This window comes from Microcoleus vaginatus HSN003 (assembly GCF_022701255.1).
In the GTDB taxonomy this organism is placed as follows: Bacteria; Cyanobacteriota; Cyanobacteriia; order Cyanobacteriales; family Microcoleaceae; genus Microcoleus; species Microcoleus vaginatus_B.
Window position 1 is genome coordinate 4,157,295 of record NZ_CP031705.1, and the last position, 115,343, is coordinate 4,272,637.

The 115,343-nt window shown below is 46.8% G+C and carries 79 protein-coding genes and 5 pseudogenes (2 of these 84 cut by a window edge); 45 read left to right on the top strand and 39 right to left on the bottom strand.

Going from position 1 to position 115,343, the window contains the following annotated elements; translation table 11 throughout:
- Nucleotides 1-209: the 5' portion of an aspartate kinase gene (locus D0A37_RS18095; protein WP_242716400.1), read on the bottom strand. 1,600 nt of this gene lie to the left of the window's left edge; 209 of the gene's 1,809 nt are visible here — the first part of the coding sequence; the start codon lies at nt 207-209; the stop codon falls past the left edge of the window.
- A gap of 212 nt (nt 210-421) precedes the next feature.
- Nucleotides 422-1,186: pseudogene (locus D0A37_RS18100) on the bottom strand (Uma2 family endonuclease).
- Nucleotides 1,187-1,297: 111 nt separating this feature from the next.
- On the opposite strand from D0A37_RS18100, the gene D0A37_RS18105 reads away from it, so the two are divergent.
- Nucleotides 1,298-1,957 carry an HAD family hydrolase gene (locus D0A37_RS18105; RefSeq protein WP_242716402.1) on the top strand — a complete coding sequence of 220 codons (660 nt, stop codon included), beginning with the start codon at nt 1,298-1,300 and terminating at the stop codon, nt 1,955-1,957.
- A 405-nt stretch (nt 1,958-2,362) separates the two neighbouring features.
- The gene (locus D0A37_RS18110; protein ID WP_242716403.1) at nt 2,363-5,707 is read left to right on the top strand and encodes a PAS domain S-box protein; all 3,345 of its coding nucleotides are present in this window, start codon (nt 2,363-2,365) and stop codon (nt 5,705-5,707) included.
- Nucleotides 5,708-6,385: 678 nt separating this feature from the next.
- Here D0A37_RS18110 and D0A37_RS18115 read toward each other — a convergent pair.
- The gene (locus D0A37_RS18115; protein WP_242716405.1) at nt 6,386-8,599 is read right to left on the bottom strand and encodes an iron uptake porin; all 2,214 of its coding nucleotides are present in this window, start codon (nt 8,597-8,599) and stop codon (nt 6,386-6,388) included.
- A 178-nt stretch (nt 8,600-8,777) separates the two neighbouring features.
- Between D0A37_RS18115 and D0A37_RS18120 the strand changes: the two genes are divergently transcribed.
- Nucleotides 8,778-9,509 (top strand): sucrose-phosphate phosphatase, encoded by a 732-nt coding sequence (locus D0A37_RS18120; protein ID WP_242716407.1) that lies wholly within the window; start codon nt 8,778-8,780, stop codon nt 9,507-9,509.
- A gap of 404 nt (nt 9,510-9,913) precedes the next feature.
- Nucleotides 9,914-10,267 carry a DUF6464 family protein gene (locus tag D0A37_RS18125; protein ID WP_242716409.1) on the top strand — a complete coding sequence of 118 codons (354 nt, stop codon included), beginning with the start codon at nt 9,914-9,916 and terminating at the stop codon, nt 10,265-10,267.
- 82 nt (nt 10,268-10,349) lie between these two features.
- On the opposite strand, the gene D0A37_RS18130 is transcribed toward D0A37_RS18125, so the two are convergent.
- The gene (locus D0A37_RS18130; protein ID WP_242716411.1) at nt 10,350-10,769 is read right to left on the bottom strand and encodes a late competence development ComFB family protein; all 420 of its coding nucleotides are present in this window, start codon (nt 10,767-10,769) and stop codon (nt 10,350-10,352) included.
- 5 nt (nt 10,770-10,774) lie between these two features.
- Nucleotides 10,775-11,083 carry a DUF1830 domain-containing protein gene (locus D0A37_RS18135; RefSeq protein WP_242716413.1) on the bottom strand — a complete coding sequence of 103 codons (309 nt, stop codon included), beginning with the start codon at nt 11,081-11,083 and terminating at the stop codon, nt 10,775-10,777.
- Nucleotides 11,084-11,314: 231 nt separating this feature from the next.
- On the opposite strand from D0A37_RS18135, the gene D0A37_RS18140 reads away from it, so the two are divergent.
- On the top strand, nt 11,315-11,476 hold the full coding sequence (locus D0A37_RS18140) for a hypothetical protein (RefSeq protein ID WP_242716415.1): 162 nt from the start codon (nt 11,315-11,317) through the stop codon (nt 11,474-11,476).
- Nucleotides 11,477-12,149: 673 nt separating this feature from the next.
- Here the strand turns inward: D0A37_RS18140 and D0A37_RS18145 are convergent.
- From D0A37_RS18145 to D0A37_RS18160, 4 genes are all read right to left on the bottom strand, one after another.
- A complete protein-coding gene (locus tag D0A37_RS18145; protein WP_242716416.1) occupies nt 12,150-12,536 on the bottom strand; it encodes a response regulator in 387 nt (128 codons plus the stop codon).
- 422 nt (nt 12,537-12,958) lie between these two features.
- Nucleotides 12,959-16,420, bottom strand: a complete 3,462-nt coding sequence (locus D0A37_RS18150) for a PAS domain S-box protein (protein WP_242716418.1) — start codon at nt 16,418-16,420, stop codon at nt 12,959-12,961.
- A gap of 272 nt (nt 16,421-16,692) precedes the next feature.
- Nucleotides 16,693-18,615: a response regulator gene (locus D0A37_RS18155; protein WP_242716420.1), complete on the bottom strand. Its 1,923-nt coding sequence runs from the start codon at nt 18,613-18,615 to the stop codon at nt 16,693-16,695.
- 202 nt (nt 18,616-18,817) lie between these two features.
- Entirely contained in the window at nt 18,818-20,104 is a 1,287-nt protein-coding gene (locus D0A37_RS18160; protein WP_242716422.1) for a CBS domain-containing protein, read from the bottom strand.
- A gap of 631 nt (nt 20,105-20,735) precedes the next feature.
- On the opposite strand from D0A37_RS18160, the gene D0A37_RS18165 reads away from it, so the two are divergent.
- The 3 genes from D0A37_RS18165 to D0A37_RS18175 all read left to right on the top strand — a co-directional run bounded on the left by D0A37_RS18165 (nt 20,736) and on the right by D0A37_RS18175 (nt 24,477).
- On the top strand, nt 20,736-23,282 hold the full coding sequence (locus tag D0A37_RS18165) for a hybrid sensor histidine kinase/response regulator (protein WP_242716424.1): 2,547 nt from the start codon (nt 20,736-20,738) through the stop codon (nt 23,280-23,282).
- Nucleotides 23,283-23,367: 85 nt separating this feature from the next.
- Nucleotides 23,368-23,595 (top strand): four helix bundle protein, encoded by a 228-nt coding sequence (locus D0A37_RS29510; RefSeq protein WP_445242415.1) that lies wholly within the window; start codon nt 23,368-23,370, stop codon nt 23,593-23,595.
- A gap of 204 nt (nt 23,596-23,799) precedes the next feature.
- The gene (locus tag D0A37_RS18175; RefSeq protein ID WP_242716426.1) at nt 23,800-24,477 is read left to right on the top strand and encodes an N-acetylmannosamine-6-phosphate 2-epimerase; all 678 of its coding nucleotides are present in this window, start codon (nt 23,800-23,802) and stop codon (nt 24,475-24,477) included.
- A gap of 231 nt (nt 24,478-24,708) precedes the next feature.
- Here D0A37_RS18175 and D0A37_RS18180 read toward each other — a convergent pair whose 3' ends face one another.
- A complete protein-coding gene (locus D0A37_RS18180) occupies nt 24,709-25,068 on the bottom strand; it encodes a phage holin family protein (protein WP_242716428.1) in 360 nt (119 codons plus the stop codon).
- A 224-nt stretch (nt 25,069-25,292) separates the two neighbouring features.
- Between D0A37_RS18180 and mrdA the strand changes: the two genes are divergently transcribed.
- Nucleotides 25,293-27,107: a penicillin-binding protein 2 gene (mrdA, locus tag D0A37_RS18185; RefSeq protein WP_242716430.1), complete on the top strand. Its 1,815-nt coding sequence runs from the start codon at nt 25,293-25,295 to the stop codon at nt 27,105-27,107.
- A gap of 96 nt (nt 27,108-27,203) precedes the next feature.
- On the opposite strand, the gene D0A37_RS18190 is transcribed toward mrdA, so the two are convergent.
- From D0A37_RS18190 to D0A37_RS18200, 3 genes are all read right to left on the bottom strand, one after another.
- Complete coding sequence (locus D0A37_RS18190; protein WP_242716432.1) at nt 27,204-27,650, bottom strand: Uma2 family endonuclease; 447 nt, start codon at nt 27,648-27,650, stop codon at nt 27,204-27,206.
- A gap of 21 nt (nt 27,651-27,671) precedes the next feature.
- Nucleotides 27,672-27,944 (bottom strand): hypothetical protein, encoded by a 273-nt coding sequence (locus tag D0A37_RS18195; RefSeq protein ID WP_242716433.1) that lies wholly within the window; start codon nt 27,942-27,944, stop codon nt 27,672-27,674.
- Nucleotides 27,945-28,127: 183 nt separating this feature from the next.
- Entirely contained in the window at nt 28,128-29,159 is a 1,032-nt protein-coding gene (locus D0A37_RS18200) for a hypothetical protein (protein WP_242716434.1), read from the bottom strand.
- A 103-nt stretch (nt 29,160-29,262) separates the two neighbouring features.
- Between D0A37_RS18200 and D0A37_RS18205 the strand changes: the two genes are divergently transcribed.
- On the top strand, nt 29,263-30,198 hold the full coding sequence (locus tag D0A37_RS18205) for a metallophosphoesterase family protein (RefSeq protein ID WP_242716435.1): 936 nt from the start codon (nt 29,263-29,265) through the stop codon (nt 30,196-30,198).
- Nucleotides 30,199-30,225: 27 nt separating this feature from the next.
- Complete coding sequence (locus D0A37_RS18210; protein WP_242716436.1) at nt 30,226-30,708, top strand: PD-(D/E)XK nuclease superfamily protein; 483 nt, start codon at nt 30,226-30,228, stop codon at nt 30,706-30,708.
- Between the two features lie 88 nt (nt 30,709-30,796).
- Here the strand turns inward: D0A37_RS18210 and D0A37_RS18215 are convergent, their stop codons facing one another.
- Nucleotides 30,797-31,672 (bottom strand): DNA adenine methylase, encoded by an 876-nt coding sequence (locus tag D0A37_RS18215; protein WP_242716437.1) that lies wholly within the window; start codon nt 31,670-31,672, stop codon nt 30,797-30,799.
- A 273-nt stretch (nt 31,673-31,945) separates the two neighbouring features.
- Here D0A37_RS18215 and D0A37_RS18220 point away from each other — a divergent pair, with 273 nt between their 5' ends.
- The 4 genes from D0A37_RS18220 (at nt 31,946) to D0A37_RS18235 (ending at nt 34,014) form a co-directional block, all read left to right on the top strand.
- The gene (locus tag D0A37_RS18220) at nt 31,946-32,149 is read left to right on the top strand and encodes a DUF751 family protein (RefSeq protein ID WP_242716438.1); all 204 of its coding nucleotides are present in this window, start codon (nt 31,946-31,948) and stop codon (nt 32,147-32,149) included.
- Between the two features lie 342 nt (nt 32,150-32,491).
- Nucleotides 32,492-32,884, top strand: a complete 393-nt coding sequence (locus D0A37_RS18225; protein WP_242716440.1) for a PadR family transcriptional regulator — start codon at nt 32,492-32,494, stop codon at nt 32,882-32,884.
- A 315-nt stretch (nt 32,885-33,199) separates the two neighbouring features.
- Entirely contained in the window at nt 33,200-33,733 is a 534-nt protein-coding gene (locus D0A37_RS18230) for a cofactor assembly of complex C subunit B (RefSeq protein ID WP_242716442.1), read from the top strand.
- Nucleotides 33,734-33,858: 125 nt separating this feature from the next.
- The gene (locus tag D0A37_RS18235; protein WP_242716444.1) at nt 33,859-34,014 is read left to right on the top strand and encodes a hypothetical protein; all 156 of its coding nucleotides are present in this window, start codon (nt 33,859-33,861) and stop codon (nt 34,012-34,014) included.
- 70 nt (nt 34,015-34,084) lie between these two features.
- Here the strand turns inward: D0A37_RS18235 and D0A37_RS18240 are convergent, their stop codons facing one another.
- Nucleotides 34,085-34,408, bottom strand: coding sequence for a DUF3155 domain-containing protein (locus D0A37_RS18240; RefSeq protein ID WP_242716446.1), 324 nt, complete (start codon nt 34,406-34,408; stop codon nt 34,085-34,087).
- 106 nt (nt 34,409-34,514) lie between these two features.
- Nucleotides 34,515-34,682, bottom strand: coding sequence for a hypothetical protein (locus tag D0A37_RS18245; RefSeq protein WP_242716448.1), 168 nt, complete (start codon nt 34,680-34,682; stop codon nt 34,515-34,517).
- 121 nt (nt 34,683-34,803) lie between these two features.
- On the opposite strand from D0A37_RS18245, the gene D0A37_RS18250 reads away from it, so the two are divergent.
- Together D0A37_RS18250 and D0A37_RS18255 are read left to right on the top strand one after the other, a co-directional pair.
- Nucleotides 34,804-36,192: a GAF domain-containing sensor histidine kinase gene (locus tag D0A37_RS18250; protein ID WP_242716450.1), complete on the top strand. Its 1,389-nt coding sequence runs from the start codon at nt 34,804-34,806 to the stop codon at nt 36,190-36,192.
- Nucleotides 36,193-36,220: 28 nt separating this feature from the next.
- Nucleotides 36,221-36,913 (top strand): DUF8692 domain-containing protein, encoded by a 693-nt coding sequence (locus D0A37_RS18255; protein WP_242716452.1) that lies wholly within the window; start codon nt 36,221-36,223, stop codon nt 36,911-36,913.
- A 17-nt stretch (nt 36,914-36,930) separates the two neighbouring features.
- Here the strand turns inward: D0A37_RS18255 and D0A37_RS18260 are convergent.
- From D0A37_RS18260 to D0A37_RS18285, 5 genes and pseudogenes are all read right to left on the bottom strand, one after another.
- Nucleotides 36,931-37,165 (bottom strand): annotated as a pseudogene (locus D0A37_RS18260) (hypothetical protein); the annotation flags it as partial.
- 146 nt (nt 37,166-37,311) lie between these two features.
- The gene (locus D0A37_RS18265) at nt 37,312-38,844 is read right to left on the bottom strand and encodes an ATP-binding protein (protein ID WP_242716454.1); all 1,533 of its coding nucleotides are present in this window, start codon (nt 38,842-38,844) and stop codon (nt 37,312-37,314) included.
- Nucleotides 38,845-38,887: 43 nt separating this feature from the next.
- On the bottom strand, nt 38,888-44,227 hold the full coding sequence (locus D0A37_RS18275; protein WP_278187087.1) for a trifunctional serine/threonine-protein kinase/ATP-binding protein/sensor histidine kinase: 5,340 nt from the start codon (nt 44,225-44,227) through the stop codon (nt 38,888-38,890).
- 615 nt (nt 44,228-44,842) lie between these two features.
- On the bottom strand, nt 44,843-45,856 hold the full coding sequence (locus D0A37_RS18280; protein ID WP_242716456.1) for an IS701 family transposase: 1,014 nt from the start codon (nt 45,854-45,856) through the stop codon (nt 44,843-44,845).
- 545 nt (nt 45,857-46,401) lie between these two features.
- A complete protein-coding gene (locus tag D0A37_RS18285) occupies nt 46,402-51,267 on the bottom strand; it encodes a CHAT domain-containing protein (RefSeq protein WP_242716458.1) in 4,866 nt (1,621 codons plus the stop codon).
- 134 nt (nt 51,268-51,401) lie between these two features.
- Here D0A37_RS18285 and D0A37_RS18290 point away from each other — a divergent pair, with 134 nt between their 5' ends.
- Together D0A37_RS18290 and D0A37_RS18295 are read left to right on the top strand one after the other, a co-directional pair.
- Nucleotides 51,402-51,539, top strand: a complete 138-nt coding sequence (locus D0A37_RS18290; protein ID WP_242716460.1) for a hypothetical protein — start codon at nt 51,402-51,404, stop codon at nt 51,537-51,539.
- A gap of 157 nt (nt 51,540-51,696) precedes the next feature.
- Entirely contained in the window at nt 51,697-51,891 is a 195-nt protein-coding gene (locus D0A37_RS18295; RefSeq protein ID WP_242716462.1) for a hypothetical protein, read from the top strand.
- A gap of 97 nt (nt 51,892-51,988) precedes the next feature.
- Here the strand turns inward: D0A37_RS18295 and D0A37_RS18300 are convergent, their stop codons facing one another.
- Nucleotides 51,989-52,267, bottom strand: coding sequence for a hypothetical protein (locus D0A37_RS18300; RefSeq protein WP_242716464.1), 279 nt, complete (start codon nt 52,265-52,267; stop codon nt 51,989-51,991).
- A 221-nt stretch (nt 52,268-52,488) separates the two neighbouring features.
- Between D0A37_RS18300 and D0A37_RS18305 the strand changes: the two genes are divergently transcribed.
- On the top strand, nt 52,489-54,063 hold the full coding sequence (locus D0A37_RS18305) for a nucleoside transporter C-terminal domain-containing protein (RefSeq protein ID WP_242716466.1): 1,575 nt from the start codon (nt 52,489-52,491) through the stop codon (nt 54,061-54,063).
- A gap of 261 nt (nt 54,064-54,324) precedes the next feature.
- Nucleotides 54,325-54,930, top strand: a complete 606-nt coding sequence (locus tag D0A37_RS18310) for a DUF3318 domain-containing protein (RefSeq protein WP_242716468.1) — start codon at nt 54,325-54,327, stop codon at nt 54,928-54,930.
- A gap of 85 nt (nt 54,931-55,015) precedes the next feature.
- Here D0A37_RS18310 and D0A37_RS18315 read toward each other — a convergent pair whose 3' ends face one another.
- The 3 genes from D0A37_RS18315 to D0A37_RS18325 all read right to left on the bottom strand — a co-directional run bounded on the left by D0A37_RS18315 (nt 55,016) and on the right by D0A37_RS18325 (nt 58,795).
- Nucleotides 55,016-56,215 carry an SUMF1/EgtB/PvdO family nonheme iron enzyme gene (locus D0A37_RS18315; protein WP_242716470.1) on the bottom strand — a complete coding sequence of 400 codons (1,200 nt, stop codon included), beginning with the start codon at nt 56,213-56,215 and terminating at the stop codon, nt 55,016-55,018.
- A complete protein-coding gene (locus D0A37_RS18320; RefSeq protein ID WP_242716472.1) occupies nt 56,212-58,209 on the bottom strand; it encodes an NACHT domain-containing protein in 1,998 nt (665 codons plus the stop codon). Before D0A37_RS18320 ends, D0A37_RS18315 begins: the two co-directional genes overlap by 4 nt.
- Before the next feature lie 388 nt (nt 58,210-58,597).
- Nucleotides 58,598-58,795: a hypothetical protein gene (locus D0A37_RS18325; protein WP_242716474.1), complete on the bottom strand. Its 198-nt coding sequence runs from the start codon at nt 58,793-58,795 to the stop codon at nt 58,598-58,600.
- On the opposite strand from D0A37_RS18325, the gene D0A37_RS18330 reads away from it, so the two are divergent.
- The gene (locus tag D0A37_RS18330; RefSeq protein ID WP_242716476.1) at nt 58,794-58,964 is read left to right on the top strand and encodes a hypothetical protein; all 171 of its coding nucleotides are present in this window, start codon (nt 58,794-58,796) and stop codon (nt 58,962-58,964) included. The genes D0A37_RS18325 and D0A37_RS18330 overlap by 2 nt on opposite strands.
- Nucleotides 58,965-58,971: 7 nt before the next feature.
- Here the strand turns inward: D0A37_RS18330 and D0A37_RS18335 are convergent, their stop codons facing one another.
- Entirely contained in the window at nt 58,972-60,753 is a 1,782-nt protein-coding gene (locus tag D0A37_RS18335) for a glycosyltransferase family 39 protein (protein ID WP_242716478.1), read from the bottom strand.
- Between the two features lie 112 nt (nt 60,754-60,865).
- Nucleotides 60,866-62,079, bottom strand: a pseudogene (locus tag D0A37_RS18340) (glycosyltransferase).
- Nucleotides 62,080-62,219: 140 nt separating this feature from the next.
- Here D0A37_RS18340 and cofH point away from each other — a divergent pair.
- Nucleotides 62,220-63,365, top strand: a complete 1,146-nt coding sequence (gene cofH / locus D0A37_RS18345) for a 7,8-didemethyl-8-hydroxy-5-deazariboflavin synthase subunit CofH (RefSeq protein ID WP_242716480.1) — start codon at nt 62,220-62,222, stop codon at nt 63,363-63,365.
- Between the two features lie 44 nt (nt 63,366-63,409).
- On the opposite strand, the gene D0A37_RS18350 is transcribed toward cofH, so the two are convergent.
- Together D0A37_RS18350 and D0A37_RS18355 are read right to left on the bottom strand one after the other, a co-directional pair.
- Nucleotides 63,410-64,051: a Uma2 family endonuclease gene (locus D0A37_RS18350; RefSeq protein ID WP_242716482.1), complete on the bottom strand. Its 642-nt coding sequence runs from the start codon at nt 64,049-64,051 to the stop codon at nt 63,410-63,412.
- 166 nt (nt 64,052-64,217) lie between these two features.
- Complete coding sequence (locus D0A37_RS18355) at nt 64,218-64,481, bottom strand: hypothetical protein (RefSeq protein WP_242716484.1); 264 nt, start codon at nt 64,479-64,481, stop codon at nt 64,218-64,220.
- Nucleotides 64,482-64,696: 215 nt separating this feature from the next.
- Here D0A37_RS18355 and D0A37_RS18360 point away from each other — a divergent pair, with 215 nt between their 5' ends.
- Entirely contained in the window at nt 64,697-64,939 is a 243-nt protein-coding gene (locus tag D0A37_RS18360) for a helix-turn-helix transcriptional regulator (RefSeq protein WP_242716486.1), read from the top strand.
- A gap of 237 nt (nt 64,940-65,176) precedes the next feature.
- Here D0A37_RS18360 and D0A37_RS18365 read toward each other — a convergent pair whose 3' ends face one another.
- The 3 genes from D0A37_RS18365 to D0A37_RS18375 all read right to left on the bottom strand — a co-directional run bounded on the left by D0A37_RS18365 (nt 65,177) and on the right by D0A37_RS18375 (nt 70,184).
- Nucleotides 65,177-67,681: an AAA family ATPase gene (locus D0A37_RS18365; protein ID WP_242716488.1), complete on the bottom strand. Its 2,505-nt coding sequence runs from the start codon at nt 67,679-67,681 to the stop codon at nt 65,177-65,179.
- Nucleotides 67,674-68,807 carry an AAA-like domain-containing protein gene (locus tag D0A37_RS18370; RefSeq protein WP_242716490.1) on the bottom strand — a complete coding sequence of 378 codons (1,134 nt, stop codon included), beginning with the start codon at nt 68,805-68,807 and terminating at the stop codon, nt 67,674-67,676. The genes D0A37_RS18365 and D0A37_RS18370 overlap by 8 nt, the downstream gene beginning before the upstream one ends.
- Before the next feature lie 138 nt (nt 68,808-68,945).
- Nucleotides 68,946-70,184, bottom strand: a complete 1,239-nt coding sequence (locus D0A37_RS18375) for an LL-diaminopimelate aminotransferase (protein ID WP_242716492.1) — start codon at nt 70,182-70,184, stop codon at nt 68,946-68,948.
- A 262-nt stretch (nt 70,185-70,446) separates the two neighbouring features.
- Between D0A37_RS18375 and D0A37_RS18380 the strand changes: the two genes are divergently transcribed.
- The 5 genes from D0A37_RS18380 to ccsB all read left to right on the top strand — a co-directional run bounded on the left by D0A37_RS18380 (nt 70,447) and on the right by ccsB (nt 80,322).
- Nucleotides 70,447-71,538 (top strand): hypothetical protein, encoded by a 1,092-nt coding sequence (locus D0A37_RS18380; RefSeq protein ID WP_242716494.1) that lies wholly within the window; start codon nt 70,447-70,449, stop codon nt 71,536-71,538.
- A gap of 396 nt (nt 71,539-71,934) precedes the next feature.
- Nucleotides 71,935-73,692 (top strand): DUF3352 domain-containing protein, encoded by a 1,758-nt coding sequence (locus tag D0A37_RS18385; RefSeq protein WP_242716496.1) that lies wholly within the window; start codon nt 71,935-71,937, stop codon nt 73,690-73,692.
- Nucleotides 73,693-74,303: 611 nt separating this feature from the next.
- Nucleotides 74,304-74,555, top strand: coding sequence for a hypothetical protein (locus D0A37_RS18390; RefSeq protein WP_242716498.1), 252 nt, complete (start codon nt 74,304-74,306; stop codon nt 74,553-74,555).
- Nucleotides 74,556-74,907: 352 nt separating this feature from the next.
- Nucleotides 74,908-79,107, top strand: coding sequence for a CHAT domain-containing protein (locus tag D0A37_RS29110; RefSeq protein ID WP_278187088.1), 4,200 nt, complete (start codon nt 74,908-74,910; stop codon nt 79,105-79,107).
- Nucleotides 79,108-79,251: 144 nt separating this feature from the next.
- A complete protein-coding gene (gene ccsB / locus D0A37_RS18405) occupies nt 79,252-80,322 on the top strand; it encodes a c-type cytochrome biogenesis protein CcsB (RefSeq protein WP_242716500.1) in 1,071 nt (356 codons plus the stop codon).
- 111 nt (nt 80,323-80,433) lie between these two features.
- Here the strand turns inward: ccsB and D0A37_RS18410 are convergent, their stop codons facing one another.
- Nucleotides 80,434-80,592, bottom strand: coding sequence for a hypothetical protein (locus D0A37_RS18410; protein ID WP_242716502.1), 159 nt, complete (start codon nt 80,590-80,592; stop codon nt 80,434-80,436).
- Nucleotides 80,593-80,611: 19 nt separating this feature from the next.
- On the opposite strand from D0A37_RS18410, the gene D0A37_RS18415 reads away from it, so the two are divergent.
- Both D0A37_RS18415 and tilS read left to right on the top strand, forming a co-directional pair.
- A complete protein-coding gene (locus D0A37_RS18415; RefSeq protein WP_242716503.1) occupies nt 80,612-81,037 on the top strand; it encodes a KGK domain-containing protein in 426 nt (141 codons plus the stop codon).
- 127 nt (nt 81,038-81,164) lie between these two features.
- Complete coding sequence (gene tilS, locus D0A37_RS18420; protein ID WP_242716505.1) at nt 81,165-82,289, top strand: tRNA lysidine(34) synthetase TilS; 1,125 nt, start codon at nt 81,165-81,167, stop codon at nt 82,287-82,289.
- On the opposite strand, the gene hmpF is transcribed toward tilS, so the two are convergent.
- Both hmpF and D0A37_RS29115 read right to left on the bottom strand, forming a co-directional pair.
- A complete protein-coding gene (gene hmpF / locus D0A37_RS18425; RefSeq protein ID WP_242716507.1) occupies nt 82,286-84,031 on the bottom strand; it encodes a pilus motility taxis protein HmpF in 1,746 nt (581 codons plus the stop codon). The genes tilS and hmpF overlap by 4 nt on opposite strands.
- Before the next feature lie 302 nt (nt 84,032-84,333).
- Nucleotides 84,334-84,459 carry a hypothetical protein gene (locus D0A37_RS29115; protein WP_278187090.1) on the bottom strand — a complete coding sequence of 42 codons (126 nt, stop codon included), beginning with the start codon at nt 84,457-84,459 and terminating at the stop codon, nt 84,334-84,336.
- A 556-nt stretch (nt 84,460-85,015) separates the two neighbouring features.
- On the opposite strand from D0A37_RS29115, the gene D0A37_RS18430 reads away from it, so the two are divergent.
- The 12 genes and pseudogenes from D0A37_RS18430 to D0A37_RS18485 form a co-directional block, all read left to right on the top strand.
- Nucleotides 85,016-85,453: a hypothetical protein gene (locus D0A37_RS18430; protein ID WP_242716509.1), complete on the top strand. Its 438-nt coding sequence runs from the start codon at nt 85,016-85,018 to the stop codon at nt 85,451-85,453.
- A 206-nt stretch (nt 85,454-85,659) separates the two neighbouring features.
- Nucleotides 85,660-86,868 (top strand): response regulator, encoded by a 1,209-nt coding sequence (locus tag D0A37_RS18435; protein WP_242716511.1) that lies wholly within the window; start codon nt 85,660-85,662, stop codon nt 86,866-86,868.
- A 566-nt stretch (nt 86,869-87,434) separates the two neighbouring features.
- Nucleotides 87,435-87,584, top strand: a complete 150-nt coding sequence (locus tag D0A37_RS18440) for a hypothetical protein (protein WP_242716513.1) — start codon at nt 87,435-87,437, stop codon at nt 87,582-87,584.
- Complete coding sequence (locus tag D0A37_RS18445) at nt 87,584-88,117, top strand: chemotaxis protein CheW (RefSeq protein WP_242725613.1); 534 nt, start codon at nt 87,584-87,586, stop codon at nt 88,115-88,117. Before D0A37_RS18440 ends, D0A37_RS18445 begins: the two co-directional genes overlap by 1 nt.
- 147 nt (nt 88,118-88,264) lie before the next feature.
- A complete protein-coding gene (locus tag D0A37_RS18450; protein WP_242716515.1) occupies nt 88,265-91,360 on the top strand; it encodes a methyl-accepting chemotaxis protein in 3,096 nt (1,031 codons plus the stop codon).
- A gap of 141 nt (nt 91,361-91,501) precedes the next feature.
- Nucleotides 91,502-92,215 (top strand): HNH endonuclease, encoded by a 714-nt coding sequence (locus D0A37_RS18455; RefSeq protein ID WP_242716517.1) that lies wholly within the window; start codon nt 91,502-91,504, stop codon nt 92,213-92,215.
- Nucleotides 92,216-92,363: 148 nt separating this feature from the next.
- Nucleotides 92,364-97,691 (top strand): hybrid sensor histidine kinase/response regulator, encoded by a 5,328-nt coding sequence (locus D0A37_RS18460; RefSeq protein WP_242716519.1) that lies wholly within the window; start codon nt 92,364-92,366, stop codon nt 97,689-97,691.
- Between the two features lie 239 nt (nt 97,692-97,930).
- Nucleotides 97,931-99,679 carry an nSTAND1 domain-containing NTPase gene (locus D0A37_RS18465; protein ID WP_242716521.1) on the top strand — a complete coding sequence of 583 codons (1,749 nt, stop codon included), beginning with the start codon at nt 97,931-97,933 and terminating at the stop codon, nt 99,677-99,679.
- A 27-nt stretch (nt 99,680-99,706) separates the two neighbouring features.
- A complete protein-coding gene (locus D0A37_RS18470) occupies nt 99,707-101,989 on the top strand; it encodes a WD40 repeat domain-containing protein (protein WP_242725616.1) in 2,283 nt (760 codons plus the stop codon).
- Nucleotides 101,990-102,107: 118 nt separating this feature from the next.
- Complete coding sequence (locus D0A37_RS18475; protein WP_242716523.1) at nt 102,108-104,228, top strand: caspase family protein; 2,121 nt, start codon at nt 102,108-102,110, stop codon at nt 104,226-104,228.
- A gap of 231 nt (nt 104,229-104,459) precedes the next feature.
- A complete protein-coding gene (locus D0A37_RS18480) occupies nt 104,460-104,849 on the top strand; it encodes a Rid family detoxifying hydrolase (protein WP_242716525.1) in 390 nt (129 codons plus the stop codon).
- Between the two features lie 179 nt (nt 104,850-105,028).
- A pseudogene (locus tag D0A37_RS18485) lies at nt 105,029-105,255 on the top strand (helix-turn-helix domain-containing protein); the annotation flags it as partial.
- Between the two features lie 169 nt (nt 105,256-105,424).
- Here the strand turns inward: D0A37_RS18485 and D0A37_RS18490 are convergent.
- Both D0A37_RS18490 and D0A37_RS18495 read right to left on the bottom strand, forming a co-directional pair.
- Nucleotides 105,425-106,093 (bottom strand): class I SAM-dependent methyltransferase, encoded by a 669-nt coding sequence (locus D0A37_RS18490; protein ID WP_242716527.1) that lies wholly within the window; start codon nt 106,091-106,093, stop codon nt 105,425-105,427.
- Between the two features lie 24 nt (nt 106,094-106,117).
- Complete coding sequence (locus tag D0A37_RS18495) at nt 106,118-107,461, bottom strand: APC family permease (RefSeq protein WP_242716529.1); 1,344 nt, start codon at nt 107,459-107,461, stop codon at nt 106,118-106,120.
- Nucleotides 107,462-108,146: 685 nt separating this feature from the next.
- Here D0A37_RS18495 and D0A37_RS18500 point away from each other — a divergent pair.
- Nucleotides 108,147-109,370, top strand: coding sequence for a PQQ-dependent sugar dehydrogenase (locus D0A37_RS18500; protein ID WP_242716531.1), 1,224 nt, complete (start codon nt 108,147-108,149; stop codon nt 109,368-109,370).
- 117 nt (nt 109,371-109,487) lie between these two features.
- On the opposite strand, the pseudogene D0A37_RS18505 reads toward D0A37_RS18500, so the two are convergent.
- Nucleotides 109,488-109,819: pseudogene (locus D0A37_RS18505) on the bottom strand (transposase); the annotation flags it as partial.
- Nucleotides 109,820-110,139: 320 nt separating this feature from the next.
- Complete coding sequence (locus D0A37_RS18510) at nt 110,140-112,293, bottom strand: polyribonucleotide nucleotidyltransferase (RefSeq protein WP_242716533.1); 2,154 nt, start codon at nt 112,291-112,293, stop codon at nt 110,140-110,142.
- Between the two features lie 450 nt (nt 112,294-112,743).
- On the opposite strand from D0A37_RS18510, the gene D0A37_RS18515 reads away from it, so the two are divergent.
- Nucleotides 112,744-115,343, top strand: partial view of a sll1366 family intein-prone helicase gene (locus D0A37_RS18515; protein ID WP_242716535.1) — the 5' portion only. Its footprint extends 2,188 nt past the window's final position; 2,600 of the gene's 4,788 nt are visible here — the first part of the coding sequence; its start codon is at nt 112,744-112,746; its stop codon lies off the right edge, out of view.

Consider the following 115,343-nt stretch of genomic DNA (forward strand, 5'->3'; position numbering starts at 1 on the left):
AGCAACATATCCATTTCCCGCTTGTTGGGATTTGCGGAAATTTCCTTGGCGAGTTTAACTAAACCGTCGGTGGTTTTGCCCATCGCTGAAAGTACGACAACGAGAGAGTTGCCGAGCTGTGCTGTTTTTACAACTCGTCTGGCTACCTCCAGAATGCGATCGACTGTACCAACCGAGGTTCCGCCATATTTCTGAACAATTAGTGCCATAGATTCTACACAAAGCTACAAAATACTTATCAAATAATACAAGCAGCTTCTGGATGAGAAACGATAATTTTTTAAATTTCCATACTGCAAACCGGAGCAAAGAGAAAAAATATCTGCGTAAACGACAAAAAATATGTGGTAGGGGCGGGTTTTACCAGCCATTTAAGTCTCTCAACCAATAATTTAATAAACCCGCCCTCTTGATTCTGATTTTAGCCTCCTTCTAACTCTCGCAAACGCGCTTCCAAAGCTTGAATTCGCAACTCAGCTTCTATGCGCCTTTGTCGTTCTTGTTCTGCCACTAATTCGGCTTGTTCTGCCCGCTCTTCGGCGGCCGGCAGCAAATTCCCAGAGGCATCCCACCAGCGTAGCCAAGGCAGTTCTACACCCTGATAAACCCCTTGCCAAATGCCTAATTCCACTCCTATTTGTGCGATCGCGTAATGTCCGCGCTCATTTTGTGGGACTAACTCGAACCGATCTTCTACCAAATGATACACTTCAACTTGTGCCTTTTTGACTTCATAAATGCCGTAAAAAGCAGGTCGAATTATCCGTTCGTAAATCCAGAATTTGCCCTGGCGAGGAGTCCTATCTCTTTCTTCACTGCCATCACCAGAAACAAATTCAAATACAATCAGAGGCGGCATTAATTCCTGCCACATTACATAGAAGCGACGAAGATTTCCGTCAAGAGTTGGCGGCACGTCGGGCACGTAAAACCAATCAGGTGCTTCGGCTCCTCTTTCTGGCGGTTCCGGGGGCCGGGCCACTCGCCAGTAAATACCGGAATCTTGACCGATGCAGTATTGTCCGTCGGGATGAATTTGGTCTAAAATGGGTCGAATTTATGTTGTTAACAGGATGCTTTGAGGATGTTCTTGGAAGTTTTTCCCAAAAGTACCGTCGGAGTCTGGTAATTGAGTGTGGTCTGGAAAATCCGTGGCTAGAATTTCGGGTTTTTCGGTGACACTCATGTTGACCTCTTGAAGGTTGAAAATTTATACTTATAATTGGTAACTTAGAGATTAATAAGGCTATTATTTTAGGGTAAACCTCCGGTTGCCATCTATAAAATTTTAAGGAATATGAGTAAGTACAAATTAATTATTTTTGACTTCGACGGCACTTTAGCAATTACTCACAAAGCTATTGTATTTTGCTTTACCAAAACTTTTGAAACTTTCAATATTACCCCTCCTACTGCTGATACTATTATAAGTACGATCGGCATCAATTTACCAAATTCTTTTAAAATCCTCCATCCGGCGATCGAGGAAAGCGCAATTCCTGAATGGGTTGAAACTTACCGCTCTTATTATCGGACGGAAGCTGAAAAGCAGGTCGATTTATTTCCGGGGACAAAGCAAGTCTTGCAGTTGGCGCGTCAGTCGGGATTGAGCCTGGGAGTTTTTAGCAACAAACAGGTTAGTTTTGTTGATTTATTACTAAAAAAATTGAAGGTTCACAGTTTTTTTGATTTAATTGTAGGTGATAACGGACAAATTATTCCGAAACCCAATCCGGCTGTTTTCCACTCGATTATTAAACCGCTGTTCCCCGAGTTGGATAACAGTCAAGTTTTAATGGTTGGCGATACAGCGGTTGATTTGCTGTTTGCTAAAAATGCTGGGATAGATGTTTGTTGGGCGGCTTACGGATATGGGGATCGCCCTCCGTGTCTCGCCCTAGAACCGACTTTCGCGATCGACGATATTTCAGAACTTGCTGTGTTCGTTCAAAATTAATTTTTCCTCGGTTTGTTTGAGAGAAGAGTTTGAATCATTCAACTAAAAAGTATTTAATTATTTTTTTTACTTGAGCCGGATGAGGTAGTTTTTATTTAATTAAAAAAATAAATGCCCGAACTTGTAATCCCCCCAAACCCTGCCAAGCAAACCATACCAAAGATAGAGTGATCCCGGGAACAGCTATTATAAATTAACAAGTAGGATTCCTTTGAAGGTAGAAGGCGCAAGGCAGAAGCAAAGAGGAAAAAAACGAGGGAAGCCAGATTATTTTTAGGTAGGATTTACCGCCCAACTTCTGCATAATAGCCTTCTAACTTCGGCCTGGGGAAAACAGGCAATTCTGTTAAAGTCTAGGGTGTGCTGCCAGTCGGGATCTAGAAGAAACTCAATTTATAGAAACTCATGCAGATAGATATAAGCATTCCTTCTGAAACGCTATCGCCGACTCGTACCGGCGGCAATGCACCTAATTTAATAGAAGAAGTATTTCGGCTGTACGATCGCGCCCTGGCAGCTACCAGCAACGGCATCGCGATCGCGGACGCTACCCAGCCGGACAAGCCCATAGTCTACTGCAACGGGGCTTTCGAGCGGATTACAGGCTACAATCGCACCGAAATAATTGGGAAGAACTGCCGCTTCCTGCAAGGCCCGGATACCGATCGCGCTGCCGTCGATCAAATCCGTGTGGCCCTGAAAGAACAGCATGACTGCAAAGTAGTTCTGAAAAACTACCGCAAAGACGGCACCCACTTCTGGAACGAACTCAGCATCTCGCCGGTGCGCGACAGCAGCGGGATCGTTACTCACTTCATTGGCGTCCAATCTGATATCACCGATCGCTTCCAAGCAGAAGAAGCCCTCAAACAAGCCGAGGCAAAATACCGCAGCATCTTTGAAAACGCCACCGAAGGCATATTTCAAACCGCCCCAGACGGGCGCTACCTCAGCGCCAACCAGGCACTCGCCCGAATGTACGGCTACGATTCCCCCTCAGAACTGATCGCAAAATGTTCGGCAAAAAACCTTTACGCCGATCGCACCCGCCGCGCTTCCTTCATTGCCGAAATCAGCCAAAACGGCTCCCTGAAAGAGTTTGAGTCCTGCGTCTGCCGCAAAGACGGCAGCACTACCTGGATCTCGGAAAACGTTCGCGAAGTCCGCGACGAAAGCGGCGAACTCCTTTACTACGAAGGAACCGTCGCCGAAATCGCCGATCGCAAGCGCGCCGAAGCAGCCCTGCGAAATCAAGAATACTGGCTGAAAACAGCGATTAACGCCGTCCCCGACGCGATCAACCTCACAGACAGCGAAGGGCGCTGGCTGATTGCCAACGACTGCGCCCTCCAACTTTTGGGCTGGGAAACCGCAGACTACCAGGGCAAAACTACTGCCGAACTCGCTGCCGCCGCCGATCCCAGAGTCAGAGAAATCCTGGTAACTTGGCAGGAAACCGACGAAACCACCTGGGAAGCAGGCACTCTTACCTCCAGCCGCCAAATTGTCTCATTGCCCACAGGCGGCAGCAATTTGTTTGAAGTGCGGAAAGTGCCGCTGTTCAACCCCGACGGTTCGCGCAAAGGTTTGGCCGTCGCGGGGCGCGACATCACCCAGGAAGTGGAAGCGGATGCAGCTTTGCGAGACAGCGAACAGCGGTTTCGGGCAATTTTTGAACGCGCTGCGATCGGCATGGTAGTCGCTACCCTCGAAGGTGTTGCGATCGCCACTAACCCGGCATTTCAAGCTATGCTGGGGTTCTCGGAAGCTCAACTGCGGGGTGTCGGCCTCGACGACTGCGCGCACCCGGAAGACGCACCAGTTTCGCGGGAGTTGCGCCAACAGTTGGTCGCGGGTTCCCGCGAAGCTTACCAAATCGAGAAGCGCTACCTCCGCCAAGACGGCAGCATCAGGTGGGGACGCCTCAGCGCCTCTGTCATCGACAGCAGTCAGGGAACGCCACAGTTTCTTTTGCAAATGGTAGAGGATATTACCGATCGCAAACAAGCCGAGTCAGCTTTGTTTCAAAATGAGGCTAAGTGGCGATCGCTAATTCTCAACAGTTCCGACATCATTACTATTCTCGACGCCCGTGGTCACATTGTTTACGAAAGCCCTTCTGTAGAAAGAGTTTTAGGCTACGAACCCGATGAAGTCGCCAGTCAAATTGCTCTCGATTTAATCCATCCTGACGACCTTCCCTCGGTGATGTCCTACGGCGAAAAACTGATCGCAAATCCAGGCGATCCGATCGCCCTAGAAGGTCGCTTCCGGCGCGCTGACGGTTCTTGGTGTTTTCTTGAAGGTGTCGGCATCAACTTGCTAGCAGACCCCGCTGTGAAAGGAATTGTGATCAACTCCCGCGACATGACGGCGCGCAGGCAAGCAGAGTACCGCCTCAGCAAAATCAACGAGTGCTTTTTGGGATTCACCACCGACGCCGCTGAGAACATCCAGCGGCTGACATCCTTAGCCGGCGAGCTTTTGGGCGGAAGCTGCGCCATCTACAGCCGCTTCGGTGGCGGACTGCTGCAAGCGATCGCGACTTGGCAAGCGCCGCCGGACTACCCGCTGGTCGATCGCGCCGAGGGCCGCATCTGCACCGACGTATGCAGCAAAGGAAGCGATCGGGCTGTTGCCATTCCTGACTTGCAGAACACGATCTACGCCCAAACCGATCCCACTGTGATCCGCTACCAACTGCGAAGCTATCTGGGACAAGCAGTGCGGCTGGGCGACAATTACGTGGGTGCGGTGTGCGTTGTCAACACCGAGTCGATCGCGCCCACAGAAGCCGACTGCAAGCTGATCGGAATTATTGCCGGGGCGATCGGAGTTGAGGAAGAACGGGCCGCCGCCGCCGATCGCGATCGGCAAAAATCCCAAGAACTGCAAACAGCTTTGCACGAATTGCAGCAAACTCAAATGCAGTTAGTACAAACCGAAAAAATGTCTTCCCTCGGACAGGTGCTAGCAGGAATTGCCCACGAAATAAACAACCCAGTGGGCTTTGTCGCCGGCAACCTCTGCCACGTCCGAGGCTACGTTCTCGACTTGTTAGAAATCGTACAGGTGTATCGAGAAGAGTACCCAAATCCGCCAGCAAAAATTCAGCAACAAGCCGAGGATATAGACTTAGAATTTCTAGCAGAAGACCTGCCAAAATTGCTCACTTCAATGCAGACCGGATGCGAGCGAATTGTAGAAATTATTCAAACTCTCCGAAATTTCTCGCGGGCGGACGAAGCGAAAATCAAGACTGCCGACATTCACGAAGGTTTAGAAAGTACCTTGTTAATGTTGAACACCCGGCTGAAGGCCAAGGCCAAATGGCAGGGCATTAAGGTGATTAAAGAATACGGAGAACTGCCGCAAATAAACTGTCATCCCGGACTGTTAAATCAGGTATTTATGAATGTATTGGCCAATGCGATCGACGCCTTGGAAGAAAGCAGCAGCCAAGCAAAAACTACCGCTAATTCTCCCTTTCCTACTATTACGATTCAAACTGAAACGATTGATAACAAGAGCATTTGTATTCGGATTAAAGACAACGGCTTGGGCATTACCGAAGATCAAATCGTGCGTTTGTTTGACCCGTTTTTTACCACAAAACCCGTAGGTAAAGGCACAGGTTTGGGTTTATCAATTTCGCACCAAATTGTCGTTGAAAAACACAACGGCAAATTGCAGTGTCACTCGGAACCCGGTAAAGGCACTGAATTTATCATCGAAATTCCAATTCGTTGACATCAGGACGCCGCTCATCAGGATATGATATCAATTCCGGGTGCACTCCTCATGATTGTTGACTGTTGACTGTTGACTGTTGGCTGTTGGCTGTTGGCCGTTAACTGTCAGTCGAAAAACTGAATGATGGTTGAGTGTTGACTGTTGACTCGATTTTACGCCCGACGATGAAGGGCGGATTTGATATCATGTCCATTAATATAGTTATGTCCGCATTAGGCTTAAAAACCCCCTTGATATCGTTTCCGGTTGCATCGGAATAATAAAATCGAGTCAACAGTTAACACTCAACCATTCAGTTTTTCGACCCGCCCGTCAACAGTCAACAGTCAACAGTCAACAGTCAACAATAATTCCGGTGCAACCGGAATTGATATGATTTCTTAGTCCCTCTCAGCTAGGAACGAAAGTTTGTGTAGTAGCGATTTCAATCGCCGAGTCTTATCAAGGGGTTTTTAACGCGGATTTGGTATCAGTGGTTTGACACCCTACTCTAACGCGGTAAGGTGCGGTGTTCGCACCTTACATAACGCGGTAAGGTGCGAACACCGCACCCTACATATACAAGTTTTCAACAGAGTCAGGTACTCTCCAGTCAGCACCCCATTACCCATTACCAATGTGTACCTCATTCAACTGAAAAATACTATAATTAGGTTCAAGTAAGTCCTAATTTACCTAAAAACTAAACTGCGTCCGCAAATTGCCCACAAAAATTGTCGGATTGTTATCAAAATTGTTGGCATTGCTGATCGCATAAAATGCTGGCACGATCGAAATATGGTCGGTGAGAGGCAAATAATAAGTTGCCTCAATTTCGTACTGAGTGCCGCCATTCCCTCCGCCAGAAACCAGAAATCTCCGACCGCCAGTAAAGTCAAAAGGTACTAAAAATGACAGCGTAAACACAGCTCCTTCTTTGAACAAATCGGGAAGTGCAAGTCCTAACTGATAAGATTGATTTTTGATCGTGCCGTCGGGTCGGTTAGTCTTGGGAAATATATTGGTTTCGGCGTAGCCGTAGCGGCCGAAAAGACCCAAGCGGCGAGTGACTAACCAATCGAAATTGAAACTATAAGTATTCGCAGTCGCATTCCCCAGGCGGCCACCAAAACCGTCATCTGCCACACCGTTTAACGGCTTGCTGTTAGGAGATCCAATTAAGCCGCCGATTTGCTGGATGTTGGAACGGCTGTACAAAAAGCGCAAATTAGTCCGATCGCTCGGACTGAATGTTAATTCTGCTGTAGTCGTATTTGTTCCACCAAACAAGCCTTGAGAGGGATTGGAAGCGGAATTAAACACGGAAGTGGGCAAAAATTCCGTACTCTCGCCCAAATAGCCAAAACGCAGTTTCAATGCGCGGCCGATATCCCACAAAACCAAAGCACCGGCACCGCGTCTGGTAGCGCTTAACAAAGGGCTGTTGTTAGAATTAAAGCTGCTCGCACCGTCTACGAAAAAATTAAACCTATTGTTGTCAAAGTAGCGGTAAAAATTAATCCGCGGCCCGACTACTACTTGCAAGCTGTTGGTAAGTGGGAACCGATAGGAAAGTTCCCGCAGGATAACTTCATTGGGATTTCCTCCCGCAGTTTGATCGAGGAAAGGAGTGCCGAATGTATTGAAAAAACCCACAGAAGTAAACTGGTTGGCTGGGGAATTGCCATTACCTACAGCTAGCTGTGTAATCAATTCGTCTTTCCCTGTAAAAGAAGTAGTGAGGGTCAACCAAACTAACTGACTGAAAGTGATTTCTGGGTCGTCCACTCTCTGCACAATTGGTCTGTTGGTGACAGGATCGCGTCCGGCTACTCGATCGAGCGGCGCAGCATTTCCATTTGTTGCTTCAACTCGGACTCGCTCGCCCGCAAAAGCTCCAGTCAGGTTAAACCAAGCAAATCCGTTTAGTTTAGTAGTAGTTGAAAATTGGTTGGCTTCTAATTCGGCAGTGCGGGCTTCTAAAGCATCTACTCGACCACGCAAAGTAGCTAATTCTGCGGCAAATTCTTCTTGCAATCTTTGCAAAGCGAGTAAATCTTCTCGCTTGACTAAATTACCAGTAGAACCGCCCAGTTGTTGGGTAATTTGGTCTAAGCAAGCGTTTAATCCGGCGGCGAATTCGTAGCGAGTCATTGCTCGATTGCCTCGGAATGTGCCGTCTGGATATCCCGCAATGCAGCCGTATCTTTCTACTAGGGATTGCAGTGCTTGAAATGCCCAATCTGTGGGGCGCACGTCGGAGAGTTGGGAAACAGATGTGACTTGTGCTGCGTCTTCTTGTATGCTGAGGTCATCAGCGGTGCCCGTCTCGCTGTTGATATCGGCAACTTTGCTGGCATCAGCAACGTTTTGAGACTGAGGAGAGTTTGCAATTTCTAACTCCTGGGGGGGCAATTCGGGAATTGCCCCCATTATTTCTGGGGCTGTTGTTGCGAGATCCTCTGTTGCTTTATCTTTTGTGGGTAAAGCACGATCGACTTTTGCTGCATCTGTGTCAGGTAAAGCTCGATCGACTGTTGCTATATCTGTTGCGGGTAAAGCGCGATTCACCCATGCTGCATCTGTTTCGGGTAAAGCGCGATCGACTGTTGCTATATCTGTTTCGGGTAAAGCACGATTCACCCATGCTGCATCTGTTTCGGGTAAAGTGCGATCGACTGTTGATTTAGTCTCTGCGGTGATCGGCGCTAACTGCGGTATCTCAATCTTAACTGCTGCCAGCGCTGCGTCTGGGTTAGCCTCCGGGACGGCACTCGCTTCTAGCGCAACTTCTGGAGTTGAGGTATCCTGAATTTGAGCTGTTGCTGCGATCGGCCCCAAAGGCACCGCCGCACCAGAAATCAAGAAAGACAGCCAAAAAGCTTTAAGGGAGGTTGAATTATTCACCATACCGCTCACACCACTTGTTGAAAATTAAATTGGGGCAATCTTAAACGATAAGCTTGCTTATAAATGTGTTTGGTTTAACAAATTCTTATAAATATTTAAAATTATTTTAGGAAGCAAGCGATTTCCAATCACTAATCACTGATGACTACTGACTACTGACTACTGACTAATTCCCAAAATGAAGTTTTTATTAGTTACAGATTTAGACAACACGCTAGTCGGAGATGACGAAGCCACTCAACTTTTAAACCAGCGCTTGCAATCAAAGCGATCGCAAATTTGTTTGGTTTATGCTACCGGGCGTTCTCATGCTTCAACTTGCGAATTAATTGCCCAAAAGCAACTGCTAGAACCCGACTATTTGATCGCAGGTGTAGGCAGCGAAATTTACCAAGACGGAACCCTCGATTTAGATTGGGCGGAGTATCTTTCTCAAGACTGGGATAAAATGGCGATCGCCTCTTTAGCTCAGCAGTTTTCCCAGCTTAAACCCCAATCCCTAAAAGAACAAAATCCTTGGAAAATCAGTTATTGTCTGGAACCAGCAGCAGAAAACCGCTCGACTCTCCAGACTTTGCAGCAAAAGTTAACTGAATCGCGACTGCCAGCTCAAATCATTTTTAGCAGCAATCGCGATGTGGATATTTTACCGCAAACTAGCAATAAAGGCAATGCCCTTACTTATTTACAAAAGCGCCTACAAATTCCATCGGAGGCAACATTAGTTTGCGGTGATTCGGGCAATGATATCAATATGTTTGAACAGGATGTCCGGGGAGTAATCGTCGCTAATGCTTTATCAGAGCTCTTAGAATGGTATCGCGAATTTGGTACTGAAAATCATTATTTAGCTGGCTCTGCTTGCGCTTGGGGAATCATGGAAGGAATGGCATATTTTTGGGAATTTTGATTACCAAAAATTCGCTTTGGTTTGTACTGAGGACTTCAGTCCTCAGTACAAACGCACCCGATGCACCCCAAGTCATGCAAACCGTTAAAATCTATTCAGGAATCTCAACCGCGTATCGATCGAACCTGCAAGTTGCGATACCATCAGCGTGTACTGCTTTATCAAAGCTAATCGAACTTAACTTTAGTTAGCTCAAGCGAGTTGAAGTTTATTTCCTATCCCTGTTGGATACTCGGCTATCCCAAGATAGGTCGGCTATCCCCCGATCGCCAAAGGTTCTATAGTTAAGTTTAGCGCCTCAACCTAAATTACTCTCTCTAGAAAAACTGCTCTTTCTAGATCAAGAAGATGTCGGTTTAGGCAACTATTTGCCCCTTTAGTTCAGTTCGCGAACGCACCGCCACATGGAACAAAATACTTTACCTGTAGAGGTGATTCTCTCTCACCCCCGCCAATATTTAGGTAGCATTCGGCTGGATTGGACGCCACAACCGGGGAACTATATAGATTTAGAGGGACAAACTTACGCTGTCTTGGAACGCCACCACCGGTATCAACTCAAATCCGGTCGCTACCATCTGCAAAAAATTGCCCTGTACGTGCAGTCGGCCACACCCCCGACGGAAAGAACTTTTGTAAGCGGCATCTGGGTTATCGGAGATGCTAGCTGTCGCTTTAATGCGCGATCGGAAATTCTGCGCTGTGCTGTCAATCCCAATGGCCCGTGCAACTGCTGCTGCGATTACGAAAAGTCTTGAACCATCGAGTCAGTAAACAATTCCACCTCGCCCAACCGAGAGGGCCGAGAATCTCGGCGTCTCCCTCATTCACAAGAAACTATTACAACCAACTAGCAACTCTCGAATCAAATTTAACTTCTTCAGGAAGGCGGTAATCTATCTTCTGATAGCTGTGCAGCACGTCGCGAATGCCAGTATGAATCAAATTTTCTATGTGCAGCAATTGCTCTGAAGAACAGCGAACCTGAACTGTTTGGTTTGACACAGACTCGCCGGAGTCGATCGCAGTATATCTATTAGGAACTCGGCTGAGCACATAAGCAATTAAATCTTGTCGCAATCCCGAAGGGGAAAAAGCTTGTTGGTAGGGGTGCTTCGGATAAGACTCCAGGATAATTTCTACTTCCTCTGTGACTACAGCTAAGGTAATATTGACAAGACTTTTCTGCATTTTCCCCGTCCCCAAACACTCGTTAACTAATATTTTTCTGGCCATTCTCGAACTCGTCTGATTTCTCATGAAGTTTAACCAGCTAATACCGCCAATCGTTCTTCGGTCATCACCAGCTCGAACTCGGAAGTTACCTCTTCTATAACCCGCAGCCGGTAGCAGGGAATCTTGCCCGATAAAATAGCACTTGGCACCGCACCAGTGTGAATTTCTAAGACTGCTTCGGCAGCAGCTTCAAACATCAGTCGCTGTCCCGGAAACATCACTCTTTCAAAGTACCAATTAGGAATGTTCCCAATCCGAACCACCTGAACTAGGTTGGTAACATTTGCGTAATAGCACAGAATCTGGTTGTTACCTTTATAAGATAGCTGATCAGACATTTAGAAAATCTCCACACTCTTTCAAACACGTACTGAGACTTGACTTTGCCTGTTAGTGGCAATTGCGAGTTTCGCTCTTGACAAAACTACCGACATATTTTTTTGTTGTTATTCAAGAGCGCATCACATCTTCAGTTATTAATTTTTGTAGCACTGAGTTATCCTGCCAACACTTAGAGGTCGGCCGGAGAAACCCCGTTTTTCCTGGTTAAAAAACCCGGTTTGTTTGGTATGCAGGGCCTAAATCCTGACTTATTGAGATTGGTTGTGCTGTGGCAGCAGTTAATCGAAAGTACCGTCACTGTCCCGAACTCTCCTGAGAACAAATTCGCTCTGGGGCAGCGGAATGGTGCTGAGAGTGCGATCGAACTTCAGATCGAGAGCTTGAGGTAAACTTTATCTAAAAAATATGAGGAAATTATGAAGATCATAATTTTTTTTGATAAATATACTTTTGCCGAAGCAGGGATTACAACACTTAGGCAAAAACCGGGTTTTTTACCCAAAAACTTGGCTGCATCTGTGATCCTGGGTTAAAAAACCCGGTTTCTCAGGGAACTCTGCGTAAATCTTCGATTAGCAGGGTGAAACGGAGTTTTTTAGCCAAAAACTTGGCTGCATCTGTGATTCCGGGTTTAAAAAAAAGCTTCTTAAGGCAAGTGTGCGTAACTTCTGGAGGAGTTATTCTGCCTGTAAATACGGTGATAGCCGATCGCCTTTGCAGGTAACAAAAAACCCCGACTCCCCGAGATCATCTCTAGAACTTCTAGGGAATCAGAGTTTAAATTAACCAATCACCGATCGATCTCAAAGCTAAATCAAAAAAATGAGGAAATTATGAAAATAGCAGGAAAAACTAGGAATTTCCTGGACGCAGAAACCAGGTTTAATAACATAATTTCGTGATTTTTGCAAGAATCAAAGGAACGAGAAAGCGGATTTTTGATCGTCATCCGGCTTTAATGCCCCATTAATTCTTGCGTCGGGCTGGGTCGACTTTGTTTGTCTAGTAGCAGCGGTTTGAAACGGCGAGTTTTATGCTATCTGCGATGTATTTTACCCGAGTTTAAAGCAACGGTTCCCAACCCAGAATTTCCGCCACTTGCTGTGCCAAACTCAAAGGATCGAAAGGCTTTGCAATCACCCCCGCTACCCCCAAATCAGCAAATTGGCTCAAATCCATCGCCTGCACCTTAGCCGTCAGGAAAATCACCGGAATCCCGCGAGTAGCCGCATTGTTTTGCAGCAAACCAAACAGAGTAAGGCCGTCCATATCCGGCATCATCACATCTAGCAGAATAGCGTCAGGCAGTTGAGTTTCAGCTAAAAGCAATCCTTGGCTGCCGTCGGGTGCGCTTAGTACAATCCAGCCGCCTAGATGTTCCAGACAGGCCTGAATCACGCTGCAGAGGTTTTTTTCATCATCGATGACCAGAATGCGCTTTGCTGACATAATCAAAACTCTAATTTTAAATTAATCATGGTAAACCGAAAAAAAACTTACCCACGCTGCCTCATCAACCGGGTTTCTTGACAGATATACCCGAAGGAAGAAGCAATAAAATTAAGAGTTTCAGCACTTAAGAACGTCCTAATCGAGCGAGGTTGCTATATTTAGCCACTCACCTACTGAAACCCTGACCAGAAAAATCGGGAGTTCAATAATGGCGGGATGATTTTGATTGTTTTGTGGGATGGGCCCATGAGCCCGTCCGGTATATTTTCACCGCAGGCGGGACGCCTAACCCCTACTCCCCACAAGCATCATCCTCCAATTGTGCAACGCCAAAAATCGACATATTAGCCTCCCAAAATCATCCTAGTCGCGTGCATTTCCTGGAACTTGAGCTTTCGCGAGCTCTGATCAAACCAATCTCAAACCTCCAAACTTTTTCCCCCTTCGCCTTCCAACGGTGCGGGCACTGTGAAATAGAAACTGCTTCCTTCTGAGACAACACTTTCGGCCCAAATTCTGCCGCCGTGTTGCTGTACTATGCTGCGACAGATAGCCAAACCCAACCCCGTACCTCCTTTTTGGCGGGAGTCAGAAGCATCGACTTGTTGAAACCGTCCAAAGATAGTTTCTAGTTTATCTGCAGGAATCCCCCGCCCTCGATCTTTGACTTCAAATAAAACCCGTGAAGCGTAGCTATCCCGTAGGGAATCGCCCAAATCTTCAACCCTGACAGTTACTGTACTCCCCGGAGCAGAGAATTTAATCGCATTGCTCAACAAATTTACCAACAGTTGAACGATTCTGTCGGGGTCAGCCCAAATTTTTGCTGTTTCGGGCAAAAGCGACAAATTAATGTTATTTTCGGCAGCCAAAGAAAGCACAGCTTCTGCCGACTTCCGCATCAAAACCTCGGCATCGCACCACTGCTTGACGAGGATAACTTGGCTCGAATCGAGCCGCTCTAAGTCGAGAATATCGTTTACCAAACGCACTAACCGTTCGGTATCGCTCGAAGCGATTTCTAACATCTGTTTGGCAGTTTCCGGTTTATTTTTCAGTACCCCAGCCGCCAGCAAACCTAAAGAACCGCGAATGGAGGCAAGCGGCGTTCGCAGTTCGTGGCTGACAATCGAAATAAACTCATTTTTCATTTTTTCAATTGCCCGACTTTCTGTGATATCTGTGACTGTGCCGACGTGACCAATGAGTTGAGCTCTGTCGGAAAAAATCGGAGCTGTTTTAAGCCGACAAAACCGGATGGTTCCGTCTCGCTGGATGTGGCGGAATTCGCAGGAAAATTCCCCATCTAGCGATTGTGATTCCGACCACTTAGACAGAATTAGTTTGATGTCTTCGCGGTGAACAAACCGCATCCAGCCGTTTCCTAAAGCTGCTGTCGGTGTGAAGCCACCAATTGCTTGACAGCGAGGATTTGTATAGGTACATTTCCCCTCAGTATCGATTTTGAAAATGCCCACGGGGGAACTCTCGCTCAGAGAGCGAAATAAAGCTTCGCTTTCCCGAAGTTCTGCTTGAGAGCTTTCTAGTTCTTTGGTTCGCTGCAAAACTCGCATTTCTAACCGTTCGTTGAGCTGTTGGAGGGCGGCTTCAGCAAGTTTGCGATCGCTAATATCCCGGTGCACTGATACCCAGTGGGTAAAATCACCATTTTCGTCCGCTATGGGCACAATGCTCATTTCTACCCAAAATTCCGTCCCGTCTTTGCGGTAATTTATCGAGTCAACCCGCACCGGCTGCCAGGTTTTCAAAGCTGTCCGAAGTCGATGGAGACTGGCGCGGTCTGTTTTTTGTCCTTGCAAGATGCGCGGCGTTTTGCCCACAACTTCTTCTAGCGTATAGCCGGTCATCCGCGTGAAAGCTGGGTTGACATAAAGAATTCGCGGGCCCGGTTCCTCAATCGGTTCAGCTTCGGTAATTAGCACGGCGTCGTTAGTGGTGGTGACTACTGATTCCAACAGGCGCAACTGTAATTCTCTAGCTTTGCGATCGGTAATTTCTGTAACTGTCCCCACCATCCGCACTGCATCGCCGGCTTCGTTGTAAAAAAACTTACCTTTCGCCTCAATCCAGTGAATGCTGCCGTCCGGCCAAACCACGCGGTTTTCGTGACAGTAATCCGATCGCTGGGCGATCGCCTGATTTATAGCATTCTCCATACTTTTTAAATCTTCTGGGTGAACGTAAGCTGCCAAACTTTGATAAGTTCCGCCAAAAGTTCCCGGGGCCAACCCAAACAACTCTTCGTGTTCCCTCGACCAAACAAGGCGATTTTTCTGCACGTCCCAGTCCCAAAATCCGATTTTGGTAGCCGACAAAGCTAAGCTAAGCTGCTGATTGGTTTTTCGCAACTCCATGCTAGTAATAGCAACTCGAAGTTCTCGGGCTATTTCGATTTCGCACCGCTGCCAAGGCAAAGATTTTAACCTCACAGTTTCTTGCCACAAGTCAAAGGAATTGCGAGGAGATAGCGGCCGGCTGCCATCCGGTTTAACTTCAATTTCCCCGTCTGGTTGACCGGCCCAGTTGACAGTTTGGATTGTTTCTGGACGGAACCACAAAATGTAATAATTTTGCATCTCGGACATGGCAAGTACCAGCAAACCGCTAGCAACTTCTTTAAACTTCTCGGATGGCGGATACAGTTTTGAGAGAGAATCTGTATGAAAAATATCATTATTTCTTTGAGTTTTTATCCAAGCAATTAAGCTTTCGATTTCTACCAATTCCGGGGTTTTGCCGATGGTTGTTAAATTTTCATTGGCACACACAACTCCACCGATAGCGCCCACTAAGGTCAGCAATTCATCTGGGGATTTAAGTAAACCTTCTACAAACCAGTGTGATTGAGAAATTTTTGTGACAAATTTATGGCAATTTTCTTTTAAATAAAGTGTATATTCCCAATTTTCGCTATCTTGTTTGTAGCTGAGTTCTAGATTCACAAACTTTGCTAGCAGTTCGCAAGCCTTTCTTGTTTCGTAGCTGACATACTTTCGCGTTGGGTGGTGACAGGCGATTAATCCCCAGAGTTTTTGATCTTTGATTAATGTCAGGGTCATGCTAGCACCAATGTTCATATTTTTGAGATATTGAACATGGCAAGGGGAAACTGCTCTCAACAAAGAGAAGCCCAGATCCAGGGGGCGACCGGTCAGCGGATTGCAGTGAGGAATTAGTTCTACAGGCTGACAGTTAATATCGGGAATAAACCGAATTAAATTCATGTTGAACAGGTTTCTTGCCTGGGGGGGAATATCGCCAGCCGGATAGTGCAGTCCCAATAAAGGAGCCAAACTTTCTACTTTGTCTTCGGCGACAACTTCCCCCGCACCGGTGGCATCAAATTGATAGACGATCGCTCTATCGAAACCGATCATCCTCCGCACTTCTTCAACTGCTGTCTGACATAGCACTTGCAGGTTTTGTGTTCTGTGGATTTTGTCTATCGGCTCTTGGACTAAATGATAAAAATTGAAAGAATCGCTAGGTTTTGGGGAAACAGCCGACTCGAGTTCAAGAATTACTGCTGAACTAGATTGATGCAGCGTCCCCTGAAAAAAAGACTCGCGGTTTTGACTTTTGAATGATAATCTGATACCGTTAGATTGAGGGCAGTTTTCAAATAAAGCTTTTTCTATAGCCTCCATTTCCTCAGTTTCGACAAATTCCTGTAAAAATTTGCCCAAAAGTTCTTCGGGATAAATGCCGAGATCCTCAAAAATATTGTTACTAACTTGCAAAATTTTCAACTCAGGAGATTCCAGCACTAAAAGGATGCCATGAGGTTGGATCGCAGCCGGGGCGTAAATTTGTTCGCCGTCGCTGTCATGGAGATTGTCTGTGTCTGAGGGCAATACCATTGCTTTCATCTGATTAATACTTCTCTAAATTAGCTTGTGTTCTCGATCGGCGCGCCAGCATCAATTAACAGCACCGCGTCGGCATCACACAATCTAACAATCCCAAATCTTGGCTAAGGCTTCCTGATTTGTTGCGGACACGCACTGCATATTTGCTCCTAGTTATCCCATTTTAAAAAAAAGAATACAAGTGTAGGTACGTGCTCGAAGCCCATATCTCATCAGTCATTCCCTGTTATTCAATTTTTTAATTCTTTAAATCTAAAATGGGATTAGCGCTGTGCCTGAGCCAGTCTGTTTCTGAGTTGAGTCCGCTCCAAACGATTTAGGAGGCGAGCAATTAATTCCGGTTTCACGATCGGCTTGTTCACGTAGTCGTCAGCACCTGCGACAAACATTTGGCGCACGGTTTCCGACTCGGAATGAGCTGTCAAAAATAGCACGGGGAGCTTGCTCCAGCGCAAATCGTTGCGAACTGCCAAACACAGCTCGATACCGCTGTAACCGGGCATCTCCACATCTAAAATGAGCAAATCCGGACAAGTCGTTTCGAGTACCTCCCAGAACTTTTCGGGATCGTCCAATGTTGTTACTTGAAATCCCCAAGGTTGTAGAATCACTTGCAGTGCAGCCAATAGATGCACGTCATCGTCTACCACCATAACTTTAGCTTCAGCAGGGCCAGTCTGGTCGATTAGTTGGGCGACTGCTTTGAGTATATCTGCTGGGGGCATAGATTTGTGTAAAAAGCCGGAAGCTCCCAAACGAGCAACTTCTATTCGATCGCTCAATTGATTGTGCCCGCTAAAAACCATCACTGGAATTTCGGGCTTTTCACTGCGGAGTTCGGCTAAGAGAGAAAGTCCGTTTTCCTGAGATCTGGAAAATGTCAAATCCAGCAAAATCGCGTCGGGAGGCTGTTGAGAAATCGCATTTCTTGCCGCTTGCGGAGAGTTGGCAACTTCTATCTGGAAGCCGGAACCGGATGCTACTGTTTTCAGTTGATCGCTGCCAAAAGTATCATCATCAACAATCAGCATTCGCCGCTGTGGCGAAACCTCAGCAACCACATCGCTTTCAGATTCGGGCGACGGGCGATCGAATATTTGTTTGAGCTTATGCAGAAATCCCTCAATTTGCCGCTCCGTTCCCGGTTTCAAGATGTTTTCCGCCTTGAACAACTGTTCTATCTGGCGCGCCAATTCCGAACCTTTAGGCAGCCCTAAAGTTCCCAAAGAACCGACTAATTTGTGAGCTTGAGCCTGGGCTTCTTCTCGCAATTCGCCCTCCAATCTCCCCTTTTTCAGTTGAGCGATCGCGAGCTCAAATATCGCCACCTTTTCTATAAAATTAGCTTTTAAATTTTCCCGCATTTGGGCAATCGCATTCAAGACTTTGAGACGGCGCTCGTCTTTGCTTAATTCCTGGCTCGACCCGCTAGATTCAGTAGATAAAGTCTCTTGAGTTTTAGCAGTTTCTGCCGTTTCCTGCCCAACTTGTTGGCTCTCAATGTCCTCCGGCAGACTTTTGAGGCGATAGCCCAATCCGTACACGGTTTCCACTAAATCTACAGTCATCCCGGCTGCTTTCAGCTTCTGCCGCAGCCCCTTGATGTGAGCGGTAACGGCTTCTTCTTGAGGAAACTCGCCAGCAGACCAAATGCGATCGAGGATGGCGCTGCGACTAAAAATGCGCCGAGGATTTCTCAGGAAAAGTTCTAGCAAATTGTACTCTTTGGGAGTCAAGTGCAGCACTTTTTCGGCATAAGTTACTTCCGTAGTGTCCGGGTTGACTTGCAGTTTTTCCCATGTCAAATTTGTACTCGACAAAGTTGCCTTACCCCGGCGCAGCAAAGCCCGAATTCGAGCGATTAATTCTTCGAGATTAAAGGGTTTAACCACATAATCGTCTGCACCCGCCTCTAAACCTTGGACTCGATCGTCGCTGCTATCTAGCGCTGTCAGCAGTAAAATCGGCATTTGGCAGCCGGACGATCGCAATTTTCGACACAAACTAATGCCGTCGAGTTTAGGAATCAGCACATCCAACACAATCAGGTCGTAATCGTATGCCTGCACCAAATGCAACGCTGTTTCACCGTCTGCGGCCGCATTCACATTGTAATTGTGAGAGTTCAGCGCTTCAGTCAGCACACTAACTGTAACTGTGTCATCTTCTACCAGCAGGATTTTCATAAACGTCACCTGTCCTTCCAACTCTTCGGGGAACTTTTTATCGGTTTTTGGGGCTAATTAAATAGCCTTTTTACAACTGAATTTAAAAATTCCCCACCTTCAGTATAACAAATACTATTCTAGAAATAGAATAATGGTAAATTATTATTGGGATTTTCTTTGTTTTCCTCTCGAAATATTGCATTAGATTCGGGCGGGCATTTTATGGCTTTTTGGACTTCAGCGCCTGCTGAATCTTTTGAATCAGATATTGCGAGGAATCTTGATGTTTAACTAAATCTTCCAACTCGGCAACTGCTACTTCGGCGTGTTCTATCTCTCGAACCAAAGAATCAGCAGTAACACTTTTTATGACTCCCAAAGGTTCTCGGATAGGGGTCAATGAATTGAAATTTTTTTCCGCTATCAATTCTTCCAACTCTAACAGAGCCATTTCTGCGCGATCGATCTTGATAGTCACGGATTTAGCCACATTAGCACCCGCTCTTGCGGCCTCCGTGAGTTCGTGAACTCGAAGTTTAAACCGGCTGGCAATTTGCTCCATTTGAGTCCCCAATTCAAAAGTTTTACTTGCCAGTCTGCCAATTTCTAGACTCACTTTGCTCAGACCGCTGGGCTGACTTCCCATTTGATTGGTAACTACAGCAACCTGTACTGCTAAATGCCTGACTTGTTCGATCGCCTCCCGGATGGTTCGGGAAGTGCGGTTAACCGTTTCTAAATCATTAGCTATTGCTTTGCCCACGCCCAAAATTTTATCTGTATTGTTGCAAATAGAATTAGCACCTTGAAAAGTAGCTTGAAATGCTTGGCGACCTTCCGAAGAAATCAGTTTGGCAATCCTCACAAATCGCTGATTCATTTGAGCAATTTCTTCAGCTTGTTTGACCAGTGCCACTTGCTGGGAACTGGGATTAGTCTGCAATTTTTCTGTTTGACGTTGTTGGATTTTTAAAAGCTCATTACATTCTTGAACCTTAGCCTGTTCTTGTTGAATTAGTGCCAAATACTTGTGTCTTTCTATGCGATATTTTTGGATAACTTTGTTAGCTTGAGATAAAAGTTTAGACTGGGCAATCACCAAAGTATGAACATCCAAAAGGCGGTGGCTCTGGTTTTCCATCACCACAATAATCGGTTCATAAATCAAGTCTTTGTGCCTGTTGAAAGACGCTTGCACGGCATCCTCAACTTTCCAGTTTTCCGAAAGCACCAAAGGCGGAATTCTAATAAAATCTAACAAGGCTCGAATCGGGTGTGACCCATACAGTTCTAGGCGATCGGGAAAACTCATTTGCTCTCGAAATTTGACGCGAGAAATCATGCCCAATACCTGTGATTCATGAGTAATGATGACTCCCGGCAGGTGGGGTTCTTGCTCAAATCTTTCAGCCACTACCAGTCCTAGAGTTGCAGCGCTCACTTGGAAGTCGTGACACGGCAGATGTCCGATCGTGAAATCGGGGGTGAGTTGAGTTGGATTGCTCATTTACCCGGATAGTGTTAAGTACAAGTTAACAAATTATATATTAATATTATACTGGAATAAGATTGTTGAAAGTAGTCAACGACCCAGCACGGAAGTGACTGGGCTTGGGGCCTAAAACTTCATTTTCAGTTGACCAGCCTGAGACCTTTGATGTCTAGGTTTTTTGAGTAATGACACCAAGCGGATGCGTAGCTAGTCCCCTGTTCTGTCGTTAAGGATTAGACATTTTTATTTGGGTTAAGGACGTGCCATTAGGCGAATCAGCTCAGAAAACAAAGGCGCGTGCTAACTTCACCCTAGCAATAGGAGTGGAATTACTTAGTTTCCATCAACAACCAGGTTCACAAACACAACCAGAAGCGATCAATTATACAGCCGTATCCCTTCCCCCCGTTTCCTCCTACCGCTTTCGCCCTCGTAAAGCGCTGAAGCGGGACTCACTCGCCCAGAAAATAAATGACAACTATAGCAAGAAATTAGCTCTCTGACCCCGGGGCCTTCTATTACCTACTTTCTGACTGCTGTCATCTCAAGTCTGTTGGATGGGTGGCGTCTGCTGTGCCCCAGGTTCCGTCCTCACAACAGGGGCATTCATATTTTGTTCTTTAAAACAACCGGGAAAATATCTAGATTGAAATCAAAAACCTTAAATCGGACTTTGCCACTAGCAACCTTTGAGGCTGTTTACCAGTTGTTACAGCAAATGGCTGAACTCCCCGGAGCGATTTGGCTCACCGACGATGCTCACGCTGATTCTCAAAATCTGGAAAACTCCTCGGAAAGGTTTGCAGCAGTGGTATCCGATCATTTTAGTGCGCTGCTGCAGGGCAAGCTATTAGATGAGTTCGCAACAAACGGACGCAAGCACAGCGAAAAAAATCTCAATTCGCAATTGAATGTGCAGTTGACTTTCGATCCTGGGGCGATCGCCAATTTCCTCTCTCCCCTCACACACAAACTCGCAGCAATAACGCCCGCACCGCGAAAAATTGACATTCGCGCCCTCAAACAAGCAATTAAAAATATACAACCAAACTCGGCATTCTTTCAAAGCGAATTCACCCTAAATTTGCTGGATATTCTCGCTTCAGATGCCACAAAAAACAGTCAGCCGCCCCTACACAACCAAACAGAAATAGAACTTAATTCCGCGCCCAAAGTGATAGCTCCAGAAACGCTACAGCTCCAGATTACCGAAGCAGTCAATCAATTACAAATTGCCAGTCCCTGCATTTCATTTTGTCAGCCAGTGGAAGATGCTTTGCAGCAGCAGCTCGAACAAGAGCGACTTTTGAATCAAGTGACAACTCAAATCCGCCAGAGTTTGGAATTGCCTGTAATTTTGTCAAAAGCAGTCGAGCGAGTGCGAGAGTTTTTGGAAGTCGATCGCCTGTTAATTTATCAATTTGAAAAAGTGCCAGCATCGCACAATGACGAGTTAGCTAAAGAAATACCTGCGGCGGTTTCGGGGTCGGGCAAAATCAAAGAAAATTCCGGTTCTTACTTGTATTTAGGTCGTGTCACCTACGAAGCTTTAGCTAACGATACTATCTCGTCTGTACTGAATTTTAGTGAAGACGCGCAGTGTTTTACCAATGGAGTCCTAGACAAAGAGAAATATCGCAAAGGTTTAACTTTGTGCGTGGCGGATGTGGAAACAACTTACTCTTCGCAGCCTTGTTTTTTAGACTTGATGCGGCGGGCGAAGGTGCGGGCGAAGTTGCTAGTGCCGATCGTAGTTCAAGACGAGTTGTGGGGACTGCTAATTGCCCACCAGTGTACTTTTCGGGAGTGGGAAGAAAGCAAAAAAACATTTTTGCGACAAATAGCAGAACATTTGGCGATCGCCATTTACCAAGCCGAACTTTATGCAGAAGTCCAGCAGCAAAAGCGCACCTCAGAACAGCGCGTAATAGAGCGCACGCAAGAACTGCACGATGCACTGGTCGCCGCTCAGTCTGCCAGCCTCGCCAAGAGCGAATTTTTGGCAGCTATGAGCCACGAATTGCGGACTCCCCTCACCTGCGTCATCGGCATTTCCGACACGCTGCTGCGGTGGTCTTACGGCAAAGTTGGCAGCAAAGAAGTGCCGGTGCAAAAGCAGCGGCAGTACCTACAAACTATCCGAGACAGCGGCGACCACTTATTAGAATTAATTAACGATATTTTAGATTTATCGCAAGTAGAAGCGGGAAAAGCAGTATTGAAAATTAGTGAATTTTCACTTTCTAAATTAGCTTCTCAGAGCCTGCACGCGCTTAAAGAAAAAGCTACGGCTAAAGGCGTGGAACTGGTGCAACAACAGCGGATCAAACAAGAGTGCGATCGCTTCATCGCTGACCCGCGCCGCGTGAGACAAATCCTCTTCAACCTTTTAGGAAATGCGATTAAATTTACTCCCGAAGGTGGGCGAGTCATCCTGCGAGTTTGGGTGACAGAAGATAAAAATCAAACGCCGGCAGTGCGGCAGCCCGGTACTGCACCTGCTGGCAGTACCGCTGTTTTTCAAATCAAAGATACCGGCATTGGAATTCCCGAAAATCAGCGATCGCTTTTGTTTCAAAAATTCCAGCAGTTGGATTCTCCCTACCGTCGCGAATACGGTGGCACCGGTCTGGGATTGGCTTTAACTAAACAGTTAGTAGAGCTTCACGGGGGCGCGATCGAAGTCAAATCTACAGTTAATGTCGGCTCTACTTTTACCGTTTTTATACCCATCCAAACTCTAACCAAAGATGAATCCACAAAATTCACATATGAAAAATCTAATTCATCTTTACCCCTGCATTCTTCCTCCTTGCGGGGCAGTCTCGTGCTGGTAGAAGAAGACGAAGAAACTGCTATGCTGATTTGCGATATCCTGACAGCAGCAGGACTGCAAGTGGTGTGGATGATTGAAGGTTCGGCGGCGGTGGAACAAATTGAACTTTTGCAGCCGAATGCTGTGATTGTCGATATGCGTTTGCCCGGTATGAATGGCTGCGAAATAATTCACCAACTACGCCAAAGACCCGCTACTGAAAATATCAAGATTCTAGCTTTAAGCGCTACTGAAATTCCGCCAGAGCAGATATCTTTCGTGACTGCCGGAGCTAACGATTGTTTGGCTAAACCGATTCACCCTGAGCAATTGCTGGACAAAATTATTTCTTTAATGGCTGGGATTGGTAATGGGTAATAGGGCATGGGGCATGGGGCATGGGGCATGGGGCATGGGGCATTGGGCATTGGGCATTTAATATAATTGAGTTTTTGAGGTAATTATGGGAAGACCTGATTTTGAGGAATTAGAGGTTTATAAGTTGGGGGAAAGTTGGGCGAATCAGATTTGGGAGATTGTTAAAAAATGGGATTACTTCACAAAAGATACGATGGGCAAACAGATCGTTCGGTCTGCTGATAGTGTCTGTGCTAATATTGCTGAAGGAAGAGGTCGTTATAATGACCAAGATAATCGGCGTTTAGTAAAAATTGCTAGAGGCTCTTGGTAGGAAAGAGTAAACTGGTTAAGATTAGCCTATGCTAGACAAGTTATCACAAGCGAAAAAGTAAGCAAATTTAAACCAATTGTCGATAAAATACTACCAAAACTTAACGCTTATTTGAGTTCAATAGGGCACAGGGAATGAATTACAAAAAAAACCCGATGCCCGATGCCCGATGCCCGATGCCCAATTCCCCATTCCCCATTCCCCATGATTAATTTTCAAATTCCTACAGGATTAATTGTTTCTTGTCAAGCACCTGTTGATTCGCCGCTGCACGATCCGATCGTAATTACGGCAATGGCTCGAACCGCCATCAATCGAGGTGCATCGGGCGTGCGGATTGACACTCCGGCTCACATTGCAGCGGTACGAAAACAGATATCCGCTCCCATAATTGGGATTTGGAAGCAGCAATTGCCCGGATGCGAGATTTACATTACTCCTCGGTTTGAAGACGCGCGGGCGATCGCCGCTTCGGGAGCTGATATTATCGCCGTTGATGCTACTCTGAGAAACCGTCCTGCGGGGGGCGAAGACTTAAAGACATTAATCGCGCGAATTCACAGCGAACTGGGAAAATTAGTGATGGCGGATGTAGATACAATAGAATCTGCGATCGCGGCAGCCGAAGCTGGAGCAGATACTGTAGCAACTACTCTTTTTGGCTACACTCCCCAGACGGAAAAATTCTCGCCGCCAGGATTTGATTTGCTTGCCGAAATGGTAGAAAAGCTTAAGGTTCCCGTTATCTGTGAAGGCGGGATCTCTGGGCCGGAAATGGCTAAAAAAGCCTTGGATTTAGGAGCGGCGGCTGTTGTTGTGGGGACAGATATTACTGGGATTGATATTAAAGTGACAGCCTATAAGTCGGTGATTGCGAACTAAGAAGGAAGTTCGGCAACGGATTGTTTAACGGATGTAACGGATGTAACGGATGTAACCGATTGAAGGAAGTTCGGCAAGGGATTGTTTAACGGATGTAACGGATGTAACCGATTGAAGGAAGAAGGGAGAATAAATATTCGGCGATAGAAATTGCTTTTAGGCAAACGAAACGCGCAGGGTAAGGTGTGGAAATATGGGGCGATTTCTATCGCCCTTTTTCTGCGGAAGTTGCTAAATCAGTGCGCCGTTGATAAAGCTGCTAACTACAGCCAAGGCGATCGCCCCCAGTACCGCGCTCCAAAGACCCATCCGCAAACTAAATCCTTCAACTAACTTCGCAGCGGAGGCAAAAATAATCACGTTCATTACAAAAGCAAACAGGCCGGAAAGCAATCCCAGCGTCAGTAGGTTCGGTACGAAAAAAACTGCTTTCAGAATTGGCAAAATTAAAACATTCAACATTCCCAAAGCCGCAGCAGAAATTACTGCTTTCGGTGTGCTGTCAATTTCTACGCCGATCGGCAGTTGAGAAATCAGTAGCAAGCTGCTACCCGTCACCAGCCAAGCAATCAAAAAATCGATCGGTTCCACAGCGCCCCTACCTCCTTAACAGTTGAATTGTCAGAAAAAGCTGATATTTAACATACATTTTATATAGCTTAATTAAATAATCCGGCTGATTCGTCTGCCAATCGACAGAATTTATGTCTGTTACTAAAGAGTGAGAAGTTATAATCCCTGTAATCATCTGCCAAATCATCCGGATGGGGACCGTATCAACCTGTTAGTTGAATAAAAAGAGCAGATTAATTAATATGGCTGGCGATTTTTCTTTTAACTCTAAAATCCGATTCGACAAAAATGGCTTGGACAATGCTTCACGGCAACGCAGCCGATCGCTCCAAGTTATGATTTTCATGCTGCTCGTCACTACCTTGGTGACGCTACCAATATTTCGTCTAGCCGAATTGCAACTGATACAGGGAGCCTATAACCGACAGCGGGCGGAAAATAACCGCATTCGCCCTGTTTCAGTCCCAGCGACTCGGGGTCAAATTTTAGACCGCAACGGCAAAATTTTTGTGGCCAGCCGCGTATCTCGATCGGTCTATGTGTGGCCAAAAGAGCGATCTGCCCAGGAGTGGCAAGAGATCGCCACTACGCTGGGCCCGATCGTCAAACTTCCGGCAGCCGAAATTATCAAAAAAATCGATGTAGCTGGCTACAGATCAGCCCTGCCAGTGCGAATTAGTAAAGATATCGATGTCGGTACTTTCGTCGCTTTGGGAGAACAAGCTAATACTTTGCGGGGAGTTGAAATTCGCGTAGAATCGAGCCGAGACAATCCCCACCAGCAATTAGCAGCTCACCTTTTGGGATACGTCGGCGAAGCTAGTTTAGAGCAATTAAAAGCTAACCCTGTATATCCGATGGGGATGCTCGTCGGTCAAATGGGAGTTGAAAAATTAGCCAATCCAACTTTAGAGGGCGTTTGGGGAAACCGTTTAATCGAGGTGAATGCTAAGGGCGAGGAAATCCAAGATTTAGGTGTAAAAGACCCGATTCCCGGCAAACCGGTGCAGCTAACTTTAGATTTAGATATGCAGAAAACTGCGGAAAAAGCTTTGGGCGATCGCCTGGGTGCAGTTGTGGCGATCGACGTAAAAACCGGAGCTCTTTTAACAATGGCTAGTTGGCCGACATTTGACCCCAATATTTTCACCCGCAAGGTGACTCAAACAGAATGGGATCGGCTGCAAGGGCCAGAAAAACCGTTTTTAAATCGAGCCGTTCAAGGTTATCCAGTCGGTAGCACTTTTAAAATTGTCACTGCTATAGCGGGGATGGAGTCAGGCAAGTTTTCTCCTGACTCGACTTTGGGCACTTCTTCTTCAATTACGATCGGCGGAATTTCTTTTAACGAACACAGCGGCGGTTACGGCGTTATCGGTTTCCGCGATGCTTTAGCCTACAGCAGTAATACGTTTTTCTATCAAGTAGGTATGGAAGCAGGCCCCGAACAAATGGCGAAAGCGGCTAAAGCGATGGGCATTGGCGGTACTATTAATTTAGATCTTTTGGGGTTAGAATCCGCCAATCACGGTCAAGTTCCGATCCCAGCAGAGAAACAGAAAATGTATGGGGAAGATTGGTATGTGGGCGATACAGTAACAATGGCGATCGGTCAAGGTTTGGTACTTTGTACTCCCCTCGAATTGGCTGTGATGGTGTCAACTGTTGCTAATGGCGGTTATCGAGTGCAGCCCCATTTGTTGGCTTCTCAAACCAATACTCCTATTACCCAAAAAATCCAGACAGGTATTAAGCCGGCAACTTTGAAAGTAGTTCGCGAGGGATTGATTGACGTGGTGAAAAAAGGTACTGGCAAACGCATGAATGATGGTACTATTCCTTTAAGCGCGGGCAAAACTGGAACGGTGGAAATGCCCGGTCATCCTGACAATTCTATGTATGTGGGTTTTGCTCCTGCTGACAAACCGGAAGTTGCGATCGCAGTTATAGTTGAAGGTGGCGGATTTGGTTCTGTATCGGCGGCACCAATTGCTCAAGAGGTATTCCGAACCTATTTTCAGAAGCAGGGTTTTAAACCTACTAATAAGCCTCTCTAGTCATTAGTTAATAGCTGACTGTTGACTGTTGACTGTTGACATTTTGTCCAATACTTCGATCGCACTATTCTTGATATCTGGGAAAAGTGCGATCGATCAAAAGTTTTCCCCTACCAATCGTCTCACTTCCACGGTCGATAAATTCATCATTTGCGCCACCTGTTCCAGACTCATTCCAGAATTTAAGAGTTGAGTTACCAGCGATCGCAATGTTGACTCCGCTGCCAGTCGGCCCAGATTTTCTTCCTTGTGAGTCTTCAAAAACTCACCCGTTTCAGGAACTCTAAACCTCAATTCTCCTGAAATTATATGCAATTCCAGTCCCAGCACTTCACTGAACAACCACAGCGTATCGAAAGCGATATTGTTGGCTGCAATCGGCTCATACTGATTGTTTATTAGACGTACTCCCTGTAAAATCGGATTTAGGTAATCTCCCGACGGATCGTACTGAAAATATTCCCTAACTCCCAAAGCCCGATAAATTTCCGGTTTAGTTTCTTGGTCTTTCGTCTGAGTTGTTTCCGAAGTAATTTCTAACACAAAATCGGGAGTAATTCCCCCTTATTCCCAAACTTTATAATTATCCCTTTTGCGGTTGGCTACTCCAAACACCACATAAACATCCGGGGCCACAACTGCCTGGTTGTTCCCTTCTTCATAATATATGAAAGAATTGGCTGACACGTAAACATCAGAACGTTCTTGAAAGTAAAGCTTGACAGATTCAACGCTGTAAGTCATGTAATCCCGCGTGATGTCACTTTCAGCCATCGGCTCTCCGTCGCTGCTGGGATATTCAATTTCTACTTGTTCGAGTTGAGTTAAAATTGTCATTTTTCAATTTCCCTCAAACTTAATTAATTTAATGCTAGCATTCGGTCGAAGTTGGGAAAAGTTCGATATTCCTCAAAAAAATCAACAGCCATAAGGTACGCAGGGAACACCCTACATAATTAGGTTCTGCGTCCTGGACTGTAATGCTGGTATGAGGTTGTACAGATACAGACTATTTAAATTCTAATTAATCCCTCTATCTAAAATAATCATTTCCGAACCAACAACGGGACTTCTAGCTATTAACTTGCCTTCCATATTGGCAATTTCTAACTTACTAAAATCGAGTAAATTAGCCTCTTTCCACATTTTAGTTGCTAGTTGAGTTTGCTCGATTGCGCTGAGTTTGTACCAATCTTCAGCGACTTTTACTGTCAAAATGCTGCTGGAAAAATTAGCTTGAACAGACTCAACTAAACCGCCGCCCAGTCGATTCTTAATCTCAGTAACTTGATTTTGAATCGCAGCAATCAGAGACTGTTCCGGCGTCAGCGGCGGCGGTGGGATAAGTTCTACTGGTTGCGGTTTTTCCGGAGCCACTAAATCGGGCAACTTGCTTTTGAAGTTAGCAGAGATTGGCTCAGATGGTACGATCGCCTCTGGCGATTGCGGCGTTCCCGATGCCATAAAATCACCAAACGTTGCCGGCGACTGCTGCGCTGCTGGCAAAGGCACTTTTGCTACTTTCTCCGACGGTTTTGGTGAGAAAGTGTTGAAAGTTAAACCGACTACAACGATCAGAATAGCGGCTATAGCGGCGTTTAAAATTGGATCGGACAGCTTCTGATTCGTAGATGGTGGCAGTAGCGATCGCACTAGCCGCACAATACTTTGCCAAAGTATACCGACGTTCTCTAAAAAGCTCCCTTCCCTGCGTTGGGATACAGGCTTTTTATCAACTTTTACAGCAACTTTTGGTGGCACGCTGTTAACTTCCACAGCAACAGCGGGAGGAGTTACTGTTGCTGAGTCAGCAGCGGTGGGCGCGATCGGCTTTTGGGCCTGCAACGGCGGTTCGGCTGGTAATTTTTTGCCTTTTTTTCCCAAATTCCCAATCGAGGCAATCAAAGCTTTGATTCTCTGATTTTTGGGAACCGCGCTGCTGGCATTTTGAGTTTTGCTGCCAGTGGGGGCAGACTTTGCAGCCGAATCAACCTGCGGTGTCGGAGATTGAGAGGGTTGTGGAGTTGACTGGTTTAGTTGTTCTTCTGACATTTTCTCTGCCTTGGGGCGTTGCAAATATATCTAAACGAGATAAATTTTAGTTGAGCCATCTCAACCTTAATTTATCATTTAACTTAGTTGTAACCGAATCAAAATGAGCATCAAACGCCGTCACTTTCTACTTTTAGGCAGTCTCAGCAGCTTTGGTTTTGCCGGAGCCTGGAAAATGTTTCAGATTCGGACTTCCTCCGGTAGAGACACCGATGCTGCTGTGGCTTCTAACGTTGAGGCAGAAAGGGCGATCGTCCCATTGCCGGCCTCACCGCCTATTTTACGCTTTATTTCGGTGGCCGACACCGGTACCGGCGCTGAAGGTCAGTATGCTGTGGCTGAGGCGATGGCGCAATATCACCGCGAAAACCCTTTTAATGTTGCTGTTCTCGCCGGCGACAATATCTACAATAACGGCGAAATTGAAAAAATCAATGCTGTTTTCGAGCGGCCTTATCAGCCGTTATTGCAGCAAGACGTAAAATTTTATGCTTGTCTGGGAAATCACGACATCCGCACTGCTAACGGCGATCCGCAAGTTAAATATGCGGGTTTTAATATGCAAGGTCGCTACTATACTTTTCGCCGCGATCCCGTACAGTTTTTTGCTTTAGATACCAATCACAATGCGGAGTGGGAAAATCAGCTTGTTTGGCTGGAAAAAGAGTTGAGTCAGAGCACCGCACCTTGGAAAGTTGTGTTCGGCCACCACCCGATTTATTCCTCTGGCGTCTACGGATCGAATCCATCTTTTATTAAGACTTTGGCGCCTTTGTTTCAAAAGTACGGCGTGCAGGTTTATATCAACGGACACGAGCACAGTTACGAACGCACTCGCTCGATTAACGGTACGACTTATTTAATTTGCGGTGCCGGCGGTGGCACTCGTCCGGTGGGGCGTTCTGAGTGGACGGAGTATTCTGCTAGCCGCCTGAGTTTTGCGACGTTTGATGTCTATGAAGACCGGATATTTGTCAGTTCTATCGGTACTGACAAACGGGTTTTCGACCGAGGGGTGATTCAAGTGCGATCGGCTTAATTCAGATTATATTCAGGAGGCAACAAAATGAATAGGGGTTGTAGAGCCAATAAAACTGGTTTTGTTTTAGAAACAACTGTAGAAGGTACGTTGAGAGGCCACGGATATCTCGAAATATGTCCCCAGTTGCCGAAAAAGCGCAAGCTAGAGTGGCTCTTAATCTCTACTGAAAATCCCAAGCGATATGCTAAACAGGTTTATATCGGGTCTAGCATTTATGAAACTGAAATAAATGTCGATTTTTACATTGTTAATTCCGGTGGGTTTTCTCGGGGTCTAATTGTTGAGTGCAAGTGGCAAGAAGACAAAGGTTCAGTAGACGAGAAGTATCCTTACCTCAATTTAAATATTAAAAATTGTTATCAAGTGCCAACTATTGTTATAGTGGGCGGTGACGGTATGAGGCAAGGTTCGATCGACTGGTTTAAAAAACAAATTTCTGACAATCAAAATCTGTTGGCAGTTCACAAGCTCGAAGGTTTTATTACCTGGGCTAACAAATATTTGTAACCGGAATTACGGAACTTTGCCACGTGTGGGGTAACCACGTATTGCTTCTAGAAAATATGCTTAATTAGAGACTTTGCTTAAGTAAAATTTAAAATAAACGTATTAATAATTCCTTGATTTTACCGCGCTTGAAACTATTAGAATTAATTCCCCTAGACGCTGAGATTTCAATGAGTTGTGGCCGAGATTGATTTGGGAAAATTTGAGTATCGCTGTAGATTTTTTCGATAAAATCGCAGTTAGAATTAGACAGCATAACTTTCACGCCCCGTTTTGCAAGTTCTGCAAAAATATCTCTCAGTTTAAGCTGTTCCGATTCTTTGAAATTATCCCGGCTGTAAGTCGTAAAGTTACTGGTGGCACTGATTGGATAATAAGGCGGGTCAAAATAAACAAAGTCTTCGCTGCTTGTAGCAAAATCCAAAATTTCCTCGAATTTTCTGACTTCAATTTGAGCGGGCGCGAGTAAAGATGAGACCGATCGCAGTAAATCTGCTTGACAAATGTTAGGATTTTTGTATCGACCTATGGGAACATTAAATTCACCTTTTGAGTTTTCTCTGTAGAGGCCGTTGTAACAAGTTTTATTTAGGTAAATCAGGCGTGCTGCTTTTTCTGTATCTGTTTTGTAGGAGCGCGATCGCACCGAGTAATAATAATCTTTATTGTCCTTGGTATGTTCTAACTGATGCTCCTCTAAAAGTAGAATCAGCTCCTCAACTTTATCCCTGACACAGCGATAAGCATTAATCAACTCAGGATTAATATCTGTTAAAACAGCTTGCAAACCAGGGTGCTGCTGTGCTAAGTAAAAAAATACAGCTCCGCCACCCAAAAAAGGCTCGTAGTAAGTTGTGAACTTTTCAGGAAAATAAGGTTGATATTGTCCAATCAACCTAGTTTTGCCTCCTGCCCATTTCAGAAAGGGACGTGGCAAGACGAAAGAAGGTGCGGAAGCAGACATTTATCTAGAAATAACGGCCCTATAATATTTATCACAACTAGAACTCAATAGAAATACTTCTGAAGTTCTTACCGGAGGTAGCGTGGCATTAAACAGACAGTGCCGGAGCCATCGACAAAAAGTTTTCGTTAGAATTATATAGTCAGCCTCGCCGGCAAAAATGCCCGATCGCCCGATCGGCAGATTTAGCTTCGGCTGTGCCAAAATTGTCTAACTCGCTCACAAGTGTTACCAGTCAAAGATCGTGCTGTGACACTTTACCCCACCAAGCTCATGCAAGATTTTATTAATAACGCCTCTCGCTACCCGCGCTTTTTGATCACGATATGTCTGGGAATTTTCTTTTTCCTGTTCCAGCAACTCAAACCCTTGCTCGATCGACCAGCAACTGCGATCGCCCTGATTAGTTCGATTGTAGCGACTTTTGTCTTTCTAACTTTTACACTGCGCGCCATGTTAGGCCTGAGTTCGGTTTAAAACCAAGCTAGAGCGCCAACATCAACCGCAAATTCAGTTAAAACACTAACTTCCAAAGTAACTGCCAACTCTTGCACGCGATCGCACACTTGACAAGAGTCGCTGCGATAGATTGGAAGAGGAAAAAATTTGGCTAGTTACGCCAGTGCTGCTCAACCAAGGCGCAGGCAAACATTACCGAAGTGCAGGACAAGCGTTTGGGGCTATCAACACTCACTGGGGAAATACTGCACCTCTGTTTCCCCGGTGTCCCACTTAATCCTTAGGAAGCGGCACACCCCGCCCCGCTTTCCTCTCCCGTTAACCTGACGGTATCACGAGAGTTTCCAGCGGACAAGACAGATGAAGTTTGAACATATCTATCAATTTTTTCAAGACCCCCCTCCTGTTTATCTAAACAAGGAATTAGCTGTGTGCTACATTCTCTCCGTGTTATTGCGCGGAGATTCCTACGGTACAGAACTGATTGGCCAACTAGAGAGGGAATTCCCCATCTACCGACTTTCTGATACCGTTCTCTACAGCGCTCTGAAATTCCTCGAAGATGAAGCCGTAATCACCGGTTACTGGAAAAAAGTAGAAGGACGAGGCCGCCCCCGCCGGATGTATCAAATCCTGCCTGAGTGGAGGCATCAAGCTCAAGACCTCGCTCGTCTGTGGCACGATTACATTGGTCAGGGAAACGGCGCTTCCGAGCGTCGCTCCCGCGCCTTAGAAACTGGTCACACGGGTTAGGCGAGTTTGAATCGGATGCCTCAACCCTGGAGATGCTGGCGCTACTTGCAAAGCGATTTGCCCGATTGCCGTCGCTTTGCTCGATCGCCACACAGCGATTAAAGCAGCTACATAACGTCAGGACTTACGCATGGTCACTTGAGAATTAGGGATGATGGGGAGATATGGGAATTTGGTGATGGGGAGAAAAACGCCTTGCTACAAAGCTTTCTGCGAATTTTGTTAAAAAAGTGTCTGCGTAAGTCCTCGATCGCTTTCGTATGTAAATTTCTGTAAAGTAATAGTAGATCATTTAAATTACACAAACTTCTACCGATGGATACTGCTGTTCTTCCTTCAACATTTGTGCTGACGCTGCTGTTGGCTGTTGGCTTGTTTTTCTTTATCAAGGCCTCAGTCAAAGATCGCATCGAACAAGTCAAGCTTGCTTCCGAGAGCGCCCAAGAGTCACTGTTAACCGAGCTACAACAGTATTTTGCCCAGAGAGCTTACCGAGTTGCAGCCGTCGATGCCCCCAACTATAAAGTCACGTTTGAGGGTTTTGTGCGGCCGAGTTGGTTTCTAGCTATTTTTCTAACTCTGCTGAGTGCAGGCGGCGCTCTGTGCTTGGGACTGGTTTTGGGAATGCTAGTTCCTCAGCAGGGTCAAATTTTCCTAGCTTTGGTACTGCTGTCCCCGCTGGCGGGGGTATTTTACTGGAAAAAAGCTGGACGCTCTGAGCAAGTCTCGCTCAAACTCGAAGCAGTTGCTGAGTCGGGAAGCCAAACCAAGAGCTTTGTTACTGTGCGAGCTCACCGCGATGAACTAGCTGCCATGCAAAAAGCTTTAGATTTGAAACCGCTCGATTAAAAGTTTGACGCGGAACGTTTTTTGATATGCTAGATGCCGTAGTTAGACTTCGAGCAGACAAACCGATAACTCAAGAGCAGCTCTCTCGTTGGCTGGTTTTTTGATCCACTTGTTTGATCGACAAATTGATCGACAAAACAGTCAAAAAAAACCATTATCGTGAAAGTGCCAATTGTGGCGATCGCCCTTGGGCTGCGATCAAGCCTGTTGCGATGGCTCCTTATACCCTAATTCCTAAGGACTTTTCGCAGAAAATTCAGTTGGCACTCTCCAGACAATGAGAACTCTCGCGCTTTTGTTAAAAGACTTAGAAAAACATTGCTGTCAATGTTTTGAGCTAAACATTTTGAGCTATGCGCGGGCGGCTGCCACCACAGGAATTTTTTCTGTGGTAGCTTCCAACATCACCTTTAAGCTGGGAAACAAGAAATGGTTCTCTTCTACGTATTGGGCTCCAAATAAACCTTTTTCAGCCCAGAAGTATCTGTCAGTGGTATGCTCGTTACGCTTGACTAACAGCAAAGCTGGGGGAGCAATCCCTTCGGCATGGATGAACTTGCGAGCCGCTGTTACGGGTTTATCTTCGCCGCTCTCGATGCTATATTGAGGCACACACTCTAAAATTCTGCGTCCTTCTTGTCGGCGGCGACTCTTGCGTTTGCGTCTCCTGGCCAATTTCTTTACCTCCTCTGTGAGCAGACAGTATGAGCAGACAGGTTGTAATGATAGCTACCAAATCCGAGGCCAGTATATCCGTTCTAGCTCAAAAATTCAACTGTTTTTAATATATCGACATAATCTTAACATTCGTGCCGATCGACAAAAGTGTAGCGGTTGTGGTATGGTTGGCCGCAAGTTCCGCCAAAAGCCCAGCTTGGGGATCGGTGGAAGCTGCGCGGACGGCGATGCGGGGCAATTTGGGTTCATGAAAGCCCCATGCCTTCAGCATAGCTGCCTTCTATCAAAGGGAAGAAACCTGAAATCTAGAAGTCTCTCATCAGTAATCCGTGGCCGATCATTTGTAATTTACTTAGAATTCCGTTAGATATCTTAATGTGGCGCTCATGTTAATGCCAGCCAGTTCAGAATTTGTCAAGCTTTGTCACTCGCAGGTGGCCATCGCCGTTAGTTTGGGAGCGAAATTCAGCGCGGTATACCTGACACAAGAGTTGGTAGAAGGCAGCGAAGCAAAGTTGGTGCCGATCGCGGTTTACCCAGAAACCTCAGCCGAATCTGAAGAAAATCAGGGGTTGAGGTTGCAATCTCCCGAAAGCTCGACAGTGAAACCCGTGCCACGACTGCTGGCGCCGCCGGTTCTGCCTGTGGAAGAATCAAGGGTAGGGGCGATCGCACCCGAGCGGCTTCCGGGTGAGGAGCGCAGTTCCCATCAGTGCCAAGGCCCGGAGAATGTGTGGCAGCAGCGGAGGCAAATTGTGACGCCTCTGATACACGAGGGAGCTGTAATGGGACTTCTAGTCAGTGGTCGGCAAGACAGGCCTTGGAACGAGCGAGAGGAGGCTCAGATAAAACAAATTGCTCGCAGCTTAGCCCTGGCGTGCGTTTTAGACCAGCGATCGCAGTGGATGCACCAGGAATTGGGCGCAACTCGGCAAATCCAGGCTCAGGTTTACGACACGATGCACAATTTGCTCCACCAGTTCAAAAGTCCGCTGACAGCGTTGCGAACTTTTGGCAAGCTGTTAGCGCGGCGGCTGGTACCGGAAGACAAAAACCGCAATGTGGCTTTTAGTATTGTCCGAGAGAGCGATCGGCTACAAGAGTTGCTCGGCCAGTTCGATCGAACCGTTGACACCGGCGAAGCACATCTAAAACTGCCATCGGGCACTTCAGAAAAAGCAATGTCCAATGTCGAATCAATGCGGCATTCTCCTCTGTCGCTGTCACCTGCGGCCAATTTGCAGGAATCCTGTTTTGTTGCAGAAGTCTTAAAACCGCTGTTAATTTCCGCCGAGGCGATCGCCTCTGAAAGGAATCTGAAATTGCTAGCTGACCTGGAGGCGGATTTGCCGCCAGTCTGGGCGAACGATCGAGCTTTGCGCGAGGTTTTGAGCAATTTAATTGACAATGCTTTGAAATATACCCCTGCCGGCCGCCAAATTTATATTAAAGTCAGGTACAAAGCAGCGGAGGGCGATCGGGCAGGATACAGCCAATTGCCTGCCATAGCAGTTGCAGTCAGCGACACTGGTTCCGGCATTCCCCTCCAGGATTTAGAGCATTTATTTGAGCGGCACTACCGGGGAGAAAAAGCACAGACCGAAATTCCTGGCACAGGATTGGGTTTGGCGATCGCCCGCGATTTAGTCCGCCAAATGCAAGGAGAAATAGAAGTATTTTCCCCACTCAATCCTGAATGGCTGCCCTCTGTAGAGACTAATTTATTATATCCAACGGATCGCGGCACTACGTTTGTGGTTTGGCTACCCGTGAATAAGTAACTAACTCTACTGCTAGGAGACATTTTTTATGAAGCATCTGCCTGTATTCGATAAAATTCCCCAGTTTTCCAATTATTTAGAATTTTTCAAAAAAAAGTTTTTTAGTATCCCGTTTTTAGCTGCTTTCAACACTCTGACTGTCCTGATTTTGGTCGCCCTGAGCCTATACGCCAAACTCAACAAGCAGGGAGACGCAGTTGAACGCCTGTTTAGCGATCCTTTTAATTTCTGGTTCCCTTACGAAGGCATTCTAACCGGAGTTTCCGAAATCCTCTGGTGTACCCCAGTCGCAATTTGTGCATTTACTTTCGGAGTGCTGCGCCAAAAAGAGCGGCGGAGTCGATCGGGGATATTCTTATTTTTTAGTGCATTACTACTGGGAGTCTTTTTCCTGGATGACAGGTTTCGGATGACTTTGATTCTTTCTCGGTTGGGCATATCTACCAAAATTATTTATTTCTGTTATGGTACGGCTGTTTTCCTTTACGGAGTTAAGTTTTGGCGATACATCAAAACCACTCCTTACCTGCCATTAGTCGCAGCATTCCTCTTGTTTGCTCTCTCACGGTTTGAGGATATTTTTGAGTCTCAAAGTCTAGGAGTACACGCGATGTTAGAAGATGGCACTAAATTATTAGCTCTTCTGAATTTATCCCTGTATTTTTGGCACGTATGTCATCAGGAAGTCTGGCGGCATTTACGGCAAAGCGAAAAGCGTTGATCGCCTGGATGATGTTACTATAAAAAAAGCTGTTGCTGAATTATGGTATCACCAAGCAAGGTCGGCGATCGCCTACGACCAAAATAATTTCTTTGATTTTGATATGGCATCGGAAGATCAGCAAATTTTAGATAGTGAATTAATAATCGAATGGAATGTCTGAGCAACTTGTTGCCTGATTTAGAATAACAAAAAGTTTTTCCTGTCAAACGAGCTATCAGGATGTGTTAATCTTGTATTTACGCGCTCCAAAATTCAGCAGCCCGACTTTTGAAGGGGTGGACTTGCTACGCGAAAAAAGTCTGTCTGACAGAATTCACATTAATTAGCAAGTAGAACTTACCCTGTTTTTCTCCAACTGACAACAGCTATACGATCAATTCAGCCCGATGAATTTTCTAGGTCATAGCTACCGCGAGATTGGTTACTATACAGATAGTAGGTATCTCAATAATAAACTGCGTTCCCTCCTCGGGCGTAGAAATACACTCCAATTGACCGCAGTGTTTTTCTAGCAGAATTTTTTTGCTGATGGACAATCCCATGCCGGTACCTTTTCCGATGGGTTTAGTAGTAAAAAATGGAGTGAAAAGTTTAGCACGAACTTTCTCGGTCATGCCAGCGCCATTATCGGCAATCGTTACCCGAATGCCTGAACCAGTGCTAATGTTTTCATGTAAACTACCCGGTATGACTTCAGTACGAATCAAAATCTGCGGGTGAAAAACTGTACCCTCTTCTCTACTTGCCCGTTCTTCCAAAGCATCTATAGCATTCGCTAAAAGGTTCATAAACACCTGATTAAGCTGACCTGCATAACAGGTGACAAGCGGCAATGCACCATAAGTTTTAATCACATTAATAGTAGGCCGATCAGACTTAGCTTTTAGTCGGTGCTGTAAGATCATCAAACTGCTATTAATCCCTTCGTGGATATCTACTGATTTGATTTCGGTTTCATCCAATCGTGAAAAATTGCGTAGAGACTGCACAATCATACGAATGCGGTCGATGCCTAACTGCAAGGAAGAAAGCAACTTTGGTAAATCATCTATGATAAATGGTAACTCTGCATCTTCTATTTCATGGACAATTTCTGCTTCTGGTTGCGGGTAATACCTTTGGTAAAGATGCAAGATATTAATGAGTTCTTTAATATAGTCGTTGGCGTGGGAGAGATTGCCGTAAATAAAGTTAACCGGATTGTTGATTTCATGGGCGACACCTGCAACTAATTGACCAAGACTAGACATTTTTTCACTTTGAACTAACTGGAGTTGTGTTTCTTGGAGTTCTTTGACAAAATGTTCTAAGGCAAGAGATTTTTGGTGTTCTTTTTCTTCACTGATACGGAGTGCTTTCTCTACTTGTTCGCGCCGCTCTATTTCAGACTGCAATTTATGACTTAGAGAAAAACTTCTCAAAGCTGTTAGCATCGTAGTGTATAGCTTTGATGTCGTTAATTCAGTTTTAGTTTTATAGTCATTAATATCGTAATTGATAATAATGCTTTTTTCTGGTACTTGTCCGGGTTGACCCGTGCGTAAAATAATTCGCACTAACTGATTTCCTAAGACTTCACGGACATATTTCACAAACTCTAAGCCAGCATCATCCGTTTCCATGATTACATCAAGCAGGATGACAGCCACATCAGGATGTTCTTGGATTAACTGTTTGGCTTCCTTAGCGGAATAAGCACTAATAAATTTTAAATATTTATTTTCATAAACAAACTTTCTTAAGGCAATATCGGTAGCTGTGTGAACTTGAGCCTCATCATCTACAATCAAAATTTTCCAGCTTTCTGTTGGAGAATCTTCTGATACTTCATCGGCAAAAAATAACTCTTCATCTGAGTTAACTTCTTCGGCAAATAACACTTCTTCAGATAAGTTTTCATGTGAAAAGCCGTAAATATTCTTGTCCATTGCTGCTCACCTTTCTGTGTTACTGATGTTTGGATTTAGGAAACTACGGTTGTGAATCGATTTGGAGGGGTAGCTTAATAATAAATTTGGTTCCTACTCTGACCTCACTTTTACATTCTATTTCACCCAGAAGTTTTTGGGTAACTAAATTGTAGACAATATGCAATCCCAACCCGCTACCACCCTGACCGCGTTTAGTAGTAAAGAAGGGCTCGAAAATTTTACTTAAATTTTCTGGGGGAATGCCTTGACCATCATCGGAATATTCAAATCTAAGTCGAGATCCCTCTTGCTGCCAATCAAAAACGATCTGACCCGATTCGCCCGGTTCGTAAGCATGAATCAGAGAGTTCATCAGTAAATTTGTGACAACTTGAGATAAAGCACCTGGATAAGAATCTATGGCAATCTTGGCGTCTCCCTTAATTTCGATTGAATGTTTGCTATTTCTCAATTTTGGTTTTAATTGGATTAAAATTTCATCGAGATAATTTCTGACGCCGAAAGTTCGTCGTTCTTCGCTAGAGCGATCGACTGCCACTTCTTTAAAGCTCTGAATCAATGCTGCAGCCTGATTTAGATTAATTAGAAGGGACTTACTGCTTTGGGTGGCTATATCCAAAAATTCTTCTAGCTCGGAGCGCTTCATTTTGCCATTCTTATAAGTAGAAGCAAATTCTGTGGTATGTTCGGCCAAAGCTGATGCAACGGTGACACCAACGCCGATGGGAGTATTAATTTCGTGGGCGACGCCTGCAACTAATCCTCCCAGCGATGCCATTTTTTCAGATTCCACTAGCTGAGTTTGAGTCGCTTTTAAAGCATCCAGCGTGTTGGATAATTCGTGGGTGCGATCGCTCACTAATTGCTCTAAGTTTTGATTGAACTCCTGCAAGTTATTGTAGAGCTGGGCATTTTCAATGGAAATGGCTATTTGGGCTGATAACAATTTTAGCAGCTCTAGCCTATCTGTAGTAAAAGCTCCTTCTGTCAAGTTATTTTCCAGGTAAAGAATACCTGTCAGCTTGCCTTGGTGCAGCAGAGGAGTGCAGAGAATCGATTTCGGTTGAGTGGCTGCGATATAAGGATCGCGGGTAAATTGCCCCTCTTGGGTGGCGTTATTTAATAGCACGTTTTCCTGGGTGCGGATGACGTAGTGGGCGATCGCACTTGCCAGTCTGGGCGTTTCCCCAGAAGCAGCTTCTGCATTCAGGGGAAGCGATCGCAGCACGCTAACTTCATCCCCCTTCACCGAACCTTCAGCCTCAATCGCCCAGTTTCCCCCTTTTTCTAAAATCAAAAATCCTTTTTCAGCACCCGCATTTTCGATCGCAATCTTCATCAACCTTTCCAGCAACTTACTCAAAACGATTTCACCTGAAATCGCTTGAGAAGCTTTCATTACTGTGGCTAAATCTAGCGTATCTCCCAAATTAGTGCTAGTGGTAGTAGCCTTAATCGTTGTTTGGTTAACATTTGTTTGAGCTGTTGTCTTGGCTGAGGTTCTAGCTAGGAATTGGGGATATTTTTCTTCTAAATCCTCAACTTTAGCTATAGCGCCCCAGAGTTGGTAGCTATAATGAGCGTTTTGCATATAAACTTGGGCAATAGTTTCTTTACCCCATGACAAGTAAAACTTGGCGGCGAGTTCGTGAGCGACTGCTTCTTCGTTGATGTATTCATTTTCTTTGGCAAGAGCGATCGCCTTATCGTACATCTCGATCGCTTCGATTTTTTCGCCTAAAACTCGATGTCGTTCTGCTTCTACTAAATAGAATTTGTGCATATGATTCATTGGAGCATGATGCGCCCATTTCTGCATTTTTTCTTGATTAGCTCTGACGCGCTCTAGGATGGTGTTTTGCTCTGATTCAGGCCGAGCGGGATACACCGCTAGCCATACTAAAGAATCGTAAAAATGGAACAGAGGAACAAGAGGCAATCCTACCACTACGTCTAAATACTTCTCTGCTATGGCAGTATTTTCAATCGCCTCTGAGTAATTCTCAAACCAGTAACTAAGTAAAAGTTTGTTCCAATATATGTAGGCAATTCCCAATCTATCGTTCGCTTGCTCGTGCAATGGCAACCTGATCTGCTCATCGCAGGCTTCACCCTTTAGAACGCAGGGATTTTCACTTTTTCCTAGCAGATTTAAGGTAGCCTGCCAATAGGTTTCTATATACTGAAGTGAGGTTTCTTGCTTAATTTTATGAATAGCATCTCTGTTGATTGCTATCTCTCTTTCAAGAACAGTCAGTTCTTTACCGCTAAAGTAAGCGAACCAGGAGTACAGGACTAGACCATAGACACCATATTCTAAATCTCCTGTCTCCAGTCCGCTAGAATAAACTGACACGAAAGGTTCTAAGGTTTCTCTCAGATGCTCTTTCCAATGTCGGATAAATATATTTACTATAAAGAGTGTCTTGGCTTTGATTTCTTGAGCATTTAACTTGGAGACTAGACTTAAAGCTAATTGACCCAACTGATAACCTAAGTCAATATCTCCTAAAACTCCACAAAGAAGAAAACCATAATTGGCATACGCAAAGGGAGAAACGGAAGCATTGCCATATTGGACGGATAAATTTACTTGTTTGCATACCGTCAAGGGCAAAAGTTCTGGCGCAGCCATATATGTAGCAGCAAAGATACTTGAGATAAGTCTCATAGCTGCTAATTTATAAGGGTCGGTCATTTGAGGCAGGTTAACTAAATCCTCAATTCGCAAGTGATTCAAAATTGTCGCAGTTTCTGTCAATGCTTGCCCAATATCTGATGGGTTCGGCTGAGAGGGAAACTCCACTCCGAACCGCTTTAAAACTTGTAGAGCTGTATTAACCGCTTCTAGCAGCCTGTTCTGCCCCATGTAAGCTTGGATTTGGACTTCATACACTTTTACTGTGTCCAGTAGCGTTTTAGCGCAGTTTTGTACTATCTCAACGAATCTCTGCATTCCTTCAAAGTCACCGCTCAAAAAAGCTGCCTCTGCTGCTTCCTCATGCAGCGCTAATGTCAGTTCGTACTGAGAATGCCAGCTATCTTCTGCTAACAGTCCTAAACCTGCTTGTAAATATTTAACGGCCGAATCATGGGCTGTAGCTGCTTTGGCTTTTTGACCTGCGGTTAAATTAAGTTTTGCAATTTCAGTGCGTTCAGATTCGTCGCTAATCAGTTCAATTCCTAGATTGAGATGATCGACGATCGCAAATATCTCTTCCGCTCGTTTCTCTGGCGAGGTATTTTGCCACAGCAAGCGACCGATTTGTAAGTGAACTGTTTTTTTAGAACTTTCCTCAATCAGAGCATAAGCTGCTTGTTGCACGCGATCGTGCAAAAACTTATAAGTAGTAATGACCAGATGAGACTCAACAATTTCTTCTTCTGTTACGCCTAGTTCAGAAGTGGCTAAAATTAATCCATCTTGGATGGCGGGCACTAGCTCTTGAAAAGTTTCGGCGGTAGATTTTTCGTTGACTATGGAGAGAGTATTTAAGTCAAAACTATTGCCCACACAAGCGGCTAACCGTAAAACCTGCTGAGTTGAATCTGGCATTTTTCTCAATTTACCCACCATCAACTCAACGACGTTATCGGTAATCCCTACGGCTTCAATTTCTGAAATATTCCAATCCCAGTTTCTTTTCTCCAAATTAAAAATCAAGAGGTTTTCTTCATAGAGAGTTCTGAGAAACTGATTGACAAAAAAAGGATTGCCTTGAGTTTTACCGACGACTAACTCAGCTAGGAGGATGACTGAGCTTCTATCCCTACGCACAGTATCAGCTATCAAGTTAGTAATATGTTCGATATCTAAGGGAGTTAAGGTAATGTGGTTAATAGTCGCGCCTTGATTTTGCAGCCCCTCCAGAGTCATGATTAAAGGATGGGTGGGGCTAACTTCGTTATCTCGATAAGCACCAATTAGAAATAAATATTTTGTTTCCTCATCTGCCATCATTACTTGCAGCAGTTTCAAAGTAGCGGAATCAGCCCATTGTAAATCATCTAGAAAAATGACTAAGGGATGCTCGACTGAACAAAACACCCGGATAAATTTTTGGAAGACTAAATTAAAACGATTTTGCGCTTCCGTAGCACCTAATTCTTGGACGGGTGGCTGTGTGCCAACAATGAATTCTACGTCGGGAATGACATCTATAATGATTTGACCGTTATCACCAAACGCTGCTAAAAGTTTTTCTTTCCAAGTAGTGAGTTGCGTTTCGCTCTCAGTTAATAGTTGCTTGACTAAGGACTGAAAAGCTTTGACAACAGCAGCATAAGGAACATTGCGTTGAAATTGATCAAATTTTCCAGCAATAAAATAACCGCTTGCCTTAGTAATAGGTTTATAAACTTCTTGCACTAAGGCGGATTTGCCAATGCCAGAGTAACCCGACACTAACATAATTTCTGTTGTGCCATTGCTGACGCGCTGGAAGGCTGCTAATAAGGTTTCAATTTCTCGTTCTCTCCCATAGAGTTTTTGAGGTATTTGAAACTTATCTGTAATATCTTTTTGGGCGATCGCAAAATCTACAATCGTTCCTTTAGCCTGTAGTTGTTCCAGACATTGTTCTAAATCTGCGATAATTCCCCAAGCACTTTGGTATCTTTTTTCAGCAGTCTTTTCTAACAGTTTTACTACAATATCAGAAACCGCTTTAGGAATTTCTGCATTGATTTCATGGGGCGGCACTGCTTGTTTAGCAATATGACAGTGGACTAATTCCATTGCATCGTTGTAATCGCATGGCAGTTGCCCCGTTAGCAGTTCGTAAAAAGTGACTCCTAAGGAGTAAAAATCAGTGCGGTAGTCGATCGCTCGGTTCATTCGGCCTGTTTGTTCCGGCGATATATAGCTAAGAGTTCCTTCTAAAACATTAGGATTTTTTAGGGTAGGATTCTCACAACTTAAAGCAGTAGAGATGCCAAAATCTATGATTTGGACTAGCCCGGTTGTCGAGTTAATAATAATATTGCTAGGGTTGATATCTTTATGAATTATTTTATGTTGATGAATGTCGCCTAACGCCCTAGTTATTTTAATAGCGGTTGCCAAAAACTCTTGTAAGGTAAGTTTGTGAGAAGCCAACCACAGCTTTAAGGATTTTCCACCACAATCCTTGAAAATAATAACTAAACTGTTTTGATATCTTTCTAAGCTGTAGGTTTCGGGTACAGTTTCTAGGTTAAGATTGCGTGTAATTTCGTATTCCTGCTTGTATCTGACTAACGAAGCTGGCATCGGATAATCTTGCTTGAGAAATTTGAGAATTACCCGTTGGTTGTCTTGCTTTCTCAGCCCTCGGTAAACTAAAGAATTGTTACTTTCATGAATTTGGTTTGTAATCTCGTAGCCAGCTAAGTTAATCATCCTTGCAGCCTCTTTTAATAATTAATACACGTTTTTTTTAGCAATTTTAAATTGGTAAGTAAATGTACCCTCTAATATAAAGACTAGCCTGCACTTTAAGCAAAATTTAAATTTTAACTAAAAAATATTAATTTTTACATTTCTTCAAAAAACTACAAATAAATATTTAGGTTGGGAGTCTGATCGCTCTACAGTGTCCTGCAAAATTCGGCCAAACAGAGTGAAGTGCGATCGCCGTTGAGCTCCTTAGGAGATTTGGGCGTTGCATAATTAGAGTATAAATATGGGGAATTACCATGTAATATCAATTCCGGTCACATTCCTTATGATGTTGACTGTTGACTGTTGACTGTTGACTGTGAATCGAACAACTGAAAATTGCGCCGAGATAGGTGGCGACTTGTAAAAATCATTCATGAATTCCCCTCTAATTTATCATTCCGATGCAGCCGGAAACGATTTAATGAAAGCGCGTGTAAATCACTCCATCAGGACTTACGCATGAACGCTATATATAGCGTTTGGCTTAATAGAGAAGGCTAAGCCTTTCGGACTGGATACAACTTTAAAACCCACGCTCATCAACCCCAGGAAATTGAAATATAAAAGCCAAAACTAGACCAAGGTCATCTTAAGAGTGGGGGTTTGTAGTTCCCGACTTAAATAGTCTGATAACAGTCCTTGTTTAAGTTGATAGATAGTCAAATTCATCTGATTGGCGAGGTCTTTGAGTCTAAGCCAGACTAGAATAGCGCACCCAATATGATTTCTTTGAATCCGGGCTTTTCTGCACTGGCACTTGGACACTCCAGTCAGTTGTTTCAGTTCTCTGTGAAACTCCTCAATTTTCCATCGATTGGCGCACACATCTTTAACGTCATCCGTAGAAGACTGAGAAATATCGTTGGTAGCGACATATTCCGTGTCGCCGTTCGAGGCAACTACCCGGAATAATTTCATTTTTTTTAGATTAGGAAACCCTTTGACTTTTACGATTTTTCCTGACTCATTTTCTTCATCACTCCAGCTCAATTTTTCAATGCGTTTGTACTTTTCTACCCCTCCTGTATCATCAACTAATCGATTTTTTTTAAGGGGACAGTAATAAAACTTACCCAAGCTATCAATTAACAGCATTAAATCTTTGGTCGCATACCAACTATCCATCAAAACGCCCCAAAAAGGTAATTGCTTGTGATAAACTATACCTTTTAGCATATCTTCTACATGGTCTAGTTTGGTCTTTCCGTCTCCATCAGGGTCATAAATGCGGTAATCCACTATCCAAAAAAGCCCTTTTTTTGGATTGACATAGATGCAAGTAACTAGACCAATCCCTCGAATCACCCGTTTTTCATTCCCACTATATTGTCTGCGAGTCAGCTCTATTTTGGGGGCGAATCTTTTATCAATAACTGTGTCGTCAAATAGAAGATAACCTCCTTCATCAGTTTGGATAACCAGCTTAACTTGCTCCCAAAGCATCCGGGAAGTAATTTTTTCAGTTTTTAAGAATAAATTAATAGTATCGTGGCTGCACCGCTTGAGATGGTCAGCCAGATTGGTCACGGTATAATTAATTTGACTACTGAGTAAATATTGACAATAGTCAAGGGTAGTAAATTTCATACGCAATCGAGTTTTCGGCTCGTTTACTATTTTACAGCCAAGCTTTTCTCTTAAGTCCCCTCCATCCAGAAAAAAATCTTATAAAAAAAAGAAAAAATATAAAATCTAGCAATAGTTCAGGCGATTTTCTAGCGAGGGGTAGCGTCAGGAATCGCTCTAGTTAGTCTGGGAAGAGGGTACGCTATATATAGCGTTCGTGCGTAAGTCCTGTCCATATAGCAATCCTTGCAGGAGTCGTAATTTTTTTTCCCCACCCCAAGCCTCCCCTTATCAAAAGGGGAGGGAGTAAGACATTGACAAATGATATCGTTTCCGGTTGCATCGGAATAATAAAATCGAGTCAAAAGTTAACACTCAACCATTCAGTTTTTCGATTTACAGTCAACAGTCAACAGTCAACAGTCAACAATAATTCCGGTGCAACCGGAATTGATATGATTTAGGATTGCTATACATTACCTAAAATTTCAGGATATTCCAATTCCTACACTATTGATACCTTGATTCAGCAACGCCTGTTTTTCCTTCTTTATTCAACATCCCCCTTACCAAGGATTGCCAATCATTGTAAAGGCGGCCCAATAATAAGGATGCAACAGCACTCGATCGCCCCGCGCCGCAATTTCCGGAGGCAAAGTTAGACTCATAGAAAGCCCTTCGACTCGCAGCATCCCGTCTTGAATCCGCACACGCCCCTGCAGCATCTCCAATTGCGCGCGCCGCAAAGCCTCCGCTTTGATCATCAAATTGCCACCGCGTCTGGGGGCCCGCAACTGGCGATAAAACTCAGTCATCAGCCCCAAAGTCCCCTCATCGCTGACTTCCCACAAACTCGCCAAAGCGGATCTAGCACCGCTAGCTACCGCCAAACCCGCAAACCCTAACTCTGCCTCTGCGTCGCCCAAAGCGGTACTGCACGCGCTTAAAACTAACAGATTCACCGGTGGTTCATTCCACCGCAACTGTCGCATTTGATCGAGACGCAATTTAGTATCCCACAACTGAATGTAAGAATTTTTCGGTTCCCCGGGCTGGAATTCGCTGTGAGTTGCTAAGTGAATGATACCAAAAGGTCGATTTGCCCGCTGAGCTTGCAAATTTCCGAGAGTAAAATCTTGATTCAAAAATGATTTTCCGCGATCGGGCGGCGCGATCGACTCTAACTCCACCGGTACCGCCGGTAATGGCGCTTTATCTTCAAATACCGACGCCCCCATCGCCAAAATTTCATCATCCGCAATATTGTCGTAGCCGATATCAGTTAAACTCAGACTCGGCATCACGCTAATGCTGTATTTCTCAACTAAAAAGCCTTTGCCGTCGTGAAGGGCGGCAAACGGCACGCTCCGCAAACCGGCTGCCGGAATTACAATTAAATTATCAATCTTTAAAGCTGTCAATTCTGCGGCAACTGGTGCAATTAACCACTGATAAAGTTTTTGCGCCGTATCCAAATAACTAATGCTGCTTCTTTTTCGGGGATTAGTTATTTCGCTTTGCAGGGCGTCGGCTAGTTGCAACACCTGCCAGCGCGTTGTCGCCGGAATTAAAACGCGCTGGGGTTGAGCGTTAGCTGTTACTAACACTAATTCTAAATGCTCCCCATTAGGAACATCGGAAACTTCTTTGCCATCCGGCGGCAACCTCTGGGCTAACTTATCTTCTAAGGGTTGAGGAGGCTGGGATGTGAGTTTTTTGGTCTCAGGCAATAGATTAGATAAATCCTGACTTGCCACCAGCACTGAACCATTTTCTTTGGCGGCGGCCGCATCCGCTCTGCTGACCCAATTCATATAAATAATGGCCGATTTTATCCCAGTAATTTTTTCATTTCTACGAAGAGTTTCGTAAATTACCGACATATTACTAATCGGTCTTCTTGCGGGCAAGTCCAGATATTTTTCGTACTCGCGAGTAAAGGTTTGTTCAAATGCTAAAACTCCCGCACCTGCCGAATCTAGCCTGCCAGAAGGAGCGAAAATATCCGGGCTAATTGGGGAATGTTTGTATCTACTTGGCGATTGCAATTCTACTTGCACAGATGCAGGAAGTGACAGCGCAGGATCAGGAGTTACCGGCACTAGAGGCGGTGCGGGAATTGGTGCCGGAATTGGTGCCGGAATTGGTGCGGGAATTGGTGCCGGAATTGGTGCGGGAATTGGTGCGGGAGCAGAGGGCGGGCCCGGCGTAACGAGGGAAATCTGATTTGGTAAACTTCCTTGGGTGTAAGTTTGTCGAAAAGAAAAAGTGGGCAAAATGGCGTTTCCCCCGCCCGCATTAATGCTTCCCAGGGTTCCATTGTCGATCGCGCCGCCAACTACAAAAGGTCGATCGATACCGCCTCCGTGGCGAATTGCGATCCTCCCCGCCCCTGCACCTCCAGTAGTAGAAATACTCGAAGAATTGCCCGATATATCGTTGAAAACATTGTTCGATCGAAACAAACCGAGGGCGGTCACATCAACGCTGCCACCAGTGCCACCCGTGCCGCCTTGAGCGTTGATAAAGCCCGACTGAATGTTATCAGTCGCGCTCAGGGAAACGCCTCCGCCGTTGCCGTTTGAAGTGCTGCTGGAGTTGAGATCCAGAGCCGAAATGCCCGCTTTCGAGGTGACAGCAATATTTCCGCCGATCGCCCCCGAAGCGTTCAAAGCTCCGGTACTTAAAGGGCCAGCATTGCTTTGGAGAGCGATCGCGCCTCCTGTTCCCGTTGCCGATGACGAGTCGATCGCACCCGCAGCAACAGTATTTCCCTCAACCCGAATCCTCCCACCGTTCGAGGTAATATTACCAGTCCGAACCTCGCGGCCTCCTTGCAGGTTCACGCTGCCGCCATCCGTCCTTAAATTACCCTCTAAGAGGACATTTTCTGCCTTGATATCGGCTCCCAAAGCGGCCGTGCTGTCCCCCCCGAAGGTAACAGAATCTCGCCCGTTAATGCTCAAACTGCGCGCTGTAATTGGGGAAGCAGCCGTCACGCTAGCAGCGTCAGTCGAGAGCCGGCCCAACCTCTGAGTTTGACCGACTAGGCCGCCAAAAGTAATGTTGCCGCCAGCGCGCAGCGTCAAATTATTTGCTCGGCCCGGCGTGCTGTCGAGGGTATTGGCAAAAGCGATATTGCCGGTAGTGGCGGCTAGGGCGGTAGTGCGATCGACTATGACGGCACCGTTGAAAGTCATGTCGCCAGATGTCGTAATATTGCCCGAAACCTCGGTACTGTTGGCGTTGACAGTCAAACTCGCCAGCGGTGCAGCTTGACCGACTGTAGCGCCGAACAGCACTCGCTGAGCGTCTAGTCTCAGGGCGCGAGATCCGTCTAGGCTACCGGAGAACAGAATGTTGCCGCTAGCTTCTGTGCTCAAAGCCACGTCAGCATTCAGGGACAGGTTGCCTGTAAAAGTGAGATCGCCACCCGATGTCGCAATTTTGGCGCCGAGATCGGTTTGGGGCGCGTCGAGAGTCAAGCTAGCGCTGCCGGTTGTGCTCAGGGGATTGTCGATCGCGATCGAGCTGCCTTGAAGTGTCAGCGGGCTGTTGAAGGTAATGGGTGCGACGATCGCGATCGACGAGGTGCTACCGTTTTCGCGCCCGATCGCGATCGAACTGAAACCCCCCGCCAAAGCGCCGAGATCCGTTGCCGTCAAGTCCAAAATGCCCAAAATATCGCCGGTGCCACCGATCCGAATTGCTCGGCTATCGTTGGGTTGCAAGCGAATTGTTCCCCCCGCACTGCTGACAGAATTGCTGCCGCCCCTCAAGTCAATGCCGTTAGCAGTGAGAGCGATATTGCCGCCGTTGGCATTGAGTCCACCCAGAGAGATGCTGCTGGCGAAAATGTTGATGTTGCCACCTTGAGTCTCGATTGAGTCCTTGGAGTCATTGACAACAAACACTCCGTCCGATCTAAATGTTACGCTGTCTCCCGTTCTCGCTTGCAGGGAAAGTTTGTTATCGGGCAAGTCTTGGAGGGTGATGTAGCCGGGGGTTTCTAGAACCACGTTGCTGCCGGCCGCCATCTGTTCCAACTGTACTTCTGAGATCGATGTTTCATTTGGTTCGGGTGCCGATTCGAGTTCCCCGCCCGATTGCGCGCTGCTGTCACCGTTACCGCTGACGATCGTAATATTTGCCGGATCTAGCAACAAATTGCCGATCGCACCGTTAGTCGCGCGGGTATCGACCTCTCCTTGGAAAGTTAAAGCATTTTTGCCCGAAACTTCTACTCTTCCGCCGTTACCTGCGGCAGTACCCCCGCGAGCACTAATATTGCCGAAGAAGCGAGTTATATTGTCTGACCAAATTACCGCTGTGCCGCCATTGCCACGGTCGATCGCGTTTGCTGCGATCGTAGAATCAGGACTAACATAAGTTACCAGTGCGTTCGGCACTGGTTCCATCCCCCGGAAACCGCCTCCGACGCGCACAGTACCTCCGCCATCAGTCCCGGAAGCATTAATATTTGCGCCGAACAGTCCGACTTTTTCCCCTAAAATATTGACTGTGCCGCCAGCATTCCCAGAAGAACCAAATACATTTACCGAACCAGAGACGATCGCACTTCCTGCAACTGTCGCCACTGTTTGGCCGCCAGTGAGTACCAATTGACCTTGTTCGTTAGTCGTTAAACCTGTGGCTGACGCTACGCCTGGGCCTGTCAGCAACTGAGGCAAAGCTTGTGGGGCGATCGCAGATGTTTCTGACTGCAAAGACGGAGTAATTTCTAAACTCAATAAATTGCCGCTTTGACTGATGCGGACTGCATTTTGTCCCTGAACAGCAGCCACAGTAATTTGACCGTTGGGAGCGGATAATTGTCCTGTATTAATAACGGTGCCACCGAGCAAAGTTAAACTTTGCCCGCTGCCCACTGCCAAGTTTCCCGCATTGACAATTGCACCATTTTGTAAGTTATTAAAATTAAATTGATTAGGATTTCCTACTAAAGCTTGGTAATCATTAATTCCGCTCGAATTAAACGAGCGGTCGCCGAAACCAATACCTGTAGCCGTTGTCGCAAAAAAAGACCCCGGCACGTTTAATCTAGCATTTTGACCAAAGATAATTCCCGCCGGATTCATTAAAAATAAATTTGAGTTGCCGCCGCTGATCGAAATCAGACCGTTAATGACGGAAACATCGCCACCGGAAATCCGCCCTAAAATATTTTGAATATTTGGATTAGTTAGAAAATTAGCTATTTGACCTTCGCTGAGATTAAATTGGCTGAAGCTGTGAAACAGATTTGCCCCGTTTCCCGACAGTTGTCCGCCGCTAATGTCTGTGCGATTTTGCTCGGATTTAACAACAGTATTAGTGCCATCATTTGCAGGAACGACAGGTTGCGATCGCACTGCTAGCGGTAGCAGCCAAAAACCTAATGTCAAAATTAGAGCAGAACGAAAATAGGTCATTGGAGGAAGCCATTAGTCATTAGTCATTAGTTCTTAGTCATTAGTCATTAGCCGGAAGGAAAAGGTAATTCAGAAAAGCCAATTCTCCATTACCAATTTTAATCTCTTCTCGTTTTGATTTTTTTTGAGCTGTAATGTTCCGCCCCAGTGCCAATAAGCTTAAAAAGGTCGATCGAACACCGCTACCGCCGGGGGGCGATCGACCTTGCAGGAACATGGCATCAGTCGATCGCACTCCGAAAGCACCCGTTGCCAGAATGTCGGAAATTTAATGCAGATTTTATATTTATCTGTCGCAGGTGTCTTGACAGAATGCCCTCAAAGCCTTATGATGGCAGCACTGATTGGGTGGGACGGCAAAAACCCCCAAAATAACTGGCTGCTCTAATGAAGTTAAAAACAAAATATTGATGCTTTTAGAGACCAACCATGCAAACTCCAACTTTCCCATTTCTAACGGAACAAATAGTTGAGCAGATATTTTCGTCCGGCGAACTGACTCACAATGACAGACAGAGAATTCAGTCAATGCTGTTGAATGAGTCGATCGGCGAAAATGAATTGAGCTTAATTGAAAGAGTCATGGAAGGCGTAGTCAAGGGAATACTTGACGTGCTCAGTTAGTTGAGAACGGGCGATAACCTATCTAAATTTAGGCTGCGCCATCTGCAACTTACCCTAATTTTAAATAAAATCGAAAATCGAAAATTCTGTCACCGTTCTAAAAATCATCATCCGAGTCATCATCCGAACTCTCGTCGCGACGCACAAGTTCTGAAGGAGGCCTATCGCTACTCCAGGCCCACCACACGCCACCGCACTGGCAGCGGTAAAATTCTTGCCACTTGCGGCGGTTGAACTCGGTGTATACTGGCGATCGGCGATTAATCCAGACCTCAGCGGCATCCGTACAGCTAGCACCGCACTGGGGACAGCAAAACTCATTAGCGTGAACCGCCGTCGCAGTCCATTCAGGAGGATGTGGAGCAAAAGCTTCCATGTGTTAGAGTTTCTATCTAAACTGCTGGTAATTACGGCAAATTAAGGGTTGCGAAAGATCCGCAGACTTGGGAATGACCTAAGCAGTGACATAAGTACGCTGTTGAGTGCGTAATTCATCTGCCCGTTATTTTTTTTTAGCATTTGCCGTCCGATGAATAGTATAACTGATGTGGTGCAAATCGTCGATCGGCATTCTTAAGTATTTAAAGGACTAGGCTCATGTCTATCTACAATCTTATTTCATTTCTGGGAATTTTTGGCTTATGTGCGATCGCCTGGGTTTTTTCAGAAAATCGCAAAGTTCAGTATATACCTTGGCGCGTCATCATCTGGGGCATTGGTCTCCAATTAGTCTTAGGATTTTTAGTATTCCTGTTCCCCCCAACTCGCATCGCTTTAGAGTGGTTTACTGGTTTACTGGATGGAGTATTCACCGCTGCTGACGCTGGGGCGAGATTTGTATTCGGAAGTAATGTTGTACCAATACCTGGTAAAGAGCCGGCAGTTAATTTAGGTTATATTTTTGCCTTTAGAGCTTTACCGACAGTCATCTTTTTTTCTGGCCTCATGGCCTTGCTATATAACATCGGCGTGATTCAAATTGTCACCGAACTTTTTGCCAAAATCTTTTATATGACAATGCGCTTGAGCGGCGCAGAAGCACTCAGTGGCGCTGCTAATATCTTCGTAGGAATTGAAGCGGCAATTGTCGTCAAGCCTTATTTGCCACAAATGACTCGTTCGGAACTTTGTGCAATCCTCTCTTGCTGTTTTGGAACCGCCGCTTCTTCAACTTTAGCAATTTACGTCAGTTTTCTCAAGCCAGTTTTTCCCAATATTTTAGGGCATTTAGTTTCCGCTTCAATTATTGCCATTCCCGCTTGTTTTGTCCTCTCCAAAATCTTAGTACCAGAAACCGGAGTGCCCGTGACAATGGGCGGCATTCCCAAGGAAGAACCGAAACCTAAAGGCCGCGAGTTTGTGGGCGAAGAAATTTCCGAAATCGACGGCGAAGAATTCAAACAAGAGACTGTGGGAGGAGAACCCATCGAACGAGTCAGCCCTTTGGATGCAGCGATTATTGGTGCATTGGACGGTGTAAAAATGGCTGTGGCCATTGCCGCTGTTTTGATTTTAATCTTAGGTTTAGTTTCCTTAATTAATCAATTCTTTGGTTGGCTGGCAATTCTGCCCGGCCCAATTGGTGGCTTTTTCAAAGTTGTCACCTTAGCAAACATTATGGGAGTCTTATTTTATCCCCTGACGCTATTAACAGGAGTCTCCATTGAGGACTCTTGGGAAGCGTCAGTAATTATCGGTCGCCGGTTGTTAGAAACAGCGATTCCGCCCTATCAAAGTTTAGCAGAAGCGGGGGCAAAAGGACTGGTGAGCGATCGTACAGTTTTAATTGTCAGTTACGCCCTTTCCGGCTTCGCCCACTTAGCCTCCGTCGGCATATTTGTCGGCGGTACGATCGCCCTAATTCCATCCCGCCGCAAAGACATTTCCGAACTCGGTTGGAAAGCATTATTTGTCGGCACTTTAGCGACAATGATGATCGCTTGCATCGCCGGCACTTTCGACACCGGAGACGCCAGCATTTTAGGAACTCAAACAGCCCCTGCGCCCCCGTTAGGCGCACCAGTTTCTCCGAAACCACTGCCATCCCCAGCCGCGAATTCAAAGCCGTCAGTTGCCCCCGCAATTGCCAGTCCGAAGCCTTCGCCCAATACCGAAAAAGCGGCTCCGAAAGCTCAAAAATCTTCCTCTCCCGAGTCCAAGAAAAATCCTTAATATCTTCTATTGACTTGTCGGGGCTGGTTTGAGAAACAATATTTAACTACCGTCAAAAATGTACAGAAACTCGCCCCCACACAACTCATAACCTACATCAACTTTGATTTGGATAAAATCAGCTCTTGGGTGAGGGCGGGTTTACGAGATTGTAGGTTTTAGGCAATTATTGTCGGTAAAACCCGCCCCCACGAAACCCTGACCGATATTATTGTTTTTTTATCTAGATGTAATTACCAGTTACTAATTACTCCAAAATTTATGAATCCCGATCCAGAAATTCGCCGCCTGTTAGATGTGATGCCCGCTTCCGGCCGCATGACGTGTAAAATTATTAATAAGCCCCAACAATCAACAGTAATTGACTGCGATTTTCCTTTACCTTGGAATCAATCTCGCCCGATTTATATTAATTTTGATTTGTGGCGGCTGCTATCTAAACCGCAGCGGGATTTACTAATCTTGCAGAATGTCAGTTTTCTGTGCAATGTTAAGTGGTTTAAACCGGATATTTATCAAGGTGCTGCTCTAGCGGGAATTGTCGGGACTGTTGTAGAATTGTTGCAGGGAGATGCGATCGGCACTGCGATCGCGGGCGGTTTGACGGGACTCGCCATGACTCGAATTTGGCGCGATAACCGCAGTTCCCAAGTAGAGTTAGATGCTGACGAGGGGGCGATTAGAGTAGCGGGAAGGCGTGGCTACAACGAAGCGGAAGCTGCCGGACATTTGCTTGGGGCGATCGAGGCTGTGGCGCAAATTGAAGGGCGCAGTTTGGATTTTAATGAGTTGATTCGGTGTCAAAACTTAAAGGCGATATCGGGTATTTCGGCGGTGGGCGTGCCCGATAGTGTCAGGCAAGATTAGAAAATACTATTTCACAAACAACCCTGTGTTCCGCAGCCAAAGGACACAACACTGTTGTGTCCCTACTATCCAGGCGCTATATCTGCTACTCAACTCTTTCCCTGACAATCCGAATACTCTCCCATGCTGGTATCCGACCCGATTGTCGCTCATCTAGTAATACCAAGTAAACATAAAGTGGGTATATTTCATTGAGCTTCTCTAAATACTTACGACTAATAGCTTCACTTTCTTGACCGCTTAACTCAATTGTATTGAGCGCCTCTTTATTTTTGGAGATTACCTCATAAGTTGCTGACAAGAAATGATACATAACAATAATAGGAAGCAGAGGGAAGTATAAAAGTAGGAAATCACTAGCTTTGCCCGCTTCAATTGCTTTAAATTGACCTTCGAGGACGCGATTGAGGTCGCGATTGAGGTCGCGGTAGAGGTCGCGGTAGAGGTCGCGGTTGAGGTCGCGGTAGAGGTCGCGATTGAGGTCGCGGTTGAGGTCGCGGTTGAGGACGCGGTTGAGGACGCGGTTGAGGTCGCGGTAGAGGTCGCGGTTGAGGACGCGGTTGAGGTCGCGGTTGAGGTCGCGGTAGAGGTCGCGGTAGAGGTCGCGGTAGAGGTCGCGGTAGAGGTCGCGGTAGAGGTCGGGGTTGAGGTAGCGGTTGAGGTCGAAGTAGAGGTCGCGGTAGAGGTCGCGGTAGAGGTCGCGGTAGAGGTCGGGGTTGAGGTAGCGGTTGAGGTCGAAGTAGAGGTCGGGGTAGAGGTCGGGGTAGAGGTCGCGGTAGAGGTCGAGGTTGAGGTCGCGGTAGAGGTCGAGGTTGAGGTCGAGGTTGAGGTCGCGGTTGAGAACCAAAACCTCATCTAATTTCTGTTGCCAAGTTTGCTGCTGTCCTGTTTCTATTCCTGCAATGATTCGCTGTTCTCCATCAAAGCACCAGCACCCTAGTTGTTTTTCTGGGACTGGATGCTCCTTTACTTCAGCTCGAGTTGGCAGTCTATATTTAAATATTGGTGCAGATTGCTGCTGAGTTAACCATTCACAAAACTCCTCAGCATCACTAGATCGTACTCCCGTAATGGGTTTTTGAGCCTCTCCTGGCGGAAATCTGTAACTTTTCCAATGGTCAGGTTGGCGATATTCATTTGCTTTCAGCTTCTCATCAATAAAAAGCTGATATTCCGCGCAGGTGATGTAACTCATGTCAATTTCGACATTCTCATCAATCCGCAGTAGATTTTGCAGACGCCTGGATAACAAAACATTAGCTGCTAAGGTGAATCTTTCTGTCATCGACTTTCCAAATCTGCGTTTAACCTTTGCTCCAGTTGTTGCCGAACATCTGGATTTACACTCAACCCCTCGTCCAAACAATCATAGGCGAGTGCCATTTCCTCAACGGATGGAGATGGCATCGCCAAGATTGTACGAATCAGATTGCTAGCATTACTCTGTGCTGCATAAAGACGGATAGTTTCCGCCCACCAGGACTGGTTAATATTTCCGATTAACAGACTCTCTTGGTTCGATTCCTTAATCTGAACCGCTGCTAAATATTCCTGGAAACTCAAGTGAGCAAATTCATAAACGCCTACTTCTTTTTCCACTAACAACCCACTCACATCCCGAACTTGCTGGATAAACTCATCTGGATTCGCCCCACTGCCTGCTACATCTGCCAACTTGTCTTTAATCAGATTAATTCCATCGGATAGCTTGAACTCACGAGTTTTCTGCTGCATTAATTCAAATGCCAGCACTTGCAGAACAGATTGCTTTTGCGTCGCTGTTAGCGGCTCCGCAATATTTTTAGCTCTTTGTCGCCTTTCTAGTAAAACCTGGCAAATTTCTTTGTAAAGTTCTACCCGTTTTCCTGGCAAGGCGCTACCGCGACGGTGAACTGTGGCAATCATTGTTAGCAGCAAAGGATTCACCGCCATGTCGGCCAAAGGTTTGCTATTCTTAATCCGCTTAATTAAATCATCTGCTTGTTGTTTAGCCTCTCCCCGCACTCCCGCATCATCTTGTCCAGCGTGACTTATCACCTCTGTTTCCAAATACCAGCTACCAATAAACTGTTCCATTTGTTTCAGGTTAAATGGTTGCACTTCTAAGACAGTCACATCTTGTTGCAACCGCGCAGTTTTATAGCCAAAAGGTCGAGAGGTTAAGATAAAAGCCGTGTCCGGGTATCTCTGCATCTGTTGGTCTACCCAACGACTTACTTGCTGGCGCTGGGTTTTATCTGCCACTTCATCCAATCCATCTAACATTACCAAACATTCGTTTTGACGTATTTTTTCGGCAAACCAGTTAGGCGGTGGATTCTCCAGTCCATATTTTTGCTGCTGCTGCTGTATCTGCTGAGTAATTAACTCTGCCAGAGTGAGTTGATTGTTATTCACAATTTCCTGACGCACATCTCGGAGATACAACAATATCGGAATCAGTTTCGGCGCTTTCCGATGCACTTTCCGCTGTTGCTTTGTGGCATAAGTCTGTGTTAAATATCTCAAAAGGGTAGTTTTTCCAGAACCGGGTGCGCCCAAAACTGCCATGCGCCGATATCCCGGATTCTTATCTATTGCTGCTAAAAAATCCCCAATTTCTGTTGTTTTTGAGTTATTTGTTTCATCCTTGAGTCGCTGAACCATTTCGGGCCTTATATTCGCTGCCTCTGTTGCAGCAATTTTGAGTGGCACAAATACCTTTTGCAAGTTCAGGGTTCGGTCTCTATCCAATCCCTGTGTTTGATAGTCTCGACAGATATAAGTCAAACCCTGGTAATATTGCCGCTGAAAAGCTGAGGTTGAATCTTCAAATTTATTCCAAATCCCGTCTGCAAAACTATCTGCAAGTTGCTGTCTCTTTGCCCTAAACCTCGGTGCAAGTTGGTTAGTAACTGGGATGAGAAACTTGATGGCATGGATAAACAACATCAAAATTACAGTCACAACCAAAGCCAAAAACGCTGCTGTCCATTCGCCTCTCAGTATGAAATACAACATTACCGCCAGTCCCAAACCGGGCGGCAACCATACCAACCTCTTCTGCCATTGTCTCGGTAAAAGCAGTACAGGCGGGAGCACAGCCCCCAAACCAAACAGAATGAGAGATGTATAAAAAACTGCTGAGTTGAATTCGGCGGCTACGTGGTTCCCCTTCAAGAGTCCGAAAAGGATGCCACCTCCCACCAGGGGTAAAAAACCAAGAACCCAATTTTGATTTGCAGGCGTTGCCGTCGGCTGAGACTGACTGGATATAGCACCGAAGATCAAAAGTGCCAATAGACACACTATTGTCAGTATGATTATGATAGGGTCTGCAATTTTTAAGTCCTGTTTACCGGGCAGTTGGTTGATCAGCCAAGCCAAGAAACCATTACTGAGTAGCGATAGGGATGGTAGCAGCCAATTTTGTATAAATCTGGACATACGCGATCGCACTTAAAAGCCTGTTGTTTCCCAGTTTACGCATCTGAGCGGTGATTATCAGGAAGCTTCGTTAATGCACTGATTTCAATCGAAAGTGCGATCGCCCGCTGCTTCAGTTCGATTCAGCCTACTCTATAAAAATATCCGCTTTACCAAATTGTATTGACACTCGATCTAACTGCATAATTATCAGCTACGGCACGCAGCATTAGAAATCCTGCCTGGGAAAATTCGCCCATTTTTACCCGCTAACTTCATCTATTTCAGCAGCCGATGGTGCCATTCCCAAGTCAGCACATAAACCCCACAATGATTTGCCCAGAGTAGGGCGAACAACAACTAATTCTCGTTCTATCTCAGGAACCATCCACTTAATCAACCGTAACTTTTCGGATATATACAACTGCTTAACAAGACTAAAAACTGCCTTGAAAGTCATGTTTCTTATGTTTAAATTTTTGATGAAGGTAATTTTAGCATTTTTGCTAAACGCAAGAGCGATCGCACTTTATACTGTTGCGACAGAGGAAAAAAGTGCGATTCCAGCAGAAAGCTGCGCTAACGCACTTATTTTAATCGAAAGTGCGATCGACCGCTCCATCGCCTAAGACTTACCTATGAGCTAGAACAATGATAAACTTGATATTCATACCCATCCACCGCAGGCAAATCGCGCGATTCAACCTGACAGTTTTGTGCTTCTAGATTGACAGGTGCGCGAAAATTAACCAACCACAAATCAAGCGGGCGTTCTAATTGACTGAGTGTTTTGTCAAGTGTCCCTGCCGCTATTCCCGGCGCATCTTTTTTCAGATTAGCTAAAAGAAACAGCGGAGAATCAAAGACTTTAACTTCTTCTTTCTTCCTAAAATCCGTTACATCCGCTACAAAATCCGTTGCCGAACTTCTTTCCCATTCCCACCCTATCCCCATCAACTCTCCTATTTCTACATGAGTCTTTTGAGTAGTGGCAATTAACACGGGAACTTTCGAGAATTCGCGGATAATCGGAATTAAAAGGTCTGGTTTGTAATATTTGCGATACCCGAGATTGGAATTTACTGTGACACCGCTAAAAAAACCCATTGCTAAAATTAGCACCACTGCTTTTTTGCCCGGAACTTCGATCGCCCGTAAATTAAACCATTGACTTTTTGCTGTAGGTGTGTTATAAATAACCGCCAAGGTTGCTCCTAAAAGCAATATCACCCCCGGAAAGTAGACGAAATTGTATCGAGCGCCGCGAGTGAGGTCAATCCCTAGAATATATGCAAAGCTGAAAAATAGGAAAATTGCTCCTAGCACAAATCCGCCGAAAATAACAGTACCTAAACGACTATCTGGCGTTGTTAATGACTTTTTAAGAGCCCTAAACAGGATGGGAAGCACCAATATAAAAAATATTGTCATTGCGATCGCCGATGCAACTACTACTGCCAAATTTGGCGATTCCACCGGCAGCAGAGACATCACAGTGATCCATCCAGCTAAAGCTTGAAAAATCGGACTAATCAAATTTAAAAATGTGCGATCGCCATTGACTATCCAATTAGTTAGTTCACTGCCGTATTTATTTGACAAAAATACCGGCAACCAAACTAAACCGCCAGCTAAAGTACCGATCGCTACTGCGAAAAGTCGCCAGAGGATTTGAAATTGCCAAATATTAGGCTGCTGGCTGTTGGAAATTGGCAACTTTCCATTAAACTCGTGCCAGATAACAGCAAGTAATGCTATTGCTTCCGCACACAAAGTCAGTGCAAAAAAGTAGTGAACCGCAATTCCTAAACAGTTAACAACTACCCAAAGCAGCACCGCCCAAATAGGCAGGGGAGCGCGCTGTTGCAGCTTTTTTGCAGCTAAGGTGAGGCAAAAAAGAGAGGCAATAACTAATAAGATTCCTAAAGTGTAATGGCGAGCTTCTTGAGCGAGATAAATGCCGTAGGGAGAAACTGCCATCATCGCGGCTGCACATTGACCAACTAAACGCGAACTAAAAGCAAATTTCCCCAAAAAGTAGATAGCTGGAACTGAAATCACGCCCAATAATGCAGGAAGAGCTCGCCCTATCCAAACTAAACTATCCTCAGAAGGCCCAAATAGTCGCATCCACCAATGAGCGAGCATAAAATACACGGGTGGATGGTTGCTTTCGAGCAGCAAATTGCGTAGCACGTCGGCGGTGTCAGCAGCGGGGCGCAATTGTAGGGGTTGTAATAATGTAGAAAGCTCGATCGCGCGATCGATCGGCACCCCGCGAAAACTGTTGCCCAAACTAAACACTAGAGTGGAAAACTCATCCGTCCACAGCGGTTTCGAGTCCAAATTGGCAAAGCGCAAAATAAAGGCGATCGCCGTCCACAGAAATAGCAACAACAGTTGTTTGTTCTTAATCATTAATTCAGTCAGCAGTCCGTTGTCAGTTGTCAGTTGTCAGTAGTCAGTTGTCATCACTCAACGCCGTCAACAGTCAACAGTCAACAGTCAACAGTCAACAATTCTCCATTACCTACTTCACGTCCGTCACCCGCCAACTCAGCTTCATATTGATCCAGAAATTCCACAGAGTCACAGTCGCGATCGCAATTAAATTAGCCAAATATTCATTCATCCCAAAAACATTAAACAGCACATTAACCAGTAGCACATTCAAAATCAAACCCATCAAGCAAATGGTATTAAATTTCAACAGCCGTTTCAATCGCTGGCGCTTTCCTGGCTGCCGCTTAGAAATATCCCCAAAAGTCCACAAATCATTCCACAAAAAGTTACTGATAATTGCAAATTCAGCAGCAATGATCAGACTGCGAGTCAGCTCCCAACTGAGGATATGCCGCAGCACGTACAAAAGCCCCATATTCACAAACACGCCGCTGAAACCCACAATGCCAAACCGCAGAAACTTGCCCATCGGCCAGCGGGCAAACCGCAACCGAAGCAAATGTCGCAAATACTCAATATACTGTTTCCAGGTAACTTTGCTCTCGCCTTCTTGCCGCTCCTGAAACACGTAACCAACTTCTCCAATCCAGCGGATATCCCCCTGCCGAGCACTTCAATCAATATTTTGTAACCAGCAGGATTCATGGTTTTGCCGGCTATGCAACTGCGACGCACCATAAAATAGCCACTCATCGGATCGGACACTCGGCCCACCACTCCCGGCAGGATCACCAACCCCAAGGTTTGAGCGCCCCGCGATAAAAATCGCCTGACTACGCTCCAGTCGCTCACCCCACCCTCGGCAACGTGACGACTCGCAGCAGCTAAATCTGCTCCCCGCTGAATCTCTGCTAAAAGCTGCAATAGCGTCTCCGGGGGATGCTGCAAGTCGGCATCGATGACGCCCAAAACCTCACCCCGAGCGACCTGCCACCCGCGAATCACCGCTGTGGAAAGTCCCCGCTCCTCTTCCCGGCGCATCACCTGCAATTGCGGATATTCCGGTGTCAGGGAAAGGGCGACTTCCCAGGTGCGATCGGGGCTGTCGTCATCGACTACAATTAATTCGTAGTTGCCGGGAAGGATACCATCGAGCAAGTGGCTCAATTTTTCCACAATACTCTGGATATTCCTGCACTCGTTGTAGGTGGGAATTACCAGGGAAAAATAAATTGGCGGTGTGCCTGCGTGTACAAAAGTTGAACCGAAAGTCTGTATAGCAGGAATTTGCAAAGGCCCCGACGGCACTGGCAAGACCTGATTTGGTTGGTAGCTGCCCATAATTTTAGTGTTCAGAAAGTCAAGGATAGTTTGGTAGCACTTGAGATTGTAAAATATCGTTCCTCCATAATGGATTAGTTAAAATATAAAAGCGCCTTAATTCTAGTCAGTAATTCTGTAATTGAGTTAAAAAGAAAACTGTGGATGCAATTCTCGATCGAGCTTTACAAGGTTATAACATCTCTTCCGCAGAGGCCTTGGTACTTTTGCAGCAAAGAGATCCAGATGCGCGAGCTTCTATTCAAACAACCGCTGACTTGCTCCGCCGCCGACAATCAGGGGATACTGTCACCTACGTTATCAATCGAAATATTAATTTTACTAACATTTGTGAGCAGCATTGCAGTTTTTGTGCATTCCGCCGCGACGAGGGAGATGAGGGCGCTTTTTGGTTAGACGCAGCTCAAATTCAGGAAAAGGCAACTGATGCAGTGCAGCGGGGTGCGACGGAAATTTGTATGCAGGGCGGCTTAAATCTTCAAGCTAAGCTGAACGGCGCATTTTTACCTTATTATCTGCAATTGGTGAAAACTATTAAGGATAAGTTTCCTCAGTTGCACTTGCACGCTTTTTCGCCGCAAGAAATAGAATTTATTGCCAGAGAAGATAATCTCAGTTTCAGCTATGTAATTTCGGCTTTGCAGGATGCGGGAGTCGGTTCGATGCCGGGAACCGCGGCGGAAGTTCTCGACGATTCTGTGCGACGGGTGATTTGCCCGGAAAAACTAAATTCGGCAACTTGGCTGGAAATTGTGGGAACTGCTCACCGTCTGGGTTTGCCGACAACGAGTACGATGCTTTGCGGGCATATTGAGACGGCCCAACAGCAGGTTTTGCATTTAGAAAAAGTGCGATCGCTCCAACAAACTGCGATCGACCAAGACTATCGGGCTCGCATCACAGAATTTATTTTATTGCCATTTGTCGGACAGCAAGCACCGGCTCCTTTGCGGAGTCGAGTCGGCCGGGACCAACCAATTTTAGCAGATACATTGTTACTCACCGCAGTATCGAGAATCTTCTTAGGAAATTTGATTTCCAATCACCAGCCTAGTTGGGTAAAATTAGGTTTAGATGGAGCTACAGAAGCGCTGAAATGGGGCTGCAACGACATCGGCGGCACATTGATGGAAGAGCACATTACAACGATGGCCGGTGCGGTTGGCGGCAGTTGTCAATCTGTCGAAGATTTGCAAAATGCGATTCGTTCTTTGGGGCGGGATTATCAGCAAAGAGATACAATTTATCGACCTTTAGGGGTTGACAATTTGGCAGGAATTGTGTAAATTTTCGGAGGCAGAGTGCGAAGTGCGTAACGTATCCTACGAGTTCAGCCGATCGCACTTTCAAATTCTTCTAGCGCTTGACAACTTCCCACCTGTAAAGCACGTTCTACCGCAGTGGGGATAAGTTGTGTGATCGCGATTTCTGGAAAATTCGGACTACTATCGGATTCTACATACTCTCCATCTTGCAGCAAATAAATGCGAAGTCGGCCGCTGTCGTAAACCCATACTTCTGGAACTCCAGTAATTTTATAGGCATCGATCTTAGTTTTAGAAGTAACATCCGTCTCAATTGCCAAATCGGGCGGCGGATCGTCCGGTAAAAGTCGGCGGCGATTAATCATCCGCTGATAATTTAAAATATAAAAGCAAGCATCAGGTTCAACTCCTGCTGCACCTTCCCGTTTGAAAGTAGTAGAACCAAAGGGTTCATATCTTCTGCCCGCTGACTTGAGTAAAATTTTTACAATATCGGAAATTAAATCTTTCGGCCTTTCGTGTTCGGGTAAGGGAACCATGATTTCTAAGGTACTGTTGCTGTAGGCAATTCTGGTTCTTCGCTTTTCTCCTAATTCCTGCAAAATCGACTCGAATTCCAGCCAACTTATATTGGGAATAGTTACGACACTACCGGGAGAAAGCGTTATTTGGCTAACGGGTTTTAGGACGGGGGTGATAACAATCATAAGCTGAATAGGGAGCTAGTTGTTAAGTTTGTGCCAAGGGCAGGCAGGATGCCTACCCCACAAGAGTTTTTGGATATATCTGTTGAGTTTAGCACGGGCAACGAGAAGAGATTCGCGATCGCACTTTTGACTCAATTCGAGAAAGGTTGATCGCACATTTAAAACTTCATTCCAACCGGATTAACTTAACTAACAGACTCATGATTTCTCCCTGTTCGGGTGTAATAATGATGCGATTGTCGGGAATGGCGATCGGATGAGTCCAACGAACAGCTTCCTCGTAGCGCAATGCGTGCAGTTGGTGGATAGTTCGCCGTACCCCCAGCGGCGAACCGATGATGACGTGACGGACTGCTTCGCGTTCGCCCTCAAAGGTTTGGTTGGTTAAAACTTGGGGCGATGTTTGGTTCGATGATGAGTCTTGCAACATAGCTTAGACTAATAATTTTGGATAGGTTTGATGCTTTGTAACGGTAAAACCGCGTACAATAACAAGTTGAAGAAAAGACAGCAATTCCCCTACAGCACAAGTGGCTTAGCTGGTGCTGTCTAATCTCTATTGCTATAAGCGTAAATCAAATAACGGTATACGTCAACGTATTTAATAAAATCGTGCATTATTTAACATAAAGTAACAAATAGCCTATGGAAATCTCAGAAAGAGCCGAGCGATCGCCCCTAATGCGACTGAGAGTTCAGCGGTTTATGACTCAAAAGCAGCTAGCAGAATCACTTGGAGTTACAGAAGCGACGGTAAGGAACTGGGAATCGGGGCGATCTGTACCGAAGCTAACGCCTGTTCAATACAAGAAGTTGTTAGAGATTCTGCAAATTACTTCCGATGAATTACCAGACCAATTTGGTTTTCCCAGCGAGGGCGCTCAATAGAATTAATATCATTTTTGTTATTGCCCTTCTTCGTGTCAACTTAACCAGAAATATCGCTTAACCCGAAATACCGCCAGGGGTTTAAACCCACGGGGCTTTTAGCTAAAGTCCTCTAAAAGAGGACTAATAAATTATTCCGTCCTTTTTCAGAGGACTTCAGCTTTGAGGCAGGGGTTTAAACCCCTGCCGGACTGCGGGTGTAACCTCCTATAAACCTGGAATACGCTGTATAACTTATTACCGACTTTGAATCTCTACAAACTTCTGAAAGAGCGGTACTTGAAAACGATAACCTTCTTCAGTCACCTCCAGCACTTCTTTCTCCACAAGTCTCGGCCATGAACGACTTTCTGCAACCGCTAAAACTGGTTCATTGATTAATTTATGCAAAAACTCTCGTTCTGGTTCCGTTAATTCTTGATAGCGTTCTCGAAATGCAGCCCCCCCTTGTTCCAAACTTTTGAGAATCGCAGCCTGCACGTCCCCTTGTGCTAATTGCCTTTGTTTTTCCTGATTTAACCTGGTCTTTTCTCTGTTTATTGCATTCAGGCGATCGACAAGTACGCGACACATCAGTTGTACATAATAAGGTTGACACCGCGTTAAGTAAATAATTTCATCAATCGCGGCTTCTGTATAAATGTCGGGAAAATTATCAATAGGATGCTGAATTAAATCCCGCGCCTCTGATTCCTGCAAATACGTCATCCGTAAAGATTGTGTATTAATCAAATAATCGTTCCAATAAGGATTGAGTTCGTCCAAAGTATGGGAACCGCTGAATAGCAAAATCCAATTAGCGCGGTTCTGCAAAATGTAGCGCAAAAAGTTCAGGGGCGATCGACTTCCCGTCTCTTTGACTACTTCTTCCAACCGCTCAAACTCATCCAGACACAACAAAAATCGCTTGGCGGGCGCAAATTTTTCAATTTGCACAAACCATTTTTGGAGAGCGATAAACGGATCAATCTTTAGCGATTCTCTGTCAATGGCGGGTAATTGCAAATTGCGATTGCGCCGCGCCGCTTCCACAATTTCATCAGCGATAAACTCGGCTAAACCCCTCAAGGTTGTTGCCGCCGCTGCACCCTGAAAGTCGATCGACAACGGCACTAATTCTGAGCCAACTTTTTGAGGTAAAAACTTGAGGGCGGAGGTTTTTCCGGTGCGACGGCCTCCATACAGCAACAATACAGGTGGTTGAGAAGAACGAGCCAAAGACTCGATTTCTCGAAATACGTCCAAACGCCCTTTGAAGCGACTGCTAGAACTTTCTGGGTTGAGGGCTGGCCCAGCGACATAAACTTGCGGGATTTCTGCTGAATCTAAAGCTGCTTCCTCTAGAGTTTGTCGGGATGTTTCTAAGATACTCAGCCACCGCTGCACAATGCTGCCAAAGCTAGTTGCTAAAGCTGCATTTTTGCCTAAAACCAGACTTTTTTGCAAACCATTGAGTTTAGTCAAAGGTGTTGCCAGCATTTCGGATTGAAGGTAGGCAGAACTAGCATTTTTGGCAGCGCAAACATCTTGGCTGATTTCCAAAAATTCAGGTAGTACGGAACCGAGTTCGGCTGGCGGTGGTGAGGGTATCCAGGCAAGTTGTTTGGTAATGCCAACAATATCTTCAGAGTTCTGACAGCGGTTGAGGGAATCAATGGCAATTCCCACCATTGCCTTTAATGCTACTTTCTGTTGGTTAGTTGAGTTAATGAGATAATTGATGGTTTGTTGGGCTGCGACAGGGTTTTGCTGATAAGCTTTGACGATAAACGAATCTATCAAAGGCATCGGTAAGTGAATGAGTTGGTCGAAGTACGGTGGCAGACACCGCAGCCATTTTGCCTCGTCTCCCTCCGGCACCAAACGCAACAAGAAAAACATCCACAGTAATTCTGGAATCCAGAAATAAACTCGCAAAACGCCGAGAATCGAAATTACACCGAAGACTACACCGACAGTCATAAGAGCCGTAACAGATCCCAAATTCAAGAAACTCAACGTCATGCCGAATGGCGTAAAGGATGCCCCAACGAGCGCTCGCAACCCTGCATCCAATGGCACACGCCACCCCACACCCAAGGTCGTACCCCAGGTCACACCCCAGATAGCAGCCACACCGAACGCTACACCAGAAGATGTCACACCCGCTACGTCAGATGTCACACCAGACGCCACACCTAACGCCACACCGAACGCCACATCGAAGACCGTACCGAACGCTGCACTAGGTCCTATACCAAAACCTATACCGCATATCAAACCCAACAGCACAGAAACAAATGAAGGTTGTAAAATCAATCTCTGTATTTCAGGTATGAATAGCTGCTCGGTAATTATCGCAAGGGTAAAACTAAACGACATCGACATAACCATTAGCATCAATCCGATTTGCAAACTACTATTAGTACCCCGTACTATCCGGTTTGCCAATAACCATCCCATCAAAATAAGACTGCTTCTCAACCAATTAAATGGCTCGACTGCCAGCGAATAAATAATTCCAACTAGCACTACAGCTATTAAAGGGACGACTACCATCAAAAACCAGACTTGTCCCGCATACCGCCGCAATTTAGGATTAACCCTGAACTTCTCCCGCATCGTAAAAGGATTAGTATCAGATACCAAATCCGGATGAATTTCCCGCAGCCACTCCGCCAAAGTAAAAGGTTTAAAGTAAATCCAGTAGAGAAGGCGAGCACATTCAGCTAGATAATTCCAATTCATATTTAGCCTAACCATCACACCACTTGCCTAACACCGGACTCAAACTGCCACACAAGAACTTTTTGAACAAGTCATAAAAATAATTTTCAGGAATGATACGTGCGACACACATAATCAACGCAATTATCAGACTCAGACCCATTAGCCAAGTAAATATGTCATCCAGTTTCAGCCCGAAATTTTTAGCTAAATTGCCCACCCCAATTGGCATATCCCAGACGACCCAGCGCAGCAAATGCCAAAACTTCTGAGGGCGCTTGGGTCGAGTTGACAATTGTAAAACTGCCCTAGTTTGGTCTTGAAACTTCTGCTTTGCCCACTTCACATCTTTACGATATTGTTGCGCTTCCCAGAGATATCTTCCGGCTAATTGCAAACGCACAGGATGCCGTTCTCCCCACTCCAAAGCTAGGCGCTGATTTGTTTCAGTTAAAGCTGGTATAGCCCCTGCTATTGTTCCTTTAGGCAACTGAACCAATTTTTGAGCTTCGGCTTCTGAAAACTTTTCCAATGACCACACTGAACCGACGTTGAAAAAAGAAGAGGTCAGTTTATATTTTGTGCGGTAGGAATCAAGAGTTTCTAGAGAGGCTAATACCAACATCAGGGCGCTATTGTTGATTAAGGAGTGAAGATTGTCATAAAATCCTTCATCAAATTTTTCGCGATAACTATCCTGAAACAGCGCTTCAAATTTATCTATACATAAGACGGGTAATATTTTCTCTGCCTCACAAAGTCTAATGGCTTTAGCAAAGGTACTGCGCTCCCAATTGGCAGCTTGAAACGCTGTAACTAAACTTGGCTTGGCTTTAATAACTGGCACTTCGCTCAACTTTTGAGCAACTGCTTGATAGAAAGTATTTTCTTCTTGGCATTCACCATCTTGAAATGATAAATAAATGACAGCGTAAGGGCTGGAAGCGTATTGACGATGATTGCGACAATTTTGATAAAAACGCCAAAGTAGGGATGACTTGCCAATTTTATGTGGCCCCACAATATTAATGCTGGTTGGCTGTGGGCCTGTCATCTGAGATTGAATAAATTTTAGTTCGTCTTTGCGCCCCACAAAGCAATCGCGCTTTTTCAGCATAGAGGGTGCAGAAAACGGACAGGGAGATGGCGAAGGGGGAGCCATAGAGTTATTTGACTAGAGGAGAAGCGGACTCGTATATTTATGATACATTATAATGCTGTAAAACATGGCTCAGTCCGCCAGTCCGATAGGAAATTCCCTGTCGGACTGGCGGGCTTTCCGTTTAAGCAGGAGAGGAAATTAAACCTTAAACTTCTCCACAATCCGTCTCATCGCCTCTTCCACATTCTCCCGACTATTAAACGCCGAAATGCGGAAATAACCCTCACCCGCCGCACCAAAACCAGAACCCGGAGTTCCCACCACATTGCAAGTTTCCAGCAACTTCTGAAAGAAATCCCAACTCGACAAACCGTGAGGCGTTTTCACCCACACATAAGGTGCATTTTCGCCACCAAAAACCTGGATTCCCGCCGCTGTCAATTTCTCGCGAATAATCGCAGCATTTTCCATGTAAAAATTGACTAATGCCTGAATTTGTGCCTTGCCAGCCTCAGAATAAACCGCCTCAGCACCGCGCTGCACGATGTAAGAAACTCCGTTAAACTTAGTAGATTGGCGGCGGTTCCACAATTTCCAAATTTCGACATCGGAACCATCTGCTGCTTTTCCAGTCAAAGTCTTCGGTACAACTGTTAACGCACAGCGAGTACCCGTAAAACCAGCATTTTTGGAAAAAGAACGAAATTCGATCGCACAATCACGCGCCCCTTCAATTTCGTAGATAGAATGCGGTAAACTCGGATCGGTAATATACGCTTCGTAAGCCGCATCGAAGAAAATAATCGAACCGTTAGCTTTAGCATAATTTACCCAAGCTTGCAAGTGTTCCTTGGTTGCAGTTGCCCCCGTGGGGTTATTCGGAAAACACAAGTAAATTAAATCGACTTTTTTGTCTGTGGGAATTTGGGCAGTAAAATTGTTTTCCGCTGTAATTGGCAGGTAAACTAAGCCGCCGTATTCGCCATTTTCGTTCGCATCTCCCGTGTGTCCAGCCATCACGTTAGTGTCTACATACACCGGATAAACTGGATCTGTAACTGCGATCGTGTTATTGTTGCCAAAGATATCGAGAATATTGCCACAATCGCACTTAGAACCATCAGAAATAAAGATTTCCGAAGCATCAACATCGCATCCCCGCGACTTGAAATCGTGCTCGGCAATTTTCTCCCGCAGCCACTCATAACCTTGTTCCGGGCCGTATCCTTTAAAGGTATCCCGCGAGCCCATATCTTCCACCGCCTTCACCATCGCTTGGCGGCAAGCTTCCGGTAGTGGTTCAGTCACGTCGCCAATCCCCAGCCGGATGATGGGCGCTTCGGGATTCGCCTCTGCATAGGCTTTCACCCTGCGCCCAATTTCGGGAAACAGGTAGCCGGCTTTGAGTTTGAGGTAGTTGTCGTTGATAGTTGCCATAGTTCGATCACTACAAATGTCGTAGAATAGCTTACTCCCAATTGTCTCTCTCCAGAAGCAGCAAGTTCGGCAACCGATGCTGTAAAGGATTTAACCGATGTGACGGAGGAGGTTCACGGAAGAGGAAGATTTTGCCCACTCGGACACTCAAACACTCGGATACTCCGCCATTACAGGCAATATTCGCAGTTGCTGACCAGCCATTGACCAAAAAATCAAACTATCTTGTATAATCAGAATAGTGTGCAGCGCAGAAACCATTATGGACGAGATCGAGTACGCCAAACTCTATCAGGAACTGGCGGCAATTCTGAATGAGTTTAATTTAGGTTGGGTAGTTGAACAAGTAGCGGATACTGTAGAGATAGGCAAAGTAATTGAAGAGCGATCGCTTAAAAGAAAAACACCCCTGCTCAAGATAGAAGATTATACCGCAAAAGAACAACTTTTGCTGTTAATTGATGCTGTCGAGCAAGCGACTGTGAACACTTCCGAAATGGAAGACGAAATTGCTTATTTCTTGAAAGTAGAATCAGAAACCTCTCCCCTCGGCACAAAAATTACCTTTGCCAATTCAGGTGCCGAAACTGCTAAAACAATCGAGTTTACCTCCAGCGTCACAGCCCCTCGCCACAAACAGGCGATCGGCCTCAAGCACTTGCTCGAAAAACTGCCCTCCGGGCCCAGCAACTACGCCATAAATTCCGAAATTAAAAGCAAATTAAAAAGCTCGATCGATCCCGAATTTAATACAGCGGCAGAACAAGCAAGAATTTTTGACACTTACCTATTCACTATTCTGCTAAAAGCAGTTGCTAATGAAGGCGGTACTATTTATTACAACAATGTTTTAGACGACGAAACACCCAAATATTTAACATTTAGAAAAACAGCGGGAAAAATTCACGGAACTGCACATCCCTATACTCATGCTGTTGTGGAATTTCCCGACAAACCAGCCCTGGAAGTTCACCTAGGAGTAAAAGTCCAAGGTAGAGCCGGAGTTCTGCACAACTGCAACGTTTTAATTTTGTACCAAAAAGAAGCAAATATCTGCCGCTTGCTCAACCGCGAACCCCGACACTCGCAAGTAATTTTAGCAGTAAAATCGGAACACAGCACCTCGGAACTAAAACTAGAAATGGCCGGTGCTTTTATTGGCTTAGCATCAGATATTCGCTACGAAGGTGGCAGCTATTTCATTTCTAACAGTTACTCCCAACCCATAGCAAAACTGCTAACTACCGCTCGCAAAAAATGGGAACTAAACATTTTTCCGAGAGCCACAAACGATGTCCATCGCCTGATGTACTCGTTTCAAACTATCTTTAAAGACTTTAAGGCCAGAAACTGATTCAATTAATATCATTTCACCAAAGTCTTGCTAGATTTTTGGTGTGGGGTTTCGTTGCACGGACTTATAGCAATCCTCGCATCATTATGTGAATTTCTTACTTTCTCCCGGCGGGTTCCGGGAGGGTTGGGGTGGAGTAAAAAAATTACGACTCCTGCAAGGATTGCTATATATGAAATCCGGTAGCATCGTTCTGCTAAAGTCTCCTTCAATCAGCCACCAAATATAAGCACAATTTTCTGTTTTTCGGCTCACAGTCAACAGTCAACAGTCAACAGTCAACAGTCAACAATCAACTTTCCTAGATTTGCCGGGTTAAATGTATCTGCTAATGTATCTGCTACATTAGCCAAGAAAATAATCTATCATGTTGCGAGCACCCGAACCTTACGAATAATGTTTAAGAAAGATAAATCTTCCCTGCTGTTTACCATCGGAGCCGCCACACTTCTGATCGGTTTAGGCTTTGTCACCTACTACCTCGTCATTTCCCGTGGGCCCGCCAGAGATTTGCCGGCGGGGGCAACCGTTGTCCCGCAAGATACGATGATGGCCCTATCCATCACCACGGATGAATCGCAGTGGAATAGACTGCGAGAGTTTGGCACGCCCGAGTCAAAAGCTTCGTTTGAGAGGTTTTTAAGCGAAATGCGCGATCGCCTCCTCACAAGCAACGGCTACGTCTACCAGCAAGACATTCAACCCTGGGTGGGTAACACAGCAATGGTAGCCTTTCTCCGCAACAAAATAGCTATACCAGCCCCCTCGCCGGCACCCAACACGCCCCCATCTCCGCCAATTCAACAGTCAGTGGCAATTATCCTGCCAATTGCCAACCCGATCAAAGCCAAAGAATTATTAACAAAACCCAGACCCCTCAGCCAAGGTAAAATAGTTGAGCGTAATTATAAAGGCGTGCAAGTCACAGAAACTAAAGGCGTACCCGATCGCAATTTCTCCGTCGCGGTATTGGGAACCAGGTATCTAGCAGTCACCACAGATCCGAGCGCTACAGACAGAATAATCGACACCTACAAAGGCGAACCTTCGCTAGCCAAAACCCCTGGCTATGCAGACGCCATAGACAAAATAAAAAGTCCGGGCGCCTTCGGTCAAATCTACGTCAATATGCCCGTTGCCGCCGCCTATGCCGCCGCCAACTCAGCGCGCGAAATTTCACCGGAAAACCTCGAAAAACTGCAACAAAATCAAGGATTTGCCACCACAGCGACCCTGGATGTAGAAGGAATTGCCTTCAAATCAGTCTCTTGGCTAAAACCCGATTCTACCAGAAGGATAGCAGTAGAAAACAATGCTCTAAAAATGGTTAATCGCCTGCCAAACAATACAATAATGATGGTATCCGGCGGCAACTTGCAGCGTTTGTGGCAAGACTACGTATTGGGAGCTGAGGCAAACCCGATGTCCCCGATTAATCCCCAAGTTTTACGCACAGGTTTAAAATCCACTACCGGTCTGGATTTAGATAAAGACTTGATGAACTGGATGGCGGGAGAATTTTCTCTATCATTAATACCAGCCCCCGCCCAGAATCCCCGAGACAAATTTGCTGCCGGATTTGTATTTATGGTGGAAACAAACAACCAGGGCGCCGCCAACAAATCCCTGAAACAGCTTGATGAAACGATGAAAATGAAAGGGTTTAGAGTGGAGGAAATTCAAGTCGGCGGCAAACCGGCGATTAAATGGACATCGCCGTTTGGAGGGATTACGGTAACTCGCGGTTGGATGAACGATGTAGTGTTTATGACAGTAGGAGCTCCCGTGGTTGATGCGATCGTTCCGGCACCAAAAAGTCCGCTTTTAAGCAGCGAACTGTTCCAGAAAACTGTACGATCGCAACTTCAACCCCACAACGGCAATTTCTTCATCGACACCGAGAGTGCGTTTAACCCCAAAAACCTAGCTTTACCGGAGTTGCCTCCCAGCCAAAAAATGTGGATAGACGCTACGCGGTCGATCGGCGTTACAGCGGCAGTCATTGGCGATCGTACCACCCGTTACGACGCTTTTGTCGGTCTCAAAAAATCCACCCAATCCACTCCTTCACCGCGCCCTGCTTCACCGCGCCCTGCTTCACCGCGGCCTGCTTCTCCCAGTCCCTCGCCCACTGTCCAAACTTCACCCAATTAACTCTTAAATCCTTCCAAAAATCCGCCTGCACACCCCCTTAAATACCAACAGGGCGATCGATTAAAACCGAAAAGCAGCCGATAGAAATCGCCAAGAGTGGACTGAACTACAAGAGGGTAATAGAGCCGGATTTAAGTAGTTTTCCTTCACAAAACCTCACACAAAAAAAACAAAAACCCGGTTTTTTATTTACATAAACCGGGTTTCCGAACACCCTAACAATTTGAATTACTGAAGAATAATTCAGAATTCAGGAGCCAGAATCTCGAATGGATTCTGTGCGAAAGCATGGAGAATCGAGGCTTAAGCACCCCGATTTTAATCGTGGCTCACAAAAAATTATTTCCGTGACCGTTAACCCTCACTTCAGGCATGGGGTATTCTGAATTGTGAATTCTGTCTTCTGACCCCTTCTTATTTCTTCTTTCCAGAAATTTAATTTTTGGCAAGTGTAGAGTATTTTTTGTTTGGTATAAAATATTTTGAGATGTTTCCTGGTCAGTCTTGGAGGTCGAAACCTAGTTTTTGAACCCCGATACTTCCTTCATACTCTCACTAATAGTTAAAAAACCAGCTTCCTAGGGGTGGGTGTGCCCCTAGGAGGGCCGTTTGTGTTTTTTTTAATATGTCATGCGGAAGATACAGTTCCTAAGCATTTAGAGTTATATTTAGATTCTGGAGAAGATACGCGGGAAAAAGTTCAAAGGCAGAGGCAAATTAAACTCATTGGCTCCTCAATGCAGTTGCAGTCAGAAACCGGGTTGCTTCATAAATATAGCCTGTTCAACCGTTCCGAAAAACCTATGGAGAGCTTGGCATCCCGAGTCAGCACCTCTACAACGTCGGAACCTGCACTTAAGTAAGCGTTTTAACTGACTACGTTCATCCATGACACCGTGATGTAAACGCCTGCATTTTACACTGTCGAAGCCGATTAACGGACGAGTGAACAGGTTAATAGCCAAGCGTATCGCTTTCCTAACAAGGGAACGTGAACATTTACCAAGCCAACCTTACTTAGTAATAAGACTGACAGAATAGCTCACAAATACTCCCTCGGAAAATGAGGGGTAGATTTCCAATCTTCTAGGCAAATTGACTAGACACAGCACAGATGTGCAGATATTTATTGAGACAGCCGTCAACCAAGTTTTTTCTATAAATCCGGTTTCTTTACCTAATTTCTGTTTTATATATTTTACACATTAAAAACCCATGAAAACCGCCAAAAATATTCAAATAAAGTCTAAATTCCTCTCAAAAGCCAGAATCAGCAAACTGACACTCGCTCTGCAAATAGTCTTAATAAATATTTACTTTCTGCAAGCAAAAGCCGAAGCTCAAACAATTGTTCCAGCGGCGGACGCAACAGGCACTACCGTCACTCCCGCAGCCCAAAACGGAACTCCTGGGCAGCCAAGTCGCTTCGATATTCAAGGCGGAAAATTATCGAGCGATCAACAAAATCTATTCCACAGCTTTACAGAATTCGGCTTGTCGGAAAATCAGATTGCCAACTTTATATCAAACCCCAACATTCGCAACATTTTAGCGGGCATAGGCGGTGGCAACCCCTCGATTATTAACGGCTTAATTCAAGTAACCGGCGGCAATTCTAACTTGTTTCTGATGAATCCATCCGGCATCATATTTGGCAACAGTGCTAGTTTAAACGTGCCGGCTTCTTTCACAGCAACCACCGCCACCGGTATTGGATTTGGTTCAAACTCGTTTAACGCTGTCGGTAGTAGCACTTACACATCTCTGACAGGCGCGCCCAATTCCTTTACTTTTGGAGCCGATCAAGCAGGGGCAATTATCAGCACGGCAGACTTAGCAGTCAAGTCAGGGCAGAACTTAACCTTGCTCGGCGGCACCGTTGTCAGCACCGGCAGCCTTTCTGCCCCCGGCGGTCAACTTACCGTAGCATCAGTCTCCGGGACAAATTTACTGCGCGTCAGCCAGGGAGACAATTTGCTGAGTTTGGAAATCGAGCCGGCCTCAGCGACTAGCAGCACAGAAACATCCAGCACAGCTTCTACATTCTCGATCGCATCCTTGCCCGAACTCCTCACAGGCATCGGTGAAACGAACGCTACAGGCCTCAGCGTCAATGCCAGCGGTGAAGTGGTACTCACGGCCTCTAACCGAGCAGTAGCTGCGGGGGACGTGGCCCTAAAAGATGCAAACGCTCGGGCGATCGAAATTCAAGCAGCCAACAGCATTGCAGTCAGCGGAAACCTGACAAGTTCCCAAGGCGGCCCAATCGCCCTAGAAGCTAGTGGCGACATTAGCACTGTCGATATCGACTCTCACTCCGACACCACCGCAGGCGGCAACATCACCGTCACCAGCCGTACAGGAAAAGTAGAAACAGGCAATATCAACGCAAGGTCGATCGACAAAACCAGCAACGCCGGAGACGTTATTATTGCAGCACCCTCAAGCAGCATCCAAACAGGGTTCATAGAGGCCAACTCAGAAGAAAAACAAGGTGGCGAAGTCACCCTCAACGCCCGCAACGATATCGAAGTAACCCATATCAACACCGAAGGCAGAACCGGCGGAGGAGATATTGACATTACCGCCGGCGGTAATTTCCGAGCGACAGGCACTTTCACAAACGATAACAACTGCTTGTCGCAAGCTTGCAGCATTTCCGCATCCACGACTGGTAGCGCTAATGGTGGAGATATCACCATTCGCCACGGCGGAGAAGCCTCGAACAATCTTTTCAGCGTCGGGCCAGACTATAACACAGTCAACGGTACTGCTGGCAGCATTGCCACTGGGGGTCCCAAGAAGGAAAATGTGATTACACAGGGAAGTTATTTCAGCCCCGACCCTCAGATAGTACAACCGACGCAAATTAACATTACGGCTTCTTCAGTATCGCCAGCACCAACAGCAGCACCAACTCCAGGGCCAACAGCAACACCGACACCAGCACCAACAGCAGCACCGACACCAGCACCAACACCAGCACCGACACCAGCCCCGACACCAGCACCGACACCAGCACCAACACCAGCGCCGACACCAGCGCCGACACCAGCGCCAACACCAGCACCGACACCAGCGCCAACACCAGCACCGACACCAGCCCCGACACCAGCACCCGCACCAGCACCGACACCCGCACCAGCACCGACACCAGCGCCGGCACCAGCGCCCGCACCGACACCAGCGCCGACACCAGCGCCCGCACCAGCGCCCGCACCAGCACCAGCGCCCGCACCAGCGCCCGCACCAGCGCCCGCACCCGCACCCACCCCTATATTTGCACCTGTACCTGACCCAGCACCAGCACCAGCACCAGCACCAGCGCCAGCACCAGCACCAGCACCCGCACCTGCACCAGCACCCGCACCAGCACCTTTACAAACACTAACGCCTGCACCAGCACCGGCACCGGCACCAGCACCAGCACCAGCACCGGCACCGGCACCGACACCAGCGCCTGCACCTGCACCAGCGCCTGCACCAGCGCCTGCACCAGCGCCTGCACCAGCACCAGCGCCAGCACCAGCACCAGCGCCAGCACCAGCACCAGCACCAGCGCCAGCACCAGCACCAGCGCCTGCACCAGCACCAGCGCCAGCACCAGCACCAGCGCCAGCACCAGCACCAGCGCCTGCACCAGCACCAGCACAAACATTAACGCCGACGCCAGCGCCAGTCTCAAATTTGGCACCCGCACCGATAATTACTCAAAATCCAGCGCCAGTCTCAAATTTGGCACCCGCACCGATAATTACTCAAAATCCAGCGCCAGTCTCAAATTTGGCACCAGCACCGATAATTACTCAAAATCCCGCGCCAGTCTCAAATTTGGCACCAGCACCGATAATTACTCAAAATCCCGCGCCAGTCTCAAATTTGGCACCAGCACCGATAATTACTCAAAATCCAGTGGTTGCCACCATTACTCAAAATCCCGTGGTTGCACCTTCTGCTGCGCCGATAAATCTCCCACCGATACCGACACCGGAGCTCGCAGCCAACCAGCCACCCAGCACAAATCGTTTATTTTCGCCTAGCTTGCAAGAGCAAAACCAGATATCTAATTCCTTGCAACAGCGCAATTCACCTCCCGCGTCTGCGAATCTTGACGCTTCCAAGTTGCCACCGAACCTCGGCGCCGTTATTTTTCCCGTGGAGGAGAGATTTACCAGTGAGTTTGTCGATTACCTAAATTTGCCATCAACAACTGCGATCGCCACGCTAGAAGATGCCCAAAATACCCTTCGCAGTGTCCAACAAGCCACAGGCATCAAACCAGCTCTCATTTATATCAGCTTTGTACCCAGGGGTTCTACAGTCGATCGGCCTTACAGCAGTTCGTCCATCTTGCGCGTAGAACAGCAAATCCAAGCCTCTGACGAACTCGAAATGATGGTGATCACCCCGGAAGGTGTACCCGTTCGCCAGCGCATCCCTGGAACCTCTCGCGCCCAGGTAATAGAAGCTGTTCGGAAATTTCGCGATGAACTGACTAATCCGGTAAAGCGCAAGACTACAAGTTATTTGCCCTTGGCTCAGCAACTCTACCAGTGGATGTTAGCGCCGCTGGAAGCAGAACTGCAAGCCAAAGGCATTGAGAATTTATCTTTTATCTCAGATATGGGGTTGCGATCGATACCGATGGGCGCCCTGCACGACGGCAAAGGCTTTCTGGTAGAGCGTTACAGCGTTGGAGCGATGCCGAGTTTGAGTTTGACAGATACCAGCCTCGCCAATTTCAAAAATAGCCAAGTTTTGGCAATGGGGGCCTCGCAATTTCCTGAGATGAGTCCTTTGCCTGGGGTGGAAATAGAAGTATCGACAATCACCCCGCAGCAGTGGCCCGGCAAGTCTTTCTTGAACGAAGCTTTCACCCTGGCCAATTTGAAATCGCAGCGGCAGCAGCAGCCTTTTGGGATGATTCACTTGGCTACCCACGCCGAATTTCGATCGGGAGCTCCCAGCGAATCCTTTATTCAGTTGTGGGATACTAAATTGCGTTTGGATCAGTTGCGGCAAATGAATTGGCACAGCCCGCAAGTGGAAATGTTAGTTTTGAGCGCTTGCAGAACTGCTGTGGGCGATCGAGAGGCCGAGTTGGGCTTTGGCGGGTTAGCCGTGCAAGCCGGGGTTAAATCGGCTATGGCGACTCTCTGGTATGTCAGCGACGAGGGCAGTTTGGGATTGATGTCGGAGTTTTACGCCCAGTTAAAAACTGCTCCGATTAAAGCAGAAGCACTACGACAAGCGCAATTAGCGATGTTGCGCCAAGAGGTGCGAATTGAAGGGGGGATGCTGCACACTTCTGGTGGCAATCTGCCGCTACCTCCGGAATTGGCAAACGCGGGGAGTGAGAATTTTTCTCATCCTTATTATTGGTCTGCTTTTAGAATGATTGGCAATCCTTGGTAAGTCGATCGCCCACTCGCACCTCAACAACCGCCAACCACTCATAATTGCCACAAAAATTCAAAATCCCAAACCCAAAACTGCCCAACGCCAGTACGATCGATCTAGTTAGCAAAAATAAGTAAAAACACTACCGGAGTAATTTTTATGGATCTGGTCGTACTCCAGAACTGGCTGGACAACATCTCCTTTGCCGTTTTGTTCTCCACAATGCTCATTTACTGGGTTGGCGCAGCATTCCCCGGCATTCCCTACTTGTCGGCCCTAGGCACCGCAGGAATGGCCGTCGCCAACCTATCCATCGCCGCTTTACTCGGTTCTCGATGGATAGAAGCCGGCTACTTCCCCTTAAGCAATCTCTACGAATCCCTATTTTTCCTAGTTTGGGGAATCACCGCCATCCACCTAGTCGCGGAAAACATGAGCCGTTCCCGTTTAGTAGGAGTAGCCACATCCCCCGTAGCAATGGCAATATCCGCCTTTGCAGCCCTGACTCTGCCGGCAACCATGCAATCTGCAGAGCCCCTAGTACCCGCCCTCAAATCCAACTGGCTGATGATGCACGTTAGCGTCATGATGCTCAGTTACTCAACTTTAATGGTAGGAGCGCTACTGGCGATCGCCTTTTTAATCGTCACCCGCGGCCAAAAAATCGAACTCACCGGTAGTTCCTTCGGCACCAACAGCAACCGCAACAGCAACTACCGCCTCCAACGCCCTCAAAACCCCGAACCTCAAATTGCAGAAACCAGCGCCGACAGCGCATTAGCTTTCAGCGAACCCTCCTTCAACTCCAACAATAATGGTTTGGGCACCACCGCAGTGCTGGAATTAGCAACCGTTCAAACCCCATCAACCGCCCCAACTCAAACCGCAGAACTTCTCTCGCCCCAGCGATTGAATCTAGCAGAAACTCTTGATAACATTAGCTATCGCATCATCGGTTTAGGATTCCCCTTACTGACAGTTGGCATTATTGCCGGTGCGGTTTGGGCTAACGAAGCTTGGGGATCGTACTGGAGTTGGGACCCGAAAGAAACTTGGGCGCTAATTACTTGGTTGGTATTTGCTGCCTACCTACACGCCCGCATTACTCGTGGCTGGCAGGGAAGACGCCCAGCAATTTTAGCAGCCACAGGTTTTGTGGTAGTTTGGATTTGCTATCTAGGCGTTAATCTGTTAGGCAAAGGTTTACATTCCTACGGTTGGTTTTTCTAATTCCTGATCCACCAATGGGCCACAGAAGAACAGGATAAGTCAAAGAATCGGGCTTAATCTCATCTCCGCTTGTAGGGTGGGCAACTCCCACCTTACTCAACCAGCGAGATTCTAATAATCAACTCCCTCTTCCTTCTTCCCTTTTTTTACCCGATCGCAAAGTCGAAGGGCCTTCTTCCTTCTTATAACTTCGGTCTTCCTCACCTCCGTTACATCCGTTACATCCGTTACATCCGTTACAAAATCCGTTGCCGAACTTCCTTCATTCATTAAAATAAGGACAATTAATATGGACGAATCGCCAATATTTCCCCAAGAAGATGATGTTGTGTCTGCCCCTACCAGCGCTTTGATGTATCAATGTACATTCAAAGTCAGCGAATTTATGGCAATTATGCAGGCAAAATTGGTAGACGAAAAATTATTCTCAGACGGCCTGGATTGCGAACTATTAAGTGCGGGAAAAGACTGGACTAAAGGAAAACTTAGAATGCGTCTGGAGTTCATTCCGCTAGAACCTGAAATCAAAGAACAAAAAGCCCTTCCGGCAGCGGCAGAAAGAGCAGAAACCGTGCAAAACTACGCCGCCTATAGCTCAAATCCAACTGATATAGATGAGCCATTAAATCAAGGTGACTCAACAGAAATAAGTAATCATTTTCCTATTTCTAGGTATCCAGACCGCGACCCCCAAAGTATAGGAATGTGGAGCTAGGAAGGCAAAGACTGAGAGATTGGGAGAGGGGGATGCTTCCCCTTCTTTGCTCAAAATCCATCGGTTAAATCCCGTACACTGCTCGTTGTCTAACTTCCTTATTTTTGCTTAATGAAAACCTGCTCTCATGGCTGAATCTTCCAATTGGACGCACCTGCACGCTCAAGTTCACAGGACGCTGCTGTACCGACAAATATTGCCATCAAATCAGCGCTTGCTAGTAGCAGTATCCGGCGGACAAGATTCTCTGTGTTTAATTAAATTACTGCTAGATTTGCAGCCAAAATGGGGCTGGAATCTAGGGATTGCTCACTGCGATCACCGTTGGCGTTCTGACTCGCAAGCGTCGGCCAATCATGTAGAACAATTAGCTAAAAACTGGGGAATATCCTACTATTTGGAAACAGCCTCGGACATCCCCAAAACAGAAGCAGCCGCCAGAAAGTGGCGATATCAAGCTTTAACCGAAATTGCGATCGCCCACAACTACCCCTACATTGTTACAGGCCACACAGCCAGCGATCGCGCCGAAACACTACTCTACAACCTGATTCGCGGCAGCGGCGCCGACGGACTTTCTGCCCTCACCTGGACACGGCCCCTCGCCGATTTTAGATTGGGGAATTCCCGCGAAAATCCCAACTCCCAAATCTCTGCCGATTTTACATGGGAAAATCTGGATGAAAAGTCCCCATCGAAAATCCAAAATCTAAAATCTAAAATCTCTTTAGTTCGTCCCTTGCTCGAAATAACTCGATCGCAAACAGGTCAATTTTGTCAAGAGCAAGAACTACCCATTTGGGAAGATTCCACAAATCAAGACTTGCAATATAGTCGCAACCGGATTCGATCGGAATTATTGCCTTATTTGGAAACTCATTTCAACCCAAAAACCCAACAAGCGCTAGCCCAAACAGCCGAACTTCTCCGCGCCGACGTAGAATATCTCGAACTTGCAGCCAGCGACTTGCTACAGCGAGCAATGTCTCCAATTGCAGACAGCCCGCAGGTAAATTTTCAACTTCCCGTCAAGTTAAATCGCCCGATTTTGCGGGAAGCACCCCTGGCCTTGCAGCGACGGGCAATGCGGCAACTACTGCAACAAATATTGCCCTCAGCACCCAGCTTTGAAAGCGTAGAAAAACTAACCAGCTTAATCGTAGCGCCCAACCGATCGCAAACCGATCCATTTCCTGGAGGAGCGATCGGTCGAGTCGAACACCCTTCGATAATTTTAGATATTAAATTTTAACCTGTTATCAAACCCGAAAGGACTTGTCGCAAATCGGAAACTACCCGACCTTGCTCGTCTCCCGTCTCCTGCACCCGATCGAGTTCCCCCGCCACGGCTTCGAGCTTTTGGCGTAGCCCATTCAAATTGTCCTGCACCGGCTGCAACATTTCTTGATAAACATTCACCCTGCCCCACAGTTGCGCCACTGCACCTTTCTGGTTGAACAAATTCTGCTCTAACTGCTTGAGTTCGTAGCGTTTCGCCTCACTTTCCCCATTTTGGCGGTTGACATTTGCCTCAATTTGGGATATCGATTCCCGCACCTGCTGAATTTCGTTTTCCAGTCTTTGCAATTCTTGGCTTTGCTGCTGGCGCTGAGTATTGAGCTGGGCGACAACCGGCCCCAAATCAATATCTCCTCGCTCTTGTTTGGGAGCATTAGCAGTACCCAGCCGCCGCCACAGAACCGCCTGATGCTGCTTTAAAACATCTTCCCGTTCCTGCAACCGGAGGCGCTGTCCCACCAGAGTTTCGTTTAACATCTGATAACTTTCGAGTTCATCTGCCATCTCGTTTTCCAAAGCCATGCGATCGTACTCGCTAGCAGCTTGAATTTTCCCTTGCAGCTCCTCGATTGTCTCCCGTTGCAGAGTCAACTCCTCCTCTTGATCGTTAACAAACCGGAACACCTTCTCCAAATCCTGTTGCAGGTGTTGCACCAGCCCCTGTAACTCATCAACGGGCATCTTCTCCAGAGATGACACATCTACTTTCTGCTGCGTACCTGCAGTACCCGAAGCAGATGCGAGCCTGGAAACTTGCTCGAAAAGATCCTCAACGGCCCGCACCTGCAAAGACACCGACTGAGCCTGATCCTGCTTAGCGCTGAGGGTACTTTGCTGCCCTTTAAGCTCCGCACGAGCTTGCGCCAAAGCTTCTTGAGATTGGTACCACTCTTGCCAGCGGTTTTGGAGGCTCTGATTTTGTCGATCGACCTCTTCTTGTTGCTGTTGAGCTATGCTTTGTTTTTGCTCCAACTGCTGCCAGTGCTGATCCAGAATTGCCTGCTGAGCGCCCACCGCACCAAAAGACTGATTCAGTTGTTCCCGCACCCCTTGAGCCGAAGCAATTGCCCCTCCCAACTTCTGCATCAACTCCTGAATCCTCTGCGTCTGCTGCTCATCAACCACTGCCCCCTGCGGAACCTCAGACTGCTGCTGGGCCACCCGTTGCTGCTCGCCCCGCAACTGTTCCCAAGCCGTCTCAATTTCCACACGACTGCGATCGACTTCTTCTCGCAGTCGGTTAGCTTCATCTCGAGTATTTTCAATTTCTGAGCGCTGAGCTTCCAGTCGCTCCAACTCCTCTTCCATTTGAGCCAACTGCTCTTCGCGGGCTTGCATTTCCATTTCCCGGCGATTGAGTTCCTGACTCGAAAACGTCAGAGAAGCCTTCCACTGTTCAATTTCCTCTTCCTTATCCTTAAACTTGTCCTGCAATCGTGAGAAATTTTGCAGAATGCTCACCAACTGGCGGGCCGCCTCCTGAATCCGCTGCACTTGCTTGCTAGCGCTCAACTCAACCAGCACCAGCGTGCCGTCGTTAAACTTATTAGCTTCCTCAACTGGGATCGCGTCATCGCCTGGTACGGCGCTCCAGTTATGTTCGCCTCGCTGACAAGCTAGCAGCTTCAGTTCAGCCTTACCGCCACCGAGACCAAAGCCGCTTCTCTGTTTTTGTACTTCCGCTAGATACAGCACACTAATAGTCCTCTGCTTCGTAAAACCTATCCCAACTTAACTTTAAGTTACTTAAAGGCCTAAAAGATAAGTGGTGTTTACTTCCTACGCTGTTGGGTAGACGGCTAATCCCAACATAAGTAGGCTATCCCCCTTAAGCCAAAGGTTCTTGACTAAACATAACACTGCGTGTGATCTTTAGTCAACTTACCTAAAGTAAACAAGTATAGGCAAGTAAAGATAACTTTTTGCCACTTAAGTCTTACTTTTTGGTGTCGTTTGCCCAATCGGGGGATAGCATTTTTTTCTAACTTTAGCAGCACTCACGCATAGCACGTCCTCACGGGAGAACTTCCAGAAAGTACGGCCGCCGCCAGTTGTCTGGAGGAATGAGAGAGCAGTACCAATGCCGCTTGATTAAAGACTAGCAAAACTGCGGAGACTGCCATAGCCCAAACCTAAAAAAGTCAGTCCTTGAACCTCCCCACGTCTAAAGCCGGGGGATTCTTGCCCACCTTCAAGACGACAACGGGACATTCAAATACCCTCTAATCACTCAAAGAACTTTACTTCTCCCGGAGCGCAGACTTGCTGAGTCCTTCATATTTTTAAGGTTGAACGTGACCTATGCTGCAATTATTTGCCCTTTAACTATTCCGAATTAATCGGATTAGTGGGTTGCCGGGGTTGCTCGCCCTCTAGGATATTTCAAAGGGTTGAAAGTTATTCTTTCTCTGGCGAATCACTCTCTGCCAATTATACCACTGTGGTTTTAGCAACACAATCGTTTCACGAGACTTAAAAGTCCCTACCTACTGGTCGCTAGGTCTAAATCCCCATGTCGTTAGCCCAGGGCTTGCCTCTGGCCTTTCGATTCAAAATTTTGTATTGATTTTACAACGCTTTAGTTATGGGTCGATCGTCAGAAAAGCCGTTGCTGCCCCCAAGCCGGCGCCTTGCTCCAGCGGACTAGGGATTTGAACCGCGCTGCCTTAGAATAAGGTAATGACGCGAGCCTATGACGCTCGCCGAGGGCGAGCAAAAAGGTCGATCGGCACTGAGGGTTTTCCTGACAATTGCCAACAAAGGTTCATTTTGACTGCACCTGATTTTAGGGCTGTGGCAAACCCAAAACAAACCTCGATCGCAACTCATCCAACCCAACAGACTAGCCTCAAGTTCCCATCGGGGCTTGATCGGCACTTGCTGCTGGTAGCAGCGGTAAAACCAGAGAATCCTCGGTATTTTGAAGTTGACCTACGCCAAGAGGTGTTGGATAAACTGACGGCATACTCAGCCAAAAACTTCAAAACTTTCGCTATCGAAGACTTCAACCAGTCGGGAATGCCAGCGTTGCACACTCGAAAAACCCGTGCAATCGTGCGAAGTGGATTCTACGAGTTTAAGCAACAGTGGGAATACCAGGTGAAACTCTACACTTAGAGAATGCCGCGAGTTTCGCGGTTTCAGCTTGTGGAGTGGTAGCGCGGCCGAGGAGCCGCAGCAAGTATCGCCCTTTCGTCAATTCCCAATTGTGAGCTCGGCATCAGCGCGTAAATTATTGACGGAAACTAAAGTCAATCTTTTCGCCAGCACACAATCTTTCCGAGCTCAGACGCCAACGGTTTTAAGGAGGACACTTTAGCTGCATGCAGGGAAATTTGAGTGAAATAGACATCCGCAGCATCCTGCAATTGATTGAGTTAGGTCAGCGAACCGGAGAACTGTTCGTAGAGGCCTACACCTCCACCGGCAGCAGCACGGGTACTCAACCTACCCCGCGCTCCCTTGCAGGACAATCCTGGTATGTCTTCTGCTTCAACGGTCAGATTATTTACGCTACCCAGAGTGCGGGCAGTTTGTTTCGCTTGCGCGACTACCTGCGCCGCTACAAAGCAGATACCGCCCTCGACAAAATCCAAGTTCCCTATATGGCATCTACCAATGCCCCAGAATACGGCTACCTATGGGCCCTGCTAGAAAACCACATCCTCACCCCAGCTCAAGGCCGCAACATCATCCAGAGCATGATCCACGAAACCCTATTTGACTTGCTCAGTCTCCACCAGGGTTCCTTCACTTTTGAAATGGGCCCAGCTTTGAGTCCTCAACTGACCAGCTTAGAAATTAGCTCGCTGCTGGCCAAGATTGTCAAACAGGTGCAGCAGTGGAAGCAGTTTCACCCTCACATTCAGTCGCCCAACCAATGCCCGGTGATTTCAGACCCCTCCGAGCTGCGAGTAGCGCTGCCTGTCAATACCTTTAATACTCTCAGACGCTGGGCCGACGGCCACACTTCGATCCGCCAAATGGCGCGGTACCTCAACCGAGACGTGCTGACTGTCGCTAAGGCGATTTACCCCTTTGTGCAGCAGGGATTGGTGCAAGTATTTTACGAGCCCTCTGTTGCCCCCACCAACAACAAAAAAGAATGGTCGTCCCCAGAAACCAAGGTTCCCAGAGTTGTCTGTATTGACGACGACAATGTTATTCGCAAAACAGTTGAGTCAATTTTAAATGAACACGGTTACGAAGCTACTACGATCGGCAATCCCCTCCAAGCCCTGAGTTTGGTGTTTCCACTCAAACCCGATTTAATTCTGTGTGACATCGCCATGCCGGAACTCGACGGCTACGAAATTTGCGCTATGCTGCGGAGTTCTAGCGCTTTCCGGCAGACGCCGATCGTTATACTGACGGGTATCGACGGCTTTATCGATCGCGTTAAAGCCCGCATGGCAGGAGCTACAGACTTTTACACCAAACCTTTTGGTGAAAGCGAGTTATTGATGCTGGTAGAAAAATATGTGGGCCCGGGCTACCCTCGGGTCAATCTCTCGGAAAGATTATTAGACTGATCGCTAGAAGACCAATTAAAAGAAAAATAAATTTCGCACCGATGGCATGATCGGAGCTTTCTTGTACCTGCGGTGTGATCAAGTCTCGACGACCACAAACAGAAAGCTCACAGACACTATTGGCGATCGCACCATAAACTAGAATGTATTAATCCGCGCGCTGGCATAAGGGCATCGGTAAAACTCTGTTCAATTTCTCTAGGCCCCAGTGGGTCTAACACGCTCAAAGTGCAAATATAATATACTTGTTCTCCACTTGCAGCCACTCCGAAAAACTGATGCACAGAGCTACTTATTGCTAGGTATTTCTGTACAAAGTCCGAGAGTCCAATTCTCAGTCTTAAGTGACTCCGTTCATGATTGTCGGTACACCAGCCGTGTCAACAAATCCTCGCTAATCCGAGTATCGGTTTAGCATTCATCGCAGAAATTACCCAGAGTTTTACCATTTGAGACGGCGGTGGGAGTACAAAGTGAAGTTTTAGGGGTTTCAAATTAATTGTTCGTAGTCGATTTGAGCTAATTTGTAAGCATTGGTCGCGCGAATTCTTGATTGCAGCCAATTATTGACGGAGCGAATTTATTGCCAAGCAACTCCGGCAGTCGCACCATTCACCCCTTGGCGGTGTCAAGTTTCGACCATCGAAGTTTCGATCGGGTTCTTCTTGGCGGGAAACCTCAACAATTTGCTAGAAATGCAGGTGTCAGAATTATGATTAGCGGTAGCCCAGACTTTATATTACCAGGACTAGGCGTAGATCCGGCTCCGGAATTCCAAGAACTAGAAACTCCCGAAGGCGAGCTGCACCTGCGGTTCTACGTTCCTTCGGGGAACGAGTTCGCACTGCCAGCGACAGGGATTAGAGAGGTACTATCCCCGTCCCCAGACCGCATGACACCGATCCCCAACGTTTCCTCTTTACTTTTAGGTACGCTAAATATGAGAGGACGAGTGATTTGGGTGGCAGACCTCGGCCAATTTCTGGGAGACCAAACACCTCTGAACACAGATAGACCCGAAATCCCGATCGTGGCTGTGGAAGACCAAGACACGATTTTGGGGCTGGCAGTCGATCGAATTGTGGGGATGGACTGGCTCGACGTAGAGCAACTGCACTCTCAGAACAATGCACCAGACGGCATGATTCCATTTCTGAGGGGAGAATGGATGTTAGGTGCAGAAGCTCAGAAAGTGCTCCGACTGCTAGATCAAGTGAAAATTCTGCGCTCGGCGCGGTGGGCAGCGTGAAATCGATTTTAGATTTGCGATTTGCGATTTTCGATTGGGGTCTAACCATCAACAGTCACACGACTTGAGGCGCGCATCTAAACATTCAATTCAAGATAAAAATCAAAAATCTCAAATCTAAAATCTAAAATCCAAAGAGGGCGGCAAATGACAACAAGTACCAACTTTCAGCAGGACTACCAACGGGCAGAAGCGGCCTACATGGATGGCAACTATTCAGAAGCCGCAGCCCTAGTTTATCAATTAGTAGAAGATTTTCCCGAAGACCCCAGCGCTCGCCTGCTGTGCGGACACATTTACTGCTATGGACTGCAACAGTATGAGGTGGCGAGGGAACAGTACACGGTTGTGCTAAGCCTGAGTGACGACCAGAGTTTGGTGGAACACGCTCACAGCGGAATTACCTACACAGACCAATTTTTATCTGGAGAACTGCAAACGGAAAATTTCGAGGCTTTGTCTGCTGAAACTGAATTAGAATTCTATCCAGACTTATCTCTCGATGAAGGGTTAGAAGACCCAGATTTGGGACTTTTCCAAGGAAATTCACCATCCATTTCCTATACAAGTCACTCCCCAGACGAAATGGAAAACGAGGACTTGGCAGACTTGGGGATGAGTGGCTTGGGGTGGGAAGCAGAAGACGATGAGGACGCAGGCTTAGTCCCAGATTTAGGCTCACATTCTAACCCCTTTGGTGGCGACAGCGGCGGAATGGCAGCTTATGCTGATACCTCCGACTCGCTAGACATAGATGAGTTTGCCGACTCGGACTTTGGAGACCCTTTTGCCTTAGATGATGGAGGGTTTGATGCTGCTGACGTGTCTAGTAGCAAAGTGTCTGGGAAAAGCGCACCTTACTCAGGAGATTCGTTTTCAGAAGCTCCGACTCAGATGCTCAACGGTCAAAGTTTTGCCTCCTCAGAAACCGGGAATTCCTTCGACTCGAACCACCTAGACTCCCCCATCGGGCCCTCGGACAATTTTGGCGAAGCTTTTGCTGCGCTCGATTTGCCAGACGAATTCGACGAGAACTCCGACTACGACTACCAATCCCCGCCCCAGAGTGGCCAAAATTACGGTCATAACGCACTTCCGGCTGAAGAAGAGGAAGACCCTTTTGCCGAGGCGATGCCCTCCTCGGGTTTCGGGTCTTCTCCACCTCAAAACAAACAGCCGAATAACAGGTCGGACTACTCGTCAAACTATTCGCTGGCGGAAGACGAAACGCTGTTGATGGGAGGTGCTGTCCCCAACTCTCAAAGTCAAAGGTCGAGCCGGGGACAATTTAATTCAGTCGATCCAGCCTCCGCCAACAGCAACGGTTACAGCGACTCGAACCCCCCGGCATTTGGCTCTACAGACAACTTCGAGTTAGATGCTTTTGAAGACGACGCTTTTAGCGATTCTTTCTCTTTCGACGAAAACGAACAAGCGACAGCTTTCGGGTCGTCCGACAAGAACAGCAGTGCCTGGTCGTCAAAAACTGGGAACGCTCAAGAACACAGCGACTTTTTAGACGAATTTGACGAATTTGACGATTTAGGCAATTTGCCGGATTTTGATATCTCAGAAGATGCCACCAGTTCGATCTTGACTAGAGGTAACACGAATTTCGGCAACTCGACCAGCGGCATGATGGGAACGACGGGCAGCAGCCTGGACTTTGACAACAGTGATGGCTCAGCAATTCGGGATGACGAGATATTTAGCATCAACGGCCCGGCTGATACGTCAGTGCCAACTTTTTCTCCCACCGAAACAGAAGCGGTCGATACTTCGGTAACAGTAGAACAGGGGGGACTGGCTTTCTTGGAAAATGCCCCTCTGTTTACAAAACAGTTGTATACGGCAATCGGGGCGGGACTGGTTTCTTTGGTAGCTGTGGCTTTCGTCACCAACATTGCTTCCTATCAAGCTCTGCGGCAAGACAAACCGGAGGCGATCGTTTACCTGCGCCAAACAGGCTGGGTAATGACCGCAGCAGCAGGCTTTACGAGCTTTTTAACTTCTTGGGGCATCGGCCAGTTGATCGCCAAGCAGGTACGCAAGTCCTCGGACAATTTGCAAGCTCAGTTCGATGCCGTATCTCAAGGAGCTTTGGACGCTCGCGCTACGGTTTACTCGGAAGATGAATTTGGCAAAATGGCTGCTAAATTCAACCACATGGCGAAGGTCATCCAAACCACGATTAGCGATACCAGGCGCAAGTCTGACGAGCAGGAACAGGCAAAAGAAGACTTGCAACGCCAAGTGATTCGCTTGCTAGACGACGTGGAAGGAGCGGCCCGGGGTGACTTGACGGTGACTGCGGAAGTGACCGCAGACGTTTTGGGTGCTGTTGCTGACTCCTTTAACTTGACAATTCAAAATCTGCGCGAAATTGTGCATCAGGTGAAGCAGGCGGCTCGGGAGGTCAGCAAAGGCGCTACAGATAGTGCTAAGTTTGCGGGCGATTTGTCTTCCGACGCGCTGCGGCAAGCTGAGGAACTGGCGGCAACGCTGAATTCGGTGCAAGTCCTCACCGACGCGATTCAGCGGGTCGCAGAGAGCGCTAGAGAGGCGGAAGAAGTGGCCCGGGGCGCGGCGGCAACGGCTCTGAAAGGGGGCGAGGCTGTGGAGCGGACGGTGGCCGGGATTTTAGAAATTCGAGAAACGGTAGCAGAAACCACTAGAAAAGTCAAGCGGTTGGCGGAAGCTTCTCAAGAAATTTCTAAGATTGTGGCTTTAATTGCGACGATCGCCTCCCGGACGAATTTGTTGGCCCTCAACGCCAGTATTGAGGCGGCGAGAGCTGGGGAAGCGGGCAGGGGTTTTGCGATCGTGGCAGACGAGGTGCGACAATTGGCAGACCGATCGGCGAAGTCTTTGAAAGAAATCGAACAGATCGTGATGCAAATTCAAAGCGAAACCGGCGCGGTAATGACGGCGATGGAAGAAGGGACGCAGCAGGTTATTGAGGGCACAAGATTGGCAGAACAAGCGAAGCGATCGCTTGAAGATATCATTCAAGTAACTAACCGAATTGACGTGTTGGTGCGATCGATTACTGCCGACACTGTAGAGCAAAACGAAACAGCTCGCGCCGTGGCCTCGGTTATGCAAGCAGTAGAGCTAACTGCTCAGGAAACATCCCAAGAAGCGCAGCGAGTTTCTGGTGCTTTGCAAAACTTGGTAGGCGTTGCTCGCGACCTTTTGACATCGGTAGAAAGATTCCGAGTAGAAACAGCAGAAAGACAATAATTAATTGTCTGATGCTTGTTTGGCTAGCTGATTTACAACCACGTTGGTCTGGCAATGATAGCAGACAAAAAGCAACCTCGCAGTCCTGAAAACACTGCGGGGATGCTAATTCAGCACCTAAATTAAGTAGGAGTTGCACAGATGGAGAATAACATAGTAGAGGTGATTCATGGCATAATTTACGAGATTCAGCCGACGAGCTGTATGATTTATAGCTTAGGAAAAAATAGCAGGGGCTATGCCACCAAAAGACTTCGGATTAAGGGCGAATGGAAAACTTTAACTGTCCACCGTTTATTATTAGAACATTCATTAGGTAGGCAAATCAGACCGGAATACTTTGATTGCCATACGGGCGATGTTCTATCCTGCATTAATCCTAACCATTTGTGGGAAGGTTCTCGGCTGGAAAATTCTCAAGATAGGTTTAAAAAAGAACGTATTAAAGATGTCGAAATTACATCTGAGGGGAAAGCTCAAAAACAACTGCGCTGCCAAGAAATAATTACCGATATTCGGGTACAAATAAAGCCCAACGGCTGCATAATTTGTACCTTAGCTAACAGAAGTGATGTTTACGCCATTGAAGGTACTAAAATTAATGGCAAAACAAAAAGCTTCTACGCTCACAGACTTGTACTGGAACACAAACTGGGAAGACCTCTCAAACTCGGTTATTTTGCGTGTCACAGTTGCCACGATCGCGGTTGTGTCAATCCCGACCATTCGTGGGAAGGAACGCCCGCCGATAACTCCCGCCAGGCCAAACGAAAAAAGCCGCTTTCCTTTCCTTCCATCTGTCAACGGCAAACTCACACCCGAAAAGGTGCGGGAGATTCGCTATCTTTTAAGTGAGGCTCTATCGAAAACAAAAATAGCCAGGACATTTGCCATATCTCGCAGTCAGATTATTCTCTTGGCAAGGGGCGAGATCTACAAAGAGCTTGTCTAGAACTACTAACATAGACCCAATACAATAACGCTTAAAATCAGGAATAAAACTATGCTGCCGGAGCAACAACAGAGGATAATGGGCTACTTTATTGAGGAGGCAAAAGACCACCTCAATACGATCGAACAAGGCTTGCTGAATCTGCAAACCACGATCGAAGACCCAGAACTGGTCAACGAAGTATTTAGGGCCGCTCACTCTGTCAAAGGAGGAGCAGCAATGCTGGGGCTGACCAGCATTCAGCAAACAGCTCACCGACTAGAAGATAGTTTTAAAGTTTTAAAAGAGTGCAGCGTTAAAGTAGACCAACAGCTAGAGTCCCTTTTCCTGCGAATTTTTGACACATTGCAAGGGCTGTTAGAGCAACTGTCGGGGCCTTTTGGACTGACAGAGGAATTGGGAGAACAGATGGTTCGAGAATTAGAACCAGTATTTGAAGAACTTAACGGGCACTTGGGGGGACTCGTTGGACACGGAGAACACCATACAGACGATAGCTACGCGATGCCAGTAGCCGAACCAGTGATGGCGGGGATGGGAGTCGGGGCGTTTGCCTCATCAAGGAGTTTTCAGGATTCGCGGTCAGTTTACGCACCTGATCCCAGAGCAACAGAAGACAGCGCGCTACAGGTAGTATTTGACTCGGACGTGCCGGCGAGGATGCGGGAACTCCTGCAAGAGTTCAAACAGCCCGAGGGGCCAGAAAGCAGGCGGCAACTCAAGAACATTTGTCGGAACTTGCTCAGGACGGGGGAAGAATTTGAACTGCCCTGCTGGATAGAATTGATTCAAGCTGTATCCAAGGCGATCGCCAACCCAGAAAATAGCTACCGTACCTTAGCCCCAACGGTAATCAAAGACATCAAACAAGCGCAAGAACTGGTAATTTCCGGTCTAGAATCGTCGATCGCACCAAGCGCAAAACTTCTGGCGCTGCAGCCGACTGTTCTGGTTCCAGAAACGGATTTTGAAGATTTGCTGGCCTTCGCTCAACCGAGTACATCCGGGAAAAATGTGGTTTCTGTTGAGGATGAAGCCTGGGATCTGCTGGGTTCGAGCGATGCCCCGGATGGATTGAACAAGTTGCTGCCGACTATTTCTGGGCTGAGTATAGACGAGCTGTTCGACCAACTAGACAGTGGCGACAGCAACGATGACAGTGGCCTTCGATCGTCTCAGTTCGACGACGATGCCGCCTTCGCAGAATCGGATATGGAGACGGGTGCTTTTAGAGGCTCGACCCGCACCGGCCCGGAAGTGGGCGCGGCAGAACTTAACACTTTAGCTGACTTGTTTGACGGCGAGTCCCCGGATCTCGACGGCGCTTGGGAAGAAGAAGAAGACCTCGACTATGCACAGTCTTCTGGGATGTCGGCGGCGGGAATGCTGGGGTCAGACGATGAGGACAATTCCGGCGATTTTACTGATTTGTTGTTTGACGAATACGATGCGGAAAGTTCCGAAACGAACACGAAGCCTCCGATTGACGACTTGACGAGTTTGTTTGGGGAGGATTTGCTGTTTGGAGAGGAAGCAGAGGGCTCGGCAGTAGCTGCCGGTCAGAAAAAAAATGCGGGTTCGAGCCAGCGGTTAGCTCGCAAAAAGCTTAAAACGGGTAACGGTAGGGGCGGTTTGGAGCGGCGAGACAACAGGGTGGCGCCAGCCAGGGGACAAGCTGACGAAGATGCTCTCGGTACGCTTTTGGACGAAGTGGCGGCCCAAACTTCTGCTGGTGTTACGGAGGATGCTGATTTCGATAACTTGTTCGGCGATTTAGGCTTATCTGATGAGGCAACGGATGTGCCGGCAGTCTCTTCGGAGTATTCCCTCAAGTCTGAGGCTTTCGACGCAGGATCGAAGCAGCCTGCTGCAGGGGGCGGGAATAATAATGATTCAGCGGGTGCAGAAGCGCTTGCTCTCCCTGAAATGGATGATTTCGAGTTGCTCTCTGAGCTTGGCGAGGACTCGGATGTGAGCGAGCTTTTGGGGATTACTTCTAATTTCCTTTCTTCAGAAGACGAAGGTGGGGAGAACGGGGGCGATCGAGATCAAGCTGCAGGCATTGCAAAAAATGAGGAAATGAGCAACGTTTTTAACATGACATCAAATTCTGATTTAGATATCTCTGCGGATGAAAACTGGCTAGAAGATGCTTTCGGCCTGGAAGACGAGTCTGTGCAATCGCTCAACCTGGAAGTGGACGATACGGATTTAGATGCGCTGTTTGGGGATATGACCTCGGGTTCGATTTCTGAGGATGAACAAACTGTGCGGGATAGCCAAGGAGTGGCTACCTCCCGAGAAGCGGCTGATTTGGCTGAGCTGTTCGGTTCTGTACCTACGGGTACTGAGTATGAGGGGCAAGCTTCGGGGCAAGCCCGTGGGGGTTGGCTGAATGATGGGGATTCAGAATTGCTGAGTGCCGATGTGGAAGTTGATGAGGGCGACTTGGCAAATTTCTTGGAGAACAATGGTGCGGCTGTTTCCGACCCAAGCTTGGTAAATTCGGCAGCCGTTGAACTTGGGGCTTTGTCGGACGATCGTCCTGAGTCGGAAATTTCCAATGCCGAATCTGATGAGGGCGCAGCTTTCGATTTCTTGGAGGATATGTTTGGGGAAGGGCTGGTACAGCAGGGCGATGCTGGAGCGGCGCCAGAGGAGACCGCTGCTGTTGCTCAGGAGGAGTTGTCGGCCCAATCTTCCGATGGTTTCTTCGACCAGGTAGGTGCGGATTTGTTCGATCGATCCGAAACAAATGCCACTGGGGAGTCGGAGGACGAGGATGATTTGTTTGATGCCCTGGAAACAGATTTTTCGAGTGCGGATTTAGATGCGCTGCCGACAGAACCTCTCGATGGTGGTATGTTTGAGGGCGATGGTGACTTGCTCTCGGTGATGGAAAATGGGGCTACCCTCAACAGCGAAGAGTTGCAGGGTTTTGATGATTTGTGGGATTCGATCGATGCGGAAGTTCTGGTGACTTCGGAACTGACCACCGGCTTTTGGGACGCTGAGGACGAGTCGGCCCAGGCCGATTCCTCGGAGTTGGAAGAGGGGTCGCTGGCAGACTTTTTTGGCGATGGCGAATCAGGCGCTGAGGACGACGAAGGCAATTTTGACGATTTAGAAGCACTCTTAATTGCAGGGGGTGCTGGAGCTGTCATAGCAGCTTCTGGGGGAACAAATCAGAGTCCGGTAAATACAGAAGTTTTCTCGGATCTCGAAGAGCTTCTCAGCGAGAGCGCAACTATGCCGGAAATTCCTGCACCGGCGACAACTGCCAGTAAAGCTTCGCGCGCTGCAGCCGAGGAGAGCGACGACGAATTTGGCGATTTGGAAAAACTGCTGGAAGATCCCAAGGAGAGCGGCCGCCAAGGGGAAGGCAATATCGGGCCGTCGGCGATCAACAGACCCAGGCGCAATATGCGCGCGGGCGGGTTCGGCGACCAAACGATGCGGGTGCCGATCAAGCAACTGGATAACCTCAGCAATTTGATGGGGGAACTGGTGGTGAACCGCAACAGTTTGGAGCAAGACCAAGAACGGATGCGGCAGTTTTTGGACAATTTGCTGCACCAGGTAACGCTGCTGAGCGATGTGAGCCAGCGGACTCAGGATTTCTACGAGCGGAGTCTTTTGGAGATTGCTTTGCTGGCAAACCGCCAGGGACATCGATCGGCATGGCGCTCTGAGGATTCGGCCCACACCCGGGAAAGTGCCTGGAGACCAGAGGAAATGGACAGGTTTACTCCTTTCCACAGTTTGGCTCAGGAGATTATTGAGCTGATCGTGCGGGTGCGGGAGTCGGCGGCGGACATTGAGTTTTTGGTGGATGAGGCCGATCAGGTGACTCGCCAACTGCGACAAGTTACGACTCAACTGCAAGAAGGTTTGACTCGCGCCCGGATGAAGCCGTTTGCGGAGACGACGGACAGGCTGTTCCGCGCGGTGCGGGAAATTGCGATTAAGTGCGGGAAGCAGGCTCAGTTGCAGGTTGAGGGTAAGGATATTCAGATCGACAAGATGATTGTGGATCAACTGTATGACCCGATGACTCATTTGGTGAACAATGCGATTACTCACGGGATCGAACCGCCCGAAGTGCGTCTGGCGGCTGGGAAGCCTGCTGTCGGCCGGATTACGATTCGTGCTTTCCACCAAGGGAACCAAACGGTGGTTTCGGTTTCTGACGACGGGGCGGGAATTGACCCGCAAAGGGTGAAGGCGAAGGCAATTAAGCAGGGTTTGCTGACGGCGGCTCAGGCTCAGAGGATGTCTCGCTCGGAAGTTTACGATTTGCTGTTTATGCCGGGTTTCAGCACTCAGGAACAGGCCACGGAGTATGCCGGCCGGGGAGTCGGTATGAATGTGGTGCAGACTTCCTTGCAGGAGATTCGCGGTACTGTGTCGATTGATTCAACGATCGGCAAGGGGACTGTGTTTACCATCCGTTTACCTCTGGTGTTGAGTATTTCTAAGGCTCTGACTTGCATTAGCGATCGAGCTCGGATTGCTTTCCCGATGGATGGGGTCGAGGATATGATCGATGTGCCTCGCGATCAGGTGACGACGGGGGCGGACGGTTTGCCTTGCATTGAGTGGCGGGGTCAAAGCTTGCCGTTCCGGCCGCTGCGGGATTTGCTGGCTTACAACCGCCATTTGGGCCGGGGCAGTGTTTACGGGTTTAATACTGACGATGACATGATTTCGGTGATCGTGCTGCGGTCTGCGGGCAATTTCTTGGCGGTGCAGGTGGATCAGGTTTCGACGGAACAGGAAATTGTGATCAAGCCGTTGGAAGGGCCGGTGCCGAAGCCGATCGGGATTGCTGGGGCCACGGTGCTCGGGGACGGTCGGATCGTGGCGATTGCGGACGTTCTGGAGCTGATCGATTTGGCTACCGGAAGGCTGCGGAAGGAAGCTGGCGGTACGCTTTGGGATGAGATCGAGAGAGCTACTAAGGAGGCGGAAATCGAGAAGACTGAGCCGACTGTGCTGATTGTGGATGACTCGATTACGGTGCGATCGCTCTTGTCGATTACTTTCGAGAAGTCTGGCTATCGTGTGGAAGAAGCTCGCGACGGTAAGGAAGCTTGGGAAAAGATGAAATCTGGTCTGCCTTGCGATATCGTTTTCTGCGATATTGAGATGCCGAGAATGGATGGTTTAGAACTACTTTCTCGGATGCAGAAGGATGCGGTTTTGTGTGAATTGCCGATCGCGATGTTGACTTCTCGCGGTGCTGACAGACACCGCCAAATGGCTTACAGTTTGGGCGCGAAAGGCTATTTCACTAAGCCTTATCTGGAGGAGCAATTGCTTGATGCTGCTTCTCGGATGTTGAAAGGTGAGGTTGTTGGTGCTCCGGTTGGTGTGTAATGTGTAAATCTCCGTTTATCTGCGGTTAAAAAAGGGAATTTCTTAACCGCAGATGTTCGGGGGGTGGCAACGAAGCCACATCGGTTGCTGGAGCGGCTTATGGCTCTCATACCTCTTTAATAAAACGACATTTTTAACCGCAGATGGATGCAGATTAACGTAGATGAATTTCAGAATAAATATCAACTTAGGTTAGAGGTCTAGCCTATTAAAAAATTATCCGACCGTTCGTTTGTATTATGAGTAGCAACGCCCCGATCAAAACAATTTTAATTCTGGCAGCCAATCCCACCAATATGCAAGCCTTGCGATTGCCGGAAGAAGTACGGGAAATTGAGGAAGGATTGCGGCGGGCAAATAAGGGCGAACAGTATAAATTAGAACAAAAGTGGGCGGTGCGTTCCCGTGACTTTTATCGAGCGATTTTAGATTATCAACCCCAAATAGTTCACTTTTGCGGGCATGGTGCGGGAGAAGAGGGAATTGTTCTACAAGATGAGACTGGAAAAAAGGCGGTGGTGCGAACAGATGTCCTCGCCAGTTATTTTGAATTGTTTGCCCAGAAAGGTGTAAATTGTGTAGTTCTGAATGCTTGTTATTCGGAAGTACAGGCGGAAGCAATTAGCCAATACGTTAATTATGTCGTTGGTATGAATAAGGCTGTGGGAGATCGAGCAGCAGTTGCCTTTGCGGTAGCGTTTTATGATGGCATTGCTGCCGGGTATGAAGTGGAAGAAGCCTACAAGTTAGGTTGTTCGCAGATGATGAGTTTCCGAGAGCATGAAACTCCTGTTTTTCATAAAAAAAAGTTAATAGATACTCATATTGATAATATTTTAACTCCTTTAGAAAATGTTATTCCGCCTAATCCTTATCAAGGATTGTCTGCATTTGGAGAAGAAGATGCAGACTTCTTTTTTGGACAAGAAAAATTTGTGAGTAATTTAGTGGAAATAACGCACAAACAACCATTAGTAGCGGTGGTTGGGCCAAGTGGCAGTGGTAAGTCTTCAGTGGTATTTGCGGGATTAATTCCCAAATTGAAAAAAGAGGGAAACTGGTTAATTGCATCTTTCCGTCCGGCGGGGAAAGAACCGTTTTTGCCTTTAGCTTCTGCATTGGTACGGCAATTAGAACCAGAAGCCGGTGAAACTCAACAATTACGGGAAGCGGTGGGATTAGCAGATGATATGCAGCAAGGTAGAATCACCGTGCAGCAGGTAGTATCTCGCATTTTAGAGCGTAATCCTGATAAACGGTTGTTGTTAGTTGCTGACCAATTTGAGGAATTGTATACCCTTTGTCAGGTCAAGAAAGAACAGGAACGTTTTGCTGATGCGTTGCTAACGGCGATAGCTCAAGAAAATATTACCTTAGTTTCGACTTTACGGGCTGACTTTTACGGTTATGTGCTTTCCTATCGTCCGTTTCGGGATGCGTTGCAGGAATTTACACCGCAATTACTCAGTTCAATGAAGCGGGAAGAATTACAGGCAGCTATTGAATTACCTGCTCAAAAATTAGAAGTACAGTTAGAATCACAATTAACCCAACGCATTCTTGATGATGTGGGGCAAGAACCGGGGAATTTACCCTTATTAGAATTTGCCTTAACTCGGTTGTGGGAAAAGCAAATCAACCGAGAATTAACTCACCAAGCTTATAAAGAAATTGGCGGGGTTAAAAAAGCCATTGCCAATCATGCAGAACAGGTTTATCAACAACTGAACGAAACACAGAAAAAGCAGGCACAGCGAATATTTGTGCAATTAGTACGTCCGGGGGAAGGAACGGAGGATACCAGGCGCGTTGCTACTCGTGCGGAAGTGGGGGAAGATAACTGGAATTTGGTGAGTTATTTAGCTGGATATCAAGCGCGTTTGGTGGTAACGGGACGACAAGAACAGGAAGATACAGTAGAAGTAGTGCATGAAGCACTGATTCGAGAATGGGAAACGCTGCGCGAATGGATTAATGCGAACCGTTAGTTTCGGACTTGGCAAGAACGGTTGAAGGTGAGATTACGGGAGTGGAAAAATAACAACCATGACTCTGGGGCGTTGTTGCGCGGTGTGCCGTTAAATTTGGCAGAAGATTGGTTGCGTAAACGCGCCGATGAAATGACCCAGGAGGAGCGAGATTTTATTCAGGTTAGCGTTCAGAAACAAAAACGTAGGTGGCAATTTATTACTTTTGGTGTGTCTGGTGCTTTTATCGTTGTTTCGGGTTTTGGTATTTTTGCAACTTGGCAGTGGTGGCAAGCAGAAATATCTCGCAGCGAGGCTATCAGTCGTTCTTCAATGGCACTTTTTAGCCAAGGGCAAACATTCGATGCGCTGATGGAAGGTTTACGGGCAGCACAGGTAAAGGGTAGACCGCCAATGTGGGTGGAGGCAACTTTGCGACAAGCGGTTTACGGAGTCAGAGAACGCCGTTTGGAAGGGCATAGCAGTGTGGTCATGAGTGTCGCCTTTAGCCCAGATGGTAAAACCTTAGCTTCTGCCAGCAGTGACAACATGATCAAACTGTGGAATCTGCAAAGCCAAAAACCGATTGCCACCCTGGCCGGCCATAGCGATTCGGTCAATAGTGTCGCCTTTAGCCCAGATGGCAAAACCTTGGCGACCGCAAGCGATGACAAGACCATCAAACTGTGGAATCTGCAAAGCCAAAAACCGATTGCCACCCTGGCCGGCCATAGCAATGTGGTCAATAGTGTCGCCTTTAGCCCAGATGGCAAAACCTTGGCGACCGCAAGCGCTGACAAGACCATCAAACTGTGGAATCTGCAAAGCCAAAAACCGATTGCCACCCTGGCCGGCCATAGCAATGTGGTCAATAGTGTCGCCTTTAGCCCAGATGGCAAAACCTTGGCGACCGCAAGCGCTGACAAGACCATCAAACTGTGGAATCTGCAAAGCCAAAAACCGATTGCCACCCTGGCCGGCCATAGCGATTCGGTCAATAGTGTCGCCTTTAGCCCAGATGGCAAAACCTTGGCAACTGCTAGCTGGGACAACACCATCAAACTGTGGAATCTGCAAAGCCAAAAACCGATTGCCACCCTGGCCGGCCATAGCAGTCTGGTCATAAGTGTCGCCTTTAGCCCAGATGGCAAAACCTTGGCGACCGCAAGCGGTGACAACACCATCAAACTGTGGAATCTGCAAAGCCAAAAACCGATTGCCACCCTGGTCGGCCATAGCAGTGTGGTCAATAGTGTCGCCTTTAGCCCAGATGGCAAAACCTTGGCAACTGCTAGCTGGGACAACACCATCAAACTGTGGAATCTGCAAAGCCAAAAACCGATTGCCACCCTGGCCGGCCATAGCAGTGGGGTCACAAGCGTCGCCTTTAGCCCAGATGGCAAAACCTTGGCGACCGCAAGCGCTGACAAGACGATCAAACTGTGGAATCTGCAAAGCCAAAAACCGATTGCCACCCTGGCCGGCCATAGCGAAAAGATCTATAGTGTCGCCTTTAGCCCAGATGGCAAAACCTTGGCAACTGCTAGCTGGGACAACACCATCAAACTGTGGGATCTGCAAAGCCAAAAACCGATTGCCACCCTGGCCGGCCATAGCGAAAAGATCTATAGTGTCGCCTTTAGCCCAGATGGCAAAACCTTGGCAACTGCTAGCTGGGACAACACCATCAAACTGTGGAATCTGCAAAGCCAAAAACCGATTGCCACCCTGGCCGGCCATAGCAATGTGGTCAATAGTGTCGCCTTTAGCCCAGATGGCAAAACCTTGGCGACCGCAAGCGCTGACAAGACGATCAAACTGTGGAATCTGCAAAGCCAAAAACCGATTGCCACCCTGGCCGGCCATCTCATTAGGGTCAATAGTGTCGCCTTTAGCCCAGATGGCAAAACCTTGGCAACTGCTAGCTGGGACAACACCATCAAACTGTGGAATCTGCAAAGCCAAAAACCGATTGCCACCCTGGCCGGCCATAGCAGTCTGGTCATGAGTGTCGCCTTTAGCCCAGATGGCAAAACCTTGGCGACCGCAAGCGCTGACAAGACCATCAAACTGTGGAATCTGCAAAGCCAAAAACCGATTGCCACCCTGGCCGGCCATAGCAGTCTGGTCATGAGTGTCGCCTTTAGCCCAGATGGCAAAACCTTGGCGACCGCAAGCGCTGACAAGACGATCAAACTATGGAATTTCGAGTTTGATGATTTACTTAAGCGTGGCTGTGACTGGGTGCGTAGCTACGACTATTTACAAAGCAGCCCCAATGTCAGTGACAGCGACAGGCACCTGTGTGATGGTGTTCCTATAAATCAATAGGCTTTTGCCAGAAAGTTTGTTTAAAATAACAAGTTAATCTCAGAAACTGCATAAAAATACCCACCTCAACCATATATAAAAATAAAACTTTTCTCAAACCCCTTACCCAGCATCTACCATGACAAACCAAACCCCCAACTTCTACGCCCTCCTCATCGGTATCGACTTCTACTTCCCCCATGATTTGCCTGATGGACGCTACAAAAACTTGCGGGGATGCGTTCAAGATATTAACCACGTCGAAACTTATTTAAAAGAAACCTTCAACCTCACCCCCGACCAAATTATTAAACTCACGGCAACTGCTTCTGAGAATCCCAACCAACCCAAAGAACCCCCCGAACTCTTACCCACTTATGAGAATATCGTCGCCAAATTCAAAGAACTAACCGCCAAAGCCCAACCGCAAGACCGCGTATATATTCACTACTCCGGTCATGGCGGACGGGCGAATACAATTTTTGAGGATATCAAGGGTTTTGGTGCTTTAGATGAAGCCTTAGTTCCCACAGATATCGGTCAACCAAATTCCCACTATTTATGCGACATAGAATTTGCCAAACTCCTGGAAGAAATGGTGAAAAAAGAGTTAGTTGTAACTCTCGTACTCGATAGCTGTCATTCCGGTGGCGCCACGAGAGAAATCAGCGGAGATGACCGAGTTCGCGGTGGCGGTTTTATTGACACGACTCCCCGACCAACATATAGTTTAGTAGCACCTGTTCAGGAATTAGCACAAAATTGGCAAACTTTAACAGCAAATAGCCGCAATATTACAGTTGTCAATGGTTTGTTACCCGAACCAAAAGGTTATACCTTAATAGCAGCTTGTAGAGATGATGAATTGGCGTATGAAAATGTGTTTGAAGGAACAGAAAGCAACGGCGCTTTGACTTATTTTTTATTAAAAGCTTTGCGGCAATATGGTACAGAAATTTCTGTAGAGAATCTGTTCAATCACATTTCTAATAAAGTTCACAATAAATTTGTACGACAAACCCCAATGTTGATGGGAGAGACCGATCGCACTTTTTTTGGCGGTCAGTCTGTTGGTGCTAGCCGTAAGGTGCCGGTAATGAAAGTAGATATCAAGAAAAACCGAGTGCAACTACAAATTGGGGAAGCAAGCGGTATTAAAGAAGGGGCAGAATTTGATATTTTCAAATTCAGAACGAGGGATTTTGAAGATAGTGACAACCGGATCGCAACGGCTAAAGTAGTAGAATTGGGAGCATCGGACTGTTGGGCAGAAGTAACGGCGCTATATGGTATCAGAACCATAAATTCTCAATTAACCGAAGGAATGGTTGAAATTGGTTCCCCTGCTGTCTATTTATCGCCAGGATTAAAACAAATTCGCAAAGTTCGCCTTCTCTTACCTGACCCATTACCACAATCTTCGGTTGTCAATGTGCCATTACTTCCTACTATCCTTCTAACTAAAAAAGAGGAAGTTGAAGGTCATCGCTGGATAGAATTTTGTTCGGAAACAGAAACCGATGAGAATGTAGATTATTTTGTTTCCCTCAATTCAGAAGGGGAGTATTGGATTTTAGATGCGAATAAAGAACCAATCAAAAATATTGTTTCTCCAATAAAAATTGATGAACCTGAAGCCACAAAAAGGCTAATTAATCGCTTAATTCATGTTGCCAGATATGAGAGTATTTTGGAACTGGATAATAAGGGAGCAAACGCACCATTAAAGGGCAAACTTAAGGTTGAGTTAGTTAAATCAGTCAAAGGAGAACAAGTAGTTGTGAACGCTGATGGTAAGGTGCCGGTGTTAGAAGAAGGCGAACGGGTTGTCCTGCGAATTCACAATGAATATGAATCTAATTGCACTTTAAATATTTCTGCTTTGATACTTCAGGCGGATTTGAGTATTGTCAAATTCTATCCCAAAGGTGCTAGTTATGAAGTTGTAGACCGCGGAAAATCTAGAGAAACTCGCTTTGAGATCGAATTACCAGAAAATTATCAGGAAGGAGTAGATGTCATTAAAGTATTTGCAACGGTGGATGCAACGAATTTTCAATTGTTGGAATTGCCAGCGTTAGACCAATCTCGGAAAGGATTTGGGAATCAAGAACCTACTAATGCTTTGGAACAATTATTGACGGCAGTTGTGGATGAAGATAACCCTCAGCGAAATATTAAGGGTGTTACTGATGCTAGTGAGGAATGGACGACGGAAAAAGTGGAAATGATGGTGAAAAAAGATAGCAGTTTGATTTAGAGATTTTTTTTAGGAATGGTTGTATTCTACTCAGAGATGAGGTAATCCCTATGCAGTTGACAGTTGACAGTTGACAGTTGCATAATACCCGAATCAAACCGTTTATGAAACGCGGGGTCAGGACTCTATTCATCAGGTTATTTATGTCCTCAGCGATGTGGCCGTTATGGCGTAAACTGGGAATGGTCTTCTTAAGCAACTTCTCAACAAGAATCTCAAACAGTAACATCTATGACGCGCAAAATTATTCGTACTGACAAAGCACCAGCACCCGTGGGCCCATACAATCAAGCGATCGCCGCTACGGGCACTATGCTGTTTGTAGCTGGTCAAATTGCGATCGACATTAGACTAAACGATATTGTCTACACCGACGACGTGGCCAAACAAACCGAACAAGTCATGGCAAATCTCGAAGCGATTCTCACAGAAGCCGGCGCTACTTGGTTGGATGTGGTAAAAACTACCGTTTTCCTCAAAGATATGAATGATTTTGCCGCCGTAAATGCGGTTTATGCGAAATATTTTGATGCGGAAACTGCACCGGCGCGCGCTTGTGTGGAAGTTTCGCGTTTGCCGAAAGATGTGTTAGTAGAGATTGACTGTATTGCGGTTATTTAACATGAGTTAGAGTGCTGATCTGGCAGGACAATCGATCGACGTGCCAGGTATATAGAGTCTAACCAAAAAAATAGGATTCAAGCTTCCCCCTTCTAGGGGGAGTTTCGGTTGGGAATCTCTCAGCGAGATTTTTGAATAAACAGCACCGCATTTATTCAGGTGTGCTAAACAATGGTTGTATGTTAAATCTAGCCTACGAGTACAAGCTCATTCCTACCGATACGCAACGCCAAACTTTCAACCTGTGCCTCAATATTTGCCACAAGGTCTACAACTTTGCATTGCCAGAACAAAAGATTGGGTTAATTCTCGTAAGTGTGATATTAACTCGTGCAGCATTAAACAGGAATACATTATCCCTGCTGATGCACCCCGTCCAACCTTTGCCCGCCAATGCAAATCATTGATCGAGATGTTGCAGCCGCGCAAGTGGTGTTGCAGCGTGGATATACAGGGGTTGGGCAAATCGCAGTGAATTTGGGGGAGGGCAAGCTACATGAGTAGTCCCAATGAACCAAGAATCCCCGCTCATAAGAGAACGGGGAGTTGTCAATCATCAAGCTGCAATAGTCTCACTACTTCTTTAAATTAGCAGGAGGAGTTTCAGGTACAACCCAGTAATAGACTGTTCTCTCGCCCACTTTTACTACCTGCTCAGGTTTCCAGTCGCCCATATCGAATTCATGGGACACAATGCGCGTACCTGGTTTTAATTCACTGAGTAATTTGGGGCGCAGTTTTACGTTAAGTTCTGGCAGTAGGTAAAGCGTGACAACTGTTGCCTCACTGAAGTCTGTTTGGAATAAATCTGCCTGACGAAACTGGACACGATCAGTCACGCCAGCCTGTTTGGCGTTCTGGTTAGCTTCTCGAATGCGTTCTGGGTTGATGTCAATACCAATGCCCCGCGCGCCAACCTTTTTAGCGGCTGCAATCACAATCCGACCGTCGCCACTACCCAGGTCGTAAACCACGTCATTGGATTGCACGTTTGCCAGCCGCAGCATTTCATCCACAACCGCTACAGGCGTTGGAACGTAAACGACATCGGGTTGACGAGTGGGAGCTGGTGTTGTGGAGTTAGGAGTCGCTTGAGCCTGATCAGAAACAGAATTAGTTTCGGATGTGGCAGTGGGGCTGGGAGCCACTGCCTCCAAGTTACGTTGTTCGGTACAGCCGATCGCAGCAACACTGAGAATGCTAACGCCAACAAAGAGTGATTGCCTAATGGTTTTGAGTTGCATGATCATAATCTCCAAAAAAAATTGCTATGTAGTTTGACGAACAAAGGGAAGACCCAGTAGAACAACGATGATCCCTGCGATCGCGCCGATGCCTGTATAGACTACGCTCGAATAGAGCAAATAGCCACAAATGGCGCAGAACACTATGGGAATGATCGGGTAAAGCGGTACGCTAAACGGGCGAAGTCGATCGGGTTCTCGAATGCGTAAAACAATTAACGACAGGGTGCTGATCAAAAAGAAAAACCAGAAGATGGGCGCAGTGTAGTCCACCATTGTTTCAAATCCTTTGCGGGTGAAGGTTCCCAGCCCAATCAGCGTCAGGGCGATCGCACCTTGCAATAAATAAGCGGTTGTCGGTGAACTCGGATGCGGGTGCCAGCGTCCCAACCAACGAAACGCAGGCATATCCTGCCCCAGAGCGAAGCTGCTGCGTGCCCCCGTAAAGATGCTGGCGTTGATCGACCCCAGCGTGGCGGTCACAACCAGTAAACTCACAAACGCGGCTCCTGGTTCACCCAGCACTCGCCGCAGTAAATCTGATGCAACGGCTTGAGAGTCTGCCATGCCTGCGATACCCAATCCCCGCACGTATGCCAGATTAATCAGCACATAAAGTCCTGTAATGATGCCAATGCTCCAGAGGAACGATCGCACAATATTGCGCTGCGGGTGGTGAATTTCGGCAGAAATGTAAGCAGCTTCATTCCAACCACCATAGGACAGCAGCACGAAGACCAGCGCTAAGCCCCAGGAAGAGGTAGCGGAGGCATCGGAGGAAAGGGGCGGGACGGGAGGAGGGGAGGATGCCAGACCAACCACGATAACCAGCAGTAAGCCTAAAACGAGTATCACCGCTAGCCAGTTCTGGACGCCCTTACTCTGGCGCAGTCCAATGATGTTCAGCATTGTGAGCAGGACGATCGCGACTGCGGCGTAAATTGCAGGCGAGTAGCCACCTAGCCGAAATAGCTCCGAGGCATAGTCGCCAAACACAAATGCCAGCAGCGCGATCGAGCCCGTCTGAATCACAGTCATGCGTGCCCAGGCAAATAAAACCGCGATCGGTTGCCCAAATGCCCGTTTCAGGTAGTAGTAGTTGCCGCCGACATGGGGATAAGTCGTTGCCAATTCGGCGTAGCAAAGTGCCCCCAGCAATGACACCACACCGCCCATGAGCCAGACTCCTATGACACCACCAACCGTTCCGGTATTAGCAGCGACCAGAGCAGGGGTTTCAAAAATGCCTGCGCCGATTACTAGCCCGACAATCAAGGCGATCGCATCAATTAGAGTAATGGAGGGTTTTGGAGTCCCTGTTTGAGGTTCCTTAGGTTCCACCAGTGCAGTGTTCTCTAATCTATTCACAGTTTTAGCTTCTCAACGAGTAGAATTTGTAACGACACCCAGGCGTAAACCCATTTCCGTTTTGCCTAAAAATCCGACGCCCACTCAGAAGAATTAGAATTCCTGCGATACCAGAAATTAAAAAGAGTTGCTGGAAAGGTGAACAGTTCCTCCTCAAAAACCTATTTAGGATAGGGTTGACAATCAAAGTCTACTCTTAGCGTCCACAGCAAATGTGACTCAAAGGTGACAAGGCCCACATTTTTCTTAATTACTGAGAGCAGGTTCCCATGCTTCGATTGTTTGCAGGATAATCAAACCAGAACGAACCATTGCTTGCAGTTGAGGTAGCATCTACCCAATCCGCGTCACTCCTGAAATCAATACATTAGCGCTTCGATCGCCAATCAGACAACCGCACAGATAATCCAGAAACGAGACTCAGCCTTTTGCAAGATGAGCAAATCTACACGATCTTGCACAATAGTTATCATATTGTTGAATGGTTAGAAGCAGTGGATTTCTAGATCAGGGCTGTGTATTGTCGGCAAATTTTGGCTCAAAAGTTATTAAACCACGATCGCTCGTGTCTACCAGAAAAAGTGATGGGAACAGGTGGATAAGCGGTGTTAGCTGTTTTCTGGGATTGCACAAAAATTGATGGCAATTGCAGCGTCGCTCAAAAGCAATTAGCAGGTAAAAAGAGATGAAACGAACAAAGATTCTTAAAAGTAGGCTAATGTTGAGCATCCTGGGTCTAGTTGCCTGCACTTCTCCCCAGCCGCAGGTGCGCGAAACACCGACTTCTGTCCAAATCAGTAGTGAAGCGCAACAGGCACAAACTAATCAAACTACCCAGCCAGCCAGTTGCAAATTGGTGGAAGACGGGTTTGGCCCGCAGGGGCAGGTGAGTGTTCGGGTGGAGGAAGTGGTGACAGGGCTGGATGTTCCCTGGGGGATTGCTTTCTTACCAAACCGCGATCTGCTTGTTTCTGAACGATCGGGACGGGTGCGGCTAGTGCAAAATGGCAAGCTGCGCCCTCAAGTGATCGCCACGATCAATGTCAGCGATCGCGGTGAAGGTGGATTACTGGGCATTGCCGCTCATCCCGATTTTGCCAATAAGCGATTCTTTTATGTATATTTCACGGCCAACCAAAATGGCACTCCAGTGAATCGTGTGGAACGCTGGCAGTTGTCCCAGGATGGGGTGAGTGCAACCCGCGATCGCACCATTGTTGATAATATTCCCGTTGCTCAATTCCACAACGGCGGACGGATTCGATTTGGTCCCGATGGGATGCTTTATATTGGCACCGGAGACGCCAGAGATCCAAACCTTTCTCAGAATGTCAAAAGTCTTGCAGGCAAGATTTTGCGCGTCACCCCTGATGGCGAGGTGCCCGCTGATAATCCCTTCCCAGGAAATCCAGTTTATATCCTGGGGATTCGCAATACTCAAGGGTTTGATTGGGTGAATGTATCGACTCTGTGGGTCAGTGATCATGGCCCCAGTGGCGAGTTAGGGCGATCGGGACACGATAAAGTCAGTGTTGCCCAGGCAGGTGATAATTTGGGCTGGCCGACTATCTATCGCTGTGAATCACAGCAAGGATTGGTAACGCCTGCGATCGTGTGGAAGCAAGCATTACCCCCCGGAGGAGCCACCATCTACACAGGCAATGCGATTCCTGAATGGAAAGGCAACCTCATAGTTGCAGGACTGCGGGCAGAGCAATTGCAGCGAATCGTCATTGATCCTCGATCGGGTCAGGTGCAGCAGCATGAAGTGTATTTGCAGGGGCAGCAGGGACGGCTCAGAGAAGCGATTATGGGCCCCGATGGGGAATTGTATGTGACCACCAGTAATTGTGATGGTCGCGGCACTTGCCCACCAGAGCAGGACAAGATTCTTCGCATTACTCGCTGAGTCAGTTTTTGAACCTGTCACCTTCTGATTACTTTTCAGCTTCAAATTGAAAACAGGTAGAGAACTACGATCGCTCAAGCAATTTCTTTACCTGTTCTTTTATGAGTTGAACAGAAATTTCACTTTTGACCAAAAATTTTCTTTGGTGGAAAACTCGGGAGAGTAAGGAGATAAATAAATTAACTTTGCTCTTGCCTCTTCGATAAATTATTTCACCATTTCTCCGCAATGAATTGTAGCATTATCCATAACTAAACAAGCACCTTGCCAAAGTTTAGCGACTAATTCTCTCAGAATAAATTTCAAATTTTATGCCATTTTCTGACCATAAATATTTCTTGAAGCCACTACTTCTGTACTCGATAAAGCAGATATTAAAGAAATATTGTTTTTAGGAGTTTTTCTTCTCTCGCTCTTTGACCTTTTAATGCTCTTCGATATAGTCGTATGTCTGATGGTATCTGGCTGCTTAAAAAATAAATGTCCGAAGTATTTATCTAAGAATACTTTATCTTTTCTTCAGTACCCGTCTGCTGGGACGAAAGTTTGTGTAGTTGCGGTTTCAACCGCCGAGGGTAAAGTGCGCGACTTTATTAACTTCTACAGCCGATCGCACAAAGTCGATCTGTCGCTGTCGCGCACCCTACTCCTAAATCAATCTGAAACAATCAGATTTAATCTCAATTAGCAATTAAAAATTACTAATTGCCAGTTACCAATTAGCAATTAGCAATTACTCTAAAAGCAATTACCAATTACCAACTCTCAACTATTTATTCAACGCTTCGCGAGCAGCAACCGCTTCGTCAGGATGAATATTCAAGCGGGTCAAATTAATTCGACCTTTGTTGTCAATTTCTCGCACTTTGACAATCACTTCATCGTTGACAGCTAACTCGTCTTCCACTTTGCCAACGCGGTAGTCCGCTAACTGGGAAATGTGAATCATTCCTTCTTTTCCGGGCAAAATTTCCACAAAAGCGCCGATCGGAATAATTCGAGTTACGCGGCCGACATACACGTCTCCTGCATTCAACTTGCGCGTCATGCCTTGGACAATGTTGTAAGCCCGCTGAGCTTTTTCGCTGTCGTTGCCAGCAATTGTCACGGTTCCGTCGTCTTCGATGTCTATTTTGACACCGGTTTCTTCGGTGATGGCTTTGATCGTTTTACCACCTGGCCCAATTACCAAACCGATAAATTCTGGATCGATTTTCAGGGTTAGCAAACGCGGTGCAAACGGCGACATTTCCCTGCGAGGAGTCTCGATGGTTGCCAGCATTCTTTCTAAAATTTGCAGTCTGGCCGGTTTGGCTTGACGGATGGCATTGGCAATCACATCTAAGGGCAAACCTTTGATTTTCATGTCCATCTGCAAAGCAGTAATCCCGGTGTCGGTACCGGCTACTTTGAAGTCCATGTCGCCTAAGAAGTCTTCAATTGCCTGAATGTCAGTCAAAATTCGGACTTCATCGCCTTCTTTAATTAAGCCCATTGCCGCGCCGCTGACGGGTTGGGAAAGGGGAACGCCTGCATCCATTAATGCTAGCGTTGAGGCGCAAACTGAACCCATTGAGGTGGAACCGTCGGAAGAAAGGACTTCTGAAACTACGCGAATCACGTAGGGGAAATCTTCTTTGGATGGCAAAACCGGCAGCAAAGCGCGTTCTGCGAGGGCTCCGTGACCGATTTCTCGGCGTCCGGGCGATCGCATCGGCTTGGTTTCTCCTACCGAAAACGGCGGGAAATTGTAGTGATGCAGGTAGCGTTTGTCTTGCTGCGGGTGCAAGTCGTCTCCTAAGTCTTGGGCGTCGCCTGGGGTTCCCAGGGTAGCTGCGGACAAGACTTGAGTCAACCCGCGATTAAACAACCCACTGCCGTGTACTCGCGACGGCAGCACCCCTACGCGACAAGAAACTTGCCGCACCTCGTCTAGCTTGCGACCGTCTACACGGACGCCATCATCGAGGATTTGCTGGCGCATGATTTTTTTGGTAACGTCTTTGAAAACGTTGCCGATCGCCTTGGTGTTGGCGGTGGCTGCTAGTTTTACCGGGTCCTCTTCCGAGAGTTCGGCGATCGCAGATTCGACTGCATTTGCCTTAACTTCGTCCAAAGCTGCATTCCGCTGGTTTTTGTCTTGTTCAAATTTAGACAAAATAAAGCGGATGGGGGCTTCAGCGCGATCGCGAATAAAGTTTTCCAGGGCAGAGTCTAGGGATGGCCGTTCCTCTACCACCAAATCGATGCCCAATTCCGCCATAATTTCGCGCTGGGCTTGAATCAAGTCACAGGCTGCTTCATAGCCGAAGTCGATCGCCTCGATGATATCCTGTTCCGGCAATTGGTTCGCGCTGGCTTCCACCATGATTACTCCATCAGGAGAACCGGCTACCACGAGATCCAACTCGCCTTCTTTGATTTCGCTGTAAGTTGGGTTGATGATGAAATCATCTCCTACCAAACCGACTCGCACCGCCGCCATCGGCCCGTAAAACGGCATTTTCGCCAGCAGTATCGCCACTGAAGCCCCCGTCACCGCCAAAACGTCCGGTGGCACTTGTTCGTCCATCGAAACAGTTGTTGCTACAACTTGGATGTCATCTCGCAGCCAGCTTGGAAATAGGGGACGCAGCGGTCGATCGATCAAACGACCCGTGAGAGTCACTTTTTCTGGGGGACGCCCTTCCCGGCGCAAAAATCCACCGGGAATTTTACCGCCAGCGTAGAGTCTCTCTTCGTAATCCACCAACAGGGGCAGGAAATCAATTCCTTCTCTCCCCTGCGATCGAGTCGCTGTCACTAAAACCGCTGTGTCACCTGACTGAATCAAAACTGCACCGCCTGCTTGAGGCGCTAGTAAACCAATCTTCAGTCTAATATCCCGTCCATCGAAGGATATTGACTTGTCTATCTCTACCATGTAGCACTGCTTCCTTATCTACCACATTCTTTCTCTGTCGGGATCGTAACATTACCACAGGGGGTTTGAGAGTCCGACGCCAAAAGACAGCGATTATCGCCTCGCGATCGACTGTCTGTGCCTCGATTCTAAGCATTTATACTCTAGAATTATTTTTGGCAGTCAGGGGTCGATTCTCCGGTCGATCGCCCGCTAAACGCCTTCCATAGATGGTACGATGAATTTTCGTTTGGGAATTGGGACGTTGAAGGAAGAAGGAAGAGGGATTTAGTTCTCTAGGACAGGAAATAAGCCGTAAGGTGCTTATGGCGCACCCTATATATACAGGTTTTACCTAATTCATGTCTGGATCAAAATATCCTCGGTTTGTTTTAAATAAAATTTTCATAAATTCCATATAAATGTAGTAGTCAACATCCCACTTAAATAAAAACATCAGGATTTAAAAAAATGGCAATTTTACACGGCAGTTGGCTAGTTGAAAATGAGAAAAGTTGCTTATTTATTTGGGGAGAAACTTGGCGAAAATTTGGGGCTGTTGACGCCCTAGAATCGGGGATAAATCTCCCGCATCCCTTAGCAATGACCGAAGCTGAATTTAAGACTTTCCTAAATTCCTTGCAACAGTCGGGAAAACTGGATTGGAAATTACCGGAAACCGCAGAAACTCCACCGGAAAAAAGCAAAAAAACTCGGCGATCGCCCAAAACTCAAAACGCAGAAATTCCTGCACCCAACTCCTCAATTCAAAGGGAAATTCGGGCGATCGCACTTCCCACCCAAATCTCAGAAGCGAACGCAACTCTGATGCCGCAGCACTCAGCAGCAGCACTTGAGGAACCGGCCCAAAGCGAGGAAATTTACCTTTATCCCTGGCAAGTCGAGGGTTTCTGTCTCAACCCTCAAGCAGCTTTTGTTTTCTTGCAATCACTACCGCTTAACAGCACGGAACCAGACTCTTTTGTCGGCTCAGATTTGCGTTTTTGGTCTCATATTGCTAGGTGGAGTTTGGATTTGTTGGCAAGATGCAAATTTTTGCCTGGATTGGAGAAACAGTCGGACGGTTCTGCTATTGCCAAATGGCAACCGTTGTTAGATAGTTCTACAGATACACTCCGCCTCGCCACTTTTGTCAAGCAAATGCCGACGGCTTGCAGAACATATCAATCGAAGGAAGAAGGAAGTTCGGCAACGGATTCTGTAACGGATGTAACGGATGTAACGGATGTCAGTCCGATGGAAGTCGGAAGAAGGAAGAAGGAAGAAGGAAGAAGGAAGAAGGAAGAAGAATCCAGTCAATTGCCTTTAGCGGTGGATTTGCCGATGGGGGCGGAGGAATTGGTGTTAGGCTTTTTGAGTAGTATTGTAGATAGTCAAGTGCGATCCTCTTCGAGGGCTGCGCTAACGGCTGGTAGCTCTACTTTAGAGATCAAAACAGTTTCTCCTGTGCGCGAGTGGCTGCAAGCTTTGCAGCAGGAATCTGGGATTGTGCAAGTAGAAACAGCAGCATTGGAAAACTTGGCAACCAAGCTGAGTGCTTGGACTGCACCGCTGCAAAACCAATTATCTCAACAAAGTCAATTTCGCACTTGCTTTCAACTCATACCACCAGCGCCCGGTAAAGCCAACTGGAATTTAAATTATTGCTTGCAAGCAGCAGATGAAAACGAATTTTTGGTGGACGCGACAACTGTTTGGAACAACTCTGTCGAGCGTTTGGCTTATGCGGGGCGGACAATAGAATTACCTCAAGAAACTTTGCTCAGCGGCTTGGGTTTAGCCTCGAAACTTTATCCGTTAATTGAACCGAGTTTGCAAGCACAGCGACCTCAATCTTGCCAATTAAATCCGCTGCAAGCTTACGAGTTTATTAAGTCTGTAGCTTGGCGGTTTGCTGATAGCGGGTTGGGCGTAGTTTTGCCGCCGAGTTTGACAAAGAGTGAGGGTTGGGCGAGTCGTTTGGGTTTGAGCATTCAAGCGGAAACTCCGAAAGTGACTCCGGCGAAAGGTGGGTTGGGATTGCAAAGTCTGCTAAATTTTAAGTGGGAATTGACGATCGGCGGACAGCGCATTTCTAAGGCAGAATTTGACAGATTGACTGCGTTGAATTCGCCTTTGGTGGAAATTAACGGCGAGTGGGTGGAATTGCGCGCGCCTGATGTGAAAGCGGCTCAAACTTTTTTTGCCAGTCGCAAAGAGCAAATGACTCTTTCTTTGGAGGATGCTTTGCGTTTGGCGTCGGGCGATACTCAGATGATCGAAAAATTGCCTGTGGTGAATTTTGAGGCTACGGGTCAACTTCAGGAATTGTTGAATACTTTGAGCGATAATCAAGCGGTAAGTGCGATCGCAACTCCGGCTAGTTTCCGAGGACAATTGCGGCCTTATCAAGCGCTAGGAGCAGGCTGGTTAGCATTTTTAGAACGCTGGGGTTTGGGTGCTTGTCTCGCGGACGATATGGGAACTGGTAAATGCGCGTTACCACAAACTTTGCTTTTTGTCAATGGTTTTTTACAAAAAGCTGAAAAAATATGGGAAACTTATGTCGGAAAAACAGAATTCGACGGTGAGGGCTTTTGGTCTGAACCTAACGAGCAATTACTGGTAAATTCCATAAATCAGGAAACAGGCAAAATTGTACAGGCGACTATTCGACGACTTTACCGCCAGCAAGTGCAAGAAAAGTTGCGAACCATCAAACTACAAGATGGTAGCAGCATCACAATTACCCGCCGCCACAAATTGTTAGGACGCGATGGCTGGACAAACGACTTCAAGGTTGGAGATTATGTTTGCGTTCCTGCTAAATTGTATTGGGAAGGAAAACCGGAAGATCCCGATTTGGTCAAGTTTCTGGCTTGGCAGATAGCTGAGGGACATGAGCAGCGCGATCGGGCTGTACTCTCGATCGCACAAAAAGATGCGACAGTTCTGGAAGAGTTACGTGTCGCACTGCACCGGATCGGCGAAAAGTATGGGATAAAAATAAATAATCCTGCAGTTCGTACTCGTGCTCATCAGAGAGCAGCAGACTTGGTTGTATGCAGTCG

Coding starts and splice junctions, on each gene's coding strand:
- D0A37_RS18275 (WP_278187087.1), bottom strand. CDS start 44,227: ATGATTAACTTAGCTGGCTACGAGATTACAAACCAAATTCATGAAAGT.
- D0A37_RS18375 (WP_242716492.1), bottom strand. CDS start 70,184: ATGGCAACTATCAACGACAACTACCTCAAACTCAAAGCCGGCTACCTG.
- D0A37_RS18290 (WP_242716460.1), top strand. CDS start 51,402: ATGTTCCGCCCCAGTGCCAATAAGCTTAAAAAGGTCGATCGAACACCG.
- D0A37_RS18310 (WP_242716468.1), top strand. CDS start 54,325: ATGAATCCCGATCCAGAAATTCGCCGCCTGTTAGATGTGATGCCCGCT.
- D0A37_RS29115 (WP_278187090.1), bottom strand. CDS start 84,459: ATGGCAGTCTCCGCAGTTTTGCTAGTCTTTAATCAAGCGGCATTGGTA.
- D0A37_RS18430 (WP_242716509.1), top strand. CDS start 85,016: ATGACGCGAGCCTATGACGCTCGCCGAGGGCGAGCAAAAAGGTCGATC.
- D0A37_RS18200 (WP_242716434.1), bottom strand. CDS start 29,159: ATGTCAGAAGAACAACTAAACCAGTCAACTCCACAACCCTCTCAATCT.
- D0A37_RS18460 (WP_242716519.1), top strand. CDS start 92,364: ATGCTGCCGGAGCAACAACAGAGGATAATGGGCTACTTTATTGAGGAG.
- D0A37_RS29510 (WP_445242415.1), top strand. CDS start 23,368: ATGGGAAGACCTGATTTTGAGGAATTAGAGGTTTATAAGTTGGGGGAA.
- D0A37_RS18455 (WP_242716517.1), top strand. CDS start 91,502: ATGGAGAATAACATAGTAGAGGTGATTCATGGCATAATTTACGAGATT.
- D0A37_RS18120 (WP_242716407.1), top strand. CDS start 8,778: ATGAAGTTTTTATTAGTTACAGATTTAGACAACACGCTAGTCGGAGAT.
- ccsB (WP_242716500.1), top strand. CDS start 79,252: ATGGATCTGGTCGTACTCCAGAACTGGCTGGACAACATCTCCTTTGCC.
- D0A37_RS18230 (WP_242716442.1), top strand. CDS start 33,200: ATGGATACTGCTGTTCTTCCTTCAACATTTGTGCTGACGCTGCTGTTG.
- D0A37_RS18300 (WP_242716464.1), bottom strand. CDS start 52,267: ATGGAAGCTTTTGCTCCACATCCTCCTGAATGGACTGCGACGGCGGTT.
- D0A37_RS18225 (WP_242716440.1), top strand. CDS start 32,492: ATGAAGTTTGAACATATCTATCAATTTTTTCAAGACCCCCCTCCTGTT.
- D0A37_RS18245 (WP_242716448.1), bottom strand. CDS start 34,682: ATGCTGAAGGCATGGGGCTTTCATGAACCCAAATTGCCCCGCATCGCC.
- D0A37_RS18500 (WP_242716531.1), top strand. CDS start 108,147: ATGAAACGAACAAAGATTCTTAAAAGTAGGCTAATGTTGAGCATCCTG.
- D0A37_RS18350 (WP_242716482.1), bottom strand. CDS start 64,051: ATGATTGTTATCACCCCCGTCCTAAAACCCGTTAGCCAAATAACGCTT.
- D0A37_RS18295 (WP_242716462.1), top strand. CDS start 51,697: ATGCAAACTCCAACTTTCCCATTTCTAACGGAACAAATAGTTGAGCAG.
- D0A37_RS18435 (WP_242716511.1), top strand. CDS start 85,660: ATGCAGGGAAATTTGAGTGAAATAGACATCCGCAGCATCCTGCAATTG.
- D0A37_RS18360 (WP_242716486.1), top strand. CDS start 64,697: ATGGAAATCTCAGAAAGAGCCGAGCGATCGCCCCTAATGCGACTGAGA.
- D0A37_RS18335 (WP_242716478.1), bottom strand. CDS start 60,753: ATGATTAAGAACAAACAACTGTTGTTGCTATTTCTGTGGACGGCGATC.
- D0A37_RS18105 (WP_242716402.1), top strand. CDS start 1,298: ATGAGTAAGTACAAATTAATTATTTTTGACTTCGACGGCACTTTAGCA.
- D0A37_RS18355 (WP_242716484.1), bottom strand. CDS start 64,481: ATGTTGCAAGACTCATCATCGAACCAAACATCGCCCCAAGTTTTAACC.
- D0A37_RS18465 (WP_242716521.1), top strand. CDS start 97,931: ATGAGTAGCAACGCCCCGATCAAAACAATTTTAATTCTGGCAGCCAAT.
- D0A37_RS18450 (WP_242716515.1), top strand. CDS start 88,265: ATGACAACAAGTACCAACTTTCAGCAGGACTACCAACGGGCAGAAGCG.
- D0A37_RS18110 (WP_242716403.1), top strand. CDS start 2,363: ATGCAGATAGATATAAGCATTCCTTCTGAAACGCTATCGCCGACTCGT.
- D0A37_RS18175 (WP_242716426.1), top strand. CDS start 23,800: ATGATTAATTTTCAAATTCCTACAGGATTAATTGTTTCTTGTCAAGCA.
- D0A37_RS18255 (WP_242716452.1), top strand. CDS start 36,221: ATGAAGCATCTGCCTGTATTCGATAAAATTCCCCAGTTTTCCAATTAT.
- D0A37_RS18370 (WP_242716490.1), bottom strand. CDS start 68,807: ATGGCTCCCCCTTCGCCATCTCCCTGTCCGTTTTCTGCACCCTCTATG.
- D0A37_RS18155 (WP_242716420.1), bottom strand. CDS start 18,615: ATGAAAATCCTGCTGGTAGAAGATGACACAGTTACAGTTAGTGTGCTG.
- D0A37_RS18330 (WP_242716476.1), top strand. CDS start 58,794: ATGTTTCTTATGTTTAAATTTTTGATGAAGGTAATTTTAGCATTTTTG.
- D0A37_RS18510 (WP_242716533.1), bottom strand. CDS start 112,293: ATGGTAGAGATAGACAAGTCAATATCCTTCGATGGACGGGATATTAGA.
- D0A37_RS29110 (WP_278187088.1), top strand. CDS start 74,908: ATGAAAACCGCCAAAAATATTCAAATAAAGTCTAAATTCCTCTCAAAA.
- D0A37_RS18135 (WP_242716413.1), bottom strand. CDS start 11,083: ATGTCTGATCAGCTATCTTATAAAGGTAACAACCAGATTCTGTGCTAT.
- D0A37_RS18250 (WP_242716450.1), top strand. CDS start 34,804: ATGCCAGCCAGTTCAGAATTTGTCAAGCTTTGTCACTCGCAGGTGGCC.
- D0A37_RS18195 (WP_242716433.1), bottom strand. CDS start 27,944: ATGACAATTTTAACTCAACTCGAACAAGTAGAAATTGAATATCCCAGC.
- D0A37_RS18285 (WP_242716458.1), bottom strand. CDS start 51,267: ATGACCTATTTTCGTTCTGCTCTAATTTTGACATTAGGTTTTTGGCTG.
- D0A37_RS18365 (WP_242716488.1), bottom strand. CDS start 67,681: ATGGTTAGGCTAAATATGAATTGGAATTATCTAGCTGAATGTGCTCGC.
- D0A37_RS18265 (WP_242716454.1), bottom strand. CDS start 38,844: ATGGACAAGAATATTTACGGCTTTTCACATGAAAACTTATCTGAAGAA.
- D0A37_RS18125 (WP_242716409.1), top strand. CDS start 9,914: ATGGAACAAAATACTTTACCTGTAGAGGTGATTCTCTCTCACCCCCGC.
- D0A37_RS18410 (WP_242716502.1), bottom strand. CDS start 80,592: ATGAATGAAGGAAGTTCGGCAACGGATTTTGTAACGGATGTAACGGAT.
- D0A37_RS18140 (WP_242716415.1), top strand. CDS start 11,315: ATGCAGGGCCTAAATCCTGACTTATTGAGATTGGTTGTGCTGTGGCAG.
- D0A37_RS18210 (WP_242716436.1), top strand. CDS start 30,226: ATGAATAGGGGTTGTAGAGCCAATAAAACTGGTTTTGTTTTAGAAACA.
- D0A37_RS18280 (WP_242716456.1), bottom strand. CDS start 45,856: ATGAAATTTACTACCCTTGACTATTGTCAATATTTACTCAGTAGTCAA.
- D0A37_RS18150 (WP_242716418.1), bottom strand. CDS start 16,420: ATGGTATTGCCCTCAGACACAGACAATCTCCATGACAGCGACGGCGAA.
- D0A37_RS18220 (WP_242716438.1), top strand. CDS start 31,946: ATGCAAGATTTTATTAATAACGCCTCTCGCTACCCGCGCTTTTTGATC.
- D0A37_RS18415 (WP_242716503.1), top strand. CDS start 80,612: ATGGACGAATCGCCAATATTTCCCCAAGAAGATGATGTTGTGTCTGCC.
- tilS (WP_242716505.1), top strand. CDS start 81,165: ATGGCTGAATCTTCCAATTGGACGCACCTGCACGCTCAAGTTCACAGG.
- D0A37_RS18490 (WP_242716527.1), bottom strand. CDS start 106,093: ATGCAACTCAAAACCATTAGGCAATCACTCTTTGTTGGCGTTAGCATT.
- D0A37_RS18130 (WP_242716411.1), bottom strand. CDS start 10,769: ATGAGAAATCAGACGAGTTCGAGAATGGCCAGAAAAATATTAGTTAAC.
- D0A37_RS18385 (WP_242716496.1), top strand. CDS start 71,935: ATGTTTAAGAAAGATAAATCTTCCCTGCTGTTTACCATCGGAGCCGCC.
- D0A37_RS18480 (WP_242716525.1), top strand. CDS start 104,460: ATGACGCGCAAAATTATTCGTACTGACAAAGCACCAGCACCCGTGGGC.
- D0A37_RS18145 (WP_242716416.1), bottom strand. CDS start 12,536: ATGTCAGCAAAGCGCATTCTGGTCATCGATGATGAAAAAAACCTCTGC.
- D0A37_RS18215 (WP_242716437.1), bottom strand. CDS start 31,672: ATGTCTGCTTCCGCACCTTCTTTCGTCTTGCCACGTCCCTTTCTGAAA.
- D0A37_RS18205 (WP_242716435.1), top strand. CDS start 29,263: ATGAGCATCAAACGCCGTCACTTTCTACTTTTAGGCAGTCTCAGCAGC.
- D0A37_RS18315 (WP_242716470.1), bottom strand. CDS start 56,215: ATGACAGAAAGATTCACCTTAGCAGCTAATGTTTTGTTATCCAGGCGT.
- D0A37_RS18160 (WP_242716422.1), bottom strand. CDS start 20,104: ATGAGCAATCCAACTCAACTCACCCCCGATTTCACGATCGGACATCTG.
- D0A37_RS18115 (WP_242716405.1), bottom strand. CDS start 8,599: ATGGTGAATAATTCAACCTCCCTTAAAGCTTTTTGGCTGTCTTTCTTG.
- D0A37_RS18325 (WP_242716474.1), bottom strand. CDS start 58,795: ATGACTTTCAAGGCAGTTTTTAGTCTTGTTAAGCAGTTGTATATATCC.
- D0A37_RS18475 (WP_242716523.1), top strand. CDS start 102,108: ATGACAAACCAAACCCCCAACTTCTACGCCCTCCTCATCGGTATCGAC.
- D0A37_RS18305 (WP_242716466.1), top strand. CDS start 52,489: ATGTCTATCTACAATCTTATTTCATTTCTGGGAATTTTTGGCTTATGT.
- D0A37_RS18380 (WP_242716494.1), top strand. CDS start 70,447: ATGGACGAGATCGAGTACGCCAAACTCTATCAGGAACTGGCGGCAATT.
- mrdA (WP_242716430.1), top strand. CDS start 25,293: ATGGCTGGCGATTTTTCTTTTAACTCTAAAATCCGATTCGACAAAAAT.